Genomic DNA, 115,343 nt, shown 5'->3' with positions numbered 1-115,343 from the left:
ATTCGGAAAGGGCTTTTTTGACGGCATTATCTTCCGGCGGGTCGTTTCGATCGGCTATTATGCCCTCGTAGAATTCGCCCAGGTGCAGCCCACGCCCGACTGGTTCACCGATGAATGCCGCTGGTGGTCGCTCGCCGAGGTCCCTAACCTGCTTTTCGACCACAACGACATGATCGAACGTGCCCTGAAAGCCCTCCGCCAACACGCCCGCAACCACCCGATCGGCTATAACCTACTCCCCGAAAAGTTCACCATGCCGGAACTCCAGCGCCTGTACGAAACCATCCTCGACAGGCAATTCGACCGGCGGAATTTTCAGAAATTGCTTATGAGCTACGACATCCTCGAACGCCTGGATGAAAAGCGGGTAGGCGCCGCCAACAAATCGCCGTATTTGTACCGGTTTGTGAAAGAGAAGTATGACGGGGCAGGCGCTGCCGGGATTTCGTTTTCGATGTAGCTTTTTGGGGAGGAGGGAGGAAAGGGAAAAATCTGCGCCGGAATTCTTTGGTTCTGCTGGCAAATACGGCCGACGCTGATGCCGGAGGCATCCCCTGGTTGTAGAAACACATATTAATACATGAAAAAGGCCCCGGCGGGGGCCTCCTGTCGTTGCTACCTGCGCCAACTCTTTCCTTATTTTAGGAATTCTTTTGGAATTGGGTTATTAGCTAGAAATGCTTTCATTTCTGATGCTTTTTTCGAAAGCGTTTTTTGTGGTTTTTGTTTACGAAGCTTTAACTTTCTTTCCATTGAGAATGCATGTTTTATTAAACACAGTAATTGTTGTTACGTGCGTACGGCGCTTAAAACGTTGTAATCACTTTCTATCAACTACTAATATTGCACCCCTAACGGGATTAGCGCAACGCATAAAGGCCACGCGCCGGCTGATGCTTTTCCATAAAGACACAAGTCCCGCTAGGGACGCAACATTGGTAGAATGCTAAATCACAACCCGACTCAGGAGTGCCGTAGGTACGCAACAACTTGGAAAACACCCTTCCTCCCTACTCCCTACGCGGGCCGCCCTTTACTCCCTACCCCCAATCTCCAACTTCTGAAAGAAAAACACCAGCTCCCGAAACGACAGAAAAATCTCCCCGATACGCGGATTGCACCCCGCCTCCTTTTGAAATGCCATGTGGTCGCTGTAAATGATCCAAAGGTCCTCGATCCATTCGGACGCGGTGCTTTGGCTTAATAGTTCTTTGACGCCCCGGCCATAGGCGAGGCAAATGGAATCGTCTGACTCGACGCTTTTGATTGAAGCATTCATAATATGATTGATGGAAGTGTAATGCCTTGTCTTAGGTGTCCAAACGTTCATAGTGACGTTTAGGGGGCTTTCGCTGACCCTCACCATAACAAGGCAGTTTCTGAATTTCTTTAAATACTATGCTTTTTGGAATTCGCAAATTTGAAACATGCCTTAACTATTCCAAGAAATCAAACCGGGCGATGCACGAACGGCAACCAACGAATTATCAAGCGCCTGAATTTCGCGCATTTCCTTGTTGTTTCGGACCTACGGCACTCCCGAAATGGGTTTATATATTTATCCTCTACCAATATTACGTCCCTAACGGGACTTGGGCTTTACCCATCTTCCTCCCATTCTCCCCATGTCCGTTTCCTCGCTATCTCCCTTTCCTCCTTCCTCCTTCCTCCCCTTCCTTCTACGCGGGCCGCCCCTTCCTCCATTCTCCCGCCCACAAAAAATCAGTAACATTCCCCTACCCGCTCCTTTTGTTACCACCAACTTCCTAAACCAGCCGTCATGACGCAATCCACCAACCGCCGCGACTTCCTTAAAACAGCCGGACTTACGACGTTCGGCCTCACGGTTTTACCCAATTTGATCACGCGTGCCGCGCCGAGCGACCGCGTGCGTATAGCGCATATCGGTCTGGGCGGGATGGGGAATAACCATATGAAATGGTTTGCCAACCTGCCCGACGCAGAAATCGTCGCGCTTTGTGATGTGGATGAGCTGCATTTGGGCGAGACGAAACAACGGTTGGAAACGATGAAACCAGGCATCAAGGTCGATACTTACGGCGATTTTCGCCGCATTCTCGAAAGAAAGGATATCGACGCCATTACCGTGGCTACACCCGACCACTGGCATGCGCAGATCGCGACGCTGGCGTTTCAGGCCGGGAAGGATGTGTATGGCGAAAAACCGCTTTCTTATTGTCTGAAAGAAGGTAAAATGATGCTCAGACAGCTCGAAAAGCACAATCGCGTGTTCCAGATGGGCAATCAGATCCATGCGGGTGACAATTTCCACCGGGTTGTGGAGCTGATCCAGTCGGGGTCGATCGGTAAGGTGCATACGGTGCGGCTCTGGAAAAAACCGAGCACCAAAGAATTAGGCTCGCCGACTGTACAGCCGGTCCCTAAAACTTTGAACTGGGATATGTGGCTCGGCCCGGCGCCATTTACCGAATACATCCCCGAGAAGTGCCACTTCACCTACCGCTATTTCCTCGATTACTCTGGCGGCGAGTTTGCAGATTTCTGGTGCCATATCGCCGATGTGATGTATTCGGCGATCCATCCGACGGGTTTAAGGAAAATCAACGCACGGGGTACCGCATACGCAGGCATCGCCGACGCGCCGAAAACGCTGGATGTAGATTATGAATTCGACGGTTTGAAAGTATATTGGTCGTCCAACCCACCAGATGTCCCCGGCGCCGCCGACCGCGGCATCGGCGCGTTCTTCGAAGGCGATAAAGGGACGCTCATCTGCGATTACAACACGCGGGAGCTAACGATCAACGGCGAGAAAATGACCGACATCGCGTCGGTCCCGATTACTAACCCGCGCTCTCCGGGGCACCAGCAGAACTTCATTGATTGTGTGAAATCTCGCAAGCAGCCCGAGTCCAACCTCGCCTACGCACGCGAGATGACGATCCCGATGCATTTAGGGCTGATTTCCTACCGCCTGAAACGCGAACTGACCTGGAATGCAAAGAAAGAAAAGTTCTCCGGCGACAAGGAGGCGAACCGGTTGCTATCCCGCAAACCGAGAAAAGAATGGGATTTGACCTGATGTAACCATTGTTAGCTTTTTTTGTATATTCACAAGAAACAACCAGCTAACGCCATGAAATACATCCTGTTGACTACACTTATTACCGGCAGCTTGCTGTCCGGTTGCAAAGATTCGTCTGGCCCCGTAAGTGACATGCCGGCTATTCAACGCATTTCATTCGAAGGCTTGCCCGATGAAAACGTAACCTTCGACGCCGCTAACTCGGTGATCACCGTTCGAATGCCGGCGGTACTTGAAGGCGGTTTGAAGCCCGTTTTGAAACTCACGAAAGGCGCGGAGCCTGTTGGCCTGCTTCCGGACGGAACGATCGACATTTCGGCATTTTGCTCTTGTATTAAGCCGACCCAGGATGTTTTCTTCCGAATCGGTAACAAAACAAAAACCGCTGTCTACCGGTTAAACATTGTTGCCACGGGTCCGCTCGCGCCGCAGGACGTTTATGAAGAAACGACCTTCTCATTGAAAACCGGCGTCTTAAAAATGAGTTTACCGGTCCAAAACCTCTACAATAATCACCGTATCGATCAAATTTCTTTCAAGGGCGAGGATGGTAAAAGTGGTGCCCGGGTGTATGCCGATGGCGCCTGCCTCACGGGCTGCCGTAGCGGGGAGCCGAATCGGATCGCTATCACGTTATATTCCCCCATTGACCGGGAACTCAAACCCGGAAAGTACCAAATAGAGATGAAGGGCATAAAATTTCCGCAGAAATTGATTGTCGTGGAATAGCCGACTTTATTTCCCTCGCGTTAGCAGATGCTCACGATTAGTCCGCATCGGCGTTTATTTAATGCGTTAACAGGAATTTAATGCTTGTGGTAGGGGTTGTTGAGATTGGGTTGTCATGCTGAAAACAAATGCGGACAGCCGATCCATACTTCATTCAACAAATGCAGAAATTTATCCTATTACTCGTTATCATCGGAATTCCCTCTTTCGCGTCCGCCCAGGTCAAATGGAAGAAAATCGCTGAAGAGGAGCAAATCCGTATTTATTCTTCCGCCGTCCCTGAATCGAAGATCAAGGCCATTAAGGTCGATTGCGTGGTGGACGCGTCGCTTGCGCAGATGGTGTCGCTGCTGCTGGACGTGGAGGCCGGGACGCAATGGGTCTATAAAACCAAGTCGTGCACACTCGTCAAGCGGATCTCCCCCACCGATTTGTATTACCATTCCGAAATAAGCCTGCCATGGCCGCTGGATAACCGTGATTTTGTGGCACACCTCATGGTGCGGCAGGATCCTGTTACCAAGGCCGTTACGATCGATGGCCCTGTGGTAGCCGGAATGGTCCTCAGAAAGAAAAATGTGGTAAGAGTGAGTGATTCTAAGGGCCGGTGGCTGCTTACCCCACTGGCAGGCAAGGTGCGTATCGAATACATGCTGCATACCGATCCGGGCGGCTATCTGCCGGCCTGGGCGGTGAATGCATTCGCGGCCGAAGGGCCCATGGAGACATTTAAAAACATGAAACAGCAGCTCAAATTGCCGAAATATAGAAACGCCTCCCTTACATTTATAGCCAATTAGCAGGGTTATACAATGTAAAAGAAAAATAGAATGAAAATCAGAAGTTACGAGCTGTTCCAGGTACCTCCCAGATGGTTGTTTTTGAAAATTGAAACCGATGAAGGCGTTATCGGATGGGGCGAGCCAGTGATCGAGGGCAAAGCGGCGACGGTCGCTGCCGCCGTGCACGAATTGATGGAAGCACTTATCGGCAAAGATCCGCTCGATATCGAAGGACACTGGAATACGATGTACCGGGGTGGTTTTTACCGCGGCGGCCCCATCCTGATGAGCGCTATTGCAGGTATTGACCAGGCGTTGTGGGATATCAAAGGCAAGTTCTTCAACGCACCCGTCTACCAGTTGCTTGGAGGCAAATGCCGCGACAAGATCAAGGTATATTCCTGGATAGGCGGCGACAGGCCGGATGAAGTCGCCGGAGCGGCGAAAGAATGCTTCGACCGCGGTTTCAAGGCCATTAAAATGAATGCGACCAATGAAATGCAGTATATCGATTCTTTCGAGAAGATCGATCTGGCTATCAAAAGGGTGGCATCCATCCGCGAGGCACTCGGCTACGGGCTCGAAATCGGCGTAGATTTCCACGGGCGGCTGCACAAGCCCATGGCGAAGGTACTCGCCAAAGAATTAGAGCCCTTCCGGCCGATGTTCATCGAGGAGCCGGTATTGTCCGAGAACAATGAGGCATTGCGCGAAATCGCTGCACATACCTCCATTCCCATCGCAACCGGCGAGCGGATGTTCAGCCGCTGGGATTTTAAAAACCTGCTCATGGATGGATATGTAGACATTATCCAGCCCGACCTCTCCCACGCAGGCGGCATCACCGAATGCAAAAAGATACTTTCGATGGCCGAAGCCTTCGACGTAGCCGCGGCACCGCATTGCCCGCTGGGCCCTATTGCACTAGCTGCGTGTTTGCAGGTGGACGCCACCGCCCACAATGCGTTCATACAGGAGCAAAGCCTGGGCATCCACTATAACCAGGGCAGCGACCTGATGGATTACCTCAGCGACAGAACGGTATTTGATTACAACGACGGCTTCGTCAATATCCCATCCGGCCCCGGCCTGGGCATCGAAATAGACGAAGAGCAGGTCCGGAAAATGGCTGCGATCGGCCATAACTGGAAAAACCCGCTCTGGTCGCACGACGACGGGAGCGCCGCGGAGTGGTAGAAATGGCGCGAAGGTCCACCTTCGTGACAATATATTTGCAGGCCTCTGGCCGGTCCGTACCGCGACTTGCGATACGGACCGGCCAGAGGCCTCCGAATAATGCGTGCAAATCAGGAGATTTGCACAAGCGCTGCCCTAATAGCCCGCTCGACCAGCGAACTGCCATCCACTGACAAATCTTCCCGCAGCAGCAACGGCGGTTGGGCCATGAATTTCGGCTCTGTACCGTGGTGCGCCTGCGCGGCGTGGACGATGAACGGATGGCACAGATAAACAGTACCTGCCTTACCGGTCGCCCATACGACCTCTCGTTCCGGCATCGCATCGAGCTTGCCCGCGAGTTCCATAAATGAAAGTCCGGCCTCGCCCTCGTGCGCGAGCATGCGCGCAACATCGGCATGCGAGCCCGCACGTATACGCGTAGGCGCATCGTGCTCGCTAACGTCCGAGTATAGGAAAAGCATCAGCAGTCCGCGCCCTTTTGAATGAATATTTACACGCCAATCCAGAAAGTTGGCCGGATCGTTGCCAGGGAAGCTGGCATCCACATGCCAACCCGTGTCGCCGGGATCTTCGTCGGAGGGGAATCTTACGGGAAATGTGCCCATGCTGCCGCAAGGCAGCCACTTGCCTTTGCCTACCAATTGATCGAAGGCCGCGTGCAAAACCGGCGTATTCGCCGACGTGACGAATGGCTCCTGCGGGTACATCCCGAGCCAGATCACCGGCCTCGTCCAGCTCGACGGATCGTTCCGGTCCACACCGAGGTCATTCCACAAAATATCCCTTGCCTGCGCGGCTATTTCGACGGAAAATGCATGATCTAGGCGAATAAAGCCCTGGTTTATGAATTGATTTATTTGCTGAGTATTCAGTACTCCTTCCATGGAATTTCAATAATTAAGGATTGAAAAATCGGGATAATAAAATCCTGCTCCCCGAAAACGGGGACGGTGCAACGGCTGCACGGGAAGGAGTGTCAGAGTGTTGGTGCGAACCTCATGGTTACAAATTTAGGCATTTGAAATCAGTTTTGCCTGATAATGTGCCGAATTCAAATCAAAATGCGCCATATTCAGTTTTGGCCGGGTTACTGTCGGGTGTGGCTGCGTATTTGCGGCAAACCAGACCATTTCGCAAACATGAAAAACCTAACCTCGCTTCTGCTCTTCCTCATTTCCGTGACCATTGCGCACGGGCAATATGTTGCGAACAACATGCTCGCCATCAAGGAAATCCATGATGGTATTGTATGCGACTCCTGTATTGTCACCATGGCGGGCAACATTACCGCCAATGCGCATGAAATTTCATTCCTTACCCCGAACTATGACAACCAGTTTCTCTACACCGACGCTTCATTAACGAGGGAGCTATCGACCGTTGACCCGTCGAAATTCTTCGTTTCTATGGGCCGTTTCTCGCTCGACTTCTATCCGTTTGGCAAAGTACTGACGCAGAAAGGAGAGCAAATTCCTTATATCGATTTCAAAGACCTGCAATTCAGAACGGCCGTTAACGGGGAACTGAGAACCGATTGGACGGATGTGATGTCGCTCAAAAACGACCCCGATTTTTACATCGGCCACGTAACTGCCGATTTCCGCCATGAAATCAGCGAGGTTGAAACGACGCCGGCCGAGCATTATCACGCCGGAAGGTTCGAGCTGCGGCTTGGCGATTCGCTCAGCGTTGCTTTCCGGAACAAGAACACGTTGGCAAGCGTGCACCATTTCTCCATTACCCGCGTGCGAAGTGTACCTGATTATTTTAATTTCGTAGAGTTTCCCTCCGAAAAGAACTTCCAGGATATTCTGAACACGGAAATCAACAAAGTACGGACTGAACAAGGCCCCCAGGCCAACCATTTCGAAATGGACGGCGGGCATTCGGCATTTCTACGGTTTTCAAATCATGACCAATACTACTTTTTTGGTAAAAGACCCCGCAACAGCGCGATCGAGTATGCAATCGGAAAGCCGGAAAACTGGCAAAGACTGGGCGGCCAGGACGATATCAAGTTTAGCCAGGGATACTCCTACATTTACCTCGACAAACCCGAGCCAGGCAAAACCCTGAACGTGTTCCTCCGATACAGGCACCAGCCGGAAAGCATTAACCAGGTGACGATCGACGTAAAGCCATTACCGGGGCGCCCGGGCTGGATCAACGTAGCGTTACTGATATTGAGCGTAATCGTCCTCGCACTACTAGCCATTTTCATCCAAAAACAACGCCACAAAAGGCAACTCGCACGCCTCGACCGCAAGAAAAACGAAATCGAGAACCAACTCCAATTGCTCAGCGGCCAGCTGAACCCGCATTTCCTTTTTAACTCGCTGAACGCCGTGCAATCGCTGATCCGGCAGAATAACCCGGAGGCCGCCAATCAATATATTACCGAGGTAGCAACCTTCATGCGTACGATCATGGACAGCGGCCGGAAAGAGCTCGTTTCGCTCGCCGAGGAGATCAGTATCGAGGAAAAATATATCGCATTGGAACAAAAACGAAAAACATTTACGTACACCTTCCGGAACGAGTGCGGGAATGAGTTCTCCTCGATCGATTTCCCGCCACTTTTATTGCAGCCCATTATCGAAAACAGCATCCGGCATGGACTGGCTGAAAGTGTACGCAACCCCACACTGACGATTACCGTCCGCTGTGATGCCGCCGACCTTTTGGTCACCATTGCCGACAACGGCATCGGATACGACCCGTCGGTAAAATTGCAGGGGCATGGCCTTTCCTTAACCGGCAAACGAATCGCGCTGATTAACGAAAAGTTACCGGCCATGCGCATTGTCCTTCAAACCCAATCGAGCCCGGGTGCCGGGACCACCACGGAAATCAGACTTCTAAAATGGCTCTCATGAACCCCATCCGCTGCTTTATCCTCGACGACGAAATCCAGGCCGTGCATAACCTGCGCCTCGCGCTGGAAATGCATTGTCCGCAGGTGGAGCTCGCGGGCTACGCGCACAACGTAAGTGACGCGTACGATTTTCTTGCCAGAGACCAAACGGATATTCTTTTCCTGGATATCCGTTTGCAAAATGAGACGGGTTTCGACCTGCTAAAACGGCTTAACCATTTCCAGGGCAGCATTATTTTCACAACAGCCTACGACTTGTACGGCATCCAGGCCATTAAATTTTCGGCCACCGATTACCTGCTCAAACCGCTTGATCACCTGGAACTCGCGGATGCCGTCAGAAAAGCGACCGACAAAAAGAAAGAACGTGACCAAAGCGCACAGATTTCGATGCTGATCCAGTCATTTGAAAACCTGCCTTCCCAACGACAAAAAAAGATCGCATTAGCCGAGGCCAATGAAATTCATTACGTATTGATTGATGACATTATCTTTTGTAAATCGGACAATAGTTACACTACTTTTTATTTAACCGGAAACAAAAATATAACCGTCAGCAAGTCTATTTCTGAATATGAAAATATTCTTGAACCTTATGGATTTGTACGGACCCACCAATCCTATTTGATTAATAAAAACAGGATTGTATCTTTCAGAAAGGAAGAAGGCGGATATTTGCTAATGGAGGGCAATTACCAGGCCATTATCAGTAAGCAGCGAAAACATCTTTTAAAGGAATTGTTTACCTGAATATTAAATCCATCGACGATCAGCTATGAAAAAATACTTCTACTTTCTGCATTTCCTGCTATTAAGTGCTGGCTGCTGTATCGCACAAAGGCAGATTACCAATTTCAACAATACCGAAGACAAGCAAGCATTTAATCCGGTTTATCAATTACAGATCGGCAACAAGTTGATTTTTTCGTCTTTTGCCCCTGCTACTGGTAATGAACTTTGGGTTTCGGAAGGAGCAAAGTCCAATACGAAGCTGTTGAAAGATATTACACCCGGGTATCAAAGCACTTATCCTTACGATTTTAGCAAATATGGGGATTTTGTTTATTTCGTTGTGAATGGGTATGAGATCTGGAAAACCGATGGCTCTCCCGCCGGTACACAAAAGCTGCTGCATTCCGACAGCACCCTGAATTTGAATATTGTGTCGGGAAAACTGCTCGTTACGTTCCGAAACGCACACACCCAACGGTATGTTTTTGCCTGGCTCGATACGAATGGGAAAACCGATTTTCTGCGTGATGAGGCCACAGCTTTCAAGTACGCGGCCGGGAATCTCTATTATGGCTCATACGATTTGACATCCGAAAAATGGACATTAAAAGTACAAGACAGCGGATTACACACCCTGGCCAGTGAGCCCGGCCCGCCCTTGAACGACATCATTATAGAGGCGCAAAGCGGCTACGAATACATAGCAGTCGATGCGGGCTATATTGAAAAGAAACTGGTAGTAGCTGCATCGAACCGGGCTGAAACTGCCAAAATATACCCATGGAACCGGGGCGCTGCGCCAACGATGCTGAGAGATAAAGCCGGAGCACTTTTTTTGATTGACGACGCCATTTATTCCGGTAAAGACATTACACTGAAAATATTCAAAGTCATCGAGGGGCAGAATTGGGAAACAATAGCTGATATAAAAACCAGCATGTTATATGCTGACACACCGACGGGGTTCAGTGAAGGCCCATTTCATACCAATTTTATTTTAGAAGGGGATCAGCTTACCTTCACTACGCTTTTTGGGTACGAAAGCGTCCACTCGGCATACCTGGGGGTATTCGATTTTAAAAAGAATATCAAACGCATGTCGCCACGTCTTCCTGGTGAGGTTACGGCACGCCATGTAAAACTTGCTTCGCAGTCACGCGATGTATTTGAAATCCGTTCCGGCAATAATAAATGCATTTACAATATTGCTGAAAACAAAACCATTTCCATTGAGCAGCTCCCCTATCAGGTTCAGAAAGTAAAAGTAGGAAATACGGAATATGAACTCTCGGACAATGTGTATGTTTCCGGTAGTTCGCTACGCTTACCGCTGATGAAGCGCCGGCCTGTTTACAGGGAAAATGGGCTTGCTTTCAGAACTGTCCTCAACAATAAACTGCTATTCTGGACCAATGATGACCAAGGCAAGGGAAAACTGTGGTTAAGCGACGGCAAAACGACCTCCGAATTGTTGTCGTACGACGGTACTGTAATCCCCTGGACCATGGTCAGGGACTCGATCAGGATTGGAAACCAGATCGTGTTTGCTGCGGTGAGCCAGCGGGGAATCAGGATATTTAAAACAAACGGTACCCCCGCCGGCACCGGCGAGTTGTACCACTATCCGACCGACAGCTGGTCTTCCGTAACCAAGGTCATTACCAACAACCGGCTGGCCGTTTTTGAGCTCAATGTGGCGGGTAAGGAGGTAAGTCTGATCACCGACCTGGAAAAGGTTTGGGAAATCGATGATTCGCAATACGCGCAACGGGAGTTCCACGCCACTTCCAATGATCTTTTTATGATCCATTCGTCGGTCAAAAACGGGATTGGTTATAGCACGGTTTACAAATTCGACAACGGCGATCTGAAACTGATCGAACTCAACAAGGGTGGTGCCGACGCAATGAACCATCAGATATGTGACACCCGGATTTACTACATGCTCCGCAATAGCGCCGGTTACCTGAGTGACATTTGCTACACCGAAATGGGCTCTGACAAGATCAACCGCCTTTTCACCGGGCCGGCGAACTACCTGGTCCGCCGAGGCGACTGCCTCATTGCCGGAACGATGAGCGGGCCGGATGTAAAAATTTACAAGGCCAGTACGGGAGAGCTTCTCGGCGAATTCACGGATATATACCCTGTCGATGCCTCGACCTCCAATGCGATCGGACTTTGGAGTAAAAGGCAGGCAGTGATCGTCCACAACGACCGCGTTGTCAGTCAGAAATTCACGGAGGACATCGAATTCTCTACCGTGGTTCCACAAGGAATTTTAATCAAAGTCAAAAGTAATGCGGGGAGCTCATGGTACATTTATGAACTGAAACGCGGGAAGATCACCGAGCTTTTCAAGGATCAGACAATCGATTTTACCGGCATTGCAGCGGGCGATCAGCTGGTATTCGACGATAATGGGAATAACCGGCATCAGATTATCTGGGATTTAGCTAAACAAAAGCGTTTGGATTTCCCAGCCGGCCTTCAAGTGACCAAAACGATACCTGGGGACCTTATTGTGGCCTACAACCCATTCAATAACACGACTCCCGCAGTATATACGCTGGAAGGCACTGCGCCGCTCAAAATGTATGAACTGCCCGACTGGTATGATTTCCCCTCGTTAGGCTATGTAAATTACACGCCGTTCAGCACCAAAGCCAGGGGTTTCGAGCTTGCCAGGATCGATCGCGACTCGCTATACCATTTTCCCGAAATCATTAAGGGATCCGAGGGCGCCACATTTCACGAAGTCTTCCATTTCAAAGGGAGTGTGTACGCAACGGCTTTCACCTACTCGAAAGGTTTGCAGGTATGGAAAATGGACGAAATGAACCTCACTCCGGACGATAACAACGAATTGGTGGCGAGCCGCCCCGAAATTCCCGACCGCGTGGGTAACTTGCCCGACAATATGCATTTGAATGTGTATCCGAACCCGGTTATCAGCGAACTCAATATCGATCTGAAAGAAGGCGGGCTGATCCGCATCCTGGATCCGAGGGGCTTTGAGCAGCTTAAAGTCACCGTCGGAAAGAGCAAGCGGCTGGACGTAAAAAGCCTGCCTCCGGGTCAATACACGATTATCTATTCGGGTACCAACGGACATATCGTAAAGAAAATCGTGAAGCTCTAATGCTGCCCCCTTTTCCAGATGAAGCCGTCGATCACATAATGCGTGATTTGCGGCACAGCGAGCAGCGGTACGATCAATACGAGCGTGGGAGGGTGGATGAGCGGAGACACGGCGAAGCGGATATGATCATACCCGTAGCCCAAGCGCGCACGAATGAAACGCGAAAAAACATCGATGTAACGCCGGTCTTGAAAAAACTCAGAAACCAGAAGGTCCCGGTATACGCCATTTATGGAAAACAGGACGGACTCTATTCAAAGGAACAAATTGCCGGTTTGTCACGCATTACAGGTAAGTCAAGGTTAGTTTACCTCGATAATTGCTCTCACACCTGCTTTGTGGACCAGCAAGCTCAATTTATCGAAGCATTGAAGTCCTGGCTCAAATAGATCGCCAGTTTCGAATCCCGGATCCGGGTGCATTGCCAAACCTGCCATTTCAGTCCACATGGCTAATATTCAGCTGGCTAATTTGGCATTACCAACTCTGAATGTTCCTTGGCATCAAACTTTTCATATCGGTGCTCATACACAACAATAATCTTCTAAGTTACCGCCCAAAGCAAAAGGAGGCAACTACTTGCGTATTTGCCTCCTTGCTGAACTTTAAATAAAAAGAATCCTATTTCGTGGTCGTTTCCGTCAGTTTCACTTTCACGGAAGTGTAATATAAAGTAGTGGTTGCCTCGAACCCGGAATCGGTTCCGAAAATGAGCCACAGATTGCCGCTGGCGTCGGTTTTACCTTTGAATTCACCAGTTTTCGTCAGCAGCTTGTAGCCTACCTTATCGGTTCCGTTTCCGATATCACCGATGATTTTCATATCCTTACCGTCGTTTTTCTGCTGGATTTTATCGATGTTCATCCGATAATGATCCAGGTTGTCGACCGTCGTTTTCGGCTCGACAGGTACTGCGCCGATGCCCACGCTCACGGCGTTGGGGGCACCGCCCACACCTATCCAGCCCTCTGAAGGTGCGTCAGACGCAAATTCCAGTGTGAAAGCCGCATTGTATTCCTGGTTCGGTTTTAGTCCCGTAACTTTCTTTTTGAAATACATAAACAGGTCGTCGCTATGGTTGTTGCCCGAAATGCGGAAACCCTTTTTCTGGGTGTCGAGCGGCGCGGGCAGGTTGGCGATTCCCTCTTCGAGTTTCCAGTCTGTTTCCATCTTCACAGGATAATCGGCAAAACCGGCTGTCCATCCTTTCTTGTCGCCATTGAACTGGTCGTTAATCTCCATTTCTAAAGGCAGTCCCGGGGCGCTGTCATCGTCGTTGCAAGCAAGGAACAGGAATGGCAGGCCGAGCATTAAAACTAACTTTTTCATGAGCTGTTATTTGGTTTTTAAATCCGCTAAGTGATGCAAAACCGCATAGGTTTGGTTGGAACAAACTCGCAAAAGTTATTCCCGCCCGGCCATGTATTTCTGAAAATGAACGATCTAGCTCATGTTAAATTTTCAATTAATCATAATAAAACGCGCAATTACGAAGCCGCATACCGGGATGTCCCGCCCTGTTTTTTGCGGTTGAAAAACGTGTAAATAATCGGGAAAACGAGCAGCGTCAGAACGGTCGCTGTGATAAGCCCGCCGATTACGACGATGGCCAGGGGCTTCTGTGTTTCGGAGCCGATACCAGTCGACATCGCTGCCGGCAGCAACCCTATCGCCGCCATCAGGGCCGTCATCACGACCGGCCTGATCCTCGATTTCACGCCCTGCCGCACCGCTTCTTCCAACGGCATCCGGGCCGCCAGGTTTTTGTTGAATACCGAAACCAATATCACCCCGTTTTGCACGCATAACCCAAACAATGCAATGAACCCTACCCCGGCTGAAATTCCGAAGTTCATATGCGTAACATGCAGCGCGAGGATACCGCCTACCAATGCGAAAGGCACGTTGGCGAGCACGAGGCCTGCGTCTTTGGCATTGCTGAACATGATAAACAGCAAAATGAAAATCCCCACCAGGCTCACGGGCACCACTTGCGCCAGCCGGTCGGTGGCGCGCACCTGGTTTTCGAATTCTCCCACCCATTCCACGGAATATCCTTTCGGCAAATCGGTCAGCTTTTCCTTTACGCGCTGCTGAGCCTCGGCGATGGTTCCGCCTAGGTCTCTGCCGCGGACAGAAAATTTAACACCGATAAACCGCTTGTTGTTATCCCTGTAAACGAAGGCCGGACCGGTGATTTTGCGGATTGTGGCAATCTCCTTCAATGGTATTTTGCTGCCGGTGAGCGTCGGTACCATCAGCTGCTGAATGCTTTGCTCATCGGCCCGGTACTCTTCTTTGTAGCGCAGCCGGATATCGAACTTACGCTCGCCTTCATACAAAATAGAGGCCGTCTTACCTCCGATCGCCATTTCGATCACCGCCTGGGCGTCGGCGGTACTTACGCCGTATTGCGCCATTTTGTGGTCATGCAGGATCACGCTGATCTCCGGCTGACCGATATTGCGGATCAGGCCGAGGTCTTTGATACCATCCACATTCCGCACGGCGTCCATGGCAACGTTGGCGTATTTTTCCAGCTCCTGTAAATCGGAACCGAATATCTTGATACCGTTGCTCGCCTTATAACCTGCCACCGCTTCGGCCACGTTGTCGACAATCGGCTGTGAGTAGTTGTACAAAACGCCGGGATAGTTGCTCAGCAGTTTGTTCATTTCATCGGTCAGCTGCTCGACGTTGATCTTCCGCTTCCATTCTTTCTGCGGCACCAGATCCACCTGAAACTGACAGAAATAGAAGCCGTTGGGGTCGGTACCGTCGTTGGAACGGCCTACCTGGGACAGTACCTGCTTCACTTCCGGGAAAGTTTTCAGGTCGCGACGGATCTTTTGCGACATTTTCACACTCTCGGGCAGCGACATGCTCATCGGCAACTCGGCCGTCACCCATAATGCACCCTCATTCAATTGAGGCAAAAATTCGGTCCCCAGCATGGTGGCGGAGAAAAGCGATACACCCAGGAATGTCGTCGCCACGATCATGCTGACCTTTTTATGTCCGTAACACCCTTCAAAGCCCTTCGAAACCGTCTTATCAAAGAAATTCACAACCGGGTTATTCTTTTCCCGCACATTCTTGTTCAGCAAAAACGAGCAGAGCACAGGCACCAGCGTGAGTGTATAAAACAATGCACCCAGCAAGGCAAAACCCAGCGTGTAAGCCAGTGGACTGAACATTTTACCCTCTACTTTCTGAAAACTGAAAATAGGGATCAATGCGGTGATAATGATGAGTTTAGAGAAGAAAATAGCCTTACCCAGCTCACCGCCCGTCTTTTTGATCAAACCCAATTTCGACAACCGGTTGAAACGGTCCATACCCCGCTTGTTCGCCATATGATCGAGCGCAACGAACACGCCCTCGACCATGACCACAGCCCCGTCGATGATAATCCCGAAATCGATCGCCCCCATCGATAGCAGGTTGGCCGACATGCCTTTCAAATACAAACACATGAATGCAAAAAGCAATGCGAGTGGGATGATGATCGACACGATGACGGTCGTACGCCAGTCGGCCATGAACAAGAAGACGATGACGGTCACAAATACAATACCCTCTACCAGGTTATGCTTTACCGTATCGGCGCAGAATTCGATCAGATTATCACGATCGTAGAAGGTAACCATCTTCACATCCGGCGGTAGTATCTTGGTGTTCAGCTCCGCGATTTTCTCCTTGATGCGCGCCAGCACTTCGCTTGGGTTCTCGCCTTTCCGCTGTACCACAATGCCTTCTACGACATCGTCCTTACCGTCCAGTCCTACCTGCCCCACCCGCGGCAAATCCGATTCCTTCACGTCCGCCACATGCTTCACCAACACGGGGTAATCCTTCACATATTCAACGATAATGTTCTCGATATCCTGCGTCGATTCCAGCAGTCCGATCCCGCGCACGACGTACGCCTGACCGTTTTTTTCGATCACATCCCCGCCCACGTTGATATTGCTCTTCGTAACGGCCTCATACACATCGGCCGGCGTAATATTGTATTTCGCCAACGCAGTAGGGTTCACCTGCACCTCGTAAATCTTCTCTCTCCCGCCAAATGCCACCACATCGGCGACACCCGACACGCTGCGTAACTGGCGGTCGATCACCCAGTTCTGCAATGTGAGCAGCTCGCGGCTGTCGCGATCTTTACTTTCGAGCGTATACCTGAAAATCTCACCCGTGGGCCCGTATGGCGGCTGGACTTCGGGATCGACGCCGTCAGGTAACGACACCGTCCGGAGCTGGTTATTCACCTGTTGCCTGGCAAAGAAATCCTCGACCCCGTCGTCGAATATGATTTTGATCACCGACAACCCGAACATCGTCACGCTCCGCACATTGGCTTTCTTCTGAACCGAGTTCATCGCGATCTCGATCGGCTGCGTCACAAACCGTTCGATCTCCTCGGCACTGCGCCCGTTCCACTGCGAAACGATGATGATCTGCGTATTGGTAATGTCCGGAAAAGCTTCCAGTGGGGTCGCACGATAGCTCGCTATGCCCGCCACAACGAGCAGCCCCGTCAGGAAAAATATGAAAAAGCGGTTCCGGAGGGAAAACCCGACGATTCCCCTGATGAATTTGTTCATGATTCAATTTTGAATGATTGAATGACTGAATGATTGAATGAGCCGCCGTGGAACGAGGAATGATTGAATGAATGGGTAAATGGGTAAGTTATGTTCTCAGGTAAATGTTTTCTGACTCACTATTGGGCCATATCTGGCAACACCTTACTATTCTTGACAATCCCTGACTATTCATTCATTCGGTCATTCAATCATTCGGTCATTCAATCATTCAATTATTGATTTAACGCATTATAGATAAGCAACTGATTCTTAGACACAACAACCTCTCCATCTGCCAGGCCACTGCTGATGTACGCGCGCTTGGAAAGGTTACGGAAAACCTCCACGGGCCGCGCCTCGATTTTGCTTTTGCTTGTGAAAACGAGTACCCAGTTTTTGCTCCTGTCAAAAATCACCGCCCTGGACGGTATCGACTGCATCCGGGTATTTTCCTCGAAATTGAGGCTTACGGTGGCGTGCATTTCGGGTTTCAGCCGATAACCGGCGTTCGAAAGCTGAATGCGGATCTTCATTGCCCGCGTTTCGGGATCAAGGACATTGTAAATTTTATCGACTTTGCCTTTGAAAACTTCATCGGGAAAACTGATCGTCTTGATGTCGGCCGGCATACCCAGCCGGATTTTGGGAATATCGCTCTCGTTGACATTGGCCATCACCCACACGTCAGAAATCTGGCCTACGGTAAAGAGGCTTTCCGAATTGTCGGAGCGGAGTTGCGTGCCGCGGTTCACATTTTTGTCTACGATAAACCCGTCGATCGGCGAGCGCACTACATAACTAGCTGATTTTGAAATACCATATATCGCAAATACGGCCTTCACCCGATCCAGCTCCGCCTGCGATTTGTCGACCATCTGCCGGGCTGTAATCACCTCGCGCTCAGGTACGAGTTTGCTTTCGAAAAGATCTTCGGTCGATGACAGGTTTTTCTTCGCGACCAGTAAATCGGACTGTGCTTCGATCATTTGCCGTTCCAGGTCGGCCACTTCGCCCGAGCGGATCATGGCCAGTTCCTGCCCTTTGCGCACGTGATCGCCGAGCTCCACTTTCACATCCTCCACATTCCCTCCTACCAGCGGAAACACCCGGATCACCCGGTTTTCGTCCGGCACGACTTTCCCTACCAGCGTCAGCTCGTTGCGCACAGTTTCCGTTCTCACGGTATCGAGCACGATCTGCCGCATCATCGAGTCCGACAGTATGAATGCCCTGGACTCTTCCTGCGGGCTGGTTTGCTTCCGGCAGGACACAGCCAATAAGGCCACCATTCCGCCCAGAATGGCGATAGCTATTTTTTGCATGATGTTTTTGATGGTTTAAAAGGCGAATAATTCCTCTCCTACGACAAAGTTCAGCTCTTCATACACTTTAATACGGTCGGATTGCAGCCGGTTGAACTCCCGGACGCTCTCGTTGTAGGTTTCGATGAAATCAATGAATTCGAGGAGGGTTATATTTCTTTTCTGAAAGTTGTCGTAAATGCCGCGGTTGAGCTGCGAGAACTGATCGGTAAAGCGTTCCTCCACGCTTCGGTAGGTGTTTTCCGCCACGATCACTTTGTTCCAGGCCGCATTCACCTCGTTGGCAATGCTGTTCCTTTTCGCAGTTTCCTGGGTTTTGAAATAACCGATCCCGCTTTTCGCGGCCCGGATATTCCCCTGGTTACGGTTAAAAAACGGCAGGTCCATCGAAGCCGAGACACCGAAATAGTGGTTCTGGTAATTACTCGCCTGGTCGTACACCGCGCCTAGCTGCACATTCGGTTTCGCCAACGCTCTTTGCAGGTTATAATTCAATTCCGCCCGTTTTACCGACGATTCGGCCACTTTCAGATCGGTGCGGCGCGTTAATGCAAGTTCCCGCAGCTGGTCCGGCGTCTGTGCCTGAATATGGTACCGCGCCATTTCCAGGCTATCGACTACGGGTACCACGTAGGCTTCCGTATTGCAGTAAATCCGCATATCGCGCTGGTTTTCGGCCAATTCAAAAAGAATATCCGCCCTGTTGTTTCTCAATTGGAAAAGCAGCGCCTTCAAGCGCACCACCTCTTTGAGTGACACATTGTTACGGCCATATTCCTTATCAAATGCGTCCACGGTCGTCGCCAGCATAGCGATTTGATTCTCCATCAATTGCAATGTCTGGCGAAGGAAATGGGTTTCGAAAAAGAGCTGCCGGAGATCGAATTTCAGCGTCCGGGCCAGGTCAAAAAATTCCAGTTCCGTTTTGCGCGTCGTTTCCATATCCAGCGCCACTTGTTTCGTACGCTTGCCGGCGCGGGTAATGACCTGTTGCAGGCTGACAAACTTCTGCCCGCCCTTGCCCACATCCAGCCAGCCCCGCGAAGGATTGTAAGCGCTCAGCTCCACGTTCAGATTTGGGTTATCCCAAAGTTTGTCCTGTATTTCAGCCGCCTTGGCGATGTCGATCTGGTAGCGTTCGGCGAGCAGGGTCAGGTTGTTTTTTAAAAAGAGACTGTCCACCTGCCGGACGGTCACTTTGAGGGTATCCTGGGCCTGTGCAGCAAAGCTCGCACAAGCCAGTAACCCGATCAGGTAAAATCGCATAACTCTTGTTTTTGACAATGCAAAGATTGGGAAACGGTACCTTCCGGCCACCATTTTTGCATTTAGAAAATCCTTAAAAGTAAATTAGAAGAAAATTAAAAACAGCGTTTAGACGCATCCAAGGCACATTTTACATAAAACCAACCATCTAACCGCAGCCCGACAACTCATTCGGCCATCAATATATAGCCCAATCCCGGCCTGGTCTGGATCAGCTTCACGTCATAGCCTTTGTCGATCTTTTTGCGCAAGTAATTGATATATACCTCCACAAAATTGGTCCCCGGATCGAAAGTCAAATGCCAGATATTCTTCGCCAGATCCATCTTCGAAATGATCGTCCCCGGATGAAGGAGAAAATATTCGAGCAAGGCAAACTCCTTGGCAGTCAGCCCGATAAATTTCCCGGCACGCGTCACCACCTTGGTATCCACATTCAGCTGTAAATCGGCGATGCCTAGTACCCGCTTGCCCTCACCCGATTTCCCGACAGCCGAAAGGCGCAATGCAGCATTCACCCGTGCAATCAACTCCCTGAAATCAAATGGCTTAACAATATAGTCCGTCGCGCCACGCCCCAACCCTTCGACCTTGTCCTCCACCTCGCCGTAAGCTGTGAGCATAATGACGGGCATCACCGGCTTGAACTGCCTGATCAGTCTGCAAACCTCAAAACCATTCATTCCGGGCAGGTTAATATCCAGCAATATCAGGTCATAACGCCCTTCCAGGGCCATTTTTTTACCCGCAAGCCCGTCACGGGCAATCTCGGCGTCGAAGTCTTCCGATTGTAAAACCCTGTAAATGTTCTGCGCAATCCGCAGGTCGTCCTCGATAATAAGTATCGTTTTCTTCGTCTTCATACATATTCCGGTCAGGTTTGCGTCAAAAAGAAGAGTCAGGAGTAATGCAAAGATGATGGGCGGGATTTGGAACGCCCGCTGAAAGTGATTAGATTTTAATTAAATATCACCAAAAAGCGCATTACGATATTGAAGATCAACGGGTAACGGAAAGTATACCCGTTCCATCCGTTCGATGCAGCGAAACCACCGCATACCTATATACGTAAACTTTAAACCATTGGAAAATCCGATTACCATCCGACAAATGCTCCTTACCGACGTTCCATTCGGCATGCAGCTGGTGCAGCAGGCGGGCTGGAACCAGCTCGAAGCCGACTGGCACCGCGCGCTCATGCTACACCCGGAAGGCTGTTTCCTCGCCGAACAAGCCGGTAGAACCGCAGCCGGAACCGTTACCACCTGCATTTTGGACGACCGGACTGCCGGCCAGCTTAGCGGATCAGTTGCCTGGATTGCGATGGTGCTGGTAGATGCCTCCATGCGAAACCGAGGCATTGGTCGACAGCTCATGGAACGCGCGATAGCACATTTGGATGGCCTGAATGTTGAAACACTGCGACTGGATGCCACGTTTTTCGGCAAGGGATTGTATGAAAAACTGGGTTTTCAGGAAGAATATGAAGTGGTACGCATGAAAGGCATTTCCAAAATGCACGAGCGACTGGGCGATGAGGCCATGCCATGGACGCCGGAGACGTCGGCTCCTCCTATTCTCGACCTCGATTTCCGGATAACAGGCACTCATCGGGAGGCATTCCTGCGTTCGCTGCTCCAATCCAATATATTTTACTATTCCATGTTCGAAGACGACCTCGCCTATGCGGGCTCCCGCAAGGGGCGCAACGCGGTCCAGCTCGGTCCGGCAGTCGCGTCCACGCCCGAAGCCGGCCGGCAGATCTGTGATGCTATGCTGCATCATTTTCGTGGGCTGCCAATTTTTATAGACATTCCCGTTCCCAACAAAGCGGCATTACGCTGGGCAAAAGCCAGTGGTTTGGAAGAACAGCGGAGGTTTATCAGAATGTACAGGGGCAGAAAAATAAAAGATAGGCCGGAACTGATCTGGGCCAGTTCGGGTCCGGAAAAAGGCTAGAAAACAGGTTTGTTCAATAAGCTACATTCATTGTTTCCAATCAACCCAAACCGTTCGATAATATTCCATTTAGATTCACACAGCTGCTAAAAAATAGTTGCCGGGTTTCGCTTACTTTAAGCAAATCCATGTTTATTTGTCGACTTCAAATTAGTTTGAAGCAATATTCCCGATGAAGTTTAAGTCCTCCGTGAAAGATCTGTCCCAAAATCCGGCGCAATGATTTCTTTTCCCACAATCCGTATTTGTTGCAGATGGTTACTGACTATTACCGTATTTATGAGCCAATTATGTCGGGCTCAATCATTTTACGCAGTACTGGTCGCTGATACCAAAGATCCTTCATTAGGCGCGAGTTGCGAAAAAGACCTTGTAGAAATGTCGGGTACACTACGGAACATTTCAAAAAAAATCGAATACAATTACCAGGAGCTGATTTGTCATCAGGATAAATTTGGAAAAGGCGGCATTCAGGAGGCTATTTCCAAAATACAATGCAAACCGGAAGACATCATTTTCTTCTATTATACCGGCCATGGAATCAATGCCGAAAAGAGTAAATTTCCTATTCTTTATCTCAAGGATGAAAACCTCGAACTGGAAACCGTTCACCGGCTGCTGAAAGAAAAGAAGCCGCGCTTTTGCCTCACATTAGGCGACTGCTGCAACAAACTCCTCGCAGGTACGCGCCCGCGGACGGCAAAACCCGTGGTAAGGGGAATCAGGGTGACCGAGGATACCAAAATCGCCCGCGCGCTGTTCCTGGATGCCAACGGCGACCTGCTCATCAGCAGCGCCATGAAAGGCGAACAAGCTACGGCACACCCGCACGATGGCAGTTTTTACAGCAATACCTGGATGCAGGCGCTCGCCTACGCGGAGGGGCATAACGCGCATGTGTCGTGGGAAACGCTCCTTACCGATGCCGAAAACCGCTTGCAGGCAAGCCTGAAAAGCCTACCCGATTCGTTGAAGCACCACTCGCAGTGGATAAGCACTTTGCCTGCGACGAAGCTGCCCTGCCCACAAGCCAGTTTTACGGAGATCAACAAATTCCTGAATGTGCTGGCGGACGAGAAACTCAGTTTCAACGACCGCAGCAAGCTTAGTATACTTGGCCAAAAAGGCTTTTTCGGGCCGTCGGCGCAGGTGAGCATTTACCTGGACGACCCTGAGAAGCCGGTGGATACGCAGCCTATCGACCTGTTTTTGAAAAGGATCGTCAACACCGCTCCGCTCATCGATGAATTCAATTTCGTAGAGCGGCTTTCGTCGCTCGGGAATGGGTGCACCTACGACGTGGTAACATTACAGGAAATCCGTAAAAAACGGTAAGTCATTAGCTTAAAATATATGCTTAAACATCTTATCTCATCCTGCTTTCTCATTCTCGGCATCGGGCAGCTGTTTGCTCAGACCGAAATGGACAAAAAAAGGCTGGCGGAGTTTCGGCAGTTGACGGAACAGCGCGTGAACGACCTGCAACTATATATTGCCCTCATTGCCGATAAGAATAACTCCATCGAACAACGCGAACAAGCGGTGGAGCTGGCCGTTGGCCTGTTTGAAAAAGATCACCTGGTGAACGGCAAAAGGCGTGCGCCGCATGTGCAGGTGTCGCGCAGGAATGGTATTGTATCGTCGGTACCGGTGCCAATCTATTTCAAAAACCTGATGCATGTGAAGTTCGACAAGGTGGAAATAACATCCTACGACGCAGCGGTCGTTTCCAAATTTGAGAAGGCGGCCAGCGGCGATTACCGCGCCCTCGCCACGTACTACCAGCAGTTCAAAGGAATGGACAAGCTGGGCAACCTCGTTTACGGCAGCCGCGACCGCAAGGATATCCGCGTTACGGCGCAGAGTATGGCCGTATATGCGCAGACGGGCAAGGAAGACCTGAAAATATTCTTCGGCGATATCACGGTTAAAGACACCGTCCCGATCCCGGGCTTTTAGGCCACCAATACCATTACCACAACCCGAATGAGGTTTATAATCAAAATAGCCACCTTGTCCGCATTTGTATGCTTCACTGTCCTTCGGTCCCCGGAATCGCAGGCGCAACGGCGCGGCATGGGTTTGAAAATGGACGATTCCAGATACCTGCGGCTTCCCCGCAAATCGCCCGATATTTTGCTGAAAGGCGCTCTGCCGGAATCGTTTCACATCCGGGAGCTCCTACCCGAAATCGGTGACCAGGGCATGGACGGCACATGCGTGGGCTGGTCGGCGGCATATTATATGCGCACGGCGATGGAAGCCGGCAAAATGGGTATCGGCAGCCAACCGGCCAAAATTGCCGCCATCGCATTCTCCCCCGGATGGCTCTACGGGCAGCTCAAACCGGGCCAGGACACCGCGTGCGCCGAAGGCGTTTTCCTCGAAGACGCCCTGGAAGTGATGAAAACGAAGGGCTCGGCATTTCTGAGCTGCGCCCCGGGTACCTGCGGGAGCAAATACGAGCAATGCGACGAAAAAGCAGCCAACTACAAAATCGCCGACTATGCCACGCTATTCAGCCCGAAGGACGGAGAAAGCACAGTCGAACAGCGTATTAACGCCATTAAATCGGCGTTGGTGGAAGGCCGGAATGCGGTACTCATCGGAATGCTCATACCTCCGTCATTTATCGACGAAGCCACCGGGAACTGGCGGGCCGCCGCCGGTGAAACACCCGATAATGCCGTAGGAGGCCATTCGATGGCCGTGGTAGGCTACGATGACCACATTAATGAGGGCTCGTTCCTGATCGCCAACAGTTGGGGAAAAAGCTGGGGGAGCAACGGCTACACCTGGGCCCGCTACGCCGATCTCGCCCGTTTTGCCAAAAATGCCTATCAAATTTACACTGAGCCGACGGCGAAGCCACTTCCTCAGGCCATAACGCTCAAAGGGAATGTCGATTTTATGCTCGGAAATGAAACCATGGCCGTACAATCGACGCGAAGCAAGGGCGCACAGGTAACGCCCGAAATACCTGCCGGCAAAACCGAAATGCTTACCTACACCATGAGCAAGCCTTATCCATCCGGAACGCGCTTCAAAATGGTGATCAACAATACCAAACAATCGTACGTCTACATCCTCGGCTCGGACGAGGAAAACCGCGTATCGGCCATTTTTCCGTACAATTCCGACGAACTGATAACCAGCGCCGTCGTACCTGCCAATAGCACTGTGATAATGCCCTCGCTGCATGCGTCATTCACGCTCGACGAAGTTACCGGCGAGGATTATTTCATGGTATTTATTTCCCAAAACGAATTGAATCTGGAAGAGCTCGCGGCAAAGGTTAAAAATGCGCCGGGGACAATTATTCAGAAAGCCTATGCGGCATTAGGCGAAGCGTTTATCACACCAGCCGAAATCGCTTACGAACCGGAAAAAGTGGCCTACGAGGTAAAAGGCCGGCGAAAGGGAAGTGTGGTGCCTATTCTGGTGAAAATCGTGCATCAATAATCCCTCCTATCCGTCGGCTGATGTTTATTGGATAATATTTAAACCCGATTTGATTTCAATTACTTATTTTTAAATCCGATTATAACCCCAGTCATCAGCGTTTTGAACAAGTATTTCTCTAACCGGCCCGGCAAAATCGTTTCTTTTTGGAAAGGGATTGTCGTGTCCGCATTGATATTGGCATTGGGAATCGTCTTTTCAATAGCGGCCCAGGCCCAGGATAAAATCATCCGGAAAGACGGGAAGGAAATCCATGCGAAAGTGCTGGGTACCGATTCAAAATATGTTCGTTATAAGCGATTCAATAACCCGAATGGCCCCGATTATTTTATTTTCCATTCGGACGTTTCGAAAATAGAATATGAAAATGCCGGCGCCGGACAAAAGGAAGAGCCGCTGAAACTAGCCCGGGAGCATGCAAAGAACGAGCCGGCTGCGGAGCTGCAACTTTTGGAAGCTAATGCATTGAAATATAAAAAACGCCGTAACATCTACCTGGCCGTCGGCACAGCCGCCGTAGTTGCGGGTGCAGCTACGTTTATCAAATTGGGCATTGATTACAGTTCGTATAAAAGCGACATACAACAGACGAACGACGCCTACGTTTCGTGGTACCAAACGAACTACGGTTCCGCACCGCCCGTAGGCGACTTGCAAAAAAAAGAGGGCTTCCGCGCATTCGCCTCGCCGGGCATTTACGCGGGAGCCGCGGCACTCGCAGGAGGTATTGTATTTGAATTAATAGGCCTTAAAAACCTGAATCTGGCAAAAAATACACGCACAGAGATCCTTAGAAGAAAGACAGAATTATCTTTTCAGCCATTTTACAAGCCAACGCATAAGGCAGCAGGTGTTAGCGTCGCACTTTCTTTTTAGGCTTCGTCCGTGATACCCTTTACAATGTTATGAAGCATCTTTTCACATTCCTCATACTGGCCTGTACGGCATTCATTTCCAAGCCGGCACTGGCTATGGAAGGCAGCGCCCCGACGGACACGATCTATCTGAAATCCCGGGAGAAAAAGGTGGTGGAAATCCGGGAAGTGTATCCCGATGTAGTGAAATACCGGTCCGCCAGCAGCAAAAGCCTCAATTCATTGCCCATAGCCGATATTACCGAGATCGTTTACCAAAATGGCAGCAGGGATGTTTTCAATGCGCTCGATCCGGGAGGCAAGCCGGAAATAAAATGGCTGGCAAACCCGGCGCATAGTGACAAGCCGGACGTAAGGCTGAATGGATGTGTGCTGAATGCGGCAGAAAATATTCGCGTGGAAGTGAATGGCACGGCCAATCCGGTAGTGACGCGGTCGTTCAAAGTAGCGGCGGCGCGCGAGGAAGGTTGCGTGGGCGGTACGCTGGTCACCCCGCAGATCGTATTGAATGAAGGGAAGAACACCGTAAGATTGCTGGCAGATAACAGCTCCGGCACCGGCTATTCCGAAACCTGGTCGATCGTGTATGAAAAGGCGAAAAAACGCATCGCGCTGGTGGTGGGCAACTCGGGTTACCAGGCCGGTTCCCGGCTGCAAAATCCTGAAAACGATGCCCGGGCGATCACACAGAAGCTGACCGGCCTGGGGTTCGACGTGATCGAACGGATCGACGCCAGCCAGGGCGAGCTACGGGCAGCCGTGGCGCAGTTCGGCAGCAGCGTGCAGAACCAGGACCTGGAAGTTGCCCTGTTCTACTATGCAGGCCACGGAATGCAGATCGCGGGTAAAAATTACCTGCTGCCCGTCGACATCAGCCCGCAAACCGAAACCGAGTTGAAGGTGCTGGCTGTTTCGGCAGACGACATTCTCGACCAGATGGCATCGGCCGACGAAAACTCACAGCGGACGAACATCATGATCCTCGACGCCTGCCGCGATAATCCGTTGAGCCGCAGCTGGACGCGCAGCTCGGGTGGCAAGGGCCTCGCGGGTATGAGCGCCCCCCCGGGAACGCTCATCACGTTTTCGACCAAACCCGGCTACACCGCACTCGATGGTGAAGGTAAAAACAGCCCGTACACCTCCGAACTTCTGAAAGCGCTCGACGTGCCGGGGCTACGTCTGGAAGACATTTTCCGGACGGTGCGCATTCGTGTGATGGAGTTGACCAACAGGCAGCAAATACCCATGGAAAACAGCCTGCTTACCCGCGAAGTGATCCTCCATCACGCCCACTAGCATTGCTGGCCCCATTATAAAACCGCCATGAAACGGCTGCTGCTTGTCCTGATCGCTATTTTTCCATTGCATTGCTCCTTCGGGCAGGCATTGAGCCCCTATTACCAGACCAAATCGGCGGAGCGCGTCAAACAGGTGCTGAAAGACTTCGAATCAGCGTTCGGCCAGCTTACCAATCCCTATATAGTCGACCGTGAGGAACGGGACGAAGCCAGCGATCGCATGTATGCGAGCCTGCGACGCGACGCGCGCTTTGAAAACGATCTGATCCCCGGCCATAAGGGCACCCAAACGATTGATTTTGAAGAATACAAACGAATCGCTTTCATCGGTTACCAAAAAGGCGGGCTTTCCTTGCATTTTGAATGGGGGGAAGCCGAATTCAAGTCGGTTCCGGAAGGTTACCTCGTGCTGTTTTATGGTAAAAAATCGCTTTTCGGCCACTACCAAGAACGGAAGCGCCTGCAACTGGAAAATGTACCCTGCCGGGCTGGTGTGTTTCTTAAAATGAATGGCAACCAGGTAACAGAAGCCAAGATCGGTTTCATAGATACCGATCTGAAAGCAAAAAGTAAAACCCCAATTTCCCTTACCGACCAGCGCAACCCGCTCGAACTGGTTACCCTGCCGGAGGTTGTCGACAAACTGGCCGGGCAAATCATCCGCTCTTTACCCGAAAAAGGGCTCTGGCAGCTATTTATTGAAGAAATCACCTTTGAAGGGCTGGGCGTGTCGAACGATTTTTCCAAACAACTCACCGGCACCCTGAAAGCCTCGCTGGGGCGAATGAGCACCCATATCCAGACTAACCTAACAGACCAAACGGCTCCCGGATCGCTCATCAAACTGAAAGGCCGGTACGATAAATCAGGCAACTTTTTGAAAATCGGGGTGCAGCTTTTTGACGCGCTCGACCATGCCTCAGGCTTTGTGCTTTCTTCCGAAATATTACTGACCAACATTCCAAATGCAAAAATAGAGCCTGCCGGGCATCTGTTGCAGGACGCTACGCAAGTACAGGCGATCGCGGCCGCCGGTAATGACGATCAGTCCGCTGCCAAAGACGATGAATTGTTCCTCGAAGTGAGTACCGACAAAGGATACGGGCCGCAATCGTACCGGGAGGGCGATATAATGACACTAAAAGTGCGGGCCAACAAGCCGTGCACGGTAAGGATGATTTACCAGGATGCCGCCAAAAACATCGTTCAACTTCGGAACAGCGATTTCATGATTACGGGCGACGCAGTCGGCAAATGGGTTTATATGCCGGAACAATTCGAATGCGCGGCACCGTTCGGGTTCGAAATCCTTTTCGCATATGCAACCGAAGGGAAGTTCAAGCCCATTGAAAAAACGCACTCGCAAAACGGCTTCACATTCGTCCTCGACGATCTTAACAGTGTGGCCGCGCTCACTGCAGGAAGTACGGAAAGGGAAAAAATCGTCCAGCGTACAATTCCCATCACCACACAGCCGCGCAGGAAGAAACTTTAAAACTGAAAAAGAGCGCCCGTCGAATTCGTCCGGCGCTCTCCCATTGTAATAACCCACAACCCTGAAAAATCCGGCCGATCGCTATCCCCGAGTGATGGACCGGCCCTTGTTTTCTGGGTCAACTATTTATCTCCGCAGGATCGGAAACCTTATCACCGTATGGCAACTTTTTTTAATTTGTTTCAGGCCGGATTTCCCGAACCGGCTCTTTTTTGTTTTCTTGTGGAAATATCAAGATGAATGGCACCCCGAGATTCCTGCAAACGATACCGTGATTCTGACCTGTTATTTTACGAAGAACTCCTTCTTGAAAAACGCGAAGCATTCTCGTGCCTGTACCTTCAAACCTACCGTCAATGCATTCCCTATGCATTGAAACGGGGCAGCGACCAGGTAGTAGCAGAAGATCTTTTGCAGGAATGCCTGGCTATCTTTGTGAGTAAAATCCGGGACCGCAGTTTTGTGTATCAGGAAGGAACGCGCATTACGACCTACTTTCAGAGCATTTACATCAATCAATGGAAAAAGAGCCTTAGCCTGGCTTCCCGCCGCGGCGAGGTAACGCTCGAGAGCATGGCACGACAGGACGATGACCGGAATGCATTCGAACACGATCTCGCAGACACCGCCTCGCCGGATTATGACGAAGACGAACGCAGCTGGATTTTCACGAAACTCGACCGCGCTTTTCACCTGCTTGCCGAAGACTGCCGAAAGGTGCTGCGCTGGTTCTATGTCGAGGACCGTTCGCTGCGGGATATTGCCTGCGAACTGGGCATAACGGAAGCATCGGCCACCCAGAAGCGGTTCCGCTGTGCGAAATACCTGAGAGAAAAATTTCATTTGTAGTGATAAGAATCGACAGAGCGCACGTATCAACCTGTAAAATTTAGCAGCGAATCTCAATTTAACACACATGGAATTGTCGGAAGAAGCTTTTCATGAAATCCACCAGTACCTCAACGGCGAAGGCACGCCCGAGGCGCGCGCGGACTTTGAAAAAAGAATGCAGGCAGACGGGGCCCTGGCCCACGAAGTAGCCATGCAGCGCCGCATTCGCAATGGACTGAAAGCCAACGAATACAGAAACCTTTTCCGCGACATTCACGCCGAGCTGCAGCGCGAAGGCATGCTTGCCAATCAAGCAGAACAGGACGATCAGAAGAAGGGCAAAATCGTACCACTATTACCGGAAAGCCGTTTTGCAAGGCGCTGGCCGTACGTTGCAGCGGTCGCGAGCATTTTCGTAGTTGCCGGGCTGCTCTGGTATTTCAATTCCCAACCTGAAAGTACTCCGATCGCCTCCGACACGCCTGTCGCTGAAAAACCGGCTGCTCCCGACACCCTACGGCCGGCACCGCCTGCGGCAAAGCCGGAATCCGTAAAAACTACTACTCCGAAATCGAAAAAGCCACAACCAACTCCGGCCAATACAGCCAAACGTGACTTTTTTGCCGAATATTTCAATGAAAAACCGACGCTCGAAAGCCCTTTCTCGAAGGAAAAACTGGGCCTAAGCCCGTCGGCATTCAGGCAGTGGCAGTCCGACACCGCCCACGTGCACCAAGGCGTCCGCTTCCTGGGCGCGAACAATGCTGCGCTGGCCTTGCAAGAGCTGGAACTATTGGAAACCAGCCGGTTCCCGCAAGTAAAAGGTACCGCCGAGTGGTACATTGCACTGGCCTACCTGCAACAGAACGACCTTAAAAACTGTGTGGAGCAACTGAAAAAAGTCGCGGCAGACGCCGAGAACCCTAATAACAAACAAGCGGCAGAATTGCTCGCAAAAATGCAGTAACTTTATAGCTCCTTCCCTACGGATGTTTCACCTATGAAGAGATTTTTTTACTATATTCTGCTGACGTCGATTGCTATCGCATGCCATATTGAAACGCCTCAAAGACCGGTTTCCCGGTTCACGTTCACACCTGCGAGTGGTTGTAAGGCGCCGTGTACTATTGAATTTACGAGCGAGTCGGAAAAAGCGGAGAACGTTTATTGGGATTTTGGCGACGGCAGTGATTTGCAAAGCGGCAACCCTGTGACACACGAATTTACATCCGCAAAAAGTTACCAGGTAAAATTGATTGTGAAAGGTGTGGAGGGAGGCAGCAGCGGGTTTACTCAAACAGTAAAAATAGACGAAGCGGCGCCAATCGAAACGTTCAGTTTGACCGGGGGGTACAATTTCCCAACTGACATCTTATCTGACTCAAAGGGGAACATTTACGTTTCCGGTACCGGCAGAGGTAGAATCGACTTCGGAAACGGAAAGACGCTCAATTCGATATCCGGCTCTGACGATTTCTTTGTTGCAAAATATAACAGCTCTGGTCAATGCCAATGGTTGTACACTGACGGAAGCGACGGTGAAGACCATGCCAATGCGATAGCGTTAGATAGCAGCAATAATGTATATGTAACTGGGTTCATTAGTGGACGACTTGCACGTGCAGGTATAGCTCCAAAAGGTAGTGGCTTCGACGGATTTGTAGCGAAGCTAAACGGTGTAACAGGACAGACAGATTGGTTCAAAACATTCGGAGGGCCTTTGAACGACCAGGGACGGTCACTCGCTTTTTTTCAGGCTGGCGAAGGTCCGAAAATATACATGACTGGTACCGTAGAAGGCGATAACTTAAACGGTAATATCGACTTCAACGGGAAAACGCAAAAGGCTCCCAATGGACGGGATGGCTTCTTGATCATTCTGGGTGCCCGTGATGGTGAATTTGAAGACCCTTATATGATTCATGGGCCTAATATACAGGCCCCGGAAACCATTACAGTCGATTATGATGGAAACGCTTACATTGCTGGGGCGTTCCTGCAAACGATTAAATTTGGCGATACAAATAAAGAACTGTCGAGCGTTGACAGTGTCGATGTTTTTGTTGCAAAATGGGGTCTGATTGCTAAAAACTTTTTATGGGCAAGTCGTGCGGGTTCAAGCAATGTCGACTTCGCTTATGATATTGAATTGGACAAGACATATGAAAATATTTTTGTAACCGGGATGCACAGCGGCAACATACGCGAATTCGAAAATCTGATAAGTTCCGGGGACGAAAATGTTTATCTTGCTAAATGGAGTGTTGGCGGCAAAGCCCAAATAGCGCGTAACGGCTTTGCAGACGGAGGAAGAGACTACCATGGTGGAATCGCCCGAACTCCAAAAGGCAACATTGTAATCGCTGGCTCGTTCTCCGGCCTAACAGGTCGGTTTCCAATGACAGACGCTACTTCCGTAGCAGGTGGTGGCGGTACAGATATCATTCTCGCCGAAGTCGAGCCCGGAGGACTTACTCGCGCCAGCCAATTCCTGGTCAGGGACGGCGGTAGGACGGAAGACAGGGTGAATAAAATCTGCGTCACCAACTCTGGATATGTTTATGTCGCTGGTTGGTTTTATGATGAATCCACTTTCAATAAGATAACTGTAACTGGCGACAACAAAGAACGGAACACCTTCATCACCCGCTACAAGCTGTGAATCCCAACTTTTGGAAATACTAAAAAAGAGCAGACAAAACGCCTGCTCTTTTGTTTTTGGATGTGAAGCCGTTGCTTACACTTGACAATGCATAGACGACCGGCTTGTGTTTTTGTTACAATCCGGTTTATTTCAGATCGCATGTCCCCGTTACGACGGCCCGGTCGTCACAGGGGAAATCAAACCAATATCCATCATGAAAGAATTCGCATTAATCTTCCGGCTCGACATTCAGGCCGATTTCCGCCCCACGCCCGAGCAGATACAGGAACGCATGAACTGGCTGGCCGGCATTGCCGCGCAGAACAAACTGGCCGACAAGGGTAACACGCTATCCAATGAAAGCGCCAAAACGGTATACGCCGATAATGTGGTTACCGACGGCCCGTTTACCGAAATCAAGGAGTTTGTGAGCGGCTATGTGATCGTCAGAACCGAGACGATCGACGAGGCCGTGGAACTTGCGAAGGCCAATCCGATATTCAAAATCGGGGGCAATATTGAGGTGAGGGAGATCTTACAGCGCAAATAGCATTCCTCAATGGCTGAAAACCCTGAAATATTGTCCGGCCTTTTCAGAAGAGAATATACCAAAATGACGGCCGTACTGTGCCGTCATTTTGGATTAAAACACATTGAAATCGCGGAAGATATCGTCAGCGAAACTTTCCTGAAAGCCAGCGAAACCTGGCCACTGCAAGGCACACCCGAAAACCCGACCGCCTGGCTATACACGGTTGCCAAAAACAAAACAAAGGATTATCTCAAACATACCCGGGTGTTTGAAACGCAGGTCTTCCCTGCTCTCCTGCGCGGCGCGGACCAATCGGAACCCACATTCGACTTTACGGCCGAAACGATCGCCGATAGTCAGCTTGCCATGATATTCGCGGTTTGTAACCCGGCCAATTCGCCCGAAAGCCAGATCAGCCTCGCATTGCAAATCCTCTGCGGTTTCAGCATTGCCGAAATCGCCGACGCGTTCCTTTCCAAGCCCGAGACCATCAAGAAGCGCCTCCTGCGGGCACGGGCCAACCTGCGGAACGACCGGTTCCAGACAGGCCCGCTGCTGCCCGCCGAAGTACAGGCGCGGCTCGATGTAGTGCTGCGTACCCTCTACCTGTTGTTCAATGAGGGCTATTTTTCCAAATCGGGCAACATTCTCATACGCAGAGACCTATGCGCGGAGGCCATGCGCCTTACGCACATGCTCGCCGAAAACCCGCTCACCAACTCGCGCCAGGTAGAAGCCTTGCTGGCGCTGATGTGCTATCAAAGTTCCAGGTTCGAAGCACGGCTGAACGATCACGGCCATACCATCCTATTCGAGGCACAAGACGAGCGTATGTGGGACAAAGAGCTGATCGACCGCGGCCATTACTACCTCGTCAATGCATGCTCGGGCAATGCGGTTTCCAAATACCACATCGAGGCCGGCATCGCCTATTGGCACACCACCCCGCCAGGGACACAGAAATGGGAGCATATCCTGCATTTGTACAACCAGCTCGTCGTTCTCGAATACTCAGCTGCGACGGCGCTTAACCGGACATTTGCATATGCCAAAGTATATGGCCACCAGGCCGGGTTAGAAGAGGCGCAAAAGCTCGGGTTGGAAAACAACACTTACTACCATTCCTTGCTCGGCTACCTCTATGCCCCCATTTCCGCGAAACAGGCCGCGGTACATTATCGCCGGGCAATCGATCTTTCCAAGTCACCCGCCGAAATACGCACGCTCGAAGGCGAATACGCCCGGCTGACGGGCGTTACGCCGTGATCTTCGCTTCCAGTACACTGTCGATCACCTCGTCTAAAGCCTCATTCAGAGCTTTCGGTGATTCGAGCATCGGGTAATGGCAGGTACCGGCAATTTCGATTAATGTATAGCCGTTCACCGCATTTTTTTCCAAAGCCTCCACATTGGTAGGCATGTAGTTGACGTTGATCAGGTTCATTTTGGGTTTCAGCAACGGCAAGGCCGCCCGCTCGATCCGGTCCATCATAAAAAATTGCGGTAAAGTCTGCTGACCCATCGGCTTATAGGAATCGCGAAACGCGGTCACAACTTTTTCGGTAATCCATAAGGGAGTTTCGGGAGTGACGAGCACCATCCGGGCATATTGCTCATTGGTGTCGGCATAGGCAGTTTTGGAACTTTCAATAATCGCTTCAACCTGGCTGTCGTATTCCGCGGGAAGCGGCGTGGCGAGATTTTTAAAATTGTCGACGGCGATAAAACCGATAATCGGCCCTGGGTAAGCGGCCGCTGCCATCAGGCTCAGGTTCGCACCGAGTGAATGCCCGACCAGGATCACCTCTTCGAGATTCAACGCTTTGATGAGATTAATCACGTCGTCGGCCATGCTTTGGAGCGTCCATTCCTCCCGGTTCGTTCCCGACCCGCCGTGACCGGCCAGGTCCATCGTCACCACTTGGTATTTCTCTTTGAAAAAGGATACCTGTTCTTTCCAGTAGCTCTGGTCGATGAACGAGCCGTGGACGAAAAGCAGCGTCGCGGGGCCGCTGCCGTACACATTGTAACTAATTGGGGTCCCATTGCTGATGATCGTGTTCATAGGGTTGTTGTTTGAAGTGAATATTAATTTACTTCAAATAAACCAGGCCAGAATGACAACCTATTGTCAGTAATGGATTTGCATTTTACAAAATCTTCATAAACGCGACCAGCGCTTTCTTCTCGGCATCCGTTAAATTGAGTTTATCAAACGGCAATGTCTGGTTTTCGAGATTAAAGCCCAACCCGTTCCCCCCGCCCCGATCATAGAAATCCACCACTTCTTCCAATGTCCTGAAAACGCCATTATGCATGTAAGGTGCGGTGAGCGCTACATGCCGGACGGTAGGCGTTTTGAAAGCGTAACGATGTGGTTCACGCTTGGTAAGGACATATTTGCCAACGTCGGGATCGACGTTTTTGCCTTCTGCGGTGGCAGGCGTGCCGAGTACCTCACTCTCCGTTTCGAGGTAAGCGGGCGGCACAGTTCCATTGAAAAGCGGGAAGAAATGGCAGGTAGCACATTTGGCTTTCCCCATAAAGAGGTTAAACCCGGCTTTTTCCTCGGCGGTCAATGTGCTTTTGGAACCGCGGAAGTGGCGATCGAGTGGCGAATCGAGCGACGACAACGAGCGGATGTAGCTGGCGATCGCGTTTTTAAGATTACTTTCCGTTACACCGTCGGTATAAGCTTCTTCGAAGAGCTTGCGCGGCTGGTTCTGCTTGCGCAAAGCCGCCGCGGCGTCGGGTAGCGAACCATGCATTTCATCCGGATTGCGGATAACGTCGCTCGCCTGGTCTTCGAGGAAAGTCACGCGGGAGTCGGCGAACTGTGCCGCCTGGAAGGAGGCATTCAGTAAAGTAGGCGCATTGCGGCTAATCCGCGAGCCGTTGAAACCGACCGCAAAACTCCTGGGTTCGCCATCGGTAAAAGCTTTATCGGGCTGATGGCAGGTAGCGCAAGTGCGGCCCGAGCTACTGGATAATACGGGACTGAAAAACAGCATTTTGCCTAATGCAATGCGTTGGGCAGTCATGGCCTGTTCCTCGAAGTTGATGAAGTAATTGGCATTGAACACCCCCGAATCCGTGAGCGTACGCGCGGATGGGGATAGCAGTCTTTTTTCATTAAAAACCGGGATACCCAGCGCCTTCTGTGCATCGAGCAACCGGCCGCTGAGCGGGTTGGCATATTCCCGGATAAAAACCAGTCTGTCGAATGCATTGAAATCCGGCGACTTGCGGACATAGCTGATGGCCGCATGAATGGTACTATCGAGCTGCCCCCGCAATGCCTTGTTCTTAGTGTCCGCAGTGTAATGTACCAGTTGCTCCCGCACACTTTCAAGCGCTGAGGCTACTTCGGGTAGCGAATGGAAGGCAACGGGCGAATCGAAGCCGGTAATGCCCATCGACACAACCCGGAAAACTTCCAGGCGCATAGCGTCTAATATATGGCTGTCGGTAAGGTCATTGGTTTCCGAGATCTTCCGAAGCCGGTTTACATTCGCACGGATGACGTCGGCGGTATGGAGCATGTCGGGGTAAGCACCCTCAGCGACTTCAGGAAACACCATTTCTTCCAAAACCTGAAAACCCTGCGGCTCATTCACGCGCAGGTCGTCGTCCACTTCGGGGATATTGGGTCCGTTGAGGGCGCGGGTCGTTTCGGGACTGTAATAGGCTGAGATGAACTCGACGCGCTTGTAGGCAATACGGGCGCATTTGAAGGATTTCTGAATGGCGGCCGGCTCCTTTGCACGGATATCGGCCTGCAAGCGGCTTACCGCGCTGTCAAGGTCCGTGATATTTTGCATGAAAGCCTTCTTCACTTCTTTCGCGGGCGTTTGTTTCGACATCGGGCCCATCAGCCACCAGATCAGGCATACGATCAGCGGGATGACGATGATCAGGGCTATCGAAAAGAGCAGCCTCCTGTGGCGGTAAATAAATGAATTGGGGTTACGCTCGAATTTCAGCATGTTGCAGGAGTGGGTATCAATTCAAAAGGAAAACTCCTGACCCGAAAATTCCGGCCAGGAGTCTGAAAACTATGTAATTAACGAGGCAGACCTTCAATGAGGATCAGCTGGCTGGCCTGGTTCTCCGATTTACGGATCGAGCCGCCGTCAACGCCTTTATATTTATCACCGCGCCATGTGTGCGCCTGAATGCCGAGCATGAATGTGTTCGGACGGCCGGTAACATCCGATACGTCGATCATCCCGCTACTTTCCCACGAACCGAATGCAGAAGGACCTCCCACGTTGTATTTAGCCGCATCAGCCTCCGTGCGACGGTGATCGATTTCAAGAACAGGGGTCAATTGTTTCGTATTGAGATTGAATTGGTATACGTACCCATCGTGTTTTTCATCGCCGTAACCGTTCGGGTCTTCCATGATATACACGTAGTCGAAAGTCGCGCAAACGTTATCCGGGTTCTGGAACGTCTTGGCAATGCCGTTGCGGTCGTCGCCGTCGAGCAATACTTCCAGCTTACCTTTGAGCGGGTCGTTCACGTCGAGTGTCACGCGATAAATGCGGCCGTATTTCGAGCGTGAATAGTCCGCATTCACACCTTTATCTTCCTGGCCGGTTACGGCAAAAATTACTTCGCGGCCTTGCGCAGCTCCACCCTTGCGGTAATCCACGTCTTCCACACGGCCGAATTTGATGGCTTTCAGTTCATTCACTTTTCCGTTGATCTGCGCACCGGTCAAAGTTTTGTGGTTATCGATTTTCACAAACTCCACATCATAAGTTGAGCCCGGCTTCATATCCATTTCTCTCTGATTGTTGTCAGCGCGTTTCAGCATGTAAAGCGAACCGTTATCGAGATCGCCCACGGTGTTCGACAAATACATCGCCACCTGGCCGCCGTTCACATCCGAATCGTCGTCACCGATCACGATCACGGTTTTGCCCGGATAGGCAGTCTTCGGAAGCGGGACAGCGTTTTCGGCGCTCCAACGACCAAGCCCGGCCACTTCGCGGGAGATATTCGCCTGGCTTACGTTTGCATCCACGTTGAGCGCGTGCGTGCGTGACTCCTGGCCGCTTTCACCCGAGGTCAGGAAAACAGGACCGAAGCCATGCTCGACAGGTGTTACCAAAGTGGCCGAGCACAAACGCCACGTTCCACCGTCGGAATTCAGCACATACTCCCCTTTTACAGGTTTGAAACCTTTGTCGAGCGTGATGCGGGAAACAGAGAAGTTGTCTTCATTATTCACCAGGATCGTGTAATTGCCATCCGGGTTCTGGAAAAGGCCCGCACCATCGGCCGATCCACCGAAAACGTAGGCTGGCGATTGTTCGAGCTGGTCGTCGCTGCTCAGGAGTGAGAAAAGCTTCACATTGCTTGCCGCAACGCGTCCGGAAGTAGCGCCCGGAAGCAACTTGGCGAGCACGGGCGTTACCGAGCGGTTTTGCAGGGTAATTTCCGGGCTGTTGGGATCACGGTGGTCCTGGCAGGCACCGAGCGCAAGCAGACCGGCCAATGCGGAATAAGTAAATAAAGGCTTCATGGTGAACATAAACTGATTAAGTGAAATAGTAGCACAAAGAACAACCATTCACTTTTTGCGGAGTTTATGCATTTATTATCAGTTTGTTAAAAAGGTATGACGGGCGGAGCTGACGACTAAAGTGCTGATCGCCAATATGCCGAGTATCCTGGATGAAACAAAGCTCTCCGGCATGCCTGGATATCCCGAAGTGGGCAAGGATTACGCCAAGACACTGGCCGCTATGAAAAACGAGCAGTTCGATATCTGGCTATCATCCCATGCTAGCCAGTTTTCCCTCCACGAGAAACACAAGCCGACAGACCCGTACCGCCCCGAAGCATTCTTTGACAAAGCAGGCTACCATAAATCCCTTGCTACCTTGAAAAAACGGTACGACGATAAGATACACAGCCCAAGGTAGAGATCCCTGATAATATCACACAACGCCTGAACAAGTTTCGATCACGCCGAAGAGAGTGAATCGACATTCTCTCCGGGCAGGAAAATGTAGAAGGTAGTGCCACTCCCCTCCTCGGTTTTGAACCAAAGCTTGCCGCCGTGCGCCTCCACGATCTGTTTGGAGATATACAAACCCAAACCAAAAGCCTGCTCCCCGGCCGTACCAGGGCGCCTGGAAGCGGTGAAGGGGTCGAAAAGGTTGGGAATGGCCTCTTTGGGGATGCCCAACCCGTGATCCTCCACGGAAATCGTAATGCCCTCACCCGACTGCACCACTTTGACCCGGATCGTCTCACCCTCCGGACTAAATTTAATAGCATTCACAATGAGATTATTCAAAACCCGCAGCAGCTTGTCCGGGTCGGCATTCACGACTGCCTGAGATGGGCCGTCGAGAATGAGCCGCTGATTCTTTTCGGCTGCGCGGAATGTCAGCAAGGTCACTGCGTGATCCAGAAAAACCGGCAAGTCGACCGGCTTTTTATGCAACTCGGTTTCCTTGAAATCAAAATCCGTTTGAAGTAAATCGCTGATCATGTGCAGGCAAGTGGTGCTCGACTCACGGATCAGCGCTACATATTGTTGTGCCTCCTCAGCTGTCGTCCCCTCATCTTGCAGCAGCGAGCACAATGCATTGATGCCCCCTATCGGGTTGCGCAGGTCGTGCGCCAGGATCTTGATCAGCCGCGCGTAGTTCTGATTGCTTTGCTCCAAAGCGTCGGTGGTCGATTCCAGTTGCCGGAACTGCATAGTCAGCACGCGATTGGTCTTTTTGCTCAGCTTCCAGTTCCGCCAGAGCACGACAATACTAAGTAATGTTAGCACACACACCGCCACGGCCAGCGTGAGCATTTGCGCATTGTATCTGGATTTCATCTCCGCCGAGGCCAACTGCTGGTCTTTGACAGCATATTCAATGTAATCTATCCCCGAAACCCGGTCGATCTCGGCCTGCTCTTCGAACAGCTTCAATAGTTTCTGACTGTAAACAAATGCCTGGGCATTCTCTTTCCTGCCCGCATAGTAGTCGTACAGCCGCTTGCACGCATCACGCGCGTACATGCGGTAATTTTTCTGCTCTGCCAGTTCGAGTGCCTGGTTATAAAACTGAACGGCCCGGGTTCGGTCTTCCGTTATGTAATGGTCGCCGAGATCGAGCAAAAGGTCCATACTGAGGTAGTTCAGCTCCAATGCCAGGGCCTTGTTGAGAGTCTCTTCTAAAAATGCCAGCCCTTTTTCACGCTGGCCGGTATCGATGAGCTCCGAAGCCCTCAGTTGGTCGATTGCCAGTTCGAGCCGGACATCGCGGTACTTTTCAGCGATCCTGTACGCCCGGTCTATGAGCGCCCGCCGGCGTGTACTGCTGAATTTCTGTGGGTACAGCAGCATGTAGTTGTAAATCACCAACGCCGTGATGGAATCGTGCTCAATGCGGTCGCCGAGCGCCATTGCACGGTTATAGTTGGCCTGCGCCTTATCATGCCGCCCGCTGATATTGTATACCGAACCGATATTCATAAGCGTCTGCACGATGTTCGATGAATCGTGCAGGGCAACATACTGATTATACGCATCATTATAATAGCGCAAAGCAAGCGGGATGTTCCCCTTGATATCGAATACCACCCCCAGGTTATTGGTGGCATCCGCCCGTCCTCTTTTGTAATCGTTCCGATATGCTATTTGCCTTGCTTTCAATGCATAGTGGAGCGTACTGTCCGCATTTTGTTCGTAGAAAAGCAGGGAAATCCGGTTGACGACATCGACGTAACCAGAACTATCGCGAATAGCGGGAAGGCTCATTTGCAGCTCGCGAATCTTGCTAACCTGTGCCCAGGCGGAATGCAGCGGTTCCAGGAACACCATCAAGCAAATAAAAATCCCTCTGATGTAACAAGTAAGCGTCATAATAGGTCCTGAATCACTCCGAATAAATATTACAAAGTTTCGATTTAAATCCAAGAAAAATAAAAAATGCGCCCTTGGGAGGCGCATCCACCGTTCGGGGCGCAGGATTAGCCCTGTCGCCCCTTATAACGGTGTTCTGTCATCGGTTTTAGTTAGTATCTGATCATCAATCTTATCCGTCGATTCAAATCGATGGGAATTGATTCATATTTCTGATCGTCTATTCATAGACGTCGATTCAAATCGACGGGAATTGATTCATATTTCTGATCGTCTATTCTTATCCGTCGATTCAAATCGACGGGAATTGATTCATATTTCTGATCGTCTATTCTTATCCGTCGATTCAAATCGACGGGAATTGATTCATATTTCTGATCGTCTTTCTTATCCGTCGACTCAAGTCGACGGGAATTGATTAAAATTTCTGATCGTCTATTCTTATCCGTCGATTCAAATCGACGGGAATTGATTAAAATTCAATCGTATAATTTCTAGCCGTCGACTTAAGTCGACGGGAATCGATTGGATATCAAGCGCGAATTAATCACCAATCGATTGATTAATAGCCGGGATTTTGTTTGAGTTGTGGCGACGAGTTCAGTACCGTTTGTCCGATCGGGAAAATTTCGGTGTGGTTGTCCGTGTCCGGGGTTTTGTCCCACCAGGTACCTTTGTTGAACACGCCCCAGCGGATCATATCCGTGCGGCGACGGCCTTCTACGAGGAATTCGCGACCCCATTCATCAAGCATTTCCTGGTCGGTAAGTTGGCTGCCATCGGCTTTGTATAAGCTTGGTGAACCAGCCGGATAGTTGCGTTTGCGGACAGCATTCAGCAATGCGGCGGCACCTGCTTTGTCACCTGCCCGGTATTTACATTCTGCCAGTGAATAGTAGATTTCTGCGAAACGGATCTCTGCATAGGCCGACGAAATCTTGTTTGCATCGTCGCTCGGATAGAACGGATATTTTACCGGAAAAATACCCGAGTTGTTATCCGCATTGTTCATGTTCGACGTCTTGTCGGCGATCGGAGTGCCCGGTTTCGCATCGAGGAACTTTCCTACCTGGTCACGAAAATACAATGCGTATGGTCCTTTGAAACCGCGGACGGTGTCGGGCTTGCCGGCCGAATTGGTATAGGTCAGGTAGCCATGCAGGAACATTCCCTCGCGCTTGCTGTTGCCCAGGTTTTTGTACTTTTTCAAGCGAACATCATCCGGGTACTTCTGGAACTTCACGAATGGCTTGCCCAATGCATGCGGATATTCCTTTCCATCGACGTCGAGGCCGGGCTGCATGGCATATTTAGGATTGGCATTTCCAAAATCAGTGAATCCGAAATAACTCGGCGCTAGGTTGGGCAGCATCCAGAAATACATTCCGCCATCATATTGCCAATGCGTAAGCCCGAAACTACCCGGAAAACCGAATACCGTTTCTTTGGAAGTCGCATTGTTATAATCGAATGGTGCGTCCCAGCGCGATTCGAGGGCATAAGTACCATATTTACCGTCGATCATTTCCTGGCAGAGCTTCGCGCAGTCGGCAAAACGGTCGGTACCCGTGTACACTTTCGAATTGAGATACAGCCGCACCAGCAAAGATACCGCCCCGCCCTGTGTCCAGCGACCTACCGCATTCGCTCCAAGACTTTGTACGGTCGGCAGTTTCGGCAGCGACTCTTTCAGCTCCTGCTCGATGAATGCGAATGCCTCCTGGGGAGTCACCTGCGGTCCGCCGGTGGTTTCGCCTTTCACCTTCGTCACGATCACGATGTTCCGATAGAAATCGAGCAGGCGAATGTTCAACCACGCGCGGAGCGTGCGCAACTCGGCGATCATGCCATCGAGCTCCGCCTGGGTCATGTCGAATTTGGAAGGGTCTTTGATTCCCTGCAAATCTTCCAGGGAGTTGGTCGCCAGGGTCACGCCGCCGTACAATGCATTCCACGGATCTGCCGTGAAGCCGTCATTAGGCGTCCAGGTATGATAATGCACGCGCTGGAACTGCCCGCCGTCGAACCAGTCGCCCTGACGGTTGGGAGTCATAATCTCATCGGAGCTGTTTTCCTGCAACATAAACGTGTTACCACCCTGGATGCTCCAATAGCTGTGTTCGAATGCACGCAGGAAGTCGCGGGTCACGTCTTCACGCGTTTGAAGGAAGTTATCGGAGGTGATCCTGTCGTAAAGTTCCTCGTCCAAATTTGTACAGCCCACCGTAGCCAGTAACAGCATGCCAGCACCGATTCTGGATGTGCTTTTCAATATATTAATGCTTTTCATTGTATTTCAAAATGTTAGAAGGTAAGCTGAACGCCCAGCAACAATTGGGTGGTCGACGGGTAGTAATCGAGCGTACCGTTGTTATCCGGGTTTTTATTCACACCAGGGTACAGGCCGTTCACGTTGATCAGGTCGGGATCGCCGCCGGTGAACTTCGTGAAAGTCGCCAGGTTACGGGTAGTCGCGTAAATGCGCACCGATTGCAGGAATTTCGTCTGAACCGGTTGGGTATAGCTTAGCGTCACGTTATCCACTTTCAGGAAACCGCCTGGTTCCAGGAAGTAATCCGACAGCGTCGAATAGGTCGAAGGGCTTGTCAGTTTCGAGTACTTGCTGCCGTCATAAGCTGATTTCAGCACATTGGCATTCTCCTGTGTCGCAGGCGTTCCCAGGTAAAATGCATAGGTATTGAACAACTTATAGCCGAACGCACCGCGCAGGAACACGCTCAGGTCCCATTTTTTGTATTTGAAACTGTTGGAAAGACCCATTGTAAACTTCGGCAGCCCGTTTCCAACAAACTGCTTGTCGTCATTCGTCGCCTGGTTACCCGGTATTACTTCCCCCTTTTTGTTGTACACCAGCAATGCGCCCTGCTCGTTCACTCCGGCCGATTTGAGCGCATAGAAGCTGCCGATGCGGGTATCTTCCTGCAAGCGCTGCAATGTACCCGGGCTACCCGGAGCCGGCATGCCAACTACATCCACATATTTCTGCCCTTTGAAAAGCGCATTGGAAAATGAAACGAACTTGTTGTTGTTATAAGCGCCTGTGAAACCCAGATCGTAAGAGAAATCACCTTTATGAAGTACCGAGGCATTCAATTGCAACTCTATGCCGGTGTTACGCATGGTACCCACGTTCGCAAAAGTCTGTCCCTGAATGTTCGGCGGGTTGGATACATTGTAATTACCTAACAAATCGCGGTTGGTACGGATATAATAGTTCAGGCTACCGGAAATCTTGCTGCCGAAAAGCTCAAAATCCAGACCGGCATTGAAGTTAGCCGCCTTTTCCCACCGCAAATCGTAGTTGGTGTTCTGGCTCGGGCCCCACACCTGGTAGTTGATGCCATTGTATAGGTAATACCCATAGCCGCCGTAGGTATCAAGCGAAAGATAATTACCGAAATCCTGGTTACCCGTCTCGCCGTAATCCGCACGCACTTTCAGCTCGTTCAGCCAGGGAATGTCTTTCAGGAAACTCTCCTGGGTCGCACGCCAGGCCACGGAAGCTGCCGGGAAGTAGCCCCATTTGTTGGAAAAACCGAATTTTGAGGAACCCTCGCGGCGCAAGCTGGCCGACAGGTAATATTTCTGGTCGAAATCGTAGTTCAAACGACCGAAGAACGCGATCAGTTTAGAAGTGTTTTTGTAAGAGCCCACATTGTTGATCCCCTGCTGCAAGTTCCACAAACCGCTGCCCAGATTATTATAGGTCAATACATTGGAAGGAAAATTCTCGTTTTTCGCATTGAAACCCGACGATGTGAAATACTGAAACGAGTATCCTCCGAGCAGTTTCACGGAATGCTTGTTCAGGTCCAGGTAATAGTTACCGATCCACTCGAAGCTTTTCTGGTCGTTTTCCTCCAAAATCTGCTCGCCTGTATTGCGTTTGCTGCCATTGATAACGGTCGTCAGCGTCGAAGGCGTAAATAAATACCTTCGCATCGAAGAGTTCACTTCACCGATCGTCACCACCGTATTCAGGTTTTCGAGGATATTGATCTTCGCTGACCCATTCATATCCAGGAGCTTGTACTCCCGGTCCGATTTGACGCCCTTCGCGACTTCAACCGGGTTGTTGGCAAAAAATCCGGATGTCAGATAGGCATACTTGCCGGCTGAGTCGCGCACAGAGAGCGTCGGGTTCAGGGTCAGTGCGTAATTAAAACCGCTGTAATCGGCATCGCTGTTTTTAGTATAGCGCGGCGCAGCGGTAAATGCCAGTTCGACGAGGTTATTGGCCGTCTTGTGGTTGATATTGATCCTTCCGCCATATTCCCGCTTGCTCGAACGCAAGTCAAGACCGTTCGCATCGCGGTAATCGAGGGAAGTGAAATAGTTGGTTTTGCCGTTACCTCCCGAAAATTGGAGCGTATGCTTATGCGAAAAGGACGGATTGCGCTTCACCTCGTTCATCCAGTTGGTGTTACCGCCGAAGTCGACCCCGCGCTTGTGTGCGAGGAAATCGTCTTTCGAAAGCACTTCCAGCTGGTTGGTGGCCCAATCGAATGTCGTGTAACCGTCATAAAATATACGCGAGGTTTCCGAGCCCTTTTTGGTTGTGATCACGATCACCCCGTTGCTGCCCCGCGTACCGTAAATGGCCGACGCGGCTCCACCTTTCAGGACGTCGATCGACTCGATCTCATTCTGGTTAATGTTGTCGATATTACCGCCCGGCACACCGTTAATCACAAATAGTGGCCCAAGGCCCGCGCTGCGCGACGATGCCCCGCGCAACTGAATGTTGGGCGAAGAGTTTGGATCGGCGGCAGCCGTGTTGGTCACCGAAAGTCCTGCTACTTTGCCCTGGATGGCCATCAGCGGATTGTTACCACCCACCCGAAGCAGGTCCTTGCCCGAAAGGTGCGTAATGGCGCTGGAAACCTCTTTTTTATTCAATGAGCCGTAGCCGATCACGACCACTTCGTTCAGGGTTTTCTGGTCTTCCGCCAGATTAACTTCCAGGTAAGTTTTGCCGGCCAGGGGTATTTCCTGGGTTACATAGCCCACATTGGAAATCACCAGCGTGGCATTGGCATTACTCACTTGCAGCTTAAATGTTCCATCGGGCTCCGAGACGGTCCCGTTATTGGTTCCTTTTTCAAGAATCGCTACCCCTGGCAACACGTCCCTGGAATCCAAAATTTTACCCGAAATTTGCACGGCATTTTGCGCGCTGGCTTGCCAGGCCGAAAGTATCAGCAGCAGACAGCCCAGCCAGGCAGCTGCCCGTGCCAGGGAATGCCCGACCGGCAACAGGCGTCTGCCCTGGCCGGTAGATTTGTATAATTTCTTTTTCATGAAGGATAGTTAGGTGAAAGGCTCCGCAGCGTTGTTACTTTTTAACTATAATATTGGATTAATTAAGACTGCTGCGAAGTTCAGGGTTTACCAGATAACGGGATGATCGTTTTGTCTCAATTTTGAATCAAAATGTCTCACCCCTGGTTTTTATGATTTAACTAAGATTTTAGTGGATATCTTTACATAATGGTTGTGTCGGGTCGTGTTTTTTTATGTAGCTTAAATTGGTGAGAATACTTGTTTCCATCCTGCTTTTCCTCTCTGTTGCCACACAGGCTATTGCGCAGGATATCCCGTTCTATTTCAGGAATTACCAGGTTTCCGACGGCCTTTCGGGGAATGCCGTAGGCAAGATGGTGCAGGATAAAAAAGGCTTTATGTGGTTTGCGAGCCGCAACGGCCTCAACCGCTTCGACGGCCATAATTTCCGGGTTTTCCAGAGTATTGCCGGCGATTCGCTGAGCATCGGCAGCAATTCCATTTTTGCATTATACGAAGATACCTCCGAGAAACTGTGGGTAGGCACGCACCGGGGCGTGTACCGATACGATCCCGTCGCCGACCGCTTCGATCCGTTCAAACTGATCCCTGCCGGCGAAGTGCTCGAAATCCGCGGCGACCGCAATGGCAACATCTGGATCATCTCCGACCGCACATTATACCGCTATCATGTCCGAACGGGTCGCGTGGCGCGCATCAGCCTCGGCAACGACCAGCCGGTTTCGCTGCATGTATCGCCCGCCGGGGAGGTGTGGGTGGCGTGCAACAATGGCGTGGTGCGGCATTACCAGCAGGATACCGGCCGTTTCGAGGTGTTCGACCTGGGAGAGATGTCGGGTGTCAAAGACATTTACGGTTCCACTACCGTGCACGCAGTGGGCGATACGGCACTGCTGATCGGGACGATGAAGAAGGTGCTGCTGCTAAATTTTGCCAAAAAACAGGTCCGTAACCTCACAGCCGCCCATTTGCCGGAGGGAGACGTTCAAGTGCACACCATTTTTCAGAAAAACGACCGCGAGTTCTGGCTGGGCTCCGAATCGGGGCTTTACATTCTGGACCTGATCTCGGGCCGCTCACAGCACATTGTGCGTGAGCAATTCAACCGCTACTCCATTACCGACAATATCGTCAACTCCATCCTGCGCGACCGCGAGGGAGGGATATGGATTACGACGCAGTTTGGCGGCATCAATTACTACTCGACCCAGTTCAACAACTTCCGCAAGTTTTTCCCGAAACCCGGTAACAGCATCAGCGGCAGCATTGTACACGAGATTACCAGGGACAAAAACGGCTATTTGTGGATCGGTACCGAGGATGCGGGTCTCAACCGCCTCGACACCCGGACAGGCCATTTTAAAGCATTCCTGTCCGACGGCCGGTCGGGAAGTATTTCTTATCGCAACCTGCACGGAATGGTCGTCGACGGCGACGAGCTTTGGATAGGCACCTACGAGCACGGCCTCGATGTGATGGACTTGCGCACTGAGCGGGTCGTCCGGCATTATAACCTGACATCCAGCCCCAGATCGCTGAGCAGCAATTTTATTGTAACCATCTATAAAACCCGCTCCGGCGATATTCTTGTCGGCACGTGGGGGGGCCTTTGCCAATACAACCGTGACACCGACGATTTCACACGGCTGCCGTTCTTCAATGGGCAAGTCCAGAGTATTCACGAGGACGATGAGGGGACAATCTGGGCGGCAAGCTACGGCGGCGGAGTCCGGTATTTCAATCCGAAAACACAGAAAAAGGGGCATTTAGAATATAGTACCAACCGCCCCGGCGGCCTGCCCGACAATTACGTCAACAGCATTTACCAAAGCTCCGACAAGAGCATCTGGCTCTGCACCGAGCACGGCCTTTCACGCTATAATCCTCAAACGGGCCAATTCCGGAACTACCGCAAGACCGACGGCCTACCCGATAACCAGGTTTTCCGTATCCTGGAAGACAATGCGGGTAATTTCTGGATCACCACGTCGCGCGGGCTCGCGAAACTCGACGGCCGCACCGACCGTTTCACCAACTTCCACATGGGCAACGGCCTTCCTACCGACCAGTTTAACTACAACTCCTCGTACAAGGACACGGACGGCACGCTGTATTTCGGCACTGTGGCGGGTATGGTGGGCTTCAAGCCCTCCGAATTGCTGCGGAATGCGTTTGTACCGCCAGTTTATATTACCCGGTTGCAGGTCAATAACCGTGATGTCGATATCAGGCAGGAGGACGCGCCGTTGAAACAGTCGATCATGTACGCCGACGAGCTTACCCTGCCTTACCAGAGTTCCAGCCTGAGTTTCGATGTGGCGGTGCTGAGTTATGTCATTCCCGAACAGAACTCCTACCAGTACCAGCTCGAAGGCCTGGCCAAAGAATGGGTGCCGTTCCATGGTAACCGGCGCATCCATTTTGCGAAACTGCCGCCGGGCGATTATACCTTAAAAATCCGCGGGGCCAACAACGACGGTCTTTGGAACAACCGCGAAACCAGGCTGCGCATCACCATTCTGCCGCCTGTTTGGGCCACCGGCTGGGCCTGGCTGTTTTATGTAGCGGTGGTAGTGAGTATTATTGTGGTGATTTTCCGTTACTATTTTCTCGCCCTCCATGAGAAAAGCCGGCGACAGATCGAGACGATCGAAATGGGGAAAGAGCGGGAGATTTATAATGCCAAGATCGACTTTTTCACCAATGTGGCGCATGAGATACGCACGCCGCTGACACTGATCAAAATGCCGCTCGACAAGCTGCTGGCGAGCAGGAAATCGGATCCCGAAATGATTGAGAGCTTGAATATGATTGATAAAAACACCTCCCGACTGATTGATCTGACCAACCAGCTCCTCGACTTCCGCAAGGCCGAGGCCAATAATTATAGCCTTAATTTTACCAAAACCGACATTAACGACCTGCTGAGCGACGTTTTCTCCACGTTCCGTCCGGCCGCCGAGCAAAAGCAGCTGCAATACAAGCTCGAACTGCCGCGCATTACCTTGCAGGCGTTTGTGGACGAAGAGGCTTGTAAGAAGATCACGAGTAATCTCTTGAATAATGCCATCAAATATGCTGAAAGCAGCGTCAAAGTGAAGCTTTCGCCGTTCAACAGCGACGACCTGCTATTTCACATCGAGTTCACTAACGATGGCCCATTAATCGGCTATGACGACCGCGACCGCATTTTTGAACCGTTCTACCGCGCCCAGGGCAACAGCAAGGAACAAGGAACGGGCATCGGCCTCCCGCTCGCGCGCTCCCTCGCAGAACTGCACAAGGGAACGCTCGAACTGAAACGCTCCGAGCTCGACCAGAACACTTTCCTGCTTTCGATCCCCATTCACCAGGATTATGAACTGGATTTGAACAAGGACACCGAAGGGCCTGCGGAGGTCGAAAACGCTCAGACAACCGGGCAAGCGAACCCCAACAAACCGAATGTGTTGCTGGTAGAGGACAATACCGAAATCCTGGGGTATCTGGGTCGTGAACTGGCGCTGGAATACAACATTTTCAGGGCCGCCGACGGGCGGCAGGCTATTGATCTCTTGCAGGAAGAAAATATCCACCTGGTGATCAGCGACATTATGATGCCTGTGATGGACGGCATTGCATTATGCCGCGAAATGAAAAACGACGTCCGTTTCAGCCACATTCCGATTATCCTGTTAACCGCCAAAAACTCGATCAGCTCGAAAATCGAAGGACTGGAAGTGGGTGCGGATGCCTATATCGAAAAACCGTTCTCGCTCGATCATTTGTCGGCGCAAATCAGTAACCTGTTGCAAAACCGCGACATTATCAAGGACTACTTCGCCCGCTCGCCGCTTACGCACATTAAGGGTATTGCATTCTCGCGCGCGGACAAGGATTTCCTTGAACAGCTCAATGCCATTATCACAGCCCACATCGCCGACAGCGACCTGGACGTGGATATGCTTTCTTCCAAAATGAATATGAGCCGCCCTACGCTCTACCGGAAGATCAAGGGGATTTCCGACATGACGCCCAACGAACTGATCAATCTTTCGCGCCTCAAAAAAGCAGCTGAGCTGCTGGCGGAGAAGAATTACAAGATCAACGAGGTGGCGGACATGGTGGGGTACAGCGTACCGACCAACTTCTCACGCGATTTCCAGAAACAATTCGGCGTAAGTCCTTCCGGCTATGTGAATGCGTTGTAAGTTTTGAATGAGTGAAAGATTTACCGGCAATATCATTTCCCGGTTTGGGTTGACAAAATCGAGTGTGGTCCATAGGTTCGAGCGCTTTGACATCGTGACAACGAATCGTCCCTCATTTAAGACCGAGGACGACGGACGAGGAAGTATTGCCATGGTTTTTATTAAAAATGAATGCTACCGTTGGTTTTTGTCTACGATAACAATCATTGACAGTGGGGCTCCAGACACTTCCGGATCCCATAACTATGTAAAACACGAGAAAAATTATGTAGAAAATTTGGCAGACAAACGGTGATCTTTGCAGCGTTGAAAGCTGTCTGTCCTGCTCATGAAAGGTTGCATATTACTGGTGCTCACGATCTTCTGCCTGCTCGTTTCGGGCCGGCCGGGTTACGCATGCGGTAGCAAACACGCCTTCGTTAAAAAAGAGATCAGGCACACACAACCTCGCCGCAACAGCTGCCACACCCATCATCAATCGGGTCATTGCAAACAATGCATGCATCACTGTGGCGAGTCGGGCTGCGACTGTGCACACCCGGCTACGGCTTTTGCAATAAAGGCCCAGTCCGTCGATCTCTTCGAAAAGCCTTTTCATGGAGTGAACAATAACGTCTCCTGGTTTTTCCGGCAGGCTATTCCAAAGCCCGTCTATCTCGCGCTTTGGATGCCTCCCAATATAAGCTGTTAGGCTCCTCACAGCCACAGGTATGCTTGCCACAGGAGTGCCTGCCACAGGTATGCCTGTCCGGGAATGCTCACCTGCTTTCCCGGGGTCTTTAAAACTTTGTAACAGCTTAAACTTATTCCGATGAAATCAATAAAAATATGGATGGCAGTGGTGTTATTGCTATCCGCCATACTATCACAGGCAGCGATCAAAAACGCAGTGACTGAAAATGTAAAAGTGAACGGTTCGTGTGCGTTATGCGAAGCGCTTATTGAATCCGCCGCATTTGAAAAGAACATTTCCGAAGCGAGCTGGAACAAGGAAACGAAGGTTGCCTCGATTACCTACGACAGCAAAAAGACTTCACTGGACGCCATCCTGAAAAAGATCGCATTGGCCGGTTTCGATAATCAGACTTACCTCGCGCCTGACAAGGCTTATGCCGAACTGGAAGCATGCTGCCGGTACGAACGCACAGGTAAAAGCGAACCCGCTGATGTAAAACCAGCTGCACACGAACACCATGCAATGGGTAATGCCGCAGCCCAACCCACCGAAGCCGATCCGCTGAAACCGGTGCTGGAAGCCTACTATGGGATCAAAGACGCATTGGTAGCTTCGGACGGCAATGCAGCCTCTTTGAAGGCGGCCAGCCTGGTTAAAGCGATCAAGGAAGTGAAGATGAACGAGCTCGGCCATGAGCAGCACAATGTGTGGATGAAAGTGATGAAAGACCTGGATTTCGATGCGGACCACATTTCTGAGACCAAAGATGTGGGCCACCAGAGAGACCATTTCTCATCGCTTTCGGAGAACATGTACAAGGTTATCAAGGCGGCGAAACCTGCGGAGCCGGTGTACTACCAGCATTGCCCGATGGCCAAAGAAGGGAAAGGGGCGAACTGGCTCAGCCAGATACCCGCTATCAAAAATCCTTACTATGGTGCCCAGATGCTGAATTGCGGCAAAACCACCGAAACGCTCAAATAGTCGAAGGTTGTCCCGGCAAGCGTTGTACACCGACGCTTGCGGGACAGCATTCTCTTCCTTAATCAACGCACCTTTTATGAAGGATTTTCAAAAAATCCCGTGGATAACGCCTGTTATATTATGGGCGGCTTTCCTCTCTGTTTTTTCCCACAGACTGTTCGCTCAGAAGATCGTACGATACGACTTATATGTACAAGATACTATCGTCAATTTCACAGGTACACCCAAAAGAGCCATCGCGGTGAATGGACAAATCCCCATGCCTACCCTGACATTTACGGAAGGCGACACCGCAGAAATCTACGTACACAACGAGCTTGATGAAGAAACCTCGCTCCATTGGCACGGGTTGTTCCTTCCCAACCAATACGACGGCGTACCTAACCTCACGCAAATGCCCATCAAGCCGCATACGACACATTTATACCGCTTTGCCATTATCCAGAACGGAACGCACTGGTACCACAGCCATACCGAATTGCAGGAGCAGATCGGCATGTACGGCTCGATGATCCTTAACAAAAAACAAGAACCCGCCATACCGACCGTGCCTATTATCCTCAGCGAATGGACGGACATGAACCCGAAGAATGTACACCGGATGCTGCACAATGCCAGCGACTGGTTTGCCATTAAAAAGGGCGCGACGCAGAGCTACTCGGAGGCGATCGCGCAGGGTTATTTCAAAACCAAAATAGGAAATGAATGGAAACGGATGACAGCGATGGACGTCAGTGACGTGTATTACGACCGTTTTTTGATCAATGGAAAGAATGAAAGCCAGCTTTCCCAGTTCAAACCCGGCGACAAGGTTCGTCTCAGAATTTCCAACGGAGGGGCTTCTACCTATTTCTGGCTCACGTACGCGGGCGGAAAAATGACCGTGGTCGCTACGGACGGCAACGATGTCGAGCCCGTGGAAGTAGACAGGCTGATCATTGCCGTTTCGGAAACGTACGACGTGATTGTTACCATTCCGGATGTCAAACCGGGTGCCGCGCCGGTCGCCTACGAATTTTTGGCTACCTCGGAAGACCGTACCAAATCGGCCTCGTTGTATCTGGGGGAAGGTGTAAGACAACTGGCGTCGCCATTGCCCCGGCTCAAATATTTCGAAGGGATGAAAATGATGAACGGGATGATGAAAATGGACGGTAACCTGGACGACATGGGCATGAAAATGAGCCTGAACCAGATGGATATGAATGTGGTCATGTACCCGGAAATCACAGGCCCTCAGAAAAGCAGGAAGAAGAAGGCCGGCACCGATGCTATGCCCACGAACAAATCGGATATGAATGGCGGCGATGGTCACGCCAATCATGTCAATATGTATAACAGTAATGCATTGTCGTCGATCACCACGTTGAACTACGCCATGCTCAAATCACCGGAGCCAACTTCGATCCCCAAAGATGCGCCAGTGAAAGAGCTGCGCTTCACGCTTACCGGGAACATGAACCGTTACGTATGGAGCATGGACAACAAGGTGGTTTCGGAACGGGACAAGATCCTGATCAGAAAGGGCGAGAACATCCGGATGATCATCTACAACAATTCCATGATGCGGCACCCGATGCACCTTCACGGGCACGATTTCAGGGTGCTCAACGGCCAGGGAGCCAATGCACCGTTGAAAAATGTGATCGACATCATGCCCATGGAAACCGACACCCTGGAATTTGCCGCTACCGAAAGCGGGGACTGGTTTTTCCACTGCCATATTCTGTATCACATGATGAGCGGAATGGGCGGGATCTTTTCCTACGAAAATTCGCCTGCCAATCCCGAAATACCGAACCCGAAACTAGCGCAACGTAAACTGTTCGCCGACGACCGGATGTTTCACTTCATGGCAGAAAACGACTTTGCCACCAACGGGAACGACGGCCAGGCGATGGTACAAAACACACGCTGGAGCATTGGTTCGGAATGGCGGCTGGGCTATAACGACCACCATGGCTACGAGGTGGAAACGCACCTGGGCCGGTATATCGGCAGAATGCAGTGGCTAATGCCCTTTATTGGCTTCGACTGGCGGTACCGCAAAATGGGAATGGACGAAGTGGAGAGCAACCTGTTCGGTCAGCGGAATACCAAAGACCGGAGAGCGCTGTTCAGCGCCGGTGTAAACTATGTGCTGCCGATGCTGGTGACGGCTCAGGCAGAGATTTTCACCGACGGCAATGTCCGCTTTCAACTGGAAAGAATGGACATACCCGTCTCGCGCCGTCTGCGAATGAACCTGATGGTCAATACCGATAAAGAATACATGGCGGCCCTCCGGTACATTTTTACCCGGAACATCGGTGCCACCGCGCATTACGACAGTGACATGGGATTCGGGCTCGGACTAACTCTAAACTATTGATATCTCCTTCAAAAACTCACTCCCGCCCTCCGGGGACACGCGCAATACCGGGTCGGGAGGGCGGGATATGGAGCTTTTACCTGGTGTATTATCCCAGGGAAACAACCCGCTGAGCCTCTACCGACCGGGTATTCAACTCGATGTTTTTCACCTCCTTGTGTTTTCCGTCGATCAGGACCACCTTGTAAGAACCGTCCGGCAGCTGGCTCAGATCAAATTTGGTGCGGGTGGCGACATCGTCTTTGTCAATAACCTTAGATGCCAATGTATGCCCGAATTGATCCAGGACATTTACGGATACCTCTCTTTCAGCTTTAATGACATTCACTTCGATTTTTCCATTGGCTGTGGTTACGACCCAAAACCGGGTTTCAACTTCTTCGGCGGTAGGGTTGGAAACCGCCGTTTCCGATTGCGCATAACCTAAGGAAGAGAAGGCGAGAGAAGCTGTGAGGAAGAGGGATGCGATGAGCGTTTTCATGGTTACCTATGTTTAAATATGATTGTTTAACGTTTGTCGGCAGCGTCATTGCTGCCGGCTTCCGATACAATGTTAAGCACCCGGTTTCGCCTCCCAAAACGGATTCGACGGATAGGCACAGAACAGCGACAGATCAACCCAATCGGACTTTAAACAACAGAAAATAAGACACTTATCCAGAAAAACGCTCGTTCATAGAGTAAAATCAGGGATTCATAGAGTAGTAACCGGAGTTCATTGAGTACGAAGGATTTCGGTTACAAACAATGCAGCGCATCCGATGGAAAGCGGTGTTTGAAACACTACCGTCGATTCCTGTCGACGGGGTTCGGCCTGACGATTTGAAATTGGAATAATCCTTGAAATAAAGTTCAAAATGTTAAATAAATTAATAGAATAATTCTAATAAAGGCACGATTATTGGATATAGAATCTTGGAATCCCGGCGGATTGTAGATACATTCAATCAACCATTACTTATTCCGTCCCCTCAGTGGTGAGTCAGACAGATATTACTTATTCATGTAAACATCAACTGATCATGGAAAACGTGAAAGAGATTGTGAAACAGGTTGTAAAGATCTGGCGTCTTTATAAAACCCAGCAACTGGTACTGACAGCTGCGATGCGCGAGGAGATTCCGTTTCAACTCAGAACGTTGTTAAGCCGGGATTACATGATTTGCTCACTGTTGAAAAAGGAGATGGCTAACTTCTATGACGGCCTTCGGTGCTGCATGGGCGACAGGTTTCGTCCCGATAGTGCGAGAAGCATCACCGCCGCCACCGGGCGGGACATTCATGCAACCCTCGAAAGCATTGCGACTGCCCACCGGCAGATCATTGCTGAATATGGTATACTGCTCGATCTGGCCGAAGATTCCAATATCAACACCCAAATTATCCACCAGCATAGGAAGCAGATGGTCAAAATGACCGATGACCTCCTGATGCACTCGGAAAAAATACAGCCGACAAAGGAACATGGCTACGCTTCCCTTTAAGACTGGCAGCTAATAAAATAGGACGACGATTCAAATGCATTCTGGATTCCGGTTAATTTGCGGTAAAAAACCAGCATGCAACTCGATCTTCATCATCAAACCATCCAGAATTACCTGACGCAGACCGACAAGCCTATTTTTCTGACCGGAAGGGCGGGCACAGGTAAAACAACCTTTCTGCAACATATCCGCCTCAACCTAGCCAAAGAGATGGTCGTCGTTGCCCCGACGGCCGTGGCAGCCATTAATGCGGGCGGCGTTACCATCCATTCATTTTTCCAGGTTCCGCTGGGTCCTTTAATGCCCGGCATTCGCGGGAAGACTGCCGCTCAGCCGGCCATCCGATCTGTAAATCCGGAGAAAGAAAAAATGCTTCGGCGAATGCAGCTGCTGATCATCGATGAGATTAGTATGGTGCGGGCGGACACGCTCGACTACCTCGACGCACTACTCCGGGTCGTGAGGGCCTCCGCGAGGCCTTTCGGCGGCGTTCAGCTGCTGATGATCGGCGATCCTTACCAGTTGCCGCCCGTGGCGAACAACGACTGGGAGATGTTAAGTCCTCTTTATAGAAGCCCTTATTTCTTCGACAGCCTCGTGTGGAGCGCGTCCGGCTTTCTCACCTTTGAGTTATCCCGTGTTTACCGTCAGAGCGACCCGGTTTTTATCGACATCCTCAACAATGTCAGGGATGGTAAGGTTACTGAAAACACGCTGTCCGCGCTAAACGAACGGTATATTCCCCAGCCGGACTTTGACCTATCCGACTACGTTACCCTTTCCACCCACAACAACAAGGTCAAAGAGATCAACCAGCAGCGCCTCGACGCATTGCAAAGCCCAGAACACGTTTTCAGCGCCACTATTTCGGCCGACTTTCCTGCGGAGGCGTATCCGGCGGAAAAGGAGCTTGTCCTTAAAGAAGGGGCTTATGTGATGTTTGTCAAAAACGACAGCTCGGGAAAGAAACAATATTACAACGGGCGCGCGGCGCGGGTCACGCATATCGGGAACGGGCGTGTGCACGTCACCTTTTTGGACGACGGCTCTGACTTTGTCGTAGTCCCTGAAATCTGGCAGAATGTGAAATACGCCTTGTCTGAGACCGAAGGTAAAATCAGTGAATCGACTGCGGGAACATTTACGCAGCTGCCTTTGAGATTGTCCTGGGCGGTAACCATTCATAAAAGTCAGGGTCTGACCTTTGACAAGCTGGTTGTCGACGTACGTACCGCATTTGCACCCGGACAGGTGTATGTTGCTCTAAGCCGGTGCCGATCGCTGGAAGGCCTGGTATTACTCCAACCCGTCAGCGCGGCGAGTGTAATGGTGGCCCCTGCTGTGAAAACCTTCATGCAAAACGCCTCGATTAATGCCTGCGACGATTCCCGCCTGGCCGCTCAGCGGCACGATAGCCTGCGGGAGGCGGTGCTCGATCTGTTTGACTTCACAATGCTCGCAGAATACTGGGAACAGGTATTAGGATTTATCAGGGAAAATGGTCGTGACAGTGGGCCTGCCGGACAGGAGACTAATACAATATCCAGGCTGATTAATACGGATCTGATCAGGGTCGGTATCCGTTTTCGCAGGCAAGAACTACTGGCTCTCCTGAATTCGACAGAGAAGCCGAGTTCCGAAGCGCTGCCCGAAAGGTTAACCAAAGCCACTGGTTATTTCTTTTCCAAACTCGGCGAAACGGAGCGGGAAGTAAACCATCTGCTTTCCCAATGGGATCAGCGCGCACCGGATCCGGATTTTCATCTATCCGCGGCGCGACTAAGGTATTGCCTCGCGCTGAAAGCGGGCATCTTTCTAAGATTATCAGAGGCTCAAAGCCTGGATGAACTGGTTCTGACGGCCGAAAGGGCGCTAAGCCAATATCAATCTGGCGTGGGGGAAACAAAATCTGCCGCCAGTCGCAAGAAGCAGCCCATCAATGAAGCACTCTTCGACAAACTCGTTGAATGGCGGGCCCATTTCGCCGAACAACGAAACACGCAGCCGTACACGATTGTATCGGATTCCGTGCTGGCACAGGTAGCCGACAAAATGCCCCATACATTGACCCAGTTATCACAAATCAAAAATTTCGGACAAGCCAGGGCCTCCGATTTCGGTCAGGACATTATCCGTATCGTCCTGGCCAACAATGGGGCTGCCCAGCTTTTTTAGCGGTTTGCGTCACAAGCTCATTCCGCCGTCGACGAAAATATTCTGGCCGGTAATGAACTTCCCTGCGTCCGAGGCTAAAAGGACGGCCATCGCGGCACAGTCGAGAGGCTCTCCTACTGTTCCCAGCGGCGTTTCCTGCCTTTTCGTGATGCGTTCTTCAACCTTGGGCACCGGCTCCTGAATACGGGGTGTGTCAATCACGCCGGGCGCGAGGTTGTTGACCGTCACTCCCTTGTCGGCCAGCTGCATGGCCAGGTTCTGGACCATATTGAGCACGGCAGCTTTGCTGGCCGCATACACCAGCATAGCGGGATGCGGCTTTACTTGCTGGACACTCCCGATCGTGATAATGCGTCCCCAACCCTTTTGGATCATCGAAGGCGAAAACCGCTGTATCAGCAGCATCGTCGATTTCACATTGACATTCATCTGGATATCGAAGTCGCGCTGCGTGATCTGCTCCCAGGGTTTTGCAATCTGCATGGACGCATTGATGACCAGGATATCCGGTTTCACTTTTTTGCCCAGCTGCTTTTCGATGGATGCGACACTTCCCGTTTTGGAGAAATCAGCACGGGCTACCGCGCTTTTTACCCCGAACTTTCCAATCTCAGCCAGCACGTCTTCCACCTGATCCCGATCCTCGCGGTAATGTAGAATTACATCAGCGCCGTACTCAGCGAAAGCCAGTGCTATACCCTCGCCGATTCCCTGACTGGATCCTGTGATCAGGGCAGTTTTTCCCTTTAGACTGAGACTCTCAGAGAGCTTTCCATCCATATTATCTAACTGATTTATAACATCTTAAATTAAACAAAGACATAGACTCCGCATTTACAAACACATCGCTGAACGAACCATCAACCTTCCAGGCGATACTATTTTGCAATGGATAATGGCACATTTTTTATGTTTGACAATTTGCCTGCACTAAAACCAAGCCAGGCATTCGACCAACTTAACGATCGTCATTTATGCCCTCGAAGCTTATACTCGATTGCGGTAAAACGTTAAAAGACCGTGGACTAACCATTGCTTTCGCTGAAAGCGCGACTGCCGGACGTCTTGCTTCCGAATTTTCGTTGTGCCCGGATTCGGGCGGAATGCTGAAAGGCGGGCTTGTTTGCTACGATGCACAAGTGAAAGAATGTGTTTTAGGAATTGATCCCGGCCTGATTCAGCAGTTTACCCCTGAATCCGAAGAGGTAACCAGAGAGCTTGCCTTCCGCCTGCGCGACTTGATCAGTTCCGATGTTCAGGTGGCGGTGACCGGGCTTACAACACCAGGTGGAAGTGAAACACCCCAAAAGCCTGTCGGGACCATTTTTATTCATATTCTGATCAAAGAGCGGTCGATCGCTATCCGAAAGGTATTCGAGGGAACTCCAGAGCAGATCGTCTTGCTCGCGGCTGACCTGGCTGCGAAGACGATTATGCAAGAGGTGGAAACGATATGAGTGTTATTATTTTGTTTAAATTACAGCCAACAATACACTGAATTTCAACATAATACACTCACCACTTTAACATCCGTGAAATGACTTTACAAAAAACCCTTGCCGGCCTCTCCATCTTATTAATGGTAGTCGCCCTGTCCTGTACGGACCATTCTAACCCGGGAGGGCCCGAACAACCTGATTGTTTGCGCATAAACGGAACGCCGAGGCTCTATCCTTGCGAATTTGAGATCGTTCAGATCGATGTTATGAGGGGCAGTTCCAATACCGACGTTTATGCCGCACTGACACCCGGCAATCACAATGTACACCTGCTCACCACAACGGCTTTTTCTTACGACCGTACAGGCACGACTACCGCAACACTCGTATACAAAATCAGGCTGCACGTAAAACGGATTGCCCGTCCTGCATTTGCAACGCCGGCAGGCTACTGGATCAGTGAGTCGGTGGCGGGAGGTGAACCGGACGATCCCAGTGTGCTCTGGCCAAACCGGTATTATCCTGCTCCGCAACTCAATATGGCCATTGGTGAAACAAGTCTGGTATTTTCGCGACTGACGTACTCAACGCTGGATGGCCAGTTGCAGGGCCAACCAACGATGGTATCGATACAGAATCCGGTTACTTATCAGACGCTCGCCGATCCCCCGTATGACTATGCCCTTGTAAGAGACCGCTCGGAGGCTTACTATCTGCCGATCAACGCTACGTATTCCGACGACAGATAGATGCCCTCCGGTAAACAGCTCTTTCGCCTAATTACTCTTGTTATTTCGATCCAGGAACAGATACCGGGCATCATCGTATTTTACCGCTTTCGATTCCGTATTCAGAATCATTACCGGCGGCGTCGCATCGTTAGGCTGTGACGCCTGCCATTCTGGAAGTTTATCGCCATTTGGATTTCCTTTGATGATAAAGTTGGCGAAGTAATTCAGCATCGTTTCCGATACTTTGTAATCATCCGGTGTCCAGGCGTAGTCTTTAACCAGGTCCAGGTTCCCCATACAATATTCGATCTCGCAGGCATGCGGTGCACCAATGGGTTCTGGCATTTTATTGCCGCCCTGCTGGACGCCGCCGGCCAGACCGGGCGTCAGGTTTTTGTCGATCAAAGGCGGGCGCAGTTTACTGTACAGGTAACGGTACACGGGCTGATTGCTGTTTTTCCGATGTACATCAAACCACTTCCAGGTGCTGTAAACGATGAACCGATCGGAAGCCAGATTTGTAGCAGCCCATTCAACTTCTTTTGCATTGCTGTGCGGATACACTTTCAACACCTCTTCCCAGTCATTCGGATAAGCCTCTTTTACCTTCTTGACCAAATTCTCTTCATTGATAGGGCCTTGTGTAAAAGCAGTTCCCGGAATCTCGGCAGAGTTCCAGCCCACCAGTAAGGGAACTTGCGCCTGCTCTTTGGCTTTGAAAATTTCAAGCATAGCCTTTGGAAGAAAATAGCCATCGATCACGGAAGGAAAGCCAAAACGTTTGGATTCCGTGTATGCCTCGTACAGCTCGCGGGTACTGGCTGCCCTGAGTTGGGCCAGGGAGGTGTATCCGGCCTTTTGAGCAAAATCGGCCCCGATTTTTTCAGCCTCGGCCAATGGTACCGCCGATAATGCGCCCATCCCTGAGCCGCTTTCACCAATTGCTCCGGCTATCAGGTTCTTCGACAGCGGCGAAGCCATTTGGGCGCTCACGGAAACCGACCCGGCCGACTCGCCGGCAATGGTCACCTTCTTAGGGTCCCCGCCAAATGCTGCGATGTTTTTGTTCACCCATTTCAATGCAAAAGCCTGATCCAGCAAGCCATAATTCCCCGATGCTTTGTAAGATGCCTCTTTACTCAATTCCGGGTGGGCAAAGAACCCGAATAATCCTAATCGATAGTTGACCGTAACCACAACGATTCCCTTCCTGGCCATGGCTGCGCCGTCATAACGAGGCTCGGAGCCATCCCCGGCAACGAATCCGCCGCCGTAGAAATAGACCAAAACGGGAAGTCCGGTTGTGTTGCGTTTAGCAGGGGTCCATACATTCAGGTACAAGCAGTCTTCGCTGATCCCGTTCGAGCGGAAACCCATGTCGCCGAATACGGGAGCTTGTATGGCACGGGGTCCGAAAGCCTTCGTTTGCTTTACGCCCGTCCAGTTGCTGAGCGCCTGGGGGGCCTTCCATCGCAGCTCGCCCACCGGCGGTTTGGCAAAGGGAACTCCCAGATAATATTGCAGGCCGGTTTTGGTGTCGTACAGGCCTTCAATAGTACCATTTTCAACTTTTGCCTGCACGGCAAATCCATTGTTGCCCTGTGCGAACAGGCCGGTGTTACTCACGCAGCACAACAGAAGTGCCGCCAGGAAGAAGAAAGTTTTCATTCTTATTGTCTCAGTTTGTGACAATAGTAATTGGTAATTATCAGAAGTGCTAACTATTTTTGAAGAAAATATTCAAAAATGCCCAATACGGCCTATTTACCCCATATTGCCTACGATTCCGTGATCTTTGGATTTTCAGAAGGTGACCTAAAAATCCTGATTATGGAGTATCACAACACAGGTCTGTTTGCATTGCCGGGCGGGTTTGTACAATTGCAGGAAAACCTGAATGACGCTGTACTTCGCGGTTTGAATGAACGGACGGGGCTGACAGACATCTACCTCGAACAGTTTTATACATTCGGCGATTTCAGCCGTTTTGACCCTGAAGTCATGCGTACCTTGCTCGAAGCCAACGGTATTTCACCCGATGACGGATACCAATGGATGCTGGACCGGTTTATTTCGGTGGCATACTACGCGTTGATCAATTACGAAGACGTGACGCCAAGACCCGACGCGCTTTCCGATTCCTGTGAGTGGTACCCGGTGAATGAGCTTCCAGAGCTCATCCTGGATCATCGGCATATTGTTGAAAAAGCCATCCGGACCTTGCGGGACAATCTGGACAGAAAATTAGTGGGCGGAAACCTGCTTCCCAGGAAATTCACCATGAATGAACTTCAAAATGTATACGAAGCCATTTTGGGCACCAAACTCCGGAGGACCACTTTTCAGCGAAAGATGCTCGCAGCAGACGTATTAACCCGCCACGAGAAGCATTTTTCCGGGAAGGCACATATGGCTCCTTATTTGTACAGCTTTAAGTAAGGCGAAATAAACTCCATTCATATCCATAACAATCTATCACATGAGTACAATCGAAAAGGCTTCTGCACCGGCAGTACCGATTTCAAAAGCTTTGGTATCCAACGGGTTCTTGTTCATTTCGGGTCAGATCGGCTCTGCCGGCGGACAGCTGGTAACTTCCTCGTTCGAGGATGAGACCAGGCAGGTGTTTACAAATATCGAGACCATACTGAACGAGTACGGGCTGACATTCAACCACATTGTCAGTGTTACGGTATACTTGACCGACATGAGGTATTTCGATCAGTTGAACGCCGTGTATCAAACCTATTTCACCGACCGCTATCCCACCCGCACATGCATCGCCGTGGCCGGTTTGCCTAAACAGGCCCGCGTCGAGTTAACTACCATTGCGAGTTTAGAACTGAAAGCTAGTTAAGGCGCATTCCTTGATCAGTGATTAGCGCGAGAATTAGTAACTACGTGGTGGCTAAGGGGAGCGGCAAATGCAATCACATGACTGACTTCCCTCCCCTTATCAGCCAATCCAATAATTATGTAAAGGATGTTAGAAATTATGTAGAATAACCTGCTGATAATATTGGTACTTGCATGGCCTACATCCTTGTATAGATAGGATTTAAATGCAATGGCATGGAACATCACCACCACAGTAACCGCCCCGACAACAAGCAGGAGCACGCGCACTCAATGAAGGCCTCCTCTCACGCGCATCACGATCACGCAAGGCACGACGACGGGCATGGCGGACATGATAAGCATGCGGGCCACCATACGGCAGACTTTCTGAAACGGTTCTGGATTTGCCTGATCATTACCGTACCCATACTCTTGTTATCCCATATGATCCAGGAGTGGGCAGGCTTTCACTGGCAGTTTTCCGGCGATCAGTATGTATTGATGGCGCTGAGCACCATTATCTATTTTTATGGCGGGTGGCCATTTCTTACCGGCCTGGCAGGCGAATTGAAAAGCAAAAGTCCGGGCATGATGACGCTCGTTGCCGTAGCCATTACTACCGCTTATGTTTACAGCGTAGCCGTCGTGTTCGGGCTCGAAGGGATGGACTTTTTCTGGGAGCTTGCCACGCTGATCGACATCATGCTTGTTGGCCATTGGCTGGAAATGAAATCGCAGATGGCCGCCTCACAGGCCCTGGAATCCCTGGTGGCACTGCTTCCATCGGTAGTTCACGTTGAGAAGGATAATCAGGTAACTGATATTGCGTTAAAGGACCTTCGCAAAGGGGATATTTTACTGGTTAAACCGGGTGAAAAAGTCGCAGCGGATGGATTTGTTTTCGAAGGCAGTTCCTACGTGAACGAAAGCATGCTCACCGGCGAGAGTGTTCCTGTTCAGAAGCAGAAGGACGACAAGGTAATCGGCGGTGCAATTAATGGTGATGGGGTTTTAAAAATCCAGGTAACAGGAGCGGGCGATGACAGCTATCTCAATAAGGTCATCAACATGGTTAAGACTGCCCAGGGTGCCAAATCGAATACCCAGAACCTGGCCGATAAAGTGGCCGGTTGGCTGACACTGATTTCCATCACGGTGGGCGTGGTTACCTTCATCATTTGGTATACGGGCGGGCAGGATCTGGCATTCGCCCTGGAAAGGATGGTCACCGTCATGGTAACTTCCTGCCCGCACGCATTAGGCGTGGCCATTCCGCTGGTCATTGCGATATCAACGACGCTTTCGGCAACGCATGGCCTGTTAATCAGGAACCGTACCGCATTTGAGAATGCCCGCAAGCTCACCACGATCATTTTCGATAAAACCGGCACGCTTACTAAAGGCTCACATGAAATACAGCAGATTATCCCCGTCGGCAATAAGGTTTCACCCGACGAAATCCTGCAGTATGCCGCCGCAATACAGCAGAACTCCGAGCACCACATTGCTCATGGGGTTATCAGGGGGTTAAAACAAAAGAACCTGGAACTCTGGAAATCTACCGATTTTACCTACATGCAAGGCATTGGTGTAACTGGCGTAGTGAATGGTAAAAAGGTGATCGCCGCAGGGCCCAACTATTTCAAGCAGGAGAATAAGCCCATGCCCGCCATTCCCGAAGAAGTCGACCAGGCCACGGATACGGTGAACTTCATTCTGATTGATGGAGACCTGATTGGCTTGATTACTTTCGCCGACAGCATTCGGGAGACCGCCGCGCAAGCCATCGCGGAGCTTAAAAAGATGAATATCAAATCCTTTCTTCTAACCGGAGACAATCAGAAAATTGCGGAGGCGGTCAGCCAAAAATTGAATATGGACGGCTACCTGGCGAATGTGCTGCCCCACGAGAAGCAAGACAAAGTCAAGGAATTTCAACGCAAGGGAGAGATAGTTGCCATGACCGGCGATGGCGTCAATGATGCGCCAGCCCTTGCCCAGGCGGATGTAGGTATAGCAGTGGGCTCGGGGACCGACGTCGCAGCTGAAACAGCCGACATTATCCTGGTTGACAGCGACCCGATGGACGTCGTTCAGATGATCACCTTCGGAAGGGCCACTTACAGAAAAATGGTGCAGAACCTGGCCTGGGCAATCGGCTACAACGTGATTGCCATTCCTTTGGCTGCCGGTGTGCTATACCCATCCTTCATGCTAAGCCCTGCAATGGGGGCCGTGCTGATGAGCGCATCCACGATTGTCGTGGCGATCAACGCAAAACTTCTGCGGGTAACGCACCAATAGCCCGGATCTTCGCAGTACGGGTACAGCCCGCTCTGCGAAGATTCAAGACAACTTGGGAGCTTAGCGCAAAGCAGAATGCTCCATGGGCTTGAATCGACGATCAGCGCTCAATAGCGAACTCTCATGTCCGATTTCGAACACGCATAAAATTCAAAAAGGGTTCCAGCACGCTATTTGAGGACTTTCTGCTTAGGTATAGTTGTTTTACCACAGACTTTGAAACTGTCGGTGACCCAGGCAGGTCAATCATTACGACTGAAACTATCATCCTATGCTCCTGAACTATACCATTATTGCCTGGCGGAATCTTCGGAAGAACGGTACCTTTTCGCTCATCAACATATTTGGGTTGGCTACCGGCTTGGCGGTAGCGTTGCTGATCACGCAACATGTGCGGTTTGAATTAAGCTACGAGAATGCCAATCCGCTGGCCGACCGGGTCGTTCGGCTGTCCATGGATTACCTGAATGGCGGCACCGTCAATGCCCAGGATGCGGAAACATATCCGCCGATTGCAGCCAAAGCATTGCGGGAAATGAGCGAGGTGCAAAGTTACGCACGGGCCTATCCGTTACGCAACCGTCTTTCCACGGTGCAGATTGGCGACCGGTATTACCAGCTCGACAATGTGTATGCGGTCGATTCTTCTTTTTTTCGGATGTTCAACTATCCACTGCTCCGCGGTAAGGCAAGCGGCGTTTTCGGCAAGCCAAGGGAAGCGATCCTGACAAAAACCATGGCGCTAACCTATTTTAATACCTTGGACGTCGTCGGAAAAACGATCAAAATTCCCAAATCAGACGGCTACGTATTATTCGAAATAGCGGGAGTAGTCCCGGATTCCCCCGCTAATACGCATTTGAAATTCGATATGGTAATATCTTACCCAACGATGCTGTCAGACTTTGGCGAGGATGAAAATAACTGGAACAACAACAACGCTTACACTTACCTGCAAATCGCAGATGGTACAACCCATGAAAGATTTGTCAAATCGCTGGAAAAATTCAACGATCGTTTCTCGCAGGAAAAGCGATTCCAGAACGAACGGGTGATCGCGCAGAAAATCAGCGACATACACCTTTACTCTCATAAAACATTTGAAACCGAAACCAACGGCGATCCGCACGCGGTGTACATGCTGCTGGGAGTGGCAGTGCTCGTGCTGCTGGGCGCTCTGGTCAATTACGTGAACCTGACCACGGCGAAGGCACTGGACAGAGCCCGGGAAATCGGCGTCAGAAAGGCCGTTGGGTCCAACCAGCGCCAAATCAGGATGCAGGTATTGGTCGAAACTGTTTTCATCAACCTGCTTGCCGGAGTATTGGCCGTCAGCATGGTAGCAATTCTCGAACCAGCCTTTATAAATATGACCGGGCTGCCGAAAGATTTCCACATGCTTGGTGATGTATTTTTCTGGAAAAGTGCGGGAGCATTCCTCCTGTTTAGTGTGACACTGTCAGCATTTTATCCATCCATTGTGCTCGCGTCGTTCGAGCCTGTAAAGGTGCTGAAAGGTAATTTCTCGACTTCTGTCAAAGGTGCTTTTCTGCGTAAGTCGCTGGTCGTTTTTCAGTTTGTCGTGACATTGATTTTGCTGGTACAGACGGTGGTCGTCTACCGGCAGGTGAAATACCTGCGGGAGCAGAAACTGGGGCTCAACATGGACCGCACGCTGGTTGTGAAGGCACCCGCGGGAGTCGATAGACAGAACGATTACAATGCTTTCCGGCAAATGCTGCTCGAACAGTCGCAAGTGAAAGCGGTTTCGTTTTCGGGTACGGTGCCGGGAATGGGAACGGCGGGGATGGGAACAACAACGGGCGTCAACCTTTCAGGCGCCATCAAAAAAACGTATTATAATTTCCATATTACGGCCATCGATACGGCATTTATCGATCAGATGGACATCCGGCTGCTGGCTGGCAAAAATTTCGACGGGTCGACCAGGCTGGGTTTCCCGGACACGACCGACAGGCAACTGATCGTCAATATGGAAACGCTCAGGCTATGGGAGATCAGAACCCCGCAGGAAGCCATCGGCAAGCGGGTCGATCTATGGGGAAACCGGGCTACGATCAGGGGCGTAGTAGCCAACTATCACTACGATTCTCCGAAGGTGCCCCATATTCCCATTATCCACTTGTATTCGCCGCAGTTTGACCACTATGCCAGCGTTAAGTTTGCTGGTGGCAACCCAAGCGACCAATTGGCTGCCCTGAAGCGGGCTTATGAAGCCAACTTCCCCTATTCGCCCTTCACTTACTTCTTTCTGGACAGTGAATATGACAAGCAGTACAAAACTGAGGACCGGTTCCGCCAGGTTTTTGGTTTTCTTGCCATCATCGCCGTTGTAATTTCCTGTCTGGGACTATTTGGCCTGGCTACATTCACCGCTTCCAAACGGACAAAAGAGATTGGCATAAGGAAAGTAATCGGTGCAACCACGGGCAACCTTGTCGTTCTGCTATCCAAAGACTTTTTGAAGCTCATACTCCTTGCCACCACGATTGGATTGCCGCTCACTTACTTTCTGGCCAACGCATGGCTCGACAATTATGCCACTCGCACCCAACTCACGTTTTACATCTTTGCAGGCCCTGCTGTTACGATGCTCCTGATGGTGCTCGTTTCGATTGGAAGCAAAACGATAGCCACCGCATTGCTAGATCCCATCAAATCGTTGCGGAGCGAGTAAATTACATGCGCCTTAACCCATGCTTTCAGCATTCGTCATGAATAACACAAAACTACCGCGGATGGTAACCGTGAAATAGAACCCAGCCGGCAAAATGCGGTAAGCAACGTGATTGGTTAGTGGATAACCTCCCAATGGCGGAGTATTTTTCCGGATTTCATTCTGAAAGCTCTCATAGGGATAAATTCCAGGATCACCTCCTGGTTAGTTGACAGCTTACTGGCCTCACCGCCAATCTTTTCAACTAGTAACTTCATAAGCGCCATGTTTCGGATATATTCATTGAAGCAAAATACATCCCCGCAATCCGCAGGGAGTATTTCTCAGTACCGGCAGTTTTGTTAACCTCACATCACTGTTCAAACATCCATCTCCACGAAAGATCTTGCCGCTTCGATGTCCTAGGGTACGGTAATACTTTTTATTTCCGCTGTGTGAGCAGAGAAGATGCCTAGTGCACCGTTGGAAATATTGCTTGGCGGATTGTTGGGCGTGATACCGCCACCTGGACCACTATCCGCGATCAGTGCAAGGGTCTTGTAGTAAAGTGCCACCCTGGCATCAACACATTGCATTTTCAGTGTGATCAAATCCCCGCGTTTCAATTTCAGATCTTCGTCATCGCTCAGTTCGAGACGCGCGGTGTTCTTTACACCGTTCTTTACCTCATCGTTCTGAATGAAATGCTGGTTCATCAACTTGTCATTCGCCAATAACTCGAACCGATAATTATTTCCTCTTTCAGCCGGGTCTACATATTCGGGAATAATGTTGAACTCGGTTTCTCCGCCGAACACGACCTCTTCTATTTTTATTCCGTCAAATGGAACCCGCGCCGGCATGGTGCTTTGCGCTGTGAAGGTTTGGTTTTCAGCGGCGACGGTCATCGTGTAAGTCCTGCCCTCTACCCCCTTTAAAGTTTTGGTATAATAAGTGCCGTTCCCCTGCGGGCTGAGAGTGTCGGAATTTCCTGCATTATCGCTGATGATTACCAACGCATTATCGATTGTCGGATAAGCGCCGGTTTCAGTCAGCGCAATTGACTTGCGGATTTTTACGGTATGAGGACCTTGTTGGTTGGTGATATTGGCTTCAATCACAATCCGGGACTGGTTACCCTTGTAATCCAGCTCTACTACTTTCTCGCAACTTGTCAGAAGCAAAGCAGCGGCGGTGGTCCTGAGAATATTTTTCATGTGTTAAAATTTGAAATTATAACTAATGTTGGGAACCCATTGAAATAGCGATGTCTGAACCGCGTCGATTTTCTCAGGATTGACTTTGTTTTCCTTGAATGTCATCATGTAGGGATTTTTGCGCCCGTACACGTTGTATAATCCAAAACTCCACGACCCCTGAAATCTTCTATAAGATGGCCGCTCGTAGGTGGCGCTCAGATCCAGGCGGTGGGTAGCAGGCATACGGTCCGCATTACGGCTGCTGTATTGGTAGATAACCTGGTCGTTGAGCACATATTTACCGGTCGGGAATGTGACTGCATTGCCGGTGTTATAAATGAATGTCCCCGACAGCGTCCACTTGGCCGATAGCTCATAAATACCTACCACCGACAAATCGTGCGTTCGGTCATGCTTCGCATTGTACCATGCGCCGTTGTTGATTCCGTTGATCTGCCGTTCGGTTTTCGAGAGGGTGTAACCGATCCAGCCTGTCAGCTTGCCGGTTTTCTTTTTGAGCAATATTTCCAGGCCATAAGCCCTACCCTTTCCGAACAGCAGTTCACTTTCGATGTCGGGAACCGTGTTGATGTCAGCGCCGTCGCGGTAGTCAATCTGGTCTTTCATAGACTTATAATAGGTCTCCGCGTTGAGCTCGTAAGCATTGTCCTCAAAATTCCTGCTGTAACCAATGCTGAACTGGTCGGCAATCCCAGGTTTGATGTTGTAGCTGTTTCCTATCCATTGATCCGTTGGGCTGCCGCCGGTGGAATTGCTCATTAGATGCAGGCTCTGCGTGTTGCGCGCATAGCCCGCCTTCACACTGGAAAACTCATTCAACCGGTAATTGGCGGAAAACCTGGGCTCCCAATTGGTATAGGTCTTGCCCACTTTCCCTTTCGCGAGCTCAACCGACCTGACCAGCTCGTTGTTACGGTATATGTTATACGTATCCCCTCCGAGCACATTGTAAAAAGAGAACCTGAGGCCGTAATCCAGGGTCAGTTGTTCGGTGGCTTTGTATGAATTGGATACGTACACGGCATTCTCTAATCCCTTGCGATCTTTCTTGGTGCTGACAATGTCGGTTCCCCCCGCCCTGGTAGGTGTAATGGTATGGTGTATGATATTAAAACCAAAGCGAATGTTGTTCTTCACATTGGCGAAGTAGGTGAAGTCCTGTTTGAGGTTCAGGTCTTTAATATGCGAGTTAAAGTTGGTTTCAGCGCCGTCGCTTTTGAAACCCACATTAAAATCATAATTGCTGTAAATGAATGAGGTATTCGAAAACAACTTGCTGCCAAGCACGCTGTTCCATCTTAAAGTACCGGTTGAATTTCCCCATTTACTTGAAAACAACGTCGAAATCCCCAGCACATCTTTACCAAAGTAGCCTGAAAAGAAAACCTTATTTTTGTCATTGATTTCCAGGTTGGCCTTCATGTTCAGATCATAAAAATACAGCTTCGTGTCTTTCAGGTCCGAGGAGAGCCTGGCAAACACGTCCGCATAAGTGCGCCTGCCGGAGACGATAAACGACGACTTGCTCTTTTGAATGGGCCCTTCAATGGTTAACCGACTGCTTATCAAGCCGATCCCTCCGCTTATCTGGTAGTTTCTATTATTACCCTCCTTCATTTTCACATCCAGTACCGAGGAAAGCCGCCCCCCGAACTGCGCCGGGCTGTTGCCTTTGATGATCGTTGCGTCCTTGATCGCATCGCTGTTGAATGTGCTGAAAATACCCAGCAAATGGGATGCATTGTACACGGGCGCCTCGTCGAGCAGGATCAGGTTCTGATCGGTCGCACCGCCCCGAACCGAAAACCCATTCGATCCTTCTCCGTTGGATTTCACGCCTGGCATCAGCTGAATGGTTTTTACCAGATCTTTTTCACCGAATACGACCGGGATCTTGGCAGCCGTCTTCATATTAAGCGTCTCGGTCCCCATCACTGCCTGCGTGAGATTATCATCGTCCCTTTTGGAGGTCACCACCACCTCCTGCAAGCTGATATCATCGGACAGGTCTACATTGACTTTCGCGTTGGCTTCCAGATCAACAGCCACCGTTTGCTGCTGGTAGCCCACATAGGAGAACCGCAAAGTGTACCGCCCTTTCGGAAGGGATATCGAATAGAAACCGTACTCGTTGGTGATTACCCCCATGGCAGGCTGTTCGGCCACTACCACCGTTACGCCTATCAGCGTTTCGCCGGAAGATTTCTGTTTGACTGTCCCGCTTACCGTGTATTTGGATTGCGCCATCAGTAAGGCCGGACCAAATAGTAGCAAGAGACTTGTTAAAAACACTTTCTTACACTTCATGAATACAAACATTTTTTTGATCGTTTTTGCGCCGCGAACCGACTGCGATACAAATGTGTGATCTCCAAAAGGCCTGCAAAAATTAATGAGAAGAAGGGTTGGATTTATGCGATAAACGCACCGACAGGCTATTCCTCGCAGGCATAGCGGCTGAAAAACTCCTCCGCATAAGTACGTCCGATAGGAAACTCCTGCCCCGCCATATAAATCACGGTACCGCGGACGGCTTCAATTCTGGAAAATGGCAGGATGTAGCTCCGATGCACCCGTACAAAGTCACGGGCACCGAGCTTCTCGATTATGTCCTTCATCGGCATGCGTGCGACGATCGGCTTTCTGCCGGTGGTATGTATTTTCAAATAATCCGCCAGTCCTTCTATATAAACAATATCGGCTAGCGGCACCTTCACTAAACAAAAATCGGAACGGACAAACAGGTTCTTTTCCGCGCCTTCATTCTTTTTATAGATATAATCGAAATAATCCATTGCCCTGGCAACGGCCTGCGAGAACCGTTTTTGATTGATCGGCTTCAACAGGTAGTCGATCGCGTTCAATTCATAACTGGTTACGGCATATTCGCTGAACGCAGTGGTAAAAATCACCATCGTATTCTGCCTGAGCGATTTCACCAGACTTATCCCCGTCATCGAAGGCATCTGTATGTCGCAGAATAGCAGGTCTACCGGAAATTTATTCAGGTAGCGCAGTGCCTCGCTGGGCTGCGTGAAGGTTTTCTGCAAATGGATGTTCTCATGTTTGTCACACAGCGACCTGATCACGTTCAGGGCGAGGGGCTCGTCATCTATGGCAATGGCTGTTATCATTGTAGGTCGATGTGCAGGGAAACACTAAACTCCTTTTCCGCGTCATGGATCGTCAGCAAATACCTGGACGGGTAAATCAAGTTCAAGCGGTGCCGGGTATTCTCGATCCCTAACCCGCTCCGTTCTGAAATATCCCGCTGGATGTCCACCTTATTGTTGACCACGCTCAATTGAAGCTCTGTATTACTTACTTTGATTTCTATCCTGATACGGCTTTTTTGCTCCGAGTTGACGCCATGCTTGAAAGCATTTTCAACAAACGGAATCAACAGCATCGGCGCGATCCTGAGAGCAGGAATATCCGCCGGGCAATCATAATCGAGCTTTACGCTTCTGACCAGGCGCAATTTCTGCAATTCAATATAGTTGCTAATGTAACTGATCTCATCGTCCAGCAATACAAAATCCTGCTGCGTATCCTTAGTGGTATAACGCATCATTTCAGATAATTTATCGATCATATCTGCCGCTCGGGGCGAGGTGTCTATCGCGATGGCGTAGATGTTGTTCAGTGTATTAAAAAGGAAATGAGGGTTGATCTGCGATTTAAGGGAAGCGATCTGGGCGGAGAGTTTTTCGCTTTCGGCCTGCCTCAACCTGTTGTAGATCGTCCAAAGAATGGAAGATACAATGGATAAAGACCACAGTAACAACGCATTCACGATAATGACCGGAAGGATTTTTTCTACAACCGGGTTGCTATGCAACACCAGGACGGAATTAAAATCCGCAAAATACAGGATGCCCCAAAATGCAGCTCCCGCCGTCAGGATCGCGCCCGTAAGCGCACTGAAATAGGCCCAATACCGCTTGGCGAGCAAATACCTCGGTATTAACAAAAAGTAATTGATGTAAAATATCGCCAGTAGCAGCGAGCTCAGCGCCAGACATAGGAGCAGATACTTCCGGTCTGCCGTAGGGTCAAGCGTATTGAAAACCTGGTCGGTTGGTACATAAGGGATTACCAGCAACAAAACCCAGACCAGGGCATGCATGGCAACGGCGACGCGAGTTACTTTCATGAGTCATTAAAATAATCCCCAAACCAATAATATTATTGTGTCCATCGCAAAAATTTGAGAAGAACGGGGATTATTTGTAGACCAATAAACAAAATTGACCGGAGCGTATCAGGCAATATCACAGATAGTAACACCCTGTTTCAGGGATGCAAGATCATCGTTGCGGCTGGGCATAAACTCCTGACCAACGAAGCCTGTATAACCCGTATCGGCAATGGCTTTCATGATAGCCGGATAGTTGAGCTCTTGCGTTTCGTCGATTTCCCGTCTGCCCGGAACGCCACCGGTGTGATAATGGGCGATGTATCGGTGGTATTTCCGGATGGTGGCGATGACGTCGCCATCCATGATTTGCATATGGTAAATGTCATAAAGCAATTTGAATTTCTCTGAACCCACCATTTCACATAACGCCGCGCCCCATTCGGTGCGGTCACACATGTAATCCTTATGGTCCACTTTGCTATTGAGTAGCTCCATCACCAGCGTAACGTTATGTTTTTCAGCAAGCGGCATCAATTTGCGCAATGCCACGGCACAGTTTATCATACCGTCCGCATCGCTCATGCCCCTGCGGTTACCGGAAAAGCAAATGACCTGCTTGTAACCGGCGGCCTGAACTTTGGGAATGAGGTCTGTAAACCCCTTAATGAGTTCGTCATGATTTTTAGGATCGTTAAAGCCCCTGTCCAGGCTCCTGGTGAGGCCTTCTCCCCACGGAAGCGCGCACGTAAGACCGTGTTGTTTCAAAATGGGCCATTCTTCCTGTCCGCAAAGTTCTATGGAGGTTAGCCCGATTTTCTTCGCTTCGACTGCCAGCGTTTCCAAAGGAATCTTGCCGTAGCACCAGCGGCAAACCGAATGATTGATTTTTCCATTGAGTTTCGGGCCAAGGGCTTTTTGGGACGCTGCCATGACCTTCGTCATCGATAGCGGTAAGCCCAAAGCTCCGGCAACAACACTTTTTAATGCAACACGTCTGTTGGTTGTACTTTTCATTTAACTATAACTATTATGGTTAATCGGGTCATTTAATTGTGTCCATCCATTTGCTCATTCTATCGCTACCTTGAATGTGTAGGCCCCGAGCGTGATCAGGTATAGCCCCTTTGGCAAATGAGAAGTTTCATAACTGGTCGCTGAAAAATCGGCTTGGTCGTCCACGACTACTCCGGCCATATTCCGGACGACCAACCTCCTTTTTGCAGGCGGGACATCGAAGTGCAATTTTCCTTTGACCGGATTGGGGTAAACGATCAGCCTGATTCCGGATTCATTTTTCAGATTGATGCTTTTTGAAAGCGTATAGCTATGGTCGGAATCCAACTGTTTCAACCGGTAGTAAGCATTCGCAAGCGGCTGTTGATCCACAAACTGGTAATCGATCCTGGCCGACGCGGTACCTCTACCTGCTACAAAACCGATTTTTTCGAACGTCATTCCATCCGCGGCTCTTTCGATCTCAAACCCTTCATTATTCACCTCTCCTACTGTGCTCCACAGCAGCACATTGCCCTCGGAAGAAGCCTTTCCCGAGAAGCTGATCAGGTTTACCGGCAGCGAAGCCTGGTTTGCCAGCAGAATAGCCGTTGTTGACAGCGCAGGAACGGTTATAGTCAAGGAGTTTGAATTCACGGATGCCGTGCCCTCCTGCAAGGCGTTCTGAGTGTCAGACACAAATGTCTCCGTCGCCGGCAACGATGCTAATTGCAGGGTTTTGTAATTTCCATTGGCAACAGTAAAGTTGTTCAGATTGATGGTAACCGTGCGGGGTGCATTCATATCGCGATTGACAAGCATTACTGTCAGGGAGTCGGCGTTTTCTGTGACCGAAGAATAGGCTGAAACCGTGTTTTCGAGAGAAGAAGTACTGGCTACGCTGTATTTTTTCGCATTGCGGCTAAACAGGTGCAGCGTTTCCCACATGCCCACCGACCAGTTCCATGGTGCAAACAATTCGACGCCGTGGTTTGCAAATGTTCCCAGATGGGAAGCGTAAATGACAGATTCCAGGCTAGGGTTGCTGCCGGACATAGTTCCCCATTCGCTTACGCCGGTGGTGACGCCGTGGTTTGCACCGAAATGCTCGGTCAGCCAGCCGTCGATTCGCTTGAAAATATATTGTTTTGTAATGGAGGTATCCCATCCGCCATTCATGGTCTTGATACCATTTGAACCCGGGTAATCGTAGGTTTCATCGTAATAGATCCGGTGCCCCTGCAATGCTGCCGCATCATCCCCATTGTACCACGGGTAATTGTGAATATCCAGCACATCTACCAGTTTGATACCGGTCGCTTTATATTCGTCGCCGAGGCGTTTGATGAAATATTCCAGCCAGGGATAATACCTGCCGTCGACTACAATACTTTCATTGGACCATCGGTACCATTGCCATTCCGAAGTGGTCACAGGACCACAGATCTTCACATTGGGATCGATCGCTTTGGCCTTCTTTGCCAATTCAATGAAGCGATCCATAAAGGCAGAGGCCGATATCAAGGTAGGCATGGCCCAGTCATGCGTACCGTTCCAGATATCCACCTCATTATCCATACTCCAATACCGGAACCGGTTTTTGTCGAGTCCTAAGCCATTGGCTCCAAACCAATGGTCCAGGATCGCCACCGAAGAGTCGGCCGGCCAGGGCTTGCTGAACAGATCAATATTCCCATCGACCAGCGCCTGGGTCCCACCGGCCGGGTTCACTTGCCCTCCGCCGGCCAGGTTCTGGCCCACCCCCGACCAATACTGCGCCTGATTATATTCCCAATCATTGAAGTTGTTGCTGTTATTGGACGCAGCTCTGCCTAATAACTGGAAAGCAAACATCCCCTGCATGTTGGAAAAGTTGTTATTAACCTTTTGGGCCATTGCATCCCAGTCAGCCGGATATACGTTGTTGTACCAGTCGGGATGGACTGCCAGTTTTGCGCGCCAGTTGTAGGCGGATGCATTATTTCCTCCGTTCATGCGCGCAAAGCGCAGTCCCGCGTCTTTGTAGAATTGATCTGATTTGTCAAGGAAGTCATTCTTCCCGTATATGTTGGGGGAAATCAGGCGTTTGTCCTGCGTTGCATTCACTGAAATAGTCACATTCTGGGCAAAAGCCGTCACCGAAATGCTGCAAAGTAATGCTCCTGCCACGCTCTTTTTTGCCTGACAAAGTATTGTTTTTACCATTTTAAATTTCTTCTGATTGGTTTGTTTTTCCAGTTTATGGGGGAAGCGTCATGCCGATGTTAACCGGCAGCAGCTTGATATCACTTCCGGACGTAGTTGTAAATGGCCAGTTCCGATTTAACCGGGTCCTTGAACCCAAGCTGCATCCTGTCCTCTTTGAGACTGATGACATATGCCTTCGACCAGACCTGGTCCCTGCCCATATTAAGCGGCACTACATTTATGAACGACATGGTCTTTGTCTTAACATCAAAAAAGTAGCTGCCCGAGAAAATCCCGCTTTTGGTTATCCCTTTCTGGCTCACCTTCACCACGGGCTCCGCTGTTCCGCTTTTCAGACCTATTGTCATGGTGCCGTAATCCTGCGCAGCACCCATCCAGCTTTCATAATTCGGATCGTACAGCCAGCAATCCCCTCCTGCTTTGCCGCATTGATTATCCCAGCCATAATCGACGCCCGAGAAGTACAACGGACCTTTGAATTTGGTTGAAACACCTTTCGCATCCAGGTCAAGTACCCAGGTCTTTTCCTTACCAATTCCGCCGGTAAGCAGCTTGAACACAGGGTCTTGATAGTACTCCAGAATGGCAGGGTCAAAAATCTGGATCGAATAATCGATTGTGTCGATCGCTGTGCCATAAGTAATTTTGTTCGCCAGCAAGGGATCGGCTCCGGTAAAATTGTTGGGGACTTTCACGATCACACTTGAATCGGTGTAAGTAACTCCCGCCAAGTTAGCGCCCAGACCCTGAAATGCTATTTTGGTGGCGTTTTTGAGGTTATACCCGACAATATTGATCGTTTGGCCAGGAATAATGGTATTGATGATCGTATCCTTGGGCGCCGTAGCGTAGTTTCTTATGTGCGAGATCAACGGCGCTCCGGTGATGTTAATGGTAAAAGAAGCCGAGCCGCTGCCGTTCACCACAGTAACGACATTCACCTTTTCCCGTGCCACAGAATCGAATGGAATCGAAGGTACCTGCACTACAATGCTCCTGTCGGTCAATAACGTGTGGTTGATCGTCGCCGGAATACTTCCGAAATAGACCTGCGAAACATCTCCCAGGTTTTGCCCCAGGACAACTACCCATTGGGCGGCCTGCAGTGTTTGAACCACAGTATCGGCCGGAGACGCCGCATAATTGCGTATTTCAGTGATAACAGGTGGAGACAGCTCGTCCTTTTCACAGGCAGACAGCAGCAGCGAAACCGCCGCCATGCAGTAAAACAGCGTCAAACATATTCTCTTATATAAAGTCTTTTTCATTTCTCTGAATTTTTAAAACGAGTAAGGCACGGGAGCTTCCAGCAGCTTAGGGTTAGCCGTCACTTCCGGCGAAGGGATCGGGAATTTGAATGTGGTCGTATTGGCCGGCGTAATGGCTCCGAGCGCATCACCTTTTGTCACAACACCCTTGTCATCATAGGTAAACAGGATCCGCTCCTGTTCGTTGAGCTTTTTGATGGCCTTGGGTTCGTTGTAATAAGAAAGCCTGACCAGATCTTCCCAAAAATGCCCTTCTGCGGCTAATTCGACCCTTCTTTCTCTGAACAGCGTCTCGGCGTCCAGGGATGTTACCGGGGCAAGACCTGCCCTTGTGCGCACTTTATTGAAATAGAGCAGCGCGTCGGCATTGGTCGTAGAGGTATTATTACCCATTACGGCTTCCGCGTAAATCAGGTACACCTCCGCGAGCCTTAACAATGCATTGTGCTCGGTAGACGACGTCAATGTCATCGTTGGGGCACTGTTGTCTACCCTTGTGCCGATAATGTGCTTTTTCAAACCGGTGTTACCGTTAAATTTATAACCTCCTCCTGCCGCATTCAGCTCGGGATAATAATCGCCTTTGAGCATGAAAGTAGCCTTCCTTCTGAGTGAGTCTCCTCCCTGGTATTGCTTATACAAATCGTAAGTGGGCGATATTGCAAACCAACCAGCTTGGCCCGCAGCTGAAATCTCTGCTCCCCCTGGCGAATAGATTTGCAGCATGTTTCCTTCCAGCCACCCTGCCCCCGCCGCCCATTGCAAAGCAAATAAGGATTCCTGATTATCGTTAAACTGCGTTTTGAAAAGGTCCGCATAATTGGGCAGCAGCGATAGGCCGCTTTGCTTGCAAACATTGCCCGCATGTAATTTGGCACTGTCCAACAGCGCCTGGTTTCGCGGACCGTTGCCCTTTGCGTCCAGCCCCGCCCAGGTCAGGTATACTTTGGCCAGCATGCCTTGTGCCGACCAGGTCGATACCCTTCCGGCATCTTTTGCCGGGAGATGTTTCGCAGCAAAAAGCAGGTCATTTGCCGCAAACCGATAAACATCCTCAACCGTATTGCGGTACACCAATGGAGAATTGATCAGCTTGGTATTATCTTCTATAATGGGAACGTCCCGCCATTGCAGGGCCAGGTTATAGTAGGCGTATGCACGCAAAAATTTCGCTTCGGCAATCGCTGCATTCCGGTCTTTTTCAGGAATGGAAGCAGGCGCTTTTTCCTGAATGGCTTTGATGGTAACATTGCAATGTGCGATGATCTTGTACATCGCTTTCCAGCTCGCAATCATGATTTCATTGCTTCCACTGACAGAAAAAGTGTGCAGCTGCACTGCATCCCCCCAGTAATTAACGGCCATATTACCGCTCAAAACTTCGCCGATCGGCAGGTAACAAGTATAATTCCACTCCGCCCACGGTTTACCTCCGTAAAGAGCAGCCGTCGCCAGCCGCAGGTCATTGGTAGTCTGATAAAAGTTATCGGCACTGATTTGCGATAAAGGCGGACGATCCAGAAAGCTTTCACTGCAGCCAGCCATGCACGCGCCGGCGAAAAGCAACGCTGTCGCCAGTTTATTCTTTATTTTCATTGCTTGATATTTTAAGATTCAAATCATTAGGAAGAATCGGCACGCTATTTCGTCAGCTGCAAACTTGCGCCTACCGTGAACACGCGCGGTTGCGGATAGAAACCATTGTCATATCCTGCATTGAGCGGATTCCAGGAACCTATTTCCGGGTCCATTCCCTTGTACTTGGTGATCAGGAAGGCATTCGACACATTTACATAAACACGGAGGGCGTGAATGTGCGCCTTTTCCAACAGGTTTTCGGGAAGCGTATAGCCGAGTGAAATAGTCTTGAACCGGATGAACGACCCGTCTTCTACATATTTGTCGGAAGCCCTGTTGTTGCCGTTCGTGTTGTCATTTCTGATGCCGGGAATATCCGTATCGGGGTTGGTCACATAAACATTATTGATATCGGTCTCCGGTTTACTGGGGTCAATCAGCGCGAGTTTGGCGTAGTTGTTCAGCGCTTTGAGGTAGCCGAAACTGGTTCCGGGATATTCGCCGGTCATGCGCATTTGGTTAAACACCTTATTGCCGTAGTTACCGGTCAGGAAGATGTTCAGGTCAAACTTCTTATACGAGATCGAGTTATTAAGCCCGAATTGCAGCTTCGGGATCGGTGATCCGAGGTAGGCCTGGTCCCGCTCGTCGATCACCCCGTCTCCATTGACATCCTTGAATTTAAGGTCGCCATACCAGATACTACCTCCCGCTGCGCCAACGGGCAGGGGTGCCCCGTTCTTGGTAGGGAGCGCATGCGTCTCGAAGTCCTCTTTCTTGGCAAAAACGCCGTCTACCTTGTACCCGTAAAACTCACCGATCGAATTGCCGACGATCGTCTGGCTATATGGCCATCCCACAAGCGAGGCGCCATCGGTATTCAGCCTCAACACCTTATTGACGTTCCTGGAAACGGTCAGATCGGTTTTCCAGGTAAGCGCTTTGCCCTGAATGTTGGTCGAGCTGATTTTGAAATCGAATCCCTTGTTGCTGATCGTACCTACATTCACATATGGAGCATCCAATGCACCTGGCGACCAGCCCACTGCCGTCCCCGAGTAAAATGGCAACGGAATCTGCATTAAAAGGCCATCCGTTTTTCGGTTGTACAAGTCAACGGAAAAATTAAGCCGCCAGGATAGCAATGCAGCGTCGAGACCCACATTGGCGTATTTAGTTTTCTCCCATTCCACGTACGGGTTTCCGATGTTCTCGGTGAGCTGGGATATCCCCGACAAACCGGTGGCCACCGTCGCTAACGTAGATGTATAGGCGAAGTCCCTGACGTTCTGGTTATTGGTCAAGCCATAGCCTACCCGAAGCTTCAATTCATTGATGTCTTTGATATTTTTCAAAAAGCCTTCATTCTGAATTTTCCAGGCCAACGCTCCCGAATAAGTGGTTACCCACCGGTTTCCGGCCGCAAATCTTGAAGAACCGTCGGCACGGACGTTACCGGTTATAAGGTATTTATCAAACAGCCCGAAATTCAACCGACCGAAGTAGGATTCTTGGGCATTCTGCGTTTTCGAACCGGAATTGGTAGCCGAAGTAGGGTCACCGCTGTTGATCACCTGCACGTTGTTGGACGGGAAATTATTACGCCCCGCACCCACGTTTTCGCCTTTGCTCAATTGAGCCTCGTGTCCCACCATTACATTGGTATTATACCGGTCGTCGAACGTATGCGCATAAGTGAGGTAATTTCTGATAGTGGTGTAAATGCTCTGGCTGTAATTGTAGGAAGCACTGTTGCTGTTGTTCTTCACAAGCCCCATGGTGTAGCTTGGGTTGAATTTATCCTCTGTTGCCATAGAGAAACTTCCCGTAACCTCGTTTCGCAGCGTCAGCGATTTGCTAAAAGCGATTTCCGCGTAGGCATTTCCAAACAGCTGATTTCGGTTTACCTGATCTTTGTTGATGCTCGCCACCGCATACGGGTTCACGGTGCTGTTCACCCAACCGTTAGGGTTATACGCACCACCCCAACTGCCGTCAGCATTGGTGACGGGAATGTCGGGCGTTTGGCTGAGCGCCGAATTGATGACGTTCGAGCTGGTGGAATTTACATTCTCGCGTATGTTCGCAAGTTGCAGGCTCGTACCGATTTTCAGCCAGTTGGTCGTCTTGTTGTCCAGATTCAACCTGACAGAAATTCTTCTGAAATCCGAGCCCAACGCAATACCGTCCTGTTTGAAATACGAGCCCGACAGCAGGTATTGGGTCTTGACATCGCCTCCATTGACGGTGATGGTGTGGTTAGTCATCGGCGCGTTTCTGAACAGCTCCTTTTGCCAGTCGGTACCTTTGCCCAGGTATTGAGGATTGGCAAACTCGGGCCGGGTATCGAATCCCCAGCCCAAGCCGGTATTTCGTTCATTGATGAAGGTTGCGTACTCCCGTAAATTCATGGTAGGAATCCGCCTCGGCAATTGTTGAAAGCCTGTGTAGACATCGTAAGAAATGCGCGGAGGAGCTACTACCCCTCGCTTTGTGGTGATGATTACCACGCCATTGGTCGCTTGCGAACCGTAAATCGCCGTAGCAGACGCATCTTTCAGCACGTCCACCGACTCGATTTCCGATGGATTAATTGCCGCCAGCGGGTTAGTTCCAGCGCCCATGGAAGCGGTAGAGCCTATAATTACGCCATCTATCACATATAATGGTCCCCCGGAGCCGAACGATGATATTCCCCGGATCTGTACGGAAACGCCTCCGCCCGGTTGGCCGGATGTTTGCTGGACCACCATACCCGCCACTTTTCCCTGTAATGCCTGATCAAAGGTCACCGGGTTCGTTTTGCGAATTTCAGCTCCGGTAACAGAGGATATGGAGCCGGTGACGTCTTTTCTTTTGGATTCACCATAACCGATCACCACGACTTCGGAAAGCGTGGCGATATCAGGCTGGATCGTAATATCGAAGGAAGTCTTGTTTCCTACCGGAATTTGCTCGGACAGATAGCCGATGAAGGAAATTTTAAGAACATCCTCGGGCATCGCCTGAATGGAAAACTTCCCCTCCGTATCCGTTGATACGCCCATCGTGGTTCCTTTCAGCAGGACAGTCACGCCCGGCATCGGGGTACCGGTTTCACTTTTGACGATTCCCGACACCTGCCGTCGCTGCGCATGGGCCGCGATACACGAAAACAAAATAAGCACAGTAACACATAAGCACCTGTAAATTTTCCTCATCATTCGATTAGCCTTAAGTAATTACACCATATGTTTTGCAAATAGACCTAAAGATCACAGTCCGGAGCGCCCGGGCATACTACGTCGAACTGTAACAATAGAAGGAATTATTTGCACCAAAGGTAGAGTGCAGCCTAAGTACTAAAGGGTATCGATTAGTCCGAATAAAGGGTATAAAAAGTCCAGAATGGTATTTAAAGACCAAAAAACCGGGAAATAATTCAAAATCCCGGGCCTAGCTGCGACCCGCTTCCCGTTTGCCGCATGAATACTCCGAAGGCAATACATGATAAACTTCCCTGAAATAGCGGGCGAAATACTTAGGATTGTTGAATCCGACCTGGTAGGCAATTTCAGAGATGGAAAGCTGGCTTTTTTCCAGCAACTGGGCCGCGTGCTGCAACCTGATCTCCCGGATTACTTCCAGAGGAGATTTGCCGGTAACCGTCTGAACTCTTTTAAACAATTGCGAACGGCTCACGCCCAGTTCCCGGGCAAGGTCGACTACCGTAAATTCCGGATTGGAGATATGCCGCTCGATCGCCTGAATCATTTCATGAAGAAATTGCTGATCCAGCGGCGTTACATTGATTTCGCTGGCTTTGACCCCATTGCGGGTGACCAAAAGACTGCGGAGTTTTTCCCGCGACGAAATCAGGTTCCGGATTCTTGATTCCAGCACCTGAAAATTGAATGGTTTGGTAATATAGTCATCTGCACCGGCCTGGAAGCCTTCGAGAAATTGCTCATCGTCCGATCGGGCAGTGAGCAGAATCACCGGGGTCTGTGAGATCTGTTCATCCGATTTGACCATCCTGCAAAGGTCGAGCCCGTTCAGGTCAGGCATCATAATATCCGAAACAATCAGGGCCGGACGATGTTCAAGCACTTTTTCCCAGCCCTCCTTACCGGTCGATGCTTCGATGACCGAATAAAATTGTTTCAAATTGTCTTTGAGGTAGAAACGAAAATCTTCATTGTCTTCCACAATCAGGATGCGTGGTTTTCCTTCCGCTTCGTATTTTTCCTCGTCTTTTTCCGGAGGTGCTGTCGCTTCGCCCGATATGTTAGTCAGTCCGGCAGTGATTACTTCGCTACGTTTCTTCAAAGGCAGTTTCACCACAAAACAACTTCCCTCCCCGACTTCGCTCTCCACCCCGACAGACCCGCCGTGAATCCGGACGAATTCCCTGGTGATGGCCAACCCGATACCGCTTCCCTGGTTGATAATCGAATTCGGCAAATCACTCTGAAAGAAGCGCTCAAAAATCAGCTCTTGTTTTTCGGGCGGTATTCCTATGCCTGTATCTTTCACCCGGATCTCAACGAAATAGTCATCGCCTGTATCCCGGACATCTACGTTCACCGATACCTCACCGGGACCCAAAGTAAATTTGATCGCATTCGATAGCAGGTTGAATAAAATCTTTTCGAGCTTGTCATGATCGAACGACGTTTCCAGCCCGGAGACATTGGAGGCAAACAGAAGCCGGATATCTTTTTTCTCCGAAAGATCAGAGAACGAATAGACGGTGTTCTTGACGAATCTGATCACGTCCCCTTCCGTGGGGTGAAACCGGATTTCATTTACTTCCAGCTTTCTGAAATCCAGCAGCTGATTGACCATGTTCAGCAACCGCCGCGCATTTCGCAGAATCAGATCCAGCTGTTTGCGGTCCTGGCCGTCGACAGCTTTCTCGGTGAGCTTTTCAGCGGGCGCAAGTATCAGGGACAGCGGGGTACGCAACTCGTGACTCACATTGGTAAAGAACTTTGTCTTCAACATATCCAGCTCCTGCGAGCGCCTTGCCTCCTCGCGCGTCTGCACGATGGCAAATTTCATACGTTCCCTTTCCTGTATGAGCTTTAATGCCGCGAGCAACAGCAAAGCAATCGCTATCGCATACAAGACATAGGCAATCGGCGATCGCCAGAATGGAGGCAGGACTTTGATGCGGAGCGATATCCCTTCCTGATTCCACAATCCGTCGTTGTTGGATGCGATCACACGAAAAACGTAGTCGCCGGCGTCGAGGTTGGTAAAAGTGACTTTCCTGTTGTTTGCATCTGTTACGAGCCAGTCGTCATTAAAGCCTTCCAATTTATACTTGTATCGGCTCCCGGCGGGCTGGATGAAGTTTAGTGCGGCAAATTCGATGGAAAAGACATTGTCGCTCGCCTGCAATACGACGGAAGGATTTGTCGTGACCGACGAAGATAGTACCGGCTTCCTTCCGGTCAGGGGTCCGGGGCGGACACTGCGGTTGAATAGCTGAAAATCAGTAAACACCAACCGCGGCACCATTTTATTCTCTGCCAAATCAGCGGGCCTGAATATATTGAACCCGTTGGCTCCGCCGAAGATCAGCTCTCCGACACGTGTCCTGAATGCAGCGTCTTCCGTAAATTGCCTCCCTTGCAGCCCGTCCATTTCCGAGTAGTTCCGGAAACTCACCTGCAAACGCTCCTTGCCGGGAGTAATCGTCGCACATGACAAGCCATTGGGCGTACCCAGCCAGAGCCGGCCCTCTTTATCCTCGGCCATCGACAGGATTGCATTGTGTGGGAGCCCGTGCTTTTCGCCATAGTTCACAAAACGATTGGACCCCGGCACCCACAAACTGAGCCCTCCCCGGGAACCTATCCAAATCCGCCCTCTGGCATCTTCCAGTATGCCAAAGATGTCGTTACTGATAATAGAAGCCGGGTTTCCTTCCTCTCTTTCAAAATGCACCAATGCACCCGATGTCTTTTTCAATACGTCGATCCCCGTTGAAGTCCCGAACCACATGTTTCCTTTGGAATCCTCAAAAATGGTGGGAACATAAGTAGAGTAAAGCGCCCGCTGGTCGGGATGCCGATACCGGGTGAAGTTTTTTCTTGCTTGATCGTACAGGCACAGGCCACTGTCGAGGGTACCGATCCAAAGTCGTCGCTGCGAATCTTCGAATAGCTCCCATACGCTCCTTCCCGGAAGGCTTTCAGCCCTGGCGGGATCATGTTGATACCGGATAAATTGGCGCCCGTCAAAGCGGTTTAACCCACCCAGAAAAGTGCCTATCCACAATTGATTTTTATGATCCAGGCACAAACTGACGATCACATCGCTGCTCAATGACCTCGGATTACCCGGATCGTGGCGGTAAGTGGTGAATTTCCCTGTATTCCTTTCAAAATAGATCAGTCCCCCTCCATTGGCTCCCAGCCAGAGATTACCTTTACGGTCCTCGACAAACGCATTGATATCTTCAAAAGGCAGGCCGTAGGGCTTCGTTCGCCGGTTAACCAGGGGAAACACACGGATATTCTCATGAAAATAATCGACTCCGGCTTTGTAGGTCCCTACCCAGATCAGTCCGTCGGAATCTTTCAGCATGGCAGTGATTGCATTATGGCTTAGTCCATTCGCATTCTCCGAAGCATACCGCATATTGGTTACCGATCGCGTCTTTTTGTCCAGCACGTCGATGCCGTTTTGGCCATTGGAGATCCAGATATTGCCCCTATCGTCCTCTGTCACACCGGTAATCAAATCCGAACTGAGACGCGGATTTCCGAAGGTCTTGCCCAGATAGTTAATCGTTCCCAGCCGCTTGTCAAGATATGCTATACCCAAATCAAAGTTAGTGGGAAACGCCCAGACGTCCCCATCCCGGTCTGCGATCAGGAGGCATTGCAGCTTATCATTTTTGCTCCGCCTGCGATCGTAAAAGAAATTATGTCTTTTGATTACCCGAACGACCTGCTTTTCGAGGACTATATTTTCCACCATTCCATTCGAATGCGCCAGCCAATAAGTGCCATCGCTACCCTGCACCATGGACGTGACATCGTTGCTGGCAATGGAAGTCGTATCACCGCCCGAATGCCTGACCGAAAAGATCCTTTTACTTTTTTCGTTATAGCAAATAATTCCGTCGTCCTCAACGAGAAACCAGTAATTACCCTTACGATCCGGCACGACGACTCTCAGCTTAGCCGGTTTACGGATTGAATAAGGCTGAAATCCTTGCAGGGGCCGCGAAAAAGTTTCCGTTGCGGGGTCGTAGACGCAGGGGCCGAGGCTGGTGATGACGCCCATTTTGCCAGACGGCATTTCAAATAACGCCGCAATGTCGTCGTCAAACAGCGATGCAGGGTCTGACGCATCATTCCGAAAAACCTTGATCGCGTAACCGTCAAACCGGTTAAGGCCGGATTCCGTGCCAATCCAGAGGAAACCGCTTTTATCGCGGTAAATGGCCTTGACATGAGCGTGGGAAAGGCCCTGGCGGGCATCGATATGAACAAACCGGCGCTGCTGCGCAAATAATTGAAATGAGGCATGAATTAGGAGAAGCGCCATCACCAACACGCTGCTCTTCCACGGACGTTGTCTTTTCACCACCAAAATTCAGATTAAGGTTTGTCATTCAAATCCCTAAGGCGGTTCCGCGTATTCAGCTTTTTGAATACTTAATTAAACGAAATTGGCCAAAGTGAATCCTTCGGCCAAAGTTAACTACCACATCTAAAAGAACCCAATGCATGATTGGGTTCCCAGGTTATCTTGTGCGCAGAGCGCGTGTATTGATACTATTTAAAAAGCAGTTGGGCGAATCCGAACAGGTCGTGCCTCCATACCGGCCACGTGTGCCCGCCGGGATATTCACTGTATTGGTATTTAATGCCGAGCTCGTCATATTTGGCAAGCATAATCTTGCAGTTCTTGAAGGCAATATCCTCCGGCCCACCCATCGAAATCCAGAAGTTTTTCAGGTTGTTATTGATAGTGGCCGCATTGGTTTTGGCAAACTCGTAATGCGGGCCCGACAATGCATTATTATTCGCAAACCAGCCCGAGCTGAACACGCCAAGCGACGAAAACATGTCCGTATTTTTGATACCGGCGTAAAGTGTCTGAATCCCACCCATAGAAAGGCCGGCCAGTGCGCGGTTCGCGGCATTAGCCTCGACCCGGTAAGTGCTTTCCACAAAAGGTATCGCGCCCAGCTTTAACTCATTCTCGAAGGCTTTCAGAAAACCGTCGCCAGCGGTTCCAAGGCTGCCCGGGCCAAGCGGGATTCCCGAATTACCATCCATCATCACGATCAGCATTGGTTTTGCCTTGCCCTCCGAGATCAGGTTATCCAGAATCAGGTTGGTCTTGCCCTGGGTAGCCCACCCCCGCTGATCTTCCCCGCCCCCATGCAGCAGATACAGCACGGGATACTTTTGAGTCGAAGCGTCATAGCCCGGCGGCGTATATACGTACATTTCCCGCCAGGTATTGCTGGCTTTCGACAAGTAACGCTGGATCTGCACAGTGCCATGGGGCACTTCTTTCAGGGCATAATAGCCACCTTTCCGAAAAGGTATTTCGATGCCGCTGGCCATCCTGCCCATTCCGTAAAAAGTCTCGCTGGCCGGATCGGCCAATGCCACATCATCAATAAGCAATGAATAATAATGAAAGCCTTCTCCAATCGAATCCGTGGTCACCGACCAAAAGCCGGCGGTGTCTTTGAGCATATCGTATTTCTTACCCAGGTCCACCTGCACTTTCTGGGCATTGGGCGCTTTGGTGCGGAACACTACCCGGTTGTCTGGCAGGATCTGAGGATATTTGGCCGATCTGACGTTTGTTGACGCCGGTGTGCCGAGGATAGTGTACTTCGGCAGCGACTGGACATTGACGGGTTTAAACAAAAACTGTGAAAACATGTACAGGCCATTTTTCCAAACCTTGAAATCGTGGACGCCCGGTTCGATGTAATACACGTGCGGGACATCGTGCTCGAAGAGGTAATCGTGTGTGCGCTTGCTGAAAGTGATCAGCCGGTCGTCATCGCCGCAGGAAAGCCAGAGCAATTTCAGTTTGCCTTTGGCATTCTGGGGATCCGGCATCAGTTCTTCCGGCCTTTTCGTGTTTGGCGCAGACGAAAACCCTCCTACCCAGGCGAACTTGTCCAGGTTACCCAGCCCGAAATTAAGCGACTGCCCGCCGCCCATCGACAGCCCTGCAATCGCGCGGTTCTCCCTGTCGGTAAGCACCGGATATTTCTTCTCGATGAATGGGATCAAATCGGTCAGCAAGTCCTTTTCGAATGTCGAAAAAGCGGCCACCTTATCGGGTGCCATGATGTTTCCCGTTGCGCGGTCGTCTTTCATAGCCCGGCCATTAGGCATGACCACGATCATCGGCTCGATCTTCTTTTCTGCATACAGATTGTCCAGGATCAGTTGCGGGTTACCGCCTTTCAGCCATTCTTTTTCGTCTCCCCCAATGCCGTGCAACAGGTACAGTACAGGATATTTTTTCTTTTTTGAGAACCCGGGCGGCGTGTAGATCAGCGCTTTCCTGCGATTGCCCACCGTCCTGGATTCGTATTGCAGCGTATCTATTTTCCCTGCCATCACGCCCTGGCGCACTGCATCGTATCCCGTAGGCATTTCCATGGGCTCGTTTTGTGCAAGAGAGGCGGTAGCCAGCATAAGCAATCCCGCCATAAGCGGTAAAGGTTTTAGCATAGTCATAAATGTTGTAACCGTTTTTTATTTATATTGAATACCAACTATTTAACTAATTTGAAAATAGTGTCAAAGAAAGTTTTCATGCATTATTTGTCAAATTGACAATATATTTCTCGCACATACTGCTTCTATATCGGCATAACCGACTCATCATTTTTCCAACATTATATTTAATTTATTGATGAGCAAATGTAGATAACCCCAGGTGTTTATCATGAGTATTTTTGTTAAAACTAATGCCACAAATGTTTAATAAGGGGTGAGAAATGAAAAATGAACTACAAAACCATATCATGTCAGTGTCCCTGAAATTTTTGATGATCACCTGGATTGGCCTGCTGTTTGTGCTGCCCCCTGCTTGCAACGCCGGCGGGAACGATTTACAGCTGAACTTTACCGCGATCACATCCCTAGACGGACTCTCGTCCAATACCGTTCATACGATTTTAAAGGATCGCTATGGTTTGCTATGGTTCGGCACCGACGACGGTCTGAATAAATACGATGGAACTGACTTTACCATTTACAGGCATGACAGGTCAAATCCTTCAAGCCTGGCGTCCAACGACATTTCCTCGCTCCACGAAGACAAAGCTGGCCGCGTCTGGATCGGCACGATACAAGGTTCCCTGCATTTGTACGACCGCCGGAAGGATGCCTTTGTCCGTGTTATCGGCAACGAAAGCGTCACGGCGATTACGAGCGATCACACGGGCCAGTTATGGGTGGCTACCACTGCAGGGCTTGTGCTCGTGGACCCGGCAACGTTCAAGACAACCCGGCTAAGCCAGCGCGCCGGCGTTCCTGATCAACTTCGAAACGGATTGGTGCAGAGTTTCTTCGAAGATCCGCAAGAGCATATGTGGATAGGAACAGAGACCGGCCTGTTCCGGTTTGACTTCAAAACCAACCACTTCACTCGCATTGCCTACGGAGAGAATGCGCCCTCCTCCAATGCCAATCAGGTAAAGACAATTAATGGCGACAAAGCCGGCAATGTCTGGGTAGGCACATTTAACGGCTTGTACAAATTTTCACCCGACGGTGCTCTGCTTCAAAGCTTTAAATACCAGGCAAACGACCCACATTCCATCAGCAGCGACATGATTTACGCTGTGGCGGCAGAAAACCGTGAGATGCTCTGGGTCTGCACGGATGGCGGCCTGAACCTGATGGATATCAAAACCGGAAAAGTCACCCGCTATGCGCCCGACGCCCGCGCATCTTTCAGCCTGACCAACAAGTCGATACGAAGCATCCTCATCGACAAACAGGGGATTTTTTGGCTGGGTACTTACAAGGGAGGCGTCAATAAGTTTGACAAAAACCTTACCACTTTCGCGCTGAAACGATCAAACCCTTACGATCCTCACGGGCTAAGCGCTTCATTTGTAACCTCATTTGCTGAGAAAGCAAACGGCGATCTTTTCGTGGGGACCGACGGCGGAGGTTTAAACCTTTATCACCGGAAGACAAAGCTGTTTACCAAAATTCCGGTCCTTCCCCAAAATAAACCAGGATGCTCAGGATTGGCGATCATGGCGCTGGAACTATCCGGTGACAAACTATGGATCGGCAGTTTCCACGACGGGCTTTTCGCATTGGATACCCGCACCGGGAAATATCGTCAATTTACTCAAGGTGCGGATCCTTCATCGCTAAACAATGACGACGTTTTTTCGCTGCTGACCGACACGCAGGGCAAACTCTGGATAGGGACCAACGGCGGAGGTATTAATGTTTTCGACCCTGAAAAACAGCGATTTGAACGCCATTTCGATGTCAGCATCCCAATCGCAAAACGTATGATTCCCCTGAATGGCTACATCAGGGATATTCTGCAAGACAAAAACGGCAACATCTGGATCGCCTCGCACGGGACCGGCGTAGCCATATTCGATCCGGTTTTGAAAAAGTCTGTCCAATACGATAAGCTCAACAGCACGCTGCCGGGAAACAATGCGCTTTCGCTTTATCAGGATAGCAAAGGTGTTATCTGGGTCGGTACCGGTGGCGAAGGGTTGGCCCGGTTCGATGCCAAAACGCGCAGCTTTACGGTCTTTGACCAAAAAGCAGGACTTGCCAGTGGGGTGATCAATAAAATCCTCGAAGATCCGCAGGGACGTATCTGGGTAAGTACGGATCAGGGAGTGAGCTACCTCGATCAAACCACTAAAAAGTTCACCAACTACTCTCCGCACAATGGTTTGCAGAACAATACTTTTATCCTGGGCGCCGGTATCAGAACACGGGACAACCTGTTGTTTTTCGGCGGCATACAAGGGTTTAATTACCTGGATACCCGTTCACTCAGGCAGAACAGCAACCCGATACCCGTAATTTTGAAAGAGCTCAGGGTGGGCAACAAATCCATCACTCCTGCGGATTCCACGACGCTTAGCGAGCATATTTCGGTCGCCCAATCCATACATCTGGCATACAAACAAAACTTTACCCTCGCCTACTCGGCGCTGAATTATTCCGATCCGTCGCAAACCGTGTACCGCTATCGGCTGGACGGTTTCGACAGCGAATGGCATGATGCAGGTGTTTCCCAGACTGCCGGCTACACCAACCTTTCTCCGGGAACCTACCGATTTGAGGTACAGGCAAAAAATCGCAACGGGAACTGGAACAGCCGGGGAGCTGCCGTCGAAATCGTGGTGGAACCGCCCTTCTACATGACCGTTTACGCTTACATTTTCTATTTGCTGAGTTTTATCGGCTTAATGTTCGTGATCAGGCGCAGAGGTATCCAAAAGCTTGAAAACAAATTCAGACAGGAACAGTTTGAAAGGGAAATCGAGCGAAAGCGGGAGCTCGATGAAATGAAAATCAAGTTCCTGACCAATCTCAGCCACGAGTTCAGAACCCCTATTTCCCTCATTTTGGCACCACTGGACCAGTTGCTCAACCGGGCGGCGCTTGCCGAAAACACGCCGCATTTGCAGGGCATCAAGCGCAATGCCAGGCGGCTGCTCAACCTGGTCGACCAGCTGCTTGATTTCAAAAACCTTCAGGAACACGAATCGAAGCTCGAAGCCATGCAGGGCGAGATCGTCTCCTTCATTCATGATATTTCGGAGTCTTTCAGGTATCTAGCCCAGACAAAAGGCATTGAGTATGTTTTCGAAAGCCAGGTAAGCACCCTATACATGGATTTCGATGCCAACAAAATCGAACGCATTATCCTGAACCTGTTATCAAATGCATTTAAATACACCCGAAGGGGCGGAAAAGTAACGCTCTCGCTCTCGCAGACGGAAAACGCGGGGCAACGGCTGCATATTAAAGTGTCGGATACGGGCGTCGGCATCCCGGCCGATAAGCACGGAAAAATCTTTGAGCGCTTTTTTCAGCATGATACTGCTGCTTCGATCCTTAATCAGGGAAGCGGCATTGGTCTTTCTATTGTCAGGGAATTCGTCCAGATGCACAACGGCTCGATTCATCTGGACAGCGCGCCCGGGAAGGGAAGCACCTTTACGGTAATGCTCCCCTGCGGGACTCTGGCCGCTAATGTGAGCTCAGAACCGGCAGTTACTGTAATTTCCCGTGATGACCAACCGGAGCGTGCCGTGGTCTCCGGCGCGCGCGCCGTGCCTTTGCCCGCAGCCGAGCTGCCTGCTGAAATTCTGGTCATAGAGGATAACGACGAGTTCCGGCATTATCTCAAAAGTAACCTTGAATACCACTACCGGGTAATCGAAGCTTCGACCGGGTCGGTGGGATGGCAAAGAGCACTCGCCCAACATCCGCAGATCATCATCAGCGATATTGCCATGCCCGAAATGGATGGTATCGAGCTGAGCCGGAAGATCAAATCCGATAAACGCACGGCCCATATTCCGATCATTCTTTTGACGGCTTCGGCGGGTGAGGAACACGAGCTGCGCGGATTGAATTCCGGGGCAAACGACTATCTGACCAAGCCTTTTAATTTTGATATTTTAAATGCCAAAATCAACAACCTGCTACTGCTCAACCGGCTTTTAAAAAACACATATACCAGGCAGATTGACGTCACCCGGCCTGAGCCCCAAATTGTGTCGGGCAACGAAAAACTGATCAAGAACATTCTGGCATACATTGATGAAAACATCAATAACAGCTCCCAGCTCAGCGTCGAAAAACTAAGTAAACAACTGGGAATGAGCCGTGGCACGTTATACAGCAAGCTACTCGAAATCACCGGACAAACGCCCATCGAATTTATCAAGGCGATCAAGCTGGAAAAGGCGGCACTCCTGCTCGAAAAAAGCGATATGAACATTGCGCAGATTTCCTATGCCACCGGGTTTGCCGCACCCAATTACTTCACCAAATCCTTCAAGGCCAAATTCGGTGTACTTCCGTCAGAATACATACAGGCCCGCCGAAATTTCTTGTCTTTCCAAGGGTAAAAATGTTAGAATGAAGGAAACAAATGTTCAATTCAGCGGCTATGACGCCGTGGCGGTTAAGTGTGACGTTGACATTTCCTGAAATTTACTCAAACTTTGATTGGTACAAGTTTTTGTCATTTTAGTCCATATCTATCACGCATATGAAAGACCTTCTACTAGAATTTCATTTGAAAAGGCCCAGACAATGGTTATTAATGATATTGATGGCAATTCTCTCGGCGAACCTCGTGCTGGCGAAAGTTGCTGACAAACAGGTAACCGGCCGGGTAACCTCAGAAGACGGGGACGCGCTCCCGGGTGTGAACGTGACCGTGAAAGGATCCAGCGTCGGCACCAGCACCGATGCGAAAGGTGATTTCACAATCAATGTACCCTCGGAGAGCAGCGTATTGGTATTCAGTTTTATCGGATTTGGTAAACAGGAGATCGAGGTCGGGACAAAGACCCGCATTGATGTAAAGCTCGCGACCGAAAACCAGGCACTGGAAGAAATGGTCGTGATCGGGTACGGCTCCCAAAAGAAATCGTCGCTGACCGGCGCGGTATCTTCGGTTTCTCCCAAAGAACTTACAGCCCTTCCCGTGGTGAGCGCCGAACAGGCGCTGCAAGGCCGCGTACCGGGCGTACGCGTAGTGAACAACGGTAGCCCTGGCCAGACGCCGATCGTCCGGATCCGCGGGATAGGTTCGATCAACTATGCTTCCGGACCGCTCTATGTGATCGACGGAATCCCTTCCGGCGACCTCAATAACCTGGACCCTAAGGATATTGAATCCATGGAAGTACTCAAAGATGCCAGTTCGGCGGCGATTTATGGTTCGCGCGCCTCCAACGGGGTCATCATCATTACCACCAAAAAAGGATCGCAGGACGGCAAGCTGCATGTGAATGTGGATAGCTATTTCGGCACGCAGTCGGCTTGGAAAAAGCTGGACCTGCTCAATACCGACCAATACATTCAATATGCGACTGCTTTGCTGGGCAATGCCGGTATCGCCATGCCGGGCCGGCTTTCCGATCTGAATAAACCTATTTACGAAGGAGCCACCCAGACGTTTGCCCAGACGCACACCGACTGGCAGGATGTCCTTTTCAGAAATGCGCCCGTGCAGCAGCACCAGCTTTCGGTAAGCGGGGGTAACAGTGTATCCCGCTTCTTTACGTCCGCGGGCTATTTCGATCAGGAAGGCATTCTGGTAGGAACGAATTACAAACGGGCCAATTTCCGGATCAACTCCGACCATCAGATCACTAAATTCCTGAAGATCGGCCAGACACTGACTTTTTCTTACGACAAAAGCCGCGGAGAGCAAGGCTTTGGCGGAGGGCGCACGCTGGTCATGCAGGCCATCCGGAACCTGCCGTATTGGCCCGTCAAGGACCCTACCAAACTGGGAGGATACAGCTCTCCGACCGCTGCCGACGGAAGCGACCCGGATAACCCGCTGCGGATCACCCAGATGGACGTCTCGCGCAGCCAGCGCATTAAAGTGCTCGGCTCGTTGTTCGCGGAACTGAACCTGACCAGTTTCCTCAAATACCGTTTCAGTTTCGGGGCCGATGTGGTGAGCGCGCTGTCCAACGATCAATTCCCGATCTACAACGACGGCTACAAGTCCCGTACCCAATACGAGATCCGGAACGGACGCACCGCCTACTACTCGCCGGTGATTACCAATCAGCTGACCTTTGACAAAACATTCGGCAAGCATATGCTGAACGTCACTGCGATCGTCGACAAGCAGACATTCCGTACCAACACGCTCAACGGCTCGGGTTACAGGCCTAACAATGACATAGACCAGATGCAGGGCATTTCCAATCCGAATGCGAATAGCTCGCTGGACGAAAGCGCGCTCATTTCGTACGTCGGCCGGTTGAACTATGAGTATGACGGCAAGTACCTGCTTAGCGGATCGGTTCGCCGGGATGGTTCCTCGCGCTTTGCGCCGGGTAACAAATGGGGTACATTTCCTTCCGTGTCCCTGGGATGGCGCCTCAGCGAAGAAGAGTTTTTGAAAAACGTTCCCGAAATTTCAGAACTTAAAATCCGCGCCAGCTACGGCGAGACCGGTTTCAATGGAATCGGGAGTTACGCCTGGCAATCGCTGGTGCAGGCGGACAATTCCAATTATGTTTTCGGAGGTAGCAAACTTTTAGGCTCCTATTTCAGCGCCCTGGGCAACACCCAGCTGAAATGGGAAAGCACCGCCATGACCAACCTCGGTATCGACCTGGCTTTGTTCAACAACAGCCTCACATTTACCGCTGAACGCTACAACCGCAATACCGACGGGCTTTTGCTGGAAGTACCTATTCCGAATTCGCTGGGTTACTCGTCCTCGCCATTGTCCAACATCGGAAAGATGAAGAACTGGGGATATGAATTTCAATTGGGTTTCAATAAAAACGAAGGTGACTTCAAATGGAATGCTTCTGTAAATCTGGATATTACCCGAAATAAGGTGATAAGTCTGGCCACAGAAAACGCATCCATATTCTCGGGAAAAAATGACGACTTCGGCGGTTTCGACATTACCAAAACAGAAGCCGGGCACCCGATCCAGTCGTTCTATGGATGGAAAGTCGATGGTATTTTCCAAAGCCAGGCCGAGATTGACCAGGCCAATGCCATTGACGGCAACGACCAGACCAAGTATCAGCCTGCCGCGGCACCCGGCGATATCCGCTTCAAAGACCTGAATGGCGACGGCATTATCGACGGCAACGACCGCGAGTACCTGGGTAGTTTTATTCCAAAATTCAGCTATGGCGGTAACTTCGGCGGCAGCTACAAGGGTTTCGATGTAACGCTGTATTTGCAGGGTGTTCAGGGCAACAAGATTTACAATGGTACCAAGGTGATCGAGCAAGGTATGCTGCGCCTGTTCAATGCTGGAACCGATGTGCTGAATGCGTGGACCCCGACCAATACAGACACCGATGTTCCCCGCGCCGTGAGCGGCGACCCTAACAACAATAGCAAAACAAGCGACCGGTTTGTGGAGAACGGCTCTTATATGCGGATCAAGAACTTCAGCATCGGGTATACGATCCCTTCCAAAGGACTTTCCGCGCTGACCCGGAACACCATTACCAAAGCCCGTGTGTATGTTTCGGCAACCAACTTGCTCACATTCACCAAGTATTCGGGCCTGGATCCGGAAATCGGCGCCAACGGTTCGTCCACGGCGACGGGCACACAGCTGATCAATGGAATTGACTACGGCATGTACCCGCAGCCCAGGACATTACAGGTAGGATTGAGTTTTGGTTTCTAATCACATTTGAAAAAGCATTGCAATGAAAAGAAATATCATATTGGCGTCAACACTTTTACTGGGCATGGTCCTTTCCTGTAACCAGGATGTGCTGGAAAAGACCAATCCCAACGGTGTTACCGTCGAGAATTACTATAAAAACGGCGCCGAACTGACCAGCGGCGTGACCAGCGTGTATTCCATGCTCAAAGCCAACAACCTGGTAGCGCGCGAATGGTTCTTTCTGCACGATCTCCGGAGCGACGATATGGCCGCAGGCGGTGGGCAGCTGGAAACGCCCCGCAACCAGTTGCTCCTCGGCACGCATGACAGCGGTAACTCGGTTATGGGCACCGTGTGGCTGGCCTATTACCGGCTGATCCACCGTGCCAACTCGGTAGTGGACAACTCCACCGCGGTGGCCGATATTCCGGCTGCCGACAAGGCCCGCCTGCTTGCCGAAGCCCGCTTCCTGCGTGCGTATGCCTATTACGAGCTCGTGAGCATGTGGGGCGGCGTGCCTTTGTATAAAAACTACGTCTTAACCGTCGACGGAAGCCTCCCAAGATCCCCTGAGGCCGAGGTATATGCCTACGTAGTTGCCGAACTGAAAGAAATCCAGGACCAGCTCCCGGCCACCTACAATGCCGCAAACCAGGGAAGAGTGACCAAGGGCGCTGCACAAATGCTCTTGGCACGGGTTTTCATGCAGCAAGGCGATTACGCAAATGCCAAAACAGAATTATTGAAAGTGTATGATTCCAATCTGTACGCGTTGGTCGACAACTACAACGATAACTACCTGGAAGAAACCGAATTCAATAAGGAGTCCATTTTCGAAGTCAACTTCTATCCGTCCGGCGGAGTTTACAACTGGGACGGAGACGGAAACGGCGCTACGGCCGGAACCGAGACCGTGCGCACGCAGGAATATTCGGCGATCGGCTGGCGTAACGTAATCCCTTCAAATGGCTTGCTCAATGAATTCGAAAAAACCACCAAAGGTGACGCCAAGACCGATCCCCGGTATCAGGACTCGTTTTATTTCACGGGGGAAAAGTACAATAACGGGGCGTCGACGCTGACCGACGGCCAACAGAACGGCAGCTCATCGGTCGTGGATGGCGTTACCCAAAAGATAAGCTGGCAGAAATATTCGCTGATGTACAAAATGAACGAGTCGTTCCTGACCGGCGGAATCAATCAGCGGATCATGCGGTTTGCGGAAACCATACTTTCCCTGGCGGAAGTGGAAAACGAGCTGGGCAATATTCCACAGGCCGTCAAATACCTGAACATGACGCGTGCACGGAAAAGCGTTTCAATGCCGGCCTACCCTACCGCGAAATATCCGGTTACCACCAAAGACCAGGTGTTTGCCGCCATCATGCACGAACGCCGCGTAGAGCTGAGCGGCGAGCAGATCCGCAACCGCGATATCCTGAGATGGCGTAAAAACGGCAAGCTCAAAACCGAGCCTATCGCCTATTTCCAGGCTAAAAAACATGAATTACTGCCTATCCCTCAACAGGAAGTAGATAACAATGCAAAGATTGACGCCAAAGATCAGAACCCGGGTTATTGATCCTGGAAATAAAGAAGCAAAGGCAGGACGGCACCGGTTTACTACCGGTGTCGTCTGTTTGCTATCTACATTAATCATCAGCACATTCATTTCCTGCGAAAACAAAAGCGACACCTTGTTCCGGCTGCATACACCGGATGAAACGCGGGTCAACTTTGTCAACCGGCTTACACCTAATGACTCCATCAATCCGTTCACTTTCACTAATTTTTACAACGGGGGCGGCGTCGGGATCGGAGATGTGAACCAGGACGGGAAACCCGATATTTTCTTCGGCGGCAACCAGGTCAGCAGCAGGCTGTATTTAGGCAGAATCGATACCGTCTCCCAAAAATGGGCGTTCGAAGACGTTACCAAAAAGGCCGGCGTCACCACTACCCGTTGGTGCAGCGGCATTTCCATGGTCGATATCAACCAGGATGGGCTGCTCGACATTTACATCAGCGTGGCAAGTCATATGAAAATGCCGGATTCTGAAAACCTGCTTTTTGTTAATCAAGGCAACGGAGCCGACGGCGTGCCGACGTTTAAAGAGCTCGCGAAAGCATATGGGTTGAATACCCGTGCATTCACTACCCAAACCGCCTTTTTCGATGCGGACCTGGACGGCGACCTGGACGCCTACATGATGAACACTGCTCCGGACCTGCAAAATCCGAATTTTATCCGCAAGATTTACCACGACGGCTCCTATCCCAGCACCGGTAAATTTTACATTAATGAAGGTCGGCAGGAGAACGGGCTGCCCAAATACACCGACATTTCCAAAGAAGCCGGTGTGAAATACGAGGGCCTTGGACTGGGCCTGGCTGTGAGCGATATGAACAAGGACGGTTACCCGGACATTTATTGCTCCAACGACTTCATCAGCAGCGATATGCTCTACCTCAACACCGGGAAAGGCGCAAAACCGCTTTTTAACAATATGATCAAGGAAGCCACCGCCCACACCAGCCTGTTCGGCATGGGCGTAGACATCGCCGACATCAATAACGATACGTATCCCGACATATTCCAGCTCGACATGCTGCCCGAAGACAATCTGAGACAGAAAAAAATGCTGGCCGGCCAGGATTATGACCGGAAGGAAATGAGCATTTCGGAGCAGTACGGTTATCAATTGCAATACATGCGAAATATGCTGCAACTGAACCTGGGCCCGCTTCGTGACAAAAGCGGAAATGTTCCCGTCACACCCCGGTTCTCCGAAATAGGGCTACTGGCGGGTATTTCCAAAACAGATTGGAGCTGGGCGCCGCTTATCGCCGACTACGACAATGACGGTTTAAAGGATATTTTCATCACAAACGGTTACCGGCGCGATGTGACCGACCGCGATTTTATCCAGTTCAAAGAAGATTTTTCAAACTTCGGTACCAACGATTTCAAGCAGCAAAATGCGCTGGAACTGATTCAGAAGGTTCCCGAAGTAAAAATCCGCAACTATGCCTATAAAAATGGAGGAAACCTAACTTTTCAAAATACATCGAAAGAATGGGGGCTCGACGAATTGTCGTATTCAAACGGCGCTGCCTACGCCGATCTGGACGGTGACGGCGATCTGGATCTTGTAGTCAACAATATTGATTCGGAACCATTCATATATCAAAATCAAAGCCGCGAGCAAGAGCGCACCCACTTTCTTTCTATCACCTTCAAAGGCGATCAGGGAAACCTGGCCGGGATCGGCTGCAATGTTACAATATGGCAGGGGAAACAAGCTCAGTACGCTGAAATGTATGTCGTGCGCGGCTTTATTTCCTCCGTCGGTACCGGGCTGCATTTCGGCCTGGGAAATAGCGGATTAGTCGATAGCCTGCTGGTAACCTGGCCGGGAGGGATGTCCCAAAAGCTTTACAAGGTTGCTGCTAACCGGCATTTGGAGCTCAGGCGCAAAGATGCCAAAACCGTAATTCCAACAGCTCCCAACGCCCCTGAACCACTTTTCACGGATGTTACCGATGAATCGGGGATCGACTTCGTGCACAACAAATCGACCTACATCGACTTCAAGCAGACGGCGGCACTCCACAAAATGCTCTCCAAAAGCGGGTTCGCCATCGCGACCGGCGATGCAAATCAGGACGGTCTGGACGATTTTTTCGCCGGGGCAAGTTATCAGAAGGGAAAACCCTGCATTTATTTTCAACAGGCATCGGGCGCATTTACCAAACGCGAAATCGCCCAGGATTCGCTGCATGAAAATATATCGGCAACATTTTTTGACGCGGACGGTGACACAGACCAGGATTTGATTGTGGTCAATGGCGGCAGCGAAAGGCCCGAAACGGATCATGCATTCTACCAGGTGCAGTTGTATTTAAATGACGGCCGCGGCAATTTCAAACTTGCACCCGCCGGAAATTTCCCCGCCATTTCGCTAAGCGGTTCCTGTGTGGTTGCCAATGACTTTGATAAAGATGGCGACGCAGATCTGTTTATAGGCGGGCGGATGGTCCCGGGCAAATACCCGTTGCCAGTGCGCAGCTACCTGCTCCGGAACGATTCACGCAACGGGAAACCGGCATTTACGGATGTTACCGCATCCTATTGTCCCGATTTGCTCTCGGCAGGAATGGTGTGCGCCGCGATATGGGCCGATGCGGACAACGACGGCCTGGACGATCTGGTAATCGCCGGGGAATGGATGCCGATACGAATATTCAAAAACCACAAAACCAAATTCCGCGAAACCGAATCCATCAAAACATCCCTATTGCCCTATTCCGGCTGGTGGAACAGTCTCGCAGCAGGAGATTTCGATCATGACGGCGATATTGATTTCATTGCGGGTAATGAGGGTACCAACACATTTTACCGGGCGTCGGAGCGCGAGCCGGTGACATTGGTGGCAAAGGATTTTAACAACGATGGTACATTCGACCCATTGATGGGTTATTTTATCCAGGGAGTCTCCTACCCCAGCGTTCCTCGTGATGCGCTGAACCAGCAGGTTATCCAGTTCCGCAGGAAATACCCGCATTACATCGATTATGCCAAAGCCACCTTTGACGATTTATTAAGCGCAGACGAGAAGGAAGGCGCCTATTCGGCAAAAGCAACGTTTCTGCAAACCGCGTACGTTGAGAACAAGGGGAATGGGCGTTTCGAAGTAAATGCATTGCCCGTAGAGGCGCAAATAGCGCCCGTATTCGGGATTGTGGTGACAGACGTGAATGCGGACCATAACCTGGACGTGATCCTGTCGGGCAATTTTTATCCCAACGAGGTTAACATGGGCAGGCAGGATGCATCTATGGGTCTTTTACTGCTTGGAAACGGCAAAGGCGCATTTTCTCCGCAGAATCCGGCGAAAAGCGGCCTGCTGCTCCCAGGCGATGCCCGTTCCAGCAAGCTGCTTCGGGGCCCGAAAAATCAGCGGCTGTTGTTGACAGCCGTGCATTCCAAAGGCGTTGCGATCCACCGTATTTCGCCGGAGGCGATGAACCATCACCTACCATAGCCGCGGATCAGGGACAAGCCTCGTTATCTGGAACCGGAGATTTATGAACAGCTTCATTGCCGTTCATCATCCCAAAAATTATACAAACAATATTTACTTAAACACAAAGCTCCTTGTCCTAACAGTATGCGCGCAAAAATAGCCCATCGCGCCGCCCACTATATTTGTTTTGGGGTTGGAAATCACAGCCGAATTTTGTTTCAGCGCTTGATCCAGGGAGTAATAGAAGTCATACACTGCAGTGTCAATGCATTGCAGGTTCACGGTAATCGTATCGCCAGGCTTGATATCTATGTCGTTATTTAAAACATGGCTCACCCTTGACCCATTGTTGATTTTGTCGTTATGCAGGTATATTTCCTGCGAGAGACTATCCTGAATGGTCAGCACGAGATGATAAAAATTTCCCAGCCCGACGGGATCGTCGTACAAAGCCACAATGTCGGTTCCATCACCGAATGTGGCTGATTTTGTGTACAGGCTGTCGAGTGCCAAAGGTGTCGGCATCGTAGACACGGAGGAAAACATTTCGCCATCCAGCTTCACCACCAGCTTGTACGTATGCCCGGGTGCGCCCGTCCAGGCGTGCGTCCGGTATCTGCCCGGGCTTACCTCCGCCAGCGTATCCGTGAATGATGTCGTCTGATCCGTGATGTAGACTTTGGCGCCGCTTACGGTCGGGAAATGGTTATCCTGGTCAAAATTGATGGAGCTCGTTATTCTTACCTCATACGGCCCGGGCTGGTCAGTGATATTGCCCGTAATGACATATTTGGGAGACGACGGATTTAGTTCGACATCGATCACTTTTTGACAGGAATAAAATGCGGTCACGCAAAATGCGAACATCCAAACCGATGTTTTCATGATACTAAAATTTGAAATTGTAGGAAATAGAAGGCACCCATCGGAACAACGAGGTCTGGAGTGCCTGGGTCTTGGCCGGATTGTCCGGGTCAGTCTGGAAGGTGATCACATAAGGGTTTTGCCTCCCATAGGCGTTATAAATGCTCAAAGCAAGTTCCGAAGAAAATCGCTTACGCTCCCTTAATTTGACGATAGCGCCCAGGTCCAGTCTGTGGTATGCAGGTCTTCTGTATTGGTTTCGCCCGGTATAATAAGGTATCGCCTGATCGTCGACTTCATATTTGCCACTCGGGAAGGTAGCAGCGTTGCCGGTGTAGTAAACAAAATCGGCCGATACGGTCCATTTCTTCGATAATTTATACATTCCCACAATGGACAGGTCGTGGGTGCGGTCCTGGGTGGCAGGATACCAAGTGTTATTGTTTACGCCGTCGATTCGAAGCTCTGTTCGTGATAATGTATAAGACAGCCAGCCTGTTAACCTGCCTTCATTCTTTTTCACACTGAATTCAACACCGTAGGCACGTCCCTTTCCAAATAATAGTTGTGGTTCAATCGGCTCGTTGCTGTTCAAAATCTGGGCATTGTCCTTGTAATCGGCCACATTATGTATGGCTTTGTAGTAAGTCTCCACGCTCGCTTCAAAAGCATTTTCCCTTAGATTCCGGAAGAACCCGAGCGACACCTGGTCGGCGACCGTCGGTTTGATAATGTTATTGGTCGCTACCCATTTGTCGATAGGATTGCTCGTAATGAAATTGGAATACAGGTGCAGGTACTGTGCGTTTCTTGCATATGCAGCTTTGATAGATGACGAGTTTCCCAACTGGTAACTGGCAGATATCCGGGGTTCGAAATTCACATAGGTCTTAAAGATATGATTCGACGGGAATCGAAGTGTATCAACGATTTGCCGGTTGTCATCGAGCGTATAGAACCTGGAATCACCTCCGAGGACCACAAAGGCACTTAACCGCCCCCCGACATCTATGTTAAGTCTCCTTGTTGCCTTCCAACTGTCGCTGATGTAAACCGCATTTTCCCACGTCCGCGAATTAGCTGTGTCCGATACGGCGGGGCTGGCGGTGATAATTCCGGGCGTGATGGTATGGTGAATGGAATTAAAGCCAAAATGCAGGGAATTGTTGGTGTTTATATAGTAGTCCAATCCCTCCTTGAAGTTCCAGTCTTTGATGGACGACAACATATTACCGTTAACACCTGCGGTATTGACATGGACTTTGTAGCGGTAATCGCTGTAAATAAGGGAGGTGTTTGAGAATAGTTTTGAATTAAAAATATGGTTCCATCGCAGGGTTAGCGTAGCATTGCCCCAGTCGATGCCCAGAACGTCCCCGAATGACAGCACGTCTTTGCCATAGTAGCCGGAGGCATAGATCCTGTCTCTGTCGGTAAATTTGTAATTCAGTTTGGCGTTCAGATCATAGAAATACAGGCGGTTATTCCGAACGGCGGAATCGCCCGAGAGACCGAGGAATGCATCGGCATAGGTACGCCGCGCACTTACTAAAAATGATCCCTTACCCTTTACGATCGGCCCTTCCACATTCAACCGGGCGGCAATCAGGCCCACTCCTCCGCTTGCGTGGTACGACTGATCATTTCCGTCATTCATTTTCACGTCCATGACCGATGACAAGCGCCCTCCATACTGCGCCGGCTGGTTGCCTTTGTATAGGGTAAGGCTCTTGATCGCATCCGAATTGAAGACGGAGAAAAAGCTCAAAAGATGTGACGGGTTATAGACGATGGCCTCGTCCAGCAGGACAAGGTTCTGGTCGGCAGCACCGCCTCTTACATAAAAACCGGTGCTGCCCTCGCCGGCTGCCTTCACTCCGGGCAACAGCTGGACGATTTTCATGACATCCTTTTCGCCGAATAATACCGGTAGCGAAGCCAGTTGTTTAACATTCAAATTTTCTCTTCCCATCTGAGGCGATGTCACTGCCTCGTTTTTGGCTTTATCACTAATGCGTACTTCCTGTAATGTGTTCGCTTCGGCTGTTAACGTCACTTTTAATTTATAGTCCCTATCAAGCAGCACCCTTTCGGAATATCGTGCATACCCCATATAACCTGCAGTGATAATGTAGGAGGCCGCGGGAAGGGAAATGGAAAAGAAGCCGTATTCATTCGTTACCGTCCCCTGCTGGGTACCCTCGATGCTGACAGTGGCGCCAATCAGAAACTCGCCGGTCGCTTTGTCGGTCACGGTACCACTGATCGTATGCATTTTCTGGGCGACGCTGCTTAGGCTGGCAAAGAGCACCAGACTAACTGTAAGTATTTTGTTCATCACGTTGAATTAAAGTCGAACAAAACTACTTTTTCGTACCTATGGCGCTTTTGTGAATTATAGAAAGCGGGCTAACTTTTATACCAAAGCTGCCGGGCATTATAGAACACTAATCTGTGTTCGGGCAATAGAAGTATGGAAGTTATGTTTGTATAATAAAGCAAGCGGTTTGTATAATTCAGGATTTGAACAGAATCGGGAGCGTTATCTTGGAGTTGTGAAATGCAGACAACATAATGGAATCAGCCAATAAGCTCTCAGCTCCGGACAAATATATGGAGCTTCTGATTGCACGGAGATACCGGCTATACAGGCATCTGGTACTGATATTGATGCTGGGCACCTTTGTATTAAGCATGGAGCCGAGCAGCAACAATACACCCCACAACCTGATAAAATTGCGCTTCTTCATTTTTTTCATGTCCCTTCTTTACGCCAATATGTATTTGCTGGTCCCGCATTTTCTTTTCAAAAGCAAGCCTGGCCAATTTGCAGCGGCAATAGCATTGTTTATAGCATTGGCATATCCCCTGGTGTTCTTCAACGATGAGGCAAGCAGCTTTTCGACAACGCCTTATTGGGGAGTGGCAAAATATATCTTCATATCGCTGGTATGGGTTGCGGCCTGCACGGCTATCAAACTATTTCAGCGCTGGTTGATAGATTCCCAACGAATCAGCGAATTGGAACATCTGACAAAATCTGCTGAATTGGAACAGTTAAAAAATCAGATCAACCCCCATTTCCTGTTCAATATGCTCAATAATGTCAATGTTCTCACGCAAAAAGATCCGGAAAAGGCGTCGCAGGTATTAGAGAAACTCAGCGATTTTTTGAGATACCAGCTATATGACAGCGCAAGGCCAAAGGTGCTGCTAACCTCCGAGATACGCTTTATCCATGACCTTCTTAACATGGAAAAGATAAGACGGGATAATTTTCAATTTATTCTTTCCAAGGAAGGGCAACTCTCCGGTATTCAGGTAGCCCCGTTGCTGTTTATTACCTTCGTTGAGAATGCGGTAAAACACAGTCAGGATGCCGACAACGGGTCCTGGATTCAAATCTATTTTAGTATCCAGGAAAATGCGTTAAGCTTCAAATGCGTCAATTCAAAACCTCCATGGACGGCGCCCTCACCAGGTTCCGGTGGGCTTGGACTGACCAATGTCAAACGCAGGCTTTCTTTGCTTTACCCGGATAAGCATATACTGAAAACAGAGGATTCGGCACAAACGTATTCGCTAAGCTTAACCATAAAGTTATGAGATGTATCATCGTTGATGATGAACCCTTGGCACGAGAAGGCATTGCGTCGCTGGTAAGTAAAACACCGGAAATACAGCTCGTCGGAAGCTACAACAGTGCCCATGCAGCCGCCAGGTATCTATCCGAAGAAACGGTCGATCTGCTGTTCCTGGACATTCAGATGCCGGGAATGAACGGTATCGATTTTGCGAAATCCGTACCTCCATTGACATTGATCATTTTCACAACGGCATACGCGGAATATGCTTTGGATAGCTATGAAGTTGACGCCGTGGATTATCTGATCAAGCCAATTAAAATCGAGCGTTTTCAGAAGGCAGTTCATAAAGCAGCCAATTACCTCGACCTATTGAAATCGAGTTCCGCAGTAATCAATAGCATTCAACAAATAACCGACGACTATTTCTTTGTAAAAGCGGAAAGACGCATCTTCAAGATACGATTTAGTGATATTCTTTTCATCGAAGGTTTAAAAGATTATGTCGTGTTACAAACCGTATCGCAAAAAGTCATCACCGCAATGAACATTAAAACCATCTATGATCAATTACCCAAAAATACATTTGCGCGCGTAAGCAAGTCATACATTATCAATATGAGCCAGGTAACCTCTTTTGATAACAACACTGCCTTTATTGATAAGCACGAAATCCCGATTGGTGACGCCTATCGGACGCAGTTTTTTGATGAGTTCATAACAGGGAAATTATTGAGCCGGAACCGGTAATATGCCCTACCATGCCATACCGCCCTTTAACTTCTGATCTCTCTTCGCATAAACAGATAATAAGAATATGCAAAGCAGAGAAAAGTCGCGGCTAACAATCCCGACAATTGGGGCCAGACCACCATCAGGCTTTCGGTAAACGGAAGTGGTGCAGGAATAGCGCCCGCCATTTGCTCCATTGTCATCGGACCCAGGCTTCGCACCGATGGCATCAGCAGGGTGGTCGTCGCATCGGAAAACAACTGGCTTGGTGCCAGGCGGAGTATATTCAGCACCATTTCATTATACCCTACCAGATCCGTCTCGCTCAGGATGGTTTGCTTGGGAATAAGCGCCCCGATTACCAAATTGACAACAATCTGATAGAATACAGTAAAAAATAGCCACACGCCGATCGCTGCGAGCGCGGAAGTGGCCGTTTGTTTGAACGCAATGGAAAACAGGATCGACAAACTCAGCCAAAACCCGACATAAACCACAGCCAGGACGGCGAAAGTGAAAATTCGGAGCACTTCGGCCGGCTCGATCCATACCCCTGTAATCGACAAGCCTGCTCCGATCATAAGCAAGACAAGGGTAAAAAACAGGGTGCCTACAATGATTAATGCACTCACAAATTTTGCCAGGATCAAATTGTCGCGGTATACGGGCTGAGCCATCAGGCGGATCAACGTGCCGTTATTCTGTTCGGAATTGATCGCATCAAAGCCCAGCGCTATGCCGAGCAATGGACCGAGAAAATTCAGGAATACATGAAACGGAGGCATTGTGCCGTCTGTGGTGGTAAGCAGTTTCAGGTAGAGAAACGTGCTATCCGGGTCCTGCATATTTGAAACTGCGCTCCTGATATTGCTCATTGAGACATATAACGCCCCCAAAAATGTGAGCACCAGCAAAGCCAGCAACAGGATAAGCCGCCAGCTTCGGATGTGGTCCGCCACTTCTTTATCAACCACCACCCGAAATGCGGTCGACGGATCAGCTGCGGGTTCACTTTTTATTAACGTACCTTTTGAAAAAACTGCGAGACTTTTCATTGGCATTGTTTTCGATTAAATTACTATCAAAGTATTTTTGATAAATTTCATCAAGTCCGAATTCCCTCTTGTGGACACCCATTACGTCAAGCCCCCTGGCGACAAAGAAACGGACAATATCGGGCGTAACATCCGAAGCGCATGCGATCTGCACGACCTTTTCGGTAATGTGCAACTCTCGCACGTCCGGAATGTTTCGCAGTTCATCACTATATTCCCAGGAGGCTGGTAAAGGTTCTCTCACTATGACACTCACCGAGTAGGAATCTTCGGCAAAAAGGCTCTGTGAAAGCTCGTCAATATTTCCCTCCATTTGCATTTTACCCGCAGCGAAAATCCCGACGCGGTCACAAACCATTTGCACCTGGTGCAAATGGTGGGAAGATAATAAGACGGTCAATCCCTGTTCCCTGCTCAGTTGGCGTATCAGCCCAAGGAACTCTTTAACGCCAGCGGGGTCGATGCCGAGCGTGGGTTCGTCGAGGATGATTACTTCCGGCCGCTTGATTAAAACTTCCGCGAGACCGAGCCTTTGCTTCATACCGCGGGAAAATACAGACGTTCTTTTAGATGCCGAATCGCCCAGGCCGACCAGTTCCATCAGATCCAGCGCGCGTCGGTGTGCCTCATTTCCAGGGACGCCGTTTAGTTTCCCGGTATATATCAGGTTTTCAAGGGCTGTCATGCTTTCGTAAAAACCAACGCTGTCGGGCATGTAACCTACCTTGCGCTTTACCTGAATGGGATGGGTCGTGGCATCGATTCCGCACACCAGCGCTTTGCCCGATGTCGGTTCGGTAAGCCCGAGCATCATCAGAATGGTTGTAGTCTTCCCTGCTCCGTTCGGGCCTAACAAACCGAATATTTCCCCCTTTTCGATTTTCAGGTTCAGATCATCGACTGCCTTCAGAGAACCGTAACATTTAGTCAACCCCTTCAAATCAATGACAGGATTTTCCATACTGTTTATCGTCTACCGTATTTTCTGATTAACCTGAATATCAAACCGATGGCAAGTAAAATAACGAGAATTCCGAGCCAGCCGGATAGTAAGGACGTTTTGACGGTGATCCGGAAAGCAGCGTCAGCGTTGGCATTCGGGGTTTTGGCCGTAAACGTGGAAACGTAATCCCCGGCAATCGTTTTGTCCGGAACATGCACCTTGGCCGTTACTTCGATAGAACCGGATGGGTCTATACGCTCGACTTTCGCCGGCTCAAAGGTAACCTGCCATTTGGGTGGTGTCTGGGCTGTCAGTTCCACATCGGCAAGCGGCAGGGTACCCGTGTTCTTGATTGTGCACACGATCTGCTCCACGCTGCCTTCGGTGACATTTTCACTAAGCCGTCCGGAAGGGGTTGTCAATTCAATCTTGTAGGCACCTTTGAGAACCGCTTCAAGATTGAGCTTAAGCGTGTCGACCGGCGAAACAGCCGTTACCGGAATGGCATATTTCCCCGGCTTGGAATAAGGATTTGCAGTGAATTCGACAGATACTTCCTGCGTCGCACCCGGTTCGAGATGGATCGAGGTGACAGGACTGCCCAAAGTGCGGAAGGATACCAGCCAGCCGGTGGGTATTTTCGCATCCAACGCATAAATCTTCGCCTGACCCGACCCGTTTTTCAGCGTTGCCGAATACCGGAATGGCTCGTTCGCACTGGCTTCCAGATTAAACAAGTTGGTCTGAAAAGAAGAGCTTCCGTTTGGTTTACCCGAAGGCTGTGCCTGTGAACTTACCGAAAGGGCGGCTGTGAAAAGTAAACCGCAGATGGAATAAGTGTTGTACTTTTTTAAGAATGGACAAAAAAGAGACATAATCTAACAAACAAAAGTTATCACTAAGTTTCATTTATTAAAGAATGGTTGCAAAGCCTCGATCGGCCTACGCACTCTAATTGCCGCGAAAATAAAAAATGAGTGAATTTTTCAAAAATCTGTTCAATAAAATTTCACCTCCTGCCAGATTTGTCAGTTTTCTGCAGTGTAAATCTGTCAGAAGAGATGTCAGGACCCTGAAAAAATTTCCGGCAAATCCAGATTGGAACGCAGTTTGAACCAGTGTGGTCAGGCAGGCGATAACGGCCGGCCGAAAGTTCATTACTCATTGTTCAACTTTTTAAAAAGGAGGTTAATTATGTCACTCATCAAAAGGAACGGGCTACTGCCCGCAACATTCCCGGCGCTGTTCGACGATTTCTTTGGCCGCGAACTTTTTAACTGGGGTAACAATAATTACTCGGCCACCAGCACGACAGTGCCTTCGGTAAACATCCGCGAGACAGGCGACAATTTCGAGGTTGAAATGGCCGCTCCCGGAATGGACAAAAATGACTTCAAGGTCGAGCTGGATGGTAACACACTCACCATCAGCTCTCAGAAAGAACAGAAGCAAGAGTCCGACCATGAGGGATACAGTCGCAGGGAGTTCAGCTACCAATCTTTCCAGAGAAGCTTTGTCCTTCCAAGAGACGTGGTCGACGTCGAGCACATAGCAGCCAGATATGAGAATGGCCTGCTTCATCTGACCATACCTAAACAGGAACAAGCAAAACATAAAGCTCCAAGGCTTATTGAGATTGCTTAATAGAAAAAAAGAGGGTTTGCTGAGCAAGCCCTCTTTTTTATTGACGTCGCCCTGGTGTATCGTTTATCTAATCACCGTACTTAAAAATTAAACCCAAAATGCAAGCCCGGCTGCCCGAAGAAGAATCTGGACCATCTGTCGTCAACTTGTTTAAACGAATCGGGCATTTTTGATTGATATGGGCGGTGGGTAATAGCTATTGATGGTTGTATAAAAAGCCTGTCCTTGAAAAGTTTAATGTGATAACCAACAGAGTAAGTGTTAAATATTTGAAAGCCCTTATCTATCTTCTTGCCGTTGTCATTTACAAAAGTCTGAAAAGCAGGCATCACATCAACCTGGGCAAAAAGGCCTTTCCACAGAAATCTTTGGTAATTAAGTGAAACTCCGCGTTCGCGAATATAACCTGGAAATCCTTCTCCTTCTGCTTCATATGATTTTCCGAAGGGGATACCGATTGGCCAGGCATACTTCCAGGTTTTAAATTCAAGAGAAATAACATCCCTTCCTGTAATCCGATAACCTAAGTTCAGATAGATCATTTCAGGCGGATTGTTGTCAGGTATCAGATTAGCAATCATAAATAAAGTACTGCCCATAAAGTACCTTCGGTAAGTAGTGTCTTGTCGGGAGTATTGAGCTTCAACTTGCAGACTACCTGCTATCGTTAAAATCAAGGCGGAACGTAAAATTTTCTTTTGCATGTTTACTCTTATTATTGTATGATACTGCAAAGGTAGCTTGGCACGTCGCCTAAATACGTTCACTTAAGTTAAGAAATGAATCCGTACTGGACATTGAAGAAGAAGATACGAATTTGAACCTGAGTTACCTGCTGAATTGAGCCGGCAGACAGTCTGAGAAGTATGGATTCGCATCGCCACAGGGCCAACGTAATAGTCTAATGGAGGGGTTTTGTGAATTCGCTAATGTTGGCTTTGCGGGGACGTTCCAGGCAAACGGATGATGACCAGGGCCGTCCTCAATGTCAGGCGCTGAGAGAAAATGACTCTTAATCATTATTTTTTTCTACTATCCTTGCCCGTAGCCTGCTCAATGATTGTGGTTTTATCCCAAGGTAACTCGCCAGCTGGTGTTGGGGAACGCGTTGAATCAGGTCTGGCCTTTTTTGTAACAGATTCAAATATCGCTGTTCGGGCGAAGATGTCTTAAACTCATCAAAACTAATTTGTTGCTTCGCCAAAAATTCCTCTGCCAATATTCTGCAAAGGGTTTCAAACTTCGGAAACTTGCTAAATATTTCGTTTTCTATATCAGGGTTTGAAACTAGCAGAATGGTGTCGTTCACACAAGATATGTAATATTCTGACGGCGCTTTATTGACCACACAATGCGGCGTCAATGCTTCCATTTCTGTGTAGAAAGCGGTGGTCCTCTCCTCTCCGTCTATTATGTAGTACGTCCGGATACAGCCTTTAAGAACAAAGTACCCATCATCAGATTTTTCTCCTTCTCTGAGTAAAATTGTGCCTTTTTTTAATGAGTGGAATATAGCCAAAGAAAGGACTGCGCTCTTCTCGTCCTCTGTTAATGAAACGTATCTTGATATAAAGCCAAATAATAAATCTTGCATTGTTCTACATTGTTACTGTCTCCGTTTTACACTCGCCATCCATCTGTGATATACGAACCTTTCAATAGAAACAACATACCGGTCAATAACCCCTACGAGGCTACTCAAATTTTGCGTACATCGTCACTCCCCATTGCTACCCGTGCGTCCGGCAATTGCTGTTCCGGCTTGCCGAGATACGCATTGATGGACTTTGCAGCCCCTCCCACGCCAGTCACTCTACCAGCTACGCATTTCACTGACTTGAAGGTGGACAATAGCCGGTCTTATCGTGGCACGCAGTTCACGGTTGGTCGGACGCCTATAGTCGTTATCGGAACAGGACGACGGCTCGTGTGATCTAATGGGACGCGACGCGTAATCATCAAGCGGTATTTTGACGAATACCCAATCTACTCTGGAACATTATCACGGCGATCCAAATTCATATGCAATTGCAGGTGGAAACCATGCTTGCATACATTCCAAGCCAATATGCTTTCACTGTTCAAGGTAAATAGAATACCTTTTTACAAAGGACAATTATTCGACCGAATTCGAATCTATTGCTCGAAAGCTGAAAACGGCGATGATGTAATGCTTTTGAAATCGGTTATGAATAACAGAAACTTGGATTTGCAGTTCAAGTCTGATCCGGTATTGACAAACAATATGCCTTTAAAAGTACTCTGCCAAACGCATCAGGCGAGGCAGGAGATCCATGGACTTTGAAAGTACCTAAGTGTATAATGATGATAATGATGGTTTGTGCTTCGCAACAGCACGAGGATCGATTATCATGTAGTCAACGACGTATTGCTTCGATGCATTACAAAAATAAATAACGTATAGCTTAGTAGTACAGCTGGTGAATCGTTGAACGGATTGAACACCCATTCAACGATTGCAGCATCCCATAGCGTTAGGAACCGCAGTCACGAAGCGGGCATCAGTGCAGAAAATATCTGCGTTCCTCGTTATCGTAAAATAGAAAACCTGATGAAAAAAGCGAAAAAGCATCTTTTATCAGGGTCAGAATCATATATTTGGTAAAATATAATAGATAGCTCCCTACGACACGGTATTTCTATTTGAAAAAAACAATACTTCGAACGCATGAAAAACGTCCACATTCTGTCCGAAATCCTTAAGAACCATCTGATTCAATTCCCTTTTGTACAAAAGATATCTTCCCTGATTAACCATACAACTGGCCTAAATGGGCAAAACAGTGAAGCGCTGCAGTCCACCTTCAATGACTATAATAGTGTTACTGATGTCAAAGGTTGCTCAATTCTCGAGTTGGGGCCGGGACATACCTACCAACTCATGGAATTGGCATTGCAAAAAGGGGCTACGCGCGCAGTAATTGCAGATATAATCAAATATTTAGATGATCAGATAATAGCAAAAACAGGAATTGACTACATTATTTATGATGGCGGTACAATTCCACTCGATGCGCGAACATTCGATCTGATCTGGAGTCACACAGTGTATGAGCATCTTCGTTATCCAAAGGTAACTGTTGATGAGACTTTTAGATTATTAAGACCTGGCGGTGTTGCGCTGCACCACATTGATCTAAGAGACCATTTAGTACTTGACGAAAACAATCCTGACACGTTCAATAATCTTCAATACAGCCAAGAATTGTTTAAAAAAATGACCTGGAACCGGTCAATATATGTAAACAGACTCAGGATGTCTGAATGGGTCCGTTTACATGAACAAGCAGGATTCAAGGTCGAAATTCTAAAAACCTGGGAAAGTCCAGCGGTACAGAAAAAATACCGAAAAAAGGCGATTGCGTATCTTCAAAAATATTCAGAAACCGACGCCATTACTTCCCAAATATTTATTAAAGCGACCAAACCCCTGCAATCGTAATACGGTTTGTGTGTTGATACAACCATCTTTATACCTCTACGATTGTCGCTATATAAATTGCTACCGCAGTGTGCTTAAGAATCATGATTCCACAGTTCCATTTATTTGCCAAAACGAAAGTCGAAACAGAATCGGATGGAAAACGCCTAAATTGGAAACAAGCATTGCCAGTCAGCAAAGCAAGTTAGACTCAGATCGCCGAGCTTACATCCTTTCAGATCTTACGATAAATTGTGGGGATTTTTTCACTCAGTCTAGTTTAGGATGTTACCGTCTCAATCGGAAGCATTAGGTAGATGAAGGAGTAAGCCATCGGGTTTATTAATAACAGGAGATTCGCAATTTATGGGATAATTTATGTCCCGTGCAAGTGACCAGTAGCGTGTTAAAGCTTATCTTAGTTTCTGGCAGTGACCGAGACATTCCGTTGGTACGGCCGGTTTTGTAGGTCCGACCGCACAAGAACGCCATTGACTTGCCAAAATTCCAGCGGGATTACCTCGACATCGCCGCCAGAGCACTTAAAACCTTCCATCGGATTGGAAGAGATGTATTTCTTTTTAACACCAATTTTGACGATCTGACGCACCCATTTCACTTCCTTGCGCGCAGTTACCTCAGCCAGCGGTTTCGCAACGTTTAATGTCAAATAATCACAGAGGTCTTCCGCAAAGGTTTCCGAAAGAGAGGAAAAGTGAATGTCCTCGCGATCGAACTGATATTTGATGAAACCGGCCACCTTCTTCTTGGTGCTGCGCCAGTGCTTCAAGGTCTCAAACGAAGCATTCTTTCGTTCAACCCGCTTCTCGAATTTTGCGATGAACTCATCGAAGACTTCCAGCAGGGTTTGCTCGTTCTTGGCAGCAGGCTTGGCCAGCTTAGGCTGCTCGATAGCAGGTTTGCCCAGGTAAACATTCTTGACCATCGCCGGGGTCACCTCAGGGAACTGGGTCTGAAGGCCGTTGAAAATCCGTTCGACGTCTGTTTGCAACTGAGCTAGTTTCTGGTTCGCCAGCTTTACTTCCAGTCCTGAGCCAGTGACCTGCTTGACTTCCAAGTCCCAGGATGCGGGGTTTACTTTCTTGCCTGTTGAGATTTCGGTGTACTTACCGTCGATTGTGATTCTGGCATAAATAGGAGCTTTGCCGTCTGCTTTCGCTTTTTGTCTGTACAGCCAGAAGAGTACAGTCAGGTTCTGTTTGAAATTCATCATCCTCACAGTTTAAGGTTAGAAAAACATTGATGTTTGAGAAACCTTGGTCAAAATCGCCTCTGTCAAACATGTCCATTCGGTAACCTAATTTAGCAAGCAAAGCAGGTTACCGAATAGGTTACCGAATGCTTTGATCTGGAATGAATCAG

The 115,343-nt window shown here is 50.0% G+C and carries 78 protein-coding genes (1 of these 78 running past the window's edge); 41 read left to right on the top strand and 37 right to left on the bottom strand.

The window, feature by feature from the left end:
• On the top strand, nt 1-460 hold the 3' portion of the coding sequence (locus AC2YIT_RS19495) for an NUDIX hydrolase (RefSeq protein ID WP_487280538.1). Its footprint begins 305 nt before the window's first position; only the last 460 of its 765 coding nucleotides appear in the window; the start codon falls outside the window, past its left edge; its stop codon occupies nt 458-460.
• Between the two features lie 573 nt (nt 461-1,033).
• Here AC2YIT_RS19495 and AC2YIT_RS19490 read toward each other — a convergent pair.
• On the bottom strand, nt 1,034-1,279 hold the full coding sequence (locus AC2YIT_RS19490; RefSeq protein WP_487280253.1) for a hypothetical protein: 246 nt from the start codon (nt 1,277-1,279) through the stop codon (nt 1,034-1,036).
• Between the two features lie 501 nt (nt 1,280-1,780).
• Here AC2YIT_RS19490 and AC2YIT_RS19485 point away from each other — a divergent pair.
• From AC2YIT_RS19485 to dgoD, 4 genes are all read left to right on the top strand, one after another.
• A complete protein-coding gene (locus AC2YIT_RS19485) occupies nt 1,781-3,064 on the top strand; it encodes a Gfo/Idh/MocA family protein (RefSeq protein WP_487280252.1) in 1,284 nt (427 codons plus the stop codon).
• A gap of 54 nt (nt 3,065-3,118) precedes the next feature.
• Complete coding sequence (locus AC2YIT_RS19480; protein ID WP_487280251.1) at nt 3,119-3,796, top strand: hypothetical protein; 678 nt, start codon at nt 3,119-3,121, stop codon at nt 3,794-3,796.
• A gap of 161 nt (nt 3,797-3,957) precedes the next feature.
• The gene (locus tag AC2YIT_RS19475; RefSeq protein WP_430849710.1) at nt 3,958-4,596 is read left to right on the top strand and encodes an START domain-containing protein; all 639 of its coding nucleotides are present in this window, start codon (nt 3,958-3,960) and stop codon (nt 4,594-4,596) included.
• A 30-nt stretch (nt 4,597-4,626) separates the two neighbouring features.
• Nucleotides 4,627-5,775, top strand: coding sequence for a galactonate dehydratase (gene dgoD, locus AC2YIT_RS19470; RefSeq protein WP_430849712.1), 1,149 nt, complete (start codon nt 4,627-4,629; stop codon nt 5,773-5,775).
• Nucleotides 5,776-5,885: 110 nt separating this feature from the next.
• Here the strand turns inward: dgoD and AC2YIT_RS19465 are convergent, their stop codons facing one another.
• The gene (locus AC2YIT_RS19465) at nt 5,886-6,662 is read right to left on the bottom strand and encodes a phytanoyl-CoA dioxygenase family protein (protein WP_430849714.1); all 777 of its coding nucleotides are present in this window, start codon (nt 6,660-6,662) and stop codon (nt 5,886-5,888) included.
• A gap of 255 nt (nt 6,663-6,917) precedes the next feature.
• Here AC2YIT_RS19465 and AC2YIT_RS19460 point away from each other — a divergent pair, with 255 nt between their 5' ends.
• From AC2YIT_RS19460 to AC2YIT_RS19445, 4 genes are read left to right on the top strand one after another with little or no spacing between them, the layout of a single operon-like run.
• The gene (locus AC2YIT_RS19460) at nt 6,918-8,654 is read left to right on the top strand and encodes a sensor histidine kinase (protein ID WP_487280250.1); all 1,737 of its coding nucleotides are present in this window, start codon (nt 6,918-6,920) and stop codon (nt 8,652-8,654) included.
• The gene (locus tag AC2YIT_RS19455; protein ID WP_430849718.1) at nt 8,651-9,403 is read left to right on the top strand and encodes a LytR/AlgR family response regulator transcription factor; all 753 of its coding nucleotides are present in this window, start codon (nt 8,651-8,653) and stop codon (nt 9,401-9,403) included. The genes AC2YIT_RS19460 and AC2YIT_RS19455 overlap by 4 nt, the downstream gene beginning before the upstream one ends.
• Before the next feature lie 25 nt (nt 9,404-9,428).
• The gene (locus tag AC2YIT_RS19450) at nt 9,429-12,527 is read left to right on the top strand and encodes a T9SS type A sorting domain-containing protein (protein ID WP_487280249.1); all 3,099 of its coding nucleotides are present in this window, start codon (nt 9,429-9,431) and stop codon (nt 12,525-12,527) included.
• Nucleotides 12,527-12,916, top strand: a complete 390-nt coding sequence (locus AC2YIT_RS19445; RefSeq protein ID WP_487280248.1) for an alpha/beta fold hydrolase — start codon at nt 12,527-12,529, stop codon at nt 12,914-12,916. Before AC2YIT_RS19450 ends, AC2YIT_RS19445 begins: the two co-directional genes overlap by 1 nt.
• 232 nt (nt 12,917-13,148) lie before the next feature.
• Here AC2YIT_RS19445 and AC2YIT_RS19440 read toward each other — a convergent pair whose 3' ends face one another.
• The 5 genes from AC2YIT_RS19440 to AC2YIT_RS19420 all read right to left on the bottom strand — a co-directional run bounded on the left by AC2YIT_RS19440 (nt 13,149) and on the right by AC2YIT_RS19420 (nt 20,567).
• Entirely contained in the window at nt 13,149-13,856 is a 708-nt protein-coding gene (locus AC2YIT_RS19440) for a hypothetical protein (protein WP_487280247.1), read from the bottom strand.
• Between the two features lie 158 nt (nt 13,857-14,014).
• The gene (locus AC2YIT_RS19435; RefSeq protein WP_487280246.1) at nt 14,015-17,134 is read right to left on the bottom strand and encodes an efflux RND transporter permease subunit; all 3,120 of its coding nucleotides are present in this window, start codon (nt 17,132-17,134) and stop codon (nt 14,015-14,017) included.
• A gap of 215 nt (nt 17,135-17,349) precedes the next feature.
• Nucleotides 17,350-18,438, bottom strand: coding sequence for an efflux RND transporter periplasmic adaptor subunit (locus tag AC2YIT_RS19430; RefSeq protein ID WP_487280245.1), 1,089 nt, complete (start codon nt 18,436-18,438; stop codon nt 17,350-17,352).
• 15 nt (nt 18,439-18,453) lie between these two features.
• Complete coding sequence (locus AC2YIT_RS19425; RefSeq protein ID WP_487280244.1) at nt 18,454-19,704, bottom strand: TolC family protein; 1,251 nt, start codon at nt 19,702-19,704, stop codon at nt 18,454-18,456.
• A gap of 167 nt (nt 19,705-19,871) precedes the next feature.
• Entirely contained in the window at nt 19,872-20,567 is a 696-nt protein-coding gene (locus AC2YIT_RS19420) for a response regulator transcription factor (protein WP_430849729.1), read from the bottom strand.
• A gap of 220 nt (nt 20,568-20,787) precedes the next feature.
• On the opposite strand from AC2YIT_RS19420, the gene AC2YIT_RS19415 reads away from it, so the two are divergent.
• From AC2YIT_RS19415 to AC2YIT_RS19360, 12 genes are all read left to right on the top strand, one after another.
• The gene (locus AC2YIT_RS19415) at nt 20,788-21,663 is read left to right on the top strand and encodes a GNAT family N-acetyltransferase (RefSeq protein WP_487280243.1); all 876 of its coding nucleotides are present in this window, start codon (nt 20,788-20,790) and stop codon (nt 21,661-21,663) included.
• A gap of 279 nt (nt 21,664-21,942) precedes the next feature.
• Nucleotides 21,943-22,998 carry a caspase family protein gene (locus tag AC2YIT_RS19410; RefSeq protein ID WP_487280242.1) on the top strand — a complete coding sequence of 352 codons (1,056 nt, stop codon included), beginning with the start codon at nt 21,943-21,945 and terminating at the stop codon, nt 22,996-22,998.
• Nucleotides 22,999-23,016: 18 nt separating this feature from the next.
• The gene (locus tag AC2YIT_RS19405) at nt 23,017-23,622 is read left to right on the top strand and encodes a hypothetical protein (protein ID WP_487280241.1); all 606 of its coding nucleotides are present in this window, start codon (nt 23,017-23,019) and stop codon (nt 23,620-23,622) included.
• 27 nt (nt 23,623-23,649) lie between these two features.
• Nucleotides 23,650-25,125 (top strand): C1 family peptidase, encoded by a 1,476-nt coding sequence (locus AC2YIT_RS19400; protein ID WP_487280240.1) that lies wholly within the window; start codon nt 23,650-23,652, stop codon nt 25,123-25,125.
• A gap of 102 nt (nt 25,126-25,227) precedes the next feature.
• Nucleotides 25,228-26,001 (top strand): hypothetical protein, encoded by a 774-nt coding sequence (locus AC2YIT_RS19395; protein WP_487280239.1) that lies wholly within the window; start codon nt 25,228-25,230, stop codon nt 25,999-26,001.
• 29 nt (nt 26,002-26,030) lie between these two features.
• Complete coding sequence (locus tag AC2YIT_RS19390; RefSeq protein WP_487280238.1) at nt 26,031-27,299, top strand: caspase family protein; 1,269 nt, start codon at nt 26,031-26,033, stop codon at nt 27,297-27,299.
• Between the two features lie 27 nt (nt 27,300-27,326).
• A complete protein-coding gene (locus AC2YIT_RS19385) occupies nt 27,327-28,796 on the top strand; it encodes a hypothetical protein (protein ID WP_487280237.1) in 1,470 nt (489 codons plus the stop codon).
• A 240-nt stretch (nt 28,797-29,036) separates the two neighbouring features.
• On the top strand, nt 29,037-29,645 hold the full coding sequence (locus tag AC2YIT_RS19380) for an RNA polymerase sigma factor (RefSeq protein WP_487280236.1): 609 nt from the start codon (nt 29,037-29,039) through the stop codon (nt 29,643-29,645).
• 67 nt (nt 29,646-29,712) lie between these two features.
• The gene (locus AC2YIT_RS19375) at nt 29,713-30,594 is read left to right on the top strand and encodes a hypothetical protein (protein ID WP_430849747.1); all 882 of its coding nucleotides are present in this window, start codon (nt 29,713-29,715) and stop codon (nt 30,592-30,594) included.
• Between the two features lie 33 nt (nt 30,595-30,627).
• Nucleotides 30,628-32,289, top strand: a complete 1,662-nt coding sequence (locus tag AC2YIT_RS19370) for a PKD domain-containing protein (protein ID WP_487280235.1) — start codon at nt 30,628-30,630, stop codon at nt 32,287-32,289.
• Nucleotides 32,290-32,485: 196 nt separating this feature from the next.
• The gene (locus AC2YIT_RS19365) at nt 32,486-32,821 is read left to right on the top strand and encodes a YciI family protein (RefSeq protein ID WP_430849751.1); all 336 of its coding nucleotides are present in this window, start codon (nt 32,486-32,488) and stop codon (nt 32,819-32,821) included.
• A gap of 9 nt (nt 32,822-32,830) precedes the next feature.
• The gene (locus AC2YIT_RS19360; RefSeq protein WP_487280234.1) at nt 32,831-34,069 is read left to right on the top strand and encodes an RNA polymerase sigma factor; all 1,239 of its coding nucleotides are present in this window, start codon (nt 32,831-32,833) and stop codon (nt 34,067-34,069) included.
• Here AC2YIT_RS19360 and AC2YIT_RS19355 read toward each other — a convergent pair.
• The 3 genes from AC2YIT_RS19355 to AC2YIT_RS19345 form a co-directional block, all read right to left on the bottom strand.
• Entirely contained in the window at nt 34,059-34,868 is an 810-nt protein-coding gene (locus AC2YIT_RS19355) for an alpha/beta fold hydrolase (RefSeq protein ID WP_487280233.1), read from the bottom strand. The genes AC2YIT_RS19360 and AC2YIT_RS19355 overlap by 11 nt on opposite strands.
• A gap of 85 nt (nt 34,869-34,953) precedes the next feature.
• A complete protein-coding gene (locus AC2YIT_RS19350; RefSeq protein WP_487280232.1) occupies nt 34,954-36,789 on the bottom strand; it encodes a cytochrome-c peroxidase in 1,836 nt (611 codons plus the stop codon).
• A gap of 77 nt (nt 36,790-36,866) precedes the next feature.
• Nucleotides 36,867-38,336, bottom strand: coding sequence for a hypothetical protein (locus AC2YIT_RS19345; protein ID WP_430849759.1), 1,470 nt, complete (start codon nt 38,334-38,336; stop codon nt 36,867-36,869).
• Nucleotides 38,337-38,472: 136 nt separating this feature from the next.
• On the opposite strand from AC2YIT_RS19345, the gene AC2YIT_RS19340 reads away from it, so the two are divergent.
• Entirely contained in the window at nt 38,473-38,739 is a 267-nt protein-coding gene (locus tag AC2YIT_RS19340; protein WP_487280231.1) for a hypothetical protein, read from the top strand.
• Between the two features lie 41 nt (nt 38,740-38,780).
• On the opposite strand, the gene AC2YIT_RS19335 is transcribed toward AC2YIT_RS19340, so the two are convergent.
• The 3 genes from AC2YIT_RS19335 to AC2YIT_RS19325 form a co-directional block, all read right to left on the bottom strand.
• Nucleotides 38,781-40,685: an ATP-binding protein gene (locus AC2YIT_RS19335; RefSeq protein WP_487280230.1), complete on the bottom strand. Its 1,905-nt coding sequence runs from the start codon at nt 40,683-40,685 to the stop codon at nt 38,781-38,783.
• Nucleotides 40,686-41,247: 562 nt separating this feature from the next.
• Complete coding sequence (locus tag AC2YIT_RS19330; protein WP_487280229.1) at nt 41,248-42,975, bottom strand: RagB/SusD family nutrient uptake outer membrane protein; 1,728 nt, start codon at nt 42,973-42,975, stop codon at nt 41,248-41,250.
• A gap of 14 nt (nt 42,976-42,989) precedes the next feature.
• Entirely contained in the window at nt 42,990-46,007 is a 3,018-nt protein-coding gene (locus AC2YIT_RS19325; protein ID WP_487280228.1) for a SusC/RagA family TonB-linked outer membrane protein, read from the bottom strand.
• Nucleotides 46,008-46,237: 230 nt separating this feature from the next.
• Here AC2YIT_RS19325 and AC2YIT_RS19320 point away from each other — a divergent pair, with 230 nt between their 5' ends.
• Complete coding sequence (locus AC2YIT_RS19320) at nt 46,238-50,200, top strand: hybrid sensor histidine kinase/response regulator transcription factor (RefSeq protein ID WP_487280227.1); 3,963 nt, start codon at nt 46,238-46,240, stop codon at nt 50,198-50,200.
• Between the two features lie 343 nt (nt 50,201-50,543).
• Here AC2YIT_RS19320 and AC2YIT_RS19315 read toward each other — a convergent pair whose 3' ends face one another.
• Nucleotides 50,544-50,798 carry a hypothetical protein gene (locus AC2YIT_RS19315; protein ID WP_487280226.1) on the bottom strand — a complete coding sequence of 85 codons (255 nt, stop codon included), beginning with the start codon at nt 50,796-50,798 and terminating at the stop codon, nt 50,544-50,546.
• Nucleotides 50,799-51,011: 213 nt separating this feature from the next.
• Between AC2YIT_RS19315 and AC2YIT_RS19310 the strand changes: the two genes are divergently transcribed.
• Together AC2YIT_RS19310 and AC2YIT_RS19305 are read left to right on the top strand one after the other, a co-directional pair.
• Nucleotides 51,012-51,860 (top strand): DUF3347 domain-containing protein, encoded by an 849-nt coding sequence (locus tag AC2YIT_RS19310; protein WP_487280225.1) that lies wholly within the window; start codon nt 51,012-51,014, stop codon nt 51,858-51,860.
• 76 nt (nt 51,861-51,936) lie between these two features.
• Nucleotides 51,937-54,231, top strand: coding sequence for a multicopper oxidase domain-containing protein (locus AC2YIT_RS19305; RefSeq protein WP_487280224.1), 2,295 nt, complete (start codon nt 51,937-51,939; stop codon nt 54,229-54,231).
• Between the two features lie 88 nt (nt 54,232-54,319).
• Here the strand turns inward: AC2YIT_RS19305 and AC2YIT_RS19300 are convergent, their stop codons facing one another.
• Nucleotides 54,320-54,712: a T9SS type A sorting domain-containing protein gene (locus AC2YIT_RS19300; protein WP_430851438.1), complete on the bottom strand. Its 393-nt coding sequence runs from the start codon at nt 54,710-54,712 to the stop codon at nt 54,320-54,322.
• Between the two features lie 541 nt (nt 54,713-55,253).
• Here AC2YIT_RS19300 and AC2YIT_RS19295 point away from each other — a divergent pair.
• Complete coding sequence (locus AC2YIT_RS19295; protein WP_487280223.1) at nt 55,254-55,715, top strand: hypothetical protein; 462 nt, start codon at nt 55,254-55,256, stop codon at nt 55,713-55,715.
• Between the two features lie 75 nt (nt 55,716-55,790).
• Nucleotides 55,791-57,890, top strand: coding sequence for an AAA family ATPase (locus AC2YIT_RS19290; protein WP_487280222.1), 2,100 nt, complete (start codon nt 55,791-55,793; stop codon nt 57,888-57,890).
• A 9-nt stretch (nt 57,891-57,899) separates the two neighbouring features.
• On the opposite strand, the gene AC2YIT_RS19285 is transcribed toward AC2YIT_RS19290, so the two are convergent.
• Nucleotides 57,900-58,670, bottom strand: coding sequence for an SDR family NAD(P)-dependent oxidoreductase (locus AC2YIT_RS19285; RefSeq protein ID WP_430851432.1), 771 nt, complete (start codon nt 58,668-58,670; stop codon nt 57,900-57,902).
• Nucleotides 58,671-58,864: 194 nt separating this feature from the next.
• Here AC2YIT_RS19285 and AC2YIT_RS19280 point away from each other — a divergent pair, with 194 nt between their 5' ends.
• Nucleotides 58,865-59,347 carry a CinA family protein gene (locus AC2YIT_RS19280; RefSeq protein ID WP_487280221.1) on the top strand — a complete coding sequence of 161 codons (483 nt, stop codon included), beginning with the start codon at nt 58,865-58,867 and terminating at the stop codon, nt 59,345-59,347.
• An 80-nt stretch (nt 59,348-59,427) separates the two neighbouring features.
• Entirely contained in the window at nt 59,428-60,078 is a 651-nt protein-coding gene (locus AC2YIT_RS19275; protein WP_487280220.1) for a hypothetical protein, read from the top strand.
• Nucleotides 60,079-60,105: 27 nt separating this feature from the next.
• Here AC2YIT_RS19275 and AC2YIT_RS19270 read toward each other — a convergent pair whose 3' ends face one another.
• Nucleotides 60,106-61,728: a carboxylesterase/lipase family protein gene (locus AC2YIT_RS19270; protein ID WP_487280219.1), complete on the bottom strand. Its 1,623-nt coding sequence runs from the start codon at nt 61,726-61,728 to the stop codon at nt 60,106-60,108.
• Between the two features lie 78 nt (nt 61,729-61,806).
• Here AC2YIT_RS19270 and AC2YIT_RS19265 point away from each other — a divergent pair, with 78 nt between their 5' ends.
• The 4 genes from AC2YIT_RS19265 (at nt 61,807) to AC2YIT_RS19250 (ending at nt 67,900) form a co-directional block, all read left to right on the top strand.
• Entirely contained in the window at nt 61,807-62,499 is a 693-nt protein-coding gene (locus AC2YIT_RS19265) for an NUDIX hydrolase (protein WP_487280218.1), read from the top strand.
• A gap of 40 nt (nt 62,500-62,539) precedes the next feature.
• Nucleotides 62,540-62,917, top strand: coding sequence for a RidA family protein (locus AC2YIT_RS19260; protein WP_430851424.1), 378 nt, complete (start codon nt 62,540-62,542; stop codon nt 62,915-62,917).
• A gap of 215 nt (nt 62,918-63,132) precedes the next feature.
• Nucleotides 63,133-65,202: a copper-translocating P-type ATPase gene (locus AC2YIT_RS19255; protein WP_487280217.1), complete on the top strand. Its 2,070-nt coding sequence runs from the start codon at nt 63,133-63,135 to the stop codon at nt 65,200-65,202.
• Between the two features lie 271 nt (nt 65,203-65,473).
• Nucleotides 65,474-67,900: an ABC transporter permease gene (locus AC2YIT_RS19250; protein ID WP_487280216.1), complete on the top strand. Its 2,427-nt coding sequence runs from the start codon at nt 65,474-65,476 to the stop codon at nt 67,898-67,900.
• Between the two features lie 116 nt (nt 67,901-68,016).
• Here the strand turns inward: AC2YIT_RS19250 and AC2YIT_RS19245 are convergent, their stop codons facing one another.
• The 12 genes from AC2YIT_RS19245 to AC2YIT_RS19190 form a co-directional block, all read right to left on the bottom strand.
• Nucleotides 68,017-68,157 carry a hypothetical protein gene (locus AC2YIT_RS19245; protein WP_487280215.1) on the bottom strand — a complete coding sequence of 47 codons (141 nt, stop codon included), beginning with the start codon at nt 68,155-68,157 and terminating at the stop codon, nt 68,017-68,019.
• Nucleotides 68,158-68,301: 144 nt separating this feature from the next.
• Nucleotides 68,302-69,096 (bottom strand): DUF4249 domain-containing protein, encoded by a 795-nt coding sequence (locus AC2YIT_RS19240; RefSeq protein WP_430851418.1) that lies wholly within the window; start codon nt 69,094-69,096, stop codon nt 68,302-68,304.
• 3 nt (nt 69,097-69,099) lie between these two features.
• Nucleotides 69,100-71,406: a TonB-dependent receptor gene (locus AC2YIT_RS19235; protein ID WP_487280214.1), complete on the bottom strand. Its 2,307-nt coding sequence runs from the start codon at nt 71,404-71,406 to the stop codon at nt 69,100-69,102.
• 128 nt (nt 71,407-71,534) lie between these two features.
• Nucleotides 71,535-72,233, bottom strand: coding sequence for a LytR/AlgR family response regulator transcription factor (locus tag AC2YIT_RS19230; protein WP_487280213.1), 699 nt, complete (start codon nt 72,231-72,233; stop codon nt 71,535-71,537).
• Nucleotides 72,230-73,255, bottom strand: a complete 1,026-nt coding sequence (locus AC2YIT_RS19225; protein ID WP_487280212.1) for a sensor histidine kinase — start codon at nt 73,253-73,255, stop codon at nt 72,230-72,232. Before AC2YIT_RS19225 ends, AC2YIT_RS19230 begins: the two co-directional genes overlap by 4 nt.
• Before the next feature lie 108 nt (nt 73,256-73,363).
• Entirely contained in the window at nt 73,364-74,254 is an 891-nt protein-coding gene (locus AC2YIT_RS19220) for a hydroxypyruvate isomerase family protein (RefSeq protein ID WP_430851410.1), read from the bottom strand.
• 54 nt (nt 74,255-74,308) lie between these two features.
• Nucleotides 74,309-76,438: a glycoside hydrolase family 44 protein gene (locus AC2YIT_RS19215; RefSeq protein WP_487280211.1), complete on the bottom strand. Its 2,130-nt coding sequence runs from the start codon at nt 76,436-76,438 to the stop codon at nt 74,309-74,311.
• Between the two features lie 80 nt (nt 76,439-76,518).
• Nucleotides 76,519-77,709, bottom strand: coding sequence for a hypothetical protein (locus AC2YIT_RS19210; RefSeq protein ID WP_487280210.1), 1,191 nt, complete (start codon nt 77,707-77,709; stop codon nt 76,519-76,521).
• 12 nt (nt 77,710-77,721) lie between these two features.
• Nucleotides 77,722-79,305, bottom strand: coding sequence for a RagB/SusD family nutrient uptake outer membrane protein (locus AC2YIT_RS19205; RefSeq protein ID WP_430851404.1), 1,584 nt, complete (start codon nt 79,303-79,305; stop codon nt 77,722-77,724).
• 44 nt (nt 79,306-79,349) lie between these two features.
• On the bottom strand, nt 79,350-82,454 hold the full coding sequence (locus AC2YIT_RS19200; RefSeq protein WP_487280209.1) for a SusC/RagA family TonB-linked outer membrane protein: 3,105 nt from the start codon (nt 82,452-82,454) through the stop codon (nt 79,350-79,352).
• Between the two features lie 268 nt (nt 82,455-82,722).
• On the bottom strand, nt 82,723-86,871 hold the full coding sequence (locus AC2YIT_RS19195; RefSeq protein WP_487280208.1) for a hybrid sensor histidine kinase/response regulator transcription factor: 4,149 nt from the start codon (nt 86,869-86,871) through the stop codon (nt 82,723-82,725).
• Between the two features lie 191 nt (nt 86,872-87,062).
• Complete coding sequence (locus AC2YIT_RS19190) at nt 87,063-88,976, bottom strand: alpha/beta hydrolase-fold protein (protein ID WP_487280537.1); 1,914 nt, start codon at nt 88,974-88,976, stop codon at nt 87,063-87,065.
• A 290-nt stretch (nt 88,977-89,266) separates the two neighbouring features.
• On the opposite strand from AC2YIT_RS19190, the gene AC2YIT_RS19185 reads away from it, so the two are divergent.
• The 4 genes from AC2YIT_RS19185 (at nt 89,267) to AC2YIT_RS19170 (ending at nt 101,714) form a co-directional block, all read left to right on the top strand.
• On the top strand, nt 89,267-93,403 hold the full coding sequence (locus AC2YIT_RS19185) for a hybrid sensor histidine kinase/response regulator transcription factor (protein ID WP_487280207.1): 4,137 nt from the start codon (nt 89,267-89,269) through the stop codon (nt 93,401-93,403).
• Nucleotides 93,404-93,609: 206 nt separating this feature from the next.
• Nucleotides 93,610-96,687 (top strand): SusC/RagA family TonB-linked outer membrane protein, encoded by a 3,078-nt coding sequence (locus tag AC2YIT_RS19180; protein WP_487280206.1) that lies wholly within the window; start codon nt 93,610-93,612, stop codon nt 96,685-96,687.
• A gap of 22 nt (nt 96,688-96,709) precedes the next feature.
• Nucleotides 96,710-98,251 (top strand): RagB/SusD family nutrient uptake outer membrane protein, encoded by a 1,542-nt coding sequence (locus AC2YIT_RS19175; RefSeq protein WP_487280205.1) that lies wholly within the window; start codon nt 96,710-96,712, stop codon nt 98,249-98,251.
• Nucleotides 98,252-98,309: 58 nt separating this feature from the next.
• Nucleotides 98,310-101,714 (top strand): VCBS repeat-containing protein, encoded by a 3,405-nt coding sequence (locus tag AC2YIT_RS19170; RefSeq protein WP_487280204.1) that lies wholly within the window; start codon nt 98,310-98,312, stop codon nt 101,712-101,714.
• 93 nt (nt 101,715-101,807) lie between these two features.
• Here AC2YIT_RS19170 and AC2YIT_RS19165 read toward each other — a convergent pair whose 3' ends face one another.
• Both AC2YIT_RS19165 and AC2YIT_RS19160 read right to left on the bottom strand, forming a co-directional pair.
• The gene (locus tag AC2YIT_RS19165; RefSeq protein ID WP_487280203.1) at nt 101,808-102,581 is read right to left on the bottom strand and encodes a DUF4249 family protein; all 774 of its coding nucleotides are present in this window, start codon (nt 102,579-102,581) and stop codon (nt 101,808-101,810) included.
• Nucleotides 102,582-102,585: 4 nt separating this feature from the next.
• A complete protein-coding gene (locus AC2YIT_RS19160) occupies nt 102,586-104,898 on the bottom strand; it encodes a TonB-dependent receptor (RefSeq protein WP_487280202.1) in 2,313 nt (770 codons plus the stop codon).
• A gap of 518 nt (nt 104,899-105,416) precedes the next feature.
• Here AC2YIT_RS19160 and AC2YIT_RS19155 point away from each other — a divergent pair.
• Nucleotides 105,417-106,166: a sensor histidine kinase gene (locus AC2YIT_RS19155; RefSeq protein ID WP_487280201.1), complete on the top strand. Its 750-nt coding sequence runs from the start codon at nt 105,417-105,419 to the stop codon at nt 106,164-106,166.
• On the top strand, nt 106,163-106,894 hold the full coding sequence (locus AC2YIT_RS19150) for a LytR/AlgR family response regulator transcription factor (protein ID WP_430851382.1): 732 nt from the start codon (nt 106,163-106,165) through the stop codon (nt 106,892-106,894). Before AC2YIT_RS19155 ends, AC2YIT_RS19150 begins: the two co-directional genes overlap by 4 nt.
• A gap of 26 nt (nt 106,895-106,920) precedes the next feature.
• On the opposite strand, the gene AC2YIT_RS19145 is transcribed toward AC2YIT_RS19150, so the two are convergent.
• Genes AC2YIT_RS19145 through AC2YIT_RS19135 form a run of 3 tightly spaced genes read right to left on the bottom strand, consistent with a single transcriptional unit; the run spans nt 106,921 to nt 109,749 of the window.
• Nucleotides 106,921-107,931: an ABC transporter permease gene (locus AC2YIT_RS19145; protein ID WP_430851380.1), complete on the bottom strand. Its 1,011-nt coding sequence runs from the start codon at nt 107,929-107,931 to the stop codon at nt 106,921-106,923.
• Complete coding sequence (locus AC2YIT_RS19140) at nt 107,885-108,892, bottom strand: ABC transporter ATP-binding protein (protein ID WP_487280200.1); 1,008 nt, start codon at nt 108,890-108,892, stop codon at nt 107,885-107,887. Before AC2YIT_RS19140 ends, AC2YIT_RS19145 begins: the two co-directional genes overlap by 47 nt.
• Nucleotides 108,893-108,897: 5 nt before the next feature.
• Complete coding sequence (locus tag AC2YIT_RS19135; RefSeq protein ID WP_430851376.1) at nt 108,898-109,749, bottom strand: COG1470 family protein; 852 nt, start codon at nt 109,747-109,749, stop codon at nt 108,898-108,900.
• 319 nt (nt 109,750-110,068) lie between these two features.
• Here AC2YIT_RS19135 and AC2YIT_RS19130 point away from each other — a divergent pair, with 319 nt between their 5' ends.
• Complete coding sequence (locus tag AC2YIT_RS19130; RefSeq protein WP_430851374.1) at nt 110,069-110,518, top strand: Hsp20/alpha crystallin family protein; 450 nt, start codon at nt 110,069-110,071, stop codon at nt 110,516-110,518.
• An 80-nt stretch (nt 110,519-110,598) separates the two neighbouring features.
• On the opposite strand, the gene AC2YIT_RS19125 is transcribed toward AC2YIT_RS19130, so the two are convergent.
• Together AC2YIT_RS19125 and AC2YIT_RS19120 are read right to left on the bottom strand one after the other, a co-directional pair.
• Entirely contained in the window at nt 110,599-111,222 is a 624-nt protein-coding gene (locus tag AC2YIT_RS19125) for a hypothetical protein (protein WP_487280199.1), read from the bottom strand.
• Nucleotides 111,223-111,530: 308 nt separating this feature from the next.
• A complete protein-coding gene (locus tag AC2YIT_RS19120) occupies nt 111,531-112,112 on the bottom strand; it encodes a Crp/Fnr family transcriptional regulator (protein WP_487280198.1) in 582 nt (193 codons plus the stop codon).
• A 1,095-nt stretch (nt 112,113-113,207) separates the two neighbouring features.
• Here AC2YIT_RS19120 and AC2YIT_RS19115 point away from each other — a divergent pair.
• Nucleotides 113,208-113,981, top strand: a complete 774-nt coding sequence (locus AC2YIT_RS19115; protein ID WP_487280197.1) for a class I SAM-dependent methyltransferase — start codon at nt 113,208-113,210, stop codon at nt 113,979-113,981.
• A 397-nt stretch (nt 113,982-114,378) separates the two neighbouring features.
• On the opposite strand, the gene AC2YIT_RS19110 is transcribed toward AC2YIT_RS19115, so the two are convergent.
• A complete protein-coding gene (locus AC2YIT_RS19110) occupies nt 114,379-115,194 on the bottom strand; it encodes a phage integrase SAM-like domain and Arm DNA-binding domain-containing protein (RefSeq protein ID WP_487280196.1) in 816 nt (271 codons plus the stop codon).
• Nucleotides 115,195-115,343: the final 149 nt, after the last annotated feature.

The organism is Dyadobacter sp. SRI_021 (genome assembly GCF_057586235.1).
Note: the sequence above shows the minus strand (reverse complement) of the source record. Positions and strands in the feature narration are given on the sequence as shown.

Excerpts from the sequence above, each read along its gene's own strand:
- AC2YIT_RS19300 (WP_430851438.1), bottom strand. The coding sequence starts at position 54,712 with ATGAAAACGCTCATCGCATCCCTCTTCCTCACAGCTTCTCTCGCCTTC.
- AC2YIT_RS19345 (WP_430849759.1), bottom strand. The coding sequence starts at position 38,336 with ATGAAGCCTTTATTTACTTATTCCGCATTGGCCGGTCTGCTTGCGCTC.
- AC2YIT_RS19350 (WP_487280232.1), bottom strand. The coding sequence starts at position 36,789 with ATGCTGAAATTCGAGCGTAACCCCAATTCATTTATTTACCGCCACAGG.
- AC2YIT_RS19275 (WP_487280220.1), top strand. The coding sequence starts at position 59,428 with ATGACTTTACAAAAAACCCTTGCCGGCCTCTCCATCTTATTAATGGTA.
- AC2YIT_RS19220 (WP_430851410.1), bottom strand. The coding sequence starts at position 74,254 with ATGAAAAGTACAACCAACAGACGTGTTGCATTAAAAAGTGTTGTTGCC.
- AC2YIT_RS19255 (WP_487280217.1), top strand. The coding sequence starts at position 63,133 with ATGGAACATCACCACCACAGTAACCGCCCCGACAACAAGCAGGAGCAC.
- AC2YIT_RS19355 (WP_487280233.1), bottom strand. The coding sequence starts at position 34,868 with ATGAACACGATCATCAGCAATGGGACCCCAATTAGTTACAATGTGTAC.
- AC2YIT_RS19335 (WP_487280230.1), bottom strand. The coding sequence starts at position 40,685 with ATGACGCTTACTTGTTACATCAGAGGGATTTTTATTTGCTTGATGGTG.
- AC2YIT_RS19135 (WP_430851376.1), bottom strand. The coding sequence starts at position 109,749 with ATGTCTCTTTTTTGTCCATTCTTAAAAAAGTACAACACTTATTCCATC.
- AC2YIT_RS19290 (WP_487280222.1), top strand. The coding sequence starts at position 55,791 with ATGCAACTCGATCTTCATCATCAAACCATCCAGAATTACCTGACGCAG.
- AC2YIT_RS19265 (WP_487280218.1), top strand. The coding sequence starts at position 61,807 with ATGCCCAATACGGCCTATTTACCCCATATTGCCTACGATTCCGTGATC.
- AC2YIT_RS19140 (WP_487280200.1), bottom strand. The coding sequence starts at position 108,892 with ATGGAAAATCCTGTCATTGATTTGAAGGGGTTGACTAAATGTTACGGT.
- AC2YIT_RS19400 (WP_487280240.1), top strand. The coding sequence starts at position 23,650 with ATGAGGTTTATAATCAAAATAGCCACCTTGTCCGCATTTGTATGCTTC.
- AC2YIT_RS19215 (WP_487280211.1), bottom strand. The coding sequence starts at position 76,438 with ATGGTAAAAACAATACTTTGTCAGGCAAAAAAGAGCGTGGCAGGAGCA.
- AC2YIT_RS19460 (WP_487280250.1), top strand. The coding sequence starts at position 6,918 with ATGAAAAACCTAACCTCGCTTCTGCTCTTCCTCATTTCCGTGACCATT.
- AC2YIT_RS19330 (WP_487280229.1), bottom strand. The coding sequence starts at position 42,975 with ATGAAAAGCATTAATATATTGAAAAGCACATCCAGAATCGGTGCTGGC.
- AC2YIT_RS19240 (WP_430851418.1), bottom strand. The coding sequence starts at position 69,096 with ATGAAAAATATTCTCAGGACCACCGCCGCTGCTTTGCTTCTGACAAGT.
- AC2YIT_RS19440 (WP_487280247.1), bottom strand. The coding sequence starts at position 13,856 with ATGAAAAAGTTAGTTTTAATGCTCGGCCTGCCATTCCTGTTCCTTGCT.
- AC2YIT_RS19115 (WP_487280197.1), top strand. The coding sequence starts at position 113,208 with ATGAAAAACGTCCACATTCTGTCCGAAATCCTTAAGAACCATCTGATT.
- AC2YIT_RS19180 (WP_487280206.1), top strand. The coding sequence starts at position 93,610 with ATGGCAATTCTCTCGGCGAACCTCGTGCTGGCGAAAGTTGCTGACAAA.
- AC2YIT_RS19280 (WP_487280221.1), top strand. The coding sequence starts at position 58,865 with ATGCCCTCGAAGCTTATACTCGATTGCGGTAAAACGTTAAAAGACCGT.
- AC2YIT_RS19160 (WP_487280202.1), bottom strand. The coding sequence starts at position 104,898 with ATGAACAAAATACTTACAGTTAGTCTGGTGCTCTTTGCCAGCCTAAGC.
- AC2YIT_RS19310 (WP_487280225.1), top strand. The coding sequence starts at position 51,012 with ATGAAATCAATAAAAATATGGATGGCAGTGGTGTTATTGCTATCCGCC.
- AC2YIT_RS19485 (WP_487280252.1), top strand. The coding sequence starts at position 1,781 with ATGACGCAATCCACCAACCGCCGCGACTTCCTTAAAACAGCCGGACTT.
- AC2YIT_RS19185 (WP_487280207.1), top strand. The coding sequence starts at position 89,267 with ATGAAAAATGAACTACAAAACCATATCATGTCAGTGTCCCTGAAATTT.
- AC2YIT_RS19250 (WP_487280216.1), top strand. The coding sequence starts at position 65,474 with ATGCTCCTGAACTATACCATTATTGCCTGGCGGAATCTTCGGAAGAAC.
- AC2YIT_RS19360 (WP_487280234.1), top strand. The coding sequence starts at position 32,831 with ATGGCTGAAAACCCTGAAATATTGTCCGGCCTTTTCAGAAGAGAATAT.
- AC2YIT_RS19475 (WP_430849710.1), top strand. The coding sequence starts at position 3,958 with ATGCAGAAATTTATCCTATTACTCGTTATCATCGGAATTCCCTCTTTC.
- AC2YIT_RS19490 (WP_487280253.1), bottom strand. The coding sequence starts at position 1,279 with ATGAATGCTTCAATCAAAAGCGTCGAGTCAGACGATTCCATTTGCCTC.
- AC2YIT_RS19410 (WP_487280242.1), top strand. The coding sequence starts at position 21,943 with ATGAGCCAATTATGTCGGGCTCAATCATTTTACGCAGTACTGGTCGCT.
- AC2YIT_RS19210 (WP_487280210.1), bottom strand. The coding sequence starts at position 77,709 with ATGAAAAAGACTTTATATAAGAGAATATGTTTGACGCTGTTTTACTGC.
- AC2YIT_RS19370 (WP_487280235.1), top strand. The coding sequence starts at position 30,628 with ATGAAGAGATTTTTTTACTATATTCTGCTGACGTCGATTGCTATCGCA.
- AC2YIT_RS19190 (WP_487280537.1), bottom strand. The coding sequence starts at position 88,976 with ATGGCGGGATTGCTTATGCTGGCTACCGCCTCTCTTGCACAAAACGAG.
- AC2YIT_RS19380 (WP_487280236.1), top strand. The coding sequence starts at position 29,037 with ATGGCACCCCGAGATTCCTGCAAACGATACCGTGATTCTGACCTGTTA.
- AC2YIT_RS19230 (WP_487280213.1), bottom strand. The coding sequence starts at position 72,233 with ATGATAACAGCCATTGCCATAGATGACGAGCCCCTCGCCCTGAACGTG.
- AC2YIT_RS19340 (WP_487280231.1), top strand. The coding sequence starts at position 38,473 with ATGCCGAGTATCCTGGATGAAACAAAGCTCTCCGGCATGCCTGGATAT.
- AC2YIT_RS19235 (WP_487280214.1), bottom strand. The coding sequence starts at position 71,406 with ATGAAGTGTAAGAAAGTGTTTTTAACAAGTCTCTTGCTACTATTTGGT.
- AC2YIT_RS19295 (WP_487280223.1), top strand. The coding sequence starts at position 55,254 with ATGGAAAACGTGAAAGAGATTGTGAAACAGGTTGTAAAGATCTGGCGT.
- AC2YIT_RS19425 (WP_487280244.1), bottom strand. The coding sequence starts at position 19,704 with ATGCGATTTTACCTGATCGGGTTACTGGCTTGTGCGAGCTTTGCTGCA.
- AC2YIT_RS19385 (WP_487280237.1), top strand. The coding sequence starts at position 27,327 with ATGAAACGGCTGCTGCTTGTCCTGATCGCTATTTTTCCATTGCATTGC.
- AC2YIT_RS19420 (WP_430849729.1), bottom strand. The coding sequence starts at position 20,567 with ATGAAGACGAAGAAAACGATACTTATTATCGAGGACGACCTGCGGATT.
- AC2YIT_RS19445 (WP_487280248.1), top strand. The coding sequence starts at position 12,527 with ATGCTGCCCCCTTTTCCAGATGAAGCCGTCGATCACATAATGCGTGAT.
- AC2YIT_RS19455 (WP_430849718.1), top strand. The coding sequence starts at position 8,651 with ATGAACCCCATCCGCTGCTTTATCCTCGACGACGAAATCCAGGCCGTG.
- AC2YIT_RS19305 (WP_487280224.1), top strand. The coding sequence starts at position 51,937 with ATGAAGGATTTTCAAAAAATCCCGTGGATAACGCCTGTTATATTATGG.
- AC2YIT_RS19325 (WP_487280228.1), bottom strand. The coding sequence starts at position 46,007 with ATGAAAAAGAAATTATACAAATCTACCGGCCAGGGCAGACGCCTGTTG.
- AC2YIT_RS19260 (WP_430851424.1), top strand. The coding sequence starts at position 62,540 with ATGAGTACAATCGAAAAGGCTTCTGCACCGGCAGTACCGATTTCAAAA.
- AC2YIT_RS19225 (WP_487280212.1), bottom strand. The coding sequence starts at position 73,255 with ATGAAAGTAACTCGCGTCGCCGTTGCCATGCATGCCCTGGTCTGGGTT.
- AC2YIT_RS19120 (WP_487280198.1), bottom strand. The coding sequence starts at position 112,112 with ATGCAAGATTTATTATTTGGCTTTATATCAAGATACGTTTCATTAACA.
- AC2YIT_RS19150 (WP_430851382.1), top strand. The coding sequence starts at position 106,163 with ATGAGATGTATCATCGTTGATGATGAACCCTTGGCACGAGAAGGCATT.
- AC2YIT_RS19245 (WP_487280215.1), bottom strand. The coding sequence starts at position 68,157 with ATGAAGTTACTAGTTGAAAAGATTGGCGGTGAGGCCAGTAAGCTGTCA.
- AC2YIT_RS19405 (WP_487280241.1), top strand. The coding sequence starts at position 23,017 with ATGCTTAAACATCTTATCTCATCCTGCTTTCTCATTCTCGGCATCGGG.
- AC2YIT_RS19430 (WP_487280245.1), bottom strand. The coding sequence starts at position 18,438 with ATGCAAAAAATAGCTATCGCCATTCTGGGCGGAATGGTGGCCTTATTG.
- AC2YIT_RS19480 (WP_487280251.1), top strand. The coding sequence starts at position 3,119 with ATGAAATACATCCTGTTGACTACACTTATTACCGGCAGCTTGCTGTCC.
- AC2YIT_RS19110 (WP_487280196.1), bottom strand. The coding sequence starts at position 115,194 with ATGATGAATTTCAAACAGAACCTGACTGTACTCTTCTGGCTGTACAGA.
- AC2YIT_RS19450 (WP_487280249.1), top strand. The coding sequence starts at position 9,429 with ATGAAAAAATACTTCTACTTTCTGCATTTCCTGCTATTAAGTGCTGGC.
- AC2YIT_RS19270 (WP_487280219.1), bottom strand. The coding sequence starts at position 61,728 with ATGAAAACTTTCTTCTTCCTGGCGGCACTTCTGTTGTGCTGCGTGAGT.
- AC2YIT_RS19375 (WP_430849747.1), top strand. The coding sequence starts at position 29,713 with ATGGAATTGTCGGAAGAAGCTTTTCATGAAATCCACCAGTACCTCAAC.
- AC2YIT_RS19130 (WP_430851374.1), top strand. The coding sequence starts at position 110,069 with ATGTCACTCATCAAAAGGAACGGGCTACTGCCCGCAACATTCCCGGCG.
- AC2YIT_RS19125 (WP_487280199.1), bottom strand. The coding sequence starts at position 111,222 with ATGCAAAAGAAAATTTTACGTTCCGCCTTGATTTTAACGATAGCAGGT.
- AC2YIT_RS19285 (WP_430851432.1), bottom strand. The coding sequence starts at position 58,670 with ATGGATGGAAAGCTCTCTGAGAGTCTCAGTCTAAAGGGAAAAACTGCC.
- AC2YIT_RS19435 (WP_487280246.1), bottom strand. The coding sequence starts at position 17,134 with ATGAACAAATTCATCAGGGGAATCGTCGGGTTTTCCCTCCGGAACCGC.
- AC2YIT_RS19145 (WP_430851380.1), bottom strand. The coding sequence starts at position 107,931 with ATGAAAAGTCTCGCAGTTTTTTCAAAAGGTACGTTAATAAAAAGTGAA.
- AC2YIT_RS19365 (WP_430849751.1), top strand. The coding sequence starts at position 32,486 with ATGAAAGAATTCGCATTAATCTTCCGGCTCGACATTCAGGCCGATTTC.
- AC2YIT_RS19315 (WP_487280226.1), bottom strand. The coding sequence starts at position 50,798 with ATGAAAAGGCTTTTCGAAGAGATCGACGGACTGGGCCTTTATTGCAAA.
- AC2YIT_RS19165 (WP_487280203.1), bottom strand. The coding sequence starts at position 102,581 with ATGAAAACATCGGTTTGGATGTTCGCATTTTGCGTGACCGCATTTTAT.
- AC2YIT_RS19390 (WP_487280238.1), top strand. The coding sequence starts at position 26,031 with ATGAAGCATCTTTTCACATTCCTCATACTGGCCTGTACGGCATTCATT.
- AC2YIT_RS19175 (WP_487280205.1), top strand. The coding sequence starts at position 96,710 with ATGAAAAGAAATATCATATTGGCGTCAACACTTTTACTGGGCATGGTC.
- dgoD (WP_430849712.1), top strand. The coding sequence starts at position 4,627 with ATGAAAATCAGAAGTTACGAGCTGTTCCAGGTACCTCCCAGATGGTTG.
- AC2YIT_RS19205 (WP_430851404.1), bottom strand. The coding sequence starts at position 79,305 with ATGAAAATAAAGAATAAACTGGCGACAGCGTTGCTTTTCGCCGGCGCG.
- AC2YIT_RS19465 (WP_430849714.1), bottom strand. The coding sequence starts at position 6,662 with ATGGAAGGAGTACTGAATACTCAGCAAATAAATCAATTCATAAACCAG.